This window comes from Yersinia sp. 22-579 (assembly GCF_030433455.1).
Lineage (GTDB): Bacteria > Pseudomonadota > Gammaproteobacteria > Enterobacterales > Enterobacteriaceae > Yersinia > Yersinia enterocolitica.
In genome coordinates, this window is record NZ_JAUJTZ010000017.1 from 1 (window position 1) to 100,695 (window position 100,695).

Consider the following 100,695-nt stretch of genomic DNA (forward strand, 5'->3'; position numbering starts at 1 on the left):
ACCTTTACCAGCGTCAAACCATTTTACTAAACCAGTCATTTTATTAGACATAGAGATACTTCCTTCAATTATTTTTGATTGCCGCCATAGGCGAGCGAATAGGCTTGGGCACAACTTATGGGGCACTTAGAAGGAATTTCGCGGAGAAGAGGTATCTGTCTGATAACGCTAATACGGGGAACTGCTTTACTAAAACTGCTTGCATAAATGTTACTGTCAACCGGGTACTACTTACTTTTACTTAATTTACTGGGGGAGCGGTTGCACTGCTCGGGTCTGGCCGTCATCGCTATTGGCAGCCTGCTCCCCTAATCACACTGAATTACAGGGCGACTACGTTTACCGCTGATGGGCCTTTAGCGCCGTTCTCGATAGAGAACTCAACTTTTTGACCTTCATCCAGGGTTTTGAAATCATTGCTCTGGATAGCAGAGAAGTGAACGAACACATCTTTGCTGCCGTCAGCAGGCGTAATGAAACCAAAACCTTTACCAGCGTCAAACCATTTTACTAAACCAGTCATTTTATTAGACATAGAGATACTTCCTTCAATTATTTTTGCCACAATAGCGTAGCGAACGTGGTCTGTTTTTCAGAGGGTAACTTATTGGGCACTTAGGAGGAGACTCACGGAGAAGGGATATCTATGGATAACGCTTGAACTGAGGACTGCTTTACTAAAACTGCTTTCATAAGGTCTGTGTTCCAAACCGATGACGCTATTTAACCACAACACATTACTCGTGGCAACCTAATATTCGACTCCCATAACTAATATCAATGGTTTTTTTAGCTGGATATACATGAAACTGGCTAATTTAATGTGACTAAACAGTCAATTAGGCCAATAAAAAAACTGCGATTTTTTTTGCATTAGGCCGTTAAGTACCGGGGGAATACCCCCGGTATTTGAATTTAACGAGGTGAAACTGTCACGGTACCGCTGCGATCACTGGCAATGATCACGCGTTGACCTGCGCTGAAGCGGGTTGGCCCCTGCGCCTGTACGACAACGATGCTGCTGCCATCATCGCGACGGATTTCCAGTTGGACACCTTCACTGCGGTTCATTGCGCTTTGTACGCCCTGACCCGCCATACCGCCAGCAACGACACCGCCCGCTGTCGCCAGGCTATTACCACGGCCACCGCCGATAGTATTACCCAGGAAGCCACCCACCACGGCCCCACCAATGGCACCAGCGACATTATTCTTATCACCACCCTGAATGGTGACTGGCCGCGCTGAGACCACCGTACCGTAAGTCACAGTCTGTACTTGCCGTGCCTGAGAAGCAGTGAAAGTATCACCAGATGCCGTTCGGTTGTTGGCACATCCACTTAATACGGTTGCCGCGAGTGCGACAACAATGACTAGTTTATTCATCATGAACCCCTAATTATCAGTGCAAGTCAGACGTTAGCTAACAATCACCAAAGCCATATCCCCGTCATACTTCAAACTGCATGTGCGTTGGCCGCCTTCCTGCAACTCGAATTATTTAGGGTATAGATAACTGTTAATAATGACTATAGCGTGATAACGATGCATTTGAGGAGATAAATAATGAGCAGATGCTCACATAGGCGAGTTCCCGCTTACTTTTCATGTTAACGTCAATACCCAATATCGCCGATTAACCTCTTCAGGAATGTTGTCTTGTTACGCTCGATGATTTCAACCAAGATTTTCCGCCTCGACTTAGGTCGCTTAATCCTTATTCTGGCTGTGATGAGTGCCTTTGTGACACTGGCAAATAGCTTCTATGCCAGTTATCGGGTTCAACGGCAGTTGTTGATTGATAACACACTGGAAGCTAACCGTGTTTATGCCACTAAACTGGCGTCCAGCGCTGAAATTTTTGTGCGAAGCGCGCAAAAGCAGCTTCATTACAGCAGCATGATTGCCGCTAAGCATTTTGATGATCAGGCCGTTCTGCAAGCAGAAACCGCACGGCTCAAATACCAAACAGACAGTTTTAATTCGGTAGTGATAACGGATGCGCACGGCATTGTCCGTGCTACATCGCCAGATAGCTTGCAACTCTTGGGCCATACTTTGACCTCGCCAGGATCGGCGGAAGCGCTCAAAGTCCGGCGTCCGCTTATCAGTAAACCCTATGTGTCAGCAGCCAATAATCTGGTTATCAATATATCGTCACCTATCATCACGCCAGATGGACGCTATCGCGGCTATATAGGTGGGACAATTTATCTGCGTAAGCAAAGTATTTTAAATGAATTATTGGGTGAGCATTACTATCGCGATGGTTCTTACATTGTGGTGCTCGACCGTGATCGGCGCATTCTGTATCACCGGGATGTTAACCGTATTGGCGAAATACTGGAGCCGAAGCCGATTACCGAGGCTGTCAAAAAAACTGACAATGGCAGCTTGATGGTGACTAGTACCAACGGTGAGTCGATGTTGGCGGGTTACGCCGTTGTGGAGCCGTCAGGTTGGGAAATTATTACCTTGCGGCCAGAGTCATCCACTTTGAAACCTCTGGAAGGACTGATGCTCAAAGGCTTGGGCCACATAGCGCCACTGGCACTACTGACCTTATTGGGGGTTTGGTTGTTATCCCGCTTAATCGCTCGCCCACTGTGGCTACTGGCAGGTAGTGCTAATGATATGGATAAGCCAGATATTGCCAGCAGCATTAAAGAGATTCCCTCATGGTATTTCGAATCGACTCAGCTCAAACGGGCATTGCTGATAGGTATCAGTCTGTTGCAAAAGAAAATCGGTAAATTGAGGTTTGAGGCCCAAACTGATCCTATGACCGGCCTGTATAACCGGCGTGGTCTGGCGACAACACTTGAGCCTATCGCGCAGCTCGGGCAGCATTTTTCTGTTATTGCATTGGATATTGATCACTTTAAAGAGATTAATGACTCTTATGGTCATGACGTCGGTGATGAGGTTATCAAGCAATTGGCGATACAAATCCGCGAAAGTTCACGTGACAGCGATATCCTGTGTCGCAGTGGTGGTGAAGAGTTTCTGATGTTGTTACCCGGCACGGTGCCTGAGGTTGCCACCCAGGTCGCCAGGCGGTTACGGCACAATGTAGAAATGATGGTGATGGCAGACATTCGACCTATCACGATTTCATTGGGTGTGGCGTTCTGGAATGGAGAAGGAATGCCAGAAGATACCCTGAAACGGGCTGATGAAGCGCTATATCGCGCGAAGCAGCACGGGCGCAATCGAGTGGAAGTTGCCTGAATATGACCTAATAAAAAAGGCGCGCTCCGTGTGGAGTACGCCTTTTTAAACAACACTTTAACTGACTAGTATCAGTTCATGCCGTATTTTTTCAATTTCTTACGCAGCGTGCCACGGTTGATGCCCATCATCAGGGCAGCGCGGGTTTGGTTGCCACGGGTGTATTGCATCACCATGTCCAACAATGGCTGTTCAACTTCAGCCAGTACCAACTCATACAGGTCACTTACATCCTGACCATTCAGTTGAGCAAAATAGTTCTTCAGTGCTTGTTTAACCGAGTCACGCAAAGGCTTTTGAGTCACCTGATCTTGTGAGTTTACGGTTGCAACGGTCAGTACGTCAGAATTTACGCGTTGTTCGAACATAGTTCTGTCAGCTCTTTTTTCTGTTTACGCAAGATTTTCGAAATATGCCTCCAACGCCTCCAGCTGTTCGCTGGCATCCTCAATGGCGTTGAATGTGCGCCGAAACTGGTCGTTAGGGGCGTGCTCCTGGAGATACCAAGAGACGTGCTTACGTGCAATACGAAATCCCTTGCCTGGACCATAAAAGTCGTGCAATTCCCGTATATGCCCGTTCAACAAGCGCTGCACTTCGCCAAGTGGCATCGGTGGCAGCAGCTCCCCAGTGTCCAGGTAATGCTGGATTTCCCGGAAGATCCAAGGTCTTCCCTGAGCGGCACGTCCTATCATCAGGGCATCAGCCCCAGTGTAGTCGAGCACCGCTCTGGCTTTATGCGGGTCAGTGATGTCGCCATTCGCGATAACGGGAATGGAAACAATCTGCTTAACTGATCGAATACTGTCGTATTCCGCCTCGCCATTAAACAGGCAAGAACGGGTTCGGCCATGAATCGTCAGGGCCTGTATACCACAATTTTCAGCCAGTTGGGCAATTTCTATACAGTTACGGTGTTCGGCAGACCAACCAGTCCGGATCTTCAACGTTACCGGCACATCTACCGCATTAACCACTGCGGAGAGGATCTGTTTGACCAGATCAGGATGTTGCAATAATGCAGATCCTGCCAGTTTGCGGTTCACTTTCTTGGCCGGACATCCCATATTGATGTCGATGATTTGTGCACCATTCGCCACATTGATTTTGGCGGCTGCTGCCATCTCATCCGGGTCGTTACCTGCAATCTGCACGGTACGAATTCCTGGCTCATCGCTATGAACCATGCGCAAACGCGACTTATCCGTCCGCCATACCTCTGGGTTAGAGGAGAGCATTTCAGATACAGTCATCCCAGCCCCCATGCCGTGACATAGCGCTCTGAAGGGGCGGTCTGTTATACCAGCCATCGGGGCGGCAATCAGGCAATTTGTAAGCTGGATGTGTCCAATACGCATAGACAAAGAATGACCACACTGTGTCCGTAAGGGCGCGTATATTACGCATTTTTGCGCTCAGATGAAAGGCCAAACTTTGACCAATTGATGAAAAAAGAGCAATAAATGGCGAGCCAATCTGAGTTAGTTAATTATTAATCCATATATAACATGATGTTAGGTTAATATGGTTAATTTGTGCGCTTAAGTATTTTCTACTAAACAACATAATTATCGACTACAGACGTAGCATCATTGTGGTCGAAAGTGCTGATTTATTCATCAAACCAATGATAAAGAACAGATATAAATGAGTCAGACATCTCATTTCAGTTAAAAATAATGCTTGATGGATTGCGGCCTAATGCAGGGAAATGCTAGCGCTATTCTTCGAATTTGGCGTCACAACTAATTTGGTGTCACAGCATTGGCGTCACAATACTGAATGTAAGCTGTAACACCAATAATTTGCTGGCAGTATTACTTCTTGATACCGGTGATGCGGCACCACTCTTCTTTCTCTGCCACCGGGTCGAGAGTGAATTTATCCTCGTAAGCCTGTGCGACCCCCGCCGCCTGCGTAGCCAACACACCTGACAAGCCAAGATGGCCACCCGCAACCGGCAAGACACTAATCAGCGGCGCGAGTTCGCGTAATGGGCCTGCCAGAATATTGGCGACCACCACGTCAGCAGATAAATCGGCTGGCTGATCTTTGGCGAGATACAGCTCCAGACGCTCTGAAACGCCATTACGTTGCGCGTTATCACGGCTGGCCTGAATGGCCTGCGGATCGATATCAATGCCAATAGCGCGCGCTGCACCGAGTTTTAGCGCCGCTATCGCCAGGATGCCAGAGCCACAACCGAAGTCGATAACCGTTTTCCCCGTCAGGTTGAGGCCATCGAGCCATTGCAGACACAATGCGGTAGTCGGGTGGGTGCCGGTACCAAATGCTAAACCGGGGTCAAGCATCACATTAACGGCAGTAGGGTCGGGCACATCGCGCCAGCTCGGACAGATCCACAAACGCTCGCCAAAACGCATCGGATGGAAGTTATCCATCCATTCGCGTTCCCAATCTTTATCTTCTAACTGCTCAATTTTATGGATGAAACCTTTACCGATCTGCGGGTGATGTTCCAGCATGGCAATGACTTCTGCCATATCGGTTTCTGCATCATACAGACCGATGACATCGGTATCGCCCCACAGGCGGGTTTCACCGGGCAGCGGTTCAAATACTGGGTTATCGTGGGTATCCTGAAAAGTTACGGATACTGCGCCACTTTCGATTAGCGCGTCCCCAAGGGATTCGGCCTGATTGCCGGTGGTGTTTAATTTTAGTTGGATCCAAGGCATAGCTTTTCTCTTCCAAAACCGATCCGCAACTTGCGTTCCTGGAGCGGTTTTTATCAATAAGGTTTCGGTAAATAATAGCGGTAAATAGCGATTCTATTCCGTGCTGGCGATGATGGGCTGCCGCGCTCGCGCCCTATCGCCAAACCGATTACCGATATAAAACGCCAGCAGGTTAAGCACCAGAGAGGGCACTATCGGATGCAAACCAGCAATCTTAATGTCGAAACTGGCCAGAACTGTATAGCATATCGCACCGACGATCATTGAGCTAAGGGCACCATGAGCATTGGCGCGCTCCCAGTACAACCCTAATACCAGTGGCCAGAGGAATACGGCTTCCAGGCCGCCAAAGGCTAATAGATTCAGCCAGATAATCATTTCTGGCGGACGCCAGGCAGCAAGCAGCAGTAATAGCCCGAGTATCAGTGTCGACATACTGGATATACGTGTCAGTTTACGCTCATTCTTCAGTTCCTCCGGCCACAGATTGAGGTATAAATCTTTCACGATGGTGGCAGAGGATTGCAGCAACTGGGCATTGATGGTCGACATAATCGCCGCCATCGGTGCCGCCAGAAAGATCCCAGCAGCAAAGGGGGGCAGCACAGTTATCATCAGTGTCGGGATCACTTGATCCGGGATCTTCAGGTCCGGCAACACTGCCCGGCCTAATGCGCCAGCCAAATGCATACCGAACATCAAGATTGCCACCACAATGGTGCCGAGGATAATGCCGCGATGCACCGCTTTACTATCACGGTACGAAATACAGCGTACGGCGGTATGTGGTAGGCCAATAACCCCAAAGCACACCAGGATCCAAAATGATGCCATAAACGGCAGATCGAGGATCTGATCGCCACCCTGCGGAGAAACCAGTGCGGGATCAATATGCTGTAGGGTTTCGACGGCTTTATGTAGCCCACCTGCGGCATGGATAACCGCCACCAGCAGCAAAATAGTGCCGACTAACATCACCAGTCCTTGCATGGCGTCGTTAAGTACACTGGCGCGGAAACCACCAAAAGAGGTATATAGCGCGATGCTGATACCGAAAATTAGTAAACCGGTGTCATAAGGGATACCCGCTGCTGTTTCCAGTAAGCGAGCGCCGCCGATAAATTGTACTGTCATGGCGCCGACAAATGCCACCAGTAAGCTGAGGCTGGCAAGCCATACCAATAAGCGGCTCTGATAGCGGGCATACAACATGTCGTTGAGGGTTACAGCATTATAACGGCGCGCCAGAATGGCGAATTTCTTGCCTAATACGCCCAGTGACAACCACACCGCTGGCAATTGAATCATGGCCAACAGCACCCAGCCAAGGCCATATTTATAAGCAGCCCCCGGCCCGCCGATAAATGAGCTGGCACTGATATAAGTGGCGGTTAGGGTCATTGCCAGTACGAATCCCCCCATCGAGCGGTTGCCGATGAAGTATTCGTTAAGGAAATTCCCAGTTTTGCGGCGGGTATAAGCATAAACTGATAAGCCAAATACCATGGCCAGATAGCCCACTAATGGTAGGACGACATCAGTTTGCATTGTCGTCCTCCAATGGGATATCACGAAATATGATGCGTACCATTAACCAGCACAGCACAATAAACAGCAGTGGCAGTGCAATACAGGCGGCTTCAAACCAGGCCGGTAGACCGCTTATCCCGGCAATGTTGCCCGGTAAATACGCTGTTATTATCCACCCAGCCAGATAAGCCAACGTTAAGCCAAAGGCCCAGCGTGCTTCTTTATTGGCTTGTAGAAATCTTGTATCCATGTCTTTTCCCCATACCCTTGGTACTTGGCACTACAGTGTTGTTAGCTGCTCTCACATACCCGAATTAACTTATCGGATTTCATTAGATTGCCGCTTTGCTACAACGCCAATGACTTGGGTATAAAAGCATAAACAAAGTTTAAAAAGAAAAAGGCCGATGATTAACCGGCCCTGATATAAAAGGTAAAACTCATGAAAGGCGAAATATTAGGTTTCTTGCAACCCGAGTTTTTTCTCCAGATAGTGGATATTGGTGCCACCGTGCTGGAAGTTTTCGTCGTTCATGATGCGTTGCTGTAACTCAACGTTGGTCTTGATGCCATCGATAATGAGTTCTGCTAACGCATTCTTCATGCGGGCAATAGCAACATCACGGTTTTCACCGTAAGTAATCAGCTTGCCGATCATGGAGTCATAATATGGCGGCACAGTATAGCCGGCATAAATATGAGACTCCCAACGCACACCAAAACCGCCCGGCGCATGGAAACGGGTAATTTTACCCGGACTCGGCAGGAAGGTATTTGGGTCTTCGGCGTTGATACGACATTCCACGGCGTGGCCATGCACTTTCACTTCATCTTGTTTGATGGAGAGAGGTTGGCCCGCTGCGATACGCAGCTGTTCTTTGATCAAATCGACACCGGTAATCATTTCGGTAACCGGGTGTTCAACCTGAATACGGGTGTTCATTTCGATGAAATAGAACTCGCCGTTTTCATACAAGAACTCGAAAGTCCCCGCGCCACGATAGCCGATTTCCACACAGGCTTTCGCACAGCGCTCACCGATATGACGGCGCATTTCGCTGGTGATACCTGGTGCTGGTGCCTCTTCAACCACTTTCTGGTGGCGGCGCTGCATAGAACAGTCGCGCTCAGCCAGATAGATAGCATTACCTTGACCGTCAGCCAAAATCTGAATTTCGATATGGCGTGGGTTTTCCAGGTATTTTTCCATGTAAACCATGTCGTTATTGAAAGCCGCTTTGGCTTCCGCACGGGTCATGTTAATGGATTGCTCAAGATCTTTGTCATGGCGCACCACTCGCATACCACGACCACCACCACCACCTGATGCCTTGATAATGACCGGATAACCGATTCGTTTGGCAAAGGCTTTGTTCTTGGCAGTGTCGTCATCCAGTGGGCCATCAGAGCCTGGTACGCAAGGTACACCGGCTTTCTTCATGGCATTTATTGCAGAAACCTTGTCACCCATCAGGCGAATGGTTTCGGCGCGTGGGCCGATGAAGATGAAACCTGAACGTTCTACCTGCTCTGCGAAATCAGCATTTTCAGACAGGAAACCATAGCCGGGGTGAATAGCCACCGCGCCGGTGATCTCAGCAGCAGAAATGATCGCTGGAATGTTCAGATAGCTTTTAACAGAAGGTGCGGGACCGATACAAACAGTCTCGTCAGCCAATAACACGTGTTTAAGATCACGATCCGCAACAGAGTGAACTGCAACAGTTTTGATCCCCAGCTCTTTACAAGCTCGCAGGATACGTAGCGCAATCTCACCGCGGTTAGCGATTACGATTTTATCAAGCATGGAACGCCTCGTTACTCGATGACGACAAGAGGCTCGTCGAATTCAACCGGTTGACCGTTTTCAACCAGAATGGCTTTTACAGTACCGGATTTATCTGCTTCGATTTGGTTCATCATTTTCATCGCTTCAACGATGCAAAGAGTGTCACCAACAGAAACTTTCTGACCTACTTCAATGAAGGCTTTAGCATCCGGGCTCGGGGTGCGGTAGAACGTACCGACCATTGGGGAGCGCACGATATGGCCACTGATGGCTGCTGGTGCTGCGGCTTCAGCAGGTGCTGGAGCAACGGCTGCGGCCAGCGCTGGCTGTTGCTGTGGTGCAGCAAAAGCATATGGCTGTTGCATCATTGGGTAGTTTGGTGCGGCGGGAGCACGACTGATACGTACTGACTCTTCGCCTTCTGAGATTTCCAGCTCTGAAATGCCGGACTCTTCAACCAGTTCGATCAGTTTCTTAATCTTACGAATATCCATGAGTGTGATTCCGTACTCTTTGTGTGTTGCAATTATACCCATCATACTTCAGGTTGCATGTGTGTTGACTGCCTTCGTTCACCCCAGTCACTTACTTATGTAAGCTTATGGGGATTCGCTCAGTTGCCGCCTACCTGCAACTCGAATTATTTCGGGTCTAGTTGGATTTTGACAAGCGATTTACCGCTGCCTGTAAAGCAAAGTTGTAGCCATCTGCGCCAAGTCCACAGATTACGCCAACCGCGATATCAGAGAGATATGAATGATGACGGAAAGGCTCCCGGGCATGCACGTTAGATAAGTGAATCTCGATAAACGGGATCTGCACACCTAACAGCGCATCGCGCAGTGCAACACTGGTGTGTGTAAACGCTGCTGGATTGATCAGGATAAAGTCGGTATTACCCCGAGCCTGGTGAATTCTATCGATCAGCACATGCTCTGCATTTGACTGCAAGTGGGATAGCACCACATCCATTCCCTGAGCTTGAGCCTCTAACTGACTGACAATCTCAGTCAATGTTGTGTAACCGTATTTTTCCGGTTCACGGGTTCCAAGCAGATTCAAGTTAGGGCCATTCAGAAGCAAAATGTGAAACTTATCCGACATTGTGCTGGTATCTCCGGCAATTAGTACATCATCGTAAAAAATAACCTGATGTCACCGATTTGTCACCTTTTTACGATGAATTTGACACTGCGATCGGTACTAAGGTCGGGCATTATAATGATATCGTAGCAATTAGCAGCTAAATACTGGTCTTATCAGCGAAGATATTCAATAAAAAAAGATAATGGCCGATGAAAAATTCAGATTTTTAGCGGCACCATTGCCGAAATTTTTTATAACGTAACGCCAATAATATCGCTGCCGTCACTGCGTAAATAATGGGGAGTGGCGATAGGGTTTTCACCGACCAAAGATAATGAATTGGTGCAAGAATGGCGACAACATACACCAAATTATGCAATTTTTGCCAGTTGGCTCCCATTTTTCGTTGTGCCCATAAGGTGGATGTCACAGCCAGTGACAGTAACAACAGCCAACTGATTATGCCCAACGTCAGGTAAGGGCGGGTCACCAGTTCACGTCCTAGCAGGCCAATATTACTCAGCCCAAGTTCCAATACCGAGTAGCTGACTAAGTGCAAGGTTCCCCAGGCAAAACACCATAAACCCAACAACCGGCGACAGCGGATCAGTAGCGGTTGTTTGCCATAGCGCGCCAGCGGCGTGACCAACAATGTCGCCAGTAACAATTTCAGTGTCATGCGGCCGGTAAAGTGTTGAATGTCTTTGGCGGGATCAGCACTGAACCAGCCTTGATCTACCGATAAAATTAGCCATAGAAACGGCAGTGCGGCGGCCAGCCAGATAGCCACCTTGAGCCACTTGATTTGTCGTAAAGTAAGCCGCATTAGAAATTTTTCCGTAGATCCAGGCCACGATAGAGTGAAGCTACCTGATCGGCATAGCCGTTAAACAACAGTGTTGGTTGGCGCTGAACATCAAGAATACCGCCAGAGCCAATAAAGCGTTCGGTTGCTTGCGACCAGCGCGGATGATCGACATGTGGGTTCACATTGGCATAAAAGCCATATTCATTGGGCGCACTCAGGTTCCAGGTCGTCGGAGGCTGCTCATTAGTCAGGCGAATATGAACGATAGATTTTATCCCTTTAAAGCCGTATTTCCATGGGGTGATGAGACGCAGTGGCGCGCCATTTTGTGGTGGCAGGGCTTTGCCATAAACACCCAAGGTCATAAAGGCCAGTGGGTTCATGGCCTCATCCAAGCGTAATCCTTCGACATAAGGGTATTTCAGGCCACCGCCAATAAAGCGATCTTCCTGCCCCGGCATCTGATCCGGCGCATAAAGTGTTTGAAATGCGACGTAGCGAGCATTACTGGTGGGCTCAACCAGTTTCAGTAATTTGCCTAATTCAAAACCAATCCACGGCACCACCATTGACCAGGCTTCAACACAGCGCATACGGTAAATGCGTTCTTCGAGTGGGAAGCGTTTTATCAGGTCATCAATATCGAGTGTCATGGGTTTGGCGACGTCACCGTCGATTTTTATCTGCCAACCTTCGGTTTTCAGTGTTCCGGCATTGGCCGCAGGGTCAGCCTTATCCAAGCCGAATTCATAGAAGTTATTGTAACCGGTAACTTTATCTTCCGGCGTTAGCGCCAGGTCTGGGTGGTAAACCGTTGATTTGGTGAAATCCAGTGGCTTGCCAGAAGGGGCTTTGGGGCGGCCATTTCCTTTAAACCATGCTAGCAAATCAGCCTGAGCCGATGTGGGCAATGCCAGTGTGGCAGCAGTGATTCCCAATGCTTGCAATACCTTGCGGCGCTGATAAAAAACACTTTCTGGTGTCACATCAGCTTCGGTCAGTTTGCGCGATATGGCAGCATTACGCAGGGAATGGGATAAAAAGTTGCGCATAAAATGACTCCGTCAAACAGGGTAGACATACCAACCTTATTGACATTAATCATGGCGGCTTATAGGGATAAGTGCTAGAGGAGCAGAGAGAAATTTGAAAATCATTACAATACAGATAATAGGCCGGAGGTATGAGCCTCCGGCGACGCGGGATCAGCGTACTTTCACCAGGGTTCTACCGGTGATTTCGTTCGCCAACAGTCGAGCAGCGATAGTCGGGGCATCGGCAAGGGTGATGGCTTGCGAGGCTTGCTGATAGAAGCTTTCAGGCAAGATTTTCTGTAGACGTTGCCAGGCTTGCAGGCGACGATGTTGTGGTGTCATCACTGAGTCCACCCCTTGTAACCGCACATTGCGCAAAATAAATGGCATCACAGTCGTTGGGAGTGAATAGCCACCGGCCAAACCACAAGCGGCTACGGTGCCGTTGTAATTCATCTGCGCCAGCACTTTAGCCAGTAATTTGTCGCCAACGGTATCAATCGCACCGGCCCATAATTGTTTTTCCAGTGGGCGCGAAGCATCAAGATAATCATTGCGCGATAGCACCCGATGAGCACCCAGGCTTTTCAGGTATTCACTGTTGCTGTCTCGGCCCGAAATGGCGGCGATTTTGTAACCCAGTGCGGCAAGTAAAGCGATTGCGGTGCTGCCCACACCACCGCTGGCGCCAGTGACGACCACTTCGCCGCTTTCAGGCGTCACGCCACCTTCCTCTAGCGCCATGACGCACAGCATCGCGGTAAAACCAGCGGTACCAATAATCATGGCCTTACGTGGTTCCAAGCCTTCAGGCATAGGAACCAGCCAGTCGCCATTGACGCGAGCCTGTTCTGCCAAACCGCCCCAATGATTTTCACCCACGCCCCAACCGGTCAATAAAACCGATTGACCGACATGAAAACGTGGATCTTCGCTGCTGTGAACGGTGCCCGCAAAATCGATGCCTGGCACCATCGGGAATTCACGAATAATCTTTCCTTTGCCCGTGATAGCCAGTGCATCCTTATAATTCAGGCTGGACCAATTGACATCAACCGTGACATTACCGGCTGGCAACTGTGAAGGGGATATTTCACGCACTTCTGCGGTAGTACGACCTTCAGTTTGCTCAAGTACAAGCGCTCGCATATGGCACTCCAGAAAAACAGAAAAAGAATGATTTAAGAGTGAGCCAATATAGCGACAACATCAACCTTCAAGCCTGATCAAGAACAAAAATCAGGTGGTTGATTTCGTCCGTGACTATTCTTGAAAGAGGATTAGCCAAAGTTCAGGGAAAAAGGCTGAGTTATTGTGTTCTGGTCGCATTATGAAGTAAAAAACCAGTATTATGTCGGCATTCTGACATATAGTATTTTTCTCGAAGGAACTGAGGCATTTTTTCATTGAATTGCGCTTCGCAAGGTTAAAGGATGCGATTTACAACCAAACTTTCTGTATTTATGACCTTGTTGGTCGTATTGGCGATGTGCTTAGTGCTACTGGGTAGCACGGCAAGTTTCTTTTACTTATGCCAGAAAAAAATGGAGCACCGCCTCCAGAGTATTGTGACAGCTTATGATCAGTCATTGCTGTTACAACCTGCTGATAAAGAACGCGAATGGCTACCGATCATGATGCGAACGCTAGGTGTGCTGGAAGTTAGCGTTCAGAATGAAAACAGTACGTTGTACCAACTAAAACTCCCTGCCATTTATGCCCCCTGGAACAGTCAAAACCACCACCGTAGCTTGGTTGTTCCTATGTTGCATCAGCCGGGGGCCTCAATGCATTTCACTTATATTGACCCCTTAAACAGCTATGCCCGCTCCCTTTACGCCGCCGCTATTTTATCGTTGGCGGTGGTGATTATTGCGATAACGCTGTTGCTGAGTTTCCGTTGGTTGCGTGAACAGACCGCAGGTCAGGAAAAACTTGAGTGGCGGGCTAAGCGGATCCTGAATGGCGAACGTGAGCACGCCATTAATAGTGACGGCCACGAATGGCCGCCTTGTGCCAGCCGTGCTATAGACCATCTATTGGCTGAGCTGATAGAAGTAAGAGAAGAGCGTAATCGCGTTGATACATTGATTCGTACTTTTGCCGCACAGGATGCCAAAACCGGCTTCAGTAACCGCCAGTTTTTTGATAATCAGTTAACGACTCAATTGGAAGAGCCTGGTGCTCATGGTGTGGTAATGATGGTGCAGTTACCGGACTTTGACAGCTTAATTGAAACGGATGATCACCAGAAAGTGCAAGAACTGATGCATTCGCTGATTAACCTACTTTCGACTTTTGTTACCCGGCATCCCTCTGCGTTATTGGCTCGTTATCATCACAGTGATATCGCGATTTTACTCCCCCATAAAACGCTAAAAGACGCCGATGTTATCGCTGCGCAATTGGTGCATGCGCTTGGGGCATTGCCTGCACCACAAATTATTGACCGTGAGTCACTGCTGCATATTGGCATTGTGGCGTACCGCAATGGCGATTCCGCTGAGCAGATAATGGATAATGCTGGACAAGCGACCAAAAATGCGGCGATGTATGGGGGTAACGGCTGGTATGTCTATGATACCCGCGTAGCAGAAAAAGGCCGTGGTAGTGTCAAATGGCGCACTTTATTAGAACAAACGCTGGCTAATGGTGGCCCTCGGCTTTATCAGAAACCGGTTGTTACTGTTGACGGTAAAATTCACCACCGAGAAATAATTAGCCGCATTTATGATGGCGAACAAGAATTGCGCGCCGCTGAATTTACCCCTCTGGTGCAATTGTTCGGTTTGGGTGAGCGCTATGACCGCCAGAAAATTGATCGGATAATTCCTTTATTAGCTTTATGGCCGGATGAAACTCTGGCATTTTCTATCAGCGTTGATTCATTATTGCAGCGTCCTTTCCAGCGCTGGCTGCGGGATACGCTGTTGCAATGTAGAAAATCAGATAGAGAGCGAATTATCTTTGAACTTGCAGAGGCAGATGTGTGTCAATATATCAGCCAAATCCGCCCGATGATGCGTTTATTGCTGGGTGTGGGTTGTAAGGTCATGGTGTCGCAGGCCGGATTGACGGTGGTCAGTACGTCATATATTAAGTCTCTTCGGGTTGAAATGATAAAACTTCATCCGGGATTAGTTAGAAGTATTAATTTACGTTATGAAAATCAGTTGTTTGTCGAGAGCCTAACCGGTGCTTGCGCGGGAACGCGTGCAAAAGTTTTTGCGGCAGAAGTTCTTACTCGTCAAGAATGGCAAACGCTGAAGGAGAAAGGTGTTTACGGTGGACAGGGCAATTTTTTTGCTCCGCCAACGCTTTTAAACCCTGGAAAGAAAAAATATTCGTATTAGGGCCATGTTTAGCCTGATCGTTGAGCAAAAATTAACGTAGAATGTGCCAGTCATTTCCGTAAATCGTTGGTGGGTGCTTACTTCCGACGAGAATCAGGTTAAATGTTAGATTTTATGTGCTGTGTTACGCCGGTCGTTGCGCAGAATCTGCGTTGTGCCGAAGGTTTATTCAACCTTTTCAAACAACATGGGTTCGTGATGGAACGAGATGTCAATAACGCAGCTACTTTTTCACCGAATCAGGACGTTTTTGCGCCTTGTCGCTGCTTCGTGTGGTTGGTAAAGTAGGCGGATTTTATTTTCCGCCCCCAGCTTGCAGGATTATCCTTTCGTTATGTTTAAGAAATTTCGTGGCATGTTTTCCAACGACTTGTCCATCGACTTGGGTACCGCCAATACCCTTATATATGTTAAAGGACAAGGCATTGTACTGAATGAACCTTCAGTGGTTGCTATTCGCCAGGATCGTGCCGGTTCCCCGAAGAGCGTTGCGGCTGTGGGCCATGATGCCAAACAGATGCTTGGGCGCACCCCAGGCAATATCGCAGCAATTCGTCCGATGAAAGATGGTGTTATCGCCGACTTCTTTGTCACTGAAAAAATGCTGCAACACTTTATTAAGCAAGTTCACAGCAACAGCTTTATGCGCCCAAGTCCGCGTGTATTGGTGTGCGTACCGGTCGGGGCAACTCAGGTTGAGCGCCGTGCGATCCGTGAATCTGCTCAGGGCGCAGGCGCCCGTGAAGTGTTTCTGATTGAAGAACCTATGGCTGCGGCAATTGGCGCAGGCTTACCGGTTTCTGAAGCAACCGGCTCAATGGTTGTGGATATTGGTGGCGGCACCACAGAAGTGGCCGTTATCTCTCTGAACGGTGTGGTTTATTCTTCTTCCGTACGTATCGGTGGTGACCGCTTTGATGAAGCCATCATTAATTATGTGCGCCGTAACTACGGTTCCCTGATTGGTGAAGCAACGGCTGAACGTATCAAGCACAGCATCGGTTCTGCTTACCCTGGTGATGAAGTTCTGGAAATTGAAGTTCGCGGTCGTAACCTTGCAGAAGGTGTACCACGTGGCTTCACTCTTAATTCCAATGAGATCCTTGAGGCGCTGCAAGAGCCGCTAACGGGTATTGTTAGTGCAGTCATGGTTGCGCTGGAACAGTGCCCGCCAGAACTGGCATCTGATATCTCTGAACGCGGTATGGTGTTGACCGGTGGTGGCGCATTGCTGCGTAACCTGGATCGCTTGCTGATGGAAGAAACAGGTATCCCGGTGGTGGTAGCAGAAGATCCATTGACCTGCGTCGCTCGCGGCGGTGGTAAAGCGTTGGAAATGATCGACATGCATGGCGGCGATTTGTTCAGCGAAGAATAGTCAGCCAAAACAAAAGAAGAGGGCTTGATCGGATAACCGTATTTTGTACGCATCAGGTCAAGTGCTTCTTTTTTTGTCGTCGAGGAATACGCAAAATTTATGAAGCCGATTTTTAGCCGGGGTCCATCCCTGCAACTGCGGTTGTTCTTTGCCGTTCTTGCAGCCATTGTTTTGGTTATTGCGGATAGCCGATTGGGTACATTTGTTAAAATACGTACCTATATGGACACCGCCGTTAGCCCTTTCTATTTTCTGGCCAATGGGCCACGCAAAGTTCTCGACAACGTTTCTGAAACTCTGGCTACCCACCAACAGTTGGAGCTGGAAAATCGTGCGTTGCGCCAGGAGCTATTGCTAAAAAATACTGATCTACAGTTGTTGGGGCAATTTAAGCAGGAAAATAACCGCTTACGTGAATTGCTCGGCTCTCCGTTACGTCAGGATGAACAAAAAATGGTGACGCAGGTGATGTCCAGTGGGACAGATCCCTATAGTGACCAAGTAGTTATCGACAAAGGTTCTAACAATGGGGTGTACGAAGGCCAACCGGTTATTAGTGACCGTGGTGTCGTAGGCCAGGTTGTTGCGGTGAGTAAACTCACCAGCCGCGTATTATTGATCTGTGATACCTCCCACGCGCTTCCTATTCAGGTTCTACGAAATGATATTCGGGTGATTGCCGCCGGTAGTGGTTGCACCGATGATTTATTATTAGAGCACTTGCCTAGCAATACAGATATTCGTGTTGGTGATGTATTAGTGACGTCCGGTTTGGGTGGCCGTTTCCCTGAGGGCTATCCGGTAGCTGTGGTTTCTTCCGTTAAAGTTGACAACCAGCGAGCCTATACTGTGATTCAAGCGCGCCCGACCGCTGATTTACAGCGCTTACGCTACCTGCTGTTATTGTGGGGTGCGGATCGTAATGGGGATATTCCATTGCCACCCGATGAAGTTCGCCGCGTCGCAAATGAGCGTTTGGCTCCCATGATGTCGCAAGTATTACCGGCCGCAGATGCCATGGGCCCTCCGGCACCGCCAGCAGCAACGGCACCAACAGCAGTGACTGCTCCGGGAGTCTCACCATGAACCGTTACAGCAGCAATGGCCGTTGGGTTATCTGGTTATCTTTCCTGATTGCGATGGTGTTGCAAATCATGCCGTGGCCTGAACAGATATATATGTTCCGGCCTTCATGGCTAGCATTAGTCTTAATCTATTGGGTTATGGCATTACCGCACCGCGTGAATGTAGGGACCGGTTTTACTCTCGGGCTGATTATGGACCTTATTTTGGGTTCCACTCTCGGCGTGCGGGCGCTGGCACTGAGTATTATTGCTTATCTGGTCGCGTTTAAGTTTCAGCTATTTCGCAATATGGCCTTGTGGCAGCAGGCGCTAATTGTGATGCTGTTGTCACTGACGATGGATGTCGTGGTGTTTTGGTCTGAGTTTTTAGTCAGTAATGTCTCATTCCGCCCCGAAGTGTTCTGGAGTAGTGTGGTCAACGGTATTCTGTGGCCTTGGCTATTTTTGTTAATGCGTAAGATTCGCCGTCAATTTACGGTGCAATAAGGACTTAAGACTCATGACCGCCCTGTACCTCGCCTCTGGCTCTCCGCGCCGCCGTGAATTACTGACCCTGCTTGATGTCCCTTTCGAGGTACTGAAAACAGAAGTTGAAGAGCAGCGCAGAGCCGAGGAAAGTGCACAACAATATGTCCAGCGTTTAGCACAGGACAAAGCACGGGCAGGGGTGAGTGTCGCACCACAGGATTTGCCGGTACTCGGTGCAGATACCATTGTGGTGTTAAATGGGCAAGTATTAGAAAAACCACGGGATAAAGCGCATGCACAGCAAATTCTGAGTGCATTGTCTGGGCAGCAGCATCAAGTGATCACTGCCGTGTCTCTCGCTGACCGAAAAAATATGTTATCTGCCATGGTTGTGACAGATGTGACATTTCGCGTGTTATCTCAGTTGGAAATCAGTGACTATATTGCTACCGGTGAACCCATGGACAAAGCGGGCGCTTACGGTATTCAGGGGAAAGGTGGTTGTTTCGTCAGATCCATCACCGGCAGTTATCATGCTGTGGTGGGTTTGCCGTTGGTTGAAACCCATGAATTACTAAGTAATTTCATTGCGCTACGTAATGTGAGAGGAAGTCATGACAGCTGAATTACTGGTCAATATTACACCGTCTGAAACGCGGGTTGCCTATATTGATGGCGGCATCCTGCAAGAAATACACATCGAACGAGAAGCTAAAAGAGGGATCGTCGGTAATATTTACAAAGGTCGTGTTAGCCGGGTTTTACCGGGGATGCAGGCGGCCTTTGTTGATATAGGTCTGGATAAGGCCGCATTCCTTCATGCTTCCGATATCATGCCCCACACCGAATGTGTGGCTGGGGATGAGCAGAAAAATTTCAATGTGCGTGATATTGCTGAACTGGTTCGTCAGGGGCAGGATCTCATGGTGCAGGTGGTGAAAGACCCGCTTGGCACTAAAGGCGCACGTTTGACCACCGATATTACCCTACCTTCCCGCTATCTGGTGCTTATGCCAGGTGCTGCCCATGTTGGTGTTTCCCAGCGTATTGAAAGTGAAGCTGAACGCGAGCGCCTGAAAAAAACCGTGGCAGAGTATTGCGACGAGCAAGGTGGTTTTATTATCCGTACCGCCGCGGAAGGAATTGGTGAAGAAGAGCTGGCCGCTGATGCCGCTTTCCTCAAACGTTTATGGACGAAGGTTCAGGAGCGTAAAAAACGTAATATCACTAAATATAAGTTGTACGGTGAAATGGCGCTGGCACAACGTGTACTGCGTGATTTTGCTGGTGCGGCATTAGATAAAATCCGCGTCGACTCCAAATTGACCTATGATTTGCTGGTGGAATTTACCAGTGAATATATTCCAGAAATGACCGAAAAACTGGAGCTGTATGCGGGTAAGCAACCCATTTTTGACCTCTATGATGTCGAGAATGAAATACAGCGATCATTAGAGCGTAAAGTTGAGTTAAAATCAGGCGGTTACCTGATTATTGACCAGACCGAAGCCATGACCACCGTGGATATCAATACTGGTGCTTTTGTCGGTCATCGTAATCTTGATGAGACCATTTTCAATACCAATATTGAGGCTACTCAAGCTATCGCGCGCCAGTTACGGCTGCGCAACCTGGGTGGAATTATCATTATTGATTTCATTGACATGAGTAACGAAGAGCATCGTCGGCGAGTCCTTCATTCACTGGAACAAGCACTGACTAAAGATCGAGTAAAAACCAGTATTAGCGGTTTCTCTCAGCTAGGCTTAGTAGAGATGACTCGTAAGCGGACGCGAGAGAGCATCGAGCATGTATTATGCAATGAGTGCCCTACCTGCCGTGGCCGTGGCACGGTCAAATCGGTAGAAACCGTGTGCTACGAGATCTTGCGCGAAATTGTCCGTGTTCACCATGCTTATGATTCTGACCGTTTCCTGGTTTATGCTTCTCCAGCGGTGGGGGAAGCGCTGAAAGGTGAAGAATCTCATGCACTGGCTGAAGTGGAAATCTTCGTTGGTAAGCAAGTGAAAGTTCAGATTGAGCCACTGTATAACCAAGAACAATTTGATGTGGTGATGATGTAAGAGCCCCCCGGTCTTACAGCTTGCAGCGGATGGCAAGGAGAGAAGTGTGAGGCGACTGCCCAGGATAATGTTTGCGACAGGCGCCACAATAATTGTTGTGGTTGCACTGTTGGTCAGTGGGCTGCGCATGATGTTGCCTCTTATCAACGATTATCGTCCACAAATCGTGGCCAAGATTCAGTCCATCAGCGGTATTCCACTGGAAGTGGGGTTCATGCAAGGGACGTGGGAAACCTTTGGCCCGACATTGGAATTGCGTGATATTCGCGCTAAATTGCCGAAAGCTGACTGGCAAGTGCAACGTGTGACTCTGGCGCTTGATGTATGGCAGTCATTGTTGCACCGCCGTTGGCAATTCCGTGACATGACTTTCTATCAGTTGCAGTTGGATCTCCATACCACGTTAGATAGGCAGCAGAGCAATGGCAACAGCTTTGAAGCCAGCACTATCACTGATATTTTCTTACGTCAGTTAGATCACTTTGATCTACGCAACAGCCGTATTTCGTTCCTTACCCCGTCTGGCCCACGCGCCGAATTAGAGATTCCACAACTTACCTGGCTTAATTCCTCCAGTCGGCATCGTGCTGAAGGGCAAATCAGCCTGTCGACCATTAATGGTCAGCATGGTGTGCTAATGGTGCGGATGGATCTGCATGATAATCAGGGGATTTTAAGTAACGGTACTGTTTATATGCAGGCCGATAATATTGATGTAAAACCCTGGATTAGCCGTTGGCTACACACCAATACCGGGCTGGAGAGTGCTGAGTTCAGTTTGGCGGCGTGGTTGAGTATCAAAAGTGGTGAAATCTACAGCGGCAATGTATTGCTCCGTCAGGGGCAAGCCAATTGGACGGTGGAAGGGGAATCTCATCAGTTAGCAGTAGATAACTTGGTGTTGGAAGGCAGCCGCCATGGCAATGGTTGGCAAATTGATGCGCCGGAATTGAGTCTGAAAACCGATGGGCAACCTTGGCCAAAAGGGCATTTATCTGCGCTGTGGTTACCGGAAAACACCCAATTTATTGGGCCAGACCAATCTCAAGAGTTACGCATTCGTGCCACGAATATTCAGTTAGAGCGAGTCGGGCCGCTATTACCCACTTTGTCACTGTTGACCCCCGAGCTTATGAATCACTTAGCTGATTTGCGGCCTCAAGGGATCGTCGATGCTTTGGCTTTGGATATTCCTATCAGCCAGCCGCAAAAGACCCGTTTTCAGGCGAAATGGCACGATATCAGTTGGCAGCATTGGGATAGGGTGCCGGGCGTGAATAATTTTGCTGGTTCACTCAGTGGCTCCGCCGAGCTTGGGCGGCTGGATATCAACTTGAAAAACAGCACATTACCTTATGGCGATATGTTCCGTGCGCCGCTAGAGGTCAGTCAGGCTAGCGGTACGGTGAACTGGCAGGTTGATGATAACGGCTGGGAGTTGTGGAGTGATCAACTGGATGTCAGGGCTAAATCATTGTGGGCCAATGGCAGTTTCCGTTATATGCAGCCAGACACGGGTCAGCCGTGGCTTAAAATTCTAAGTGGTATCCGTTTGTATGATGCGGCAGATGCCTGGCGTTACTTCCCGGTACCCTTAATGGGTGGAAAGCTGGCTGATTACCTGACTGAGGCATTGCACGGAGGGCAGGTAGATAACGCCACGCTGATTTACAACGGCAATCCTCACGATTTCCCCTATAAACATAAAGAGGGCCAGTTCCAGGTTTATGTTCCGCTGCGTAACGCGACCTTCCAGTTCCAGCCAGATTGGCCCGCGTTAGATAATTTAGCCATCGACCTCGATTTTCTCAATGAAGGCCTGTGGATGAATGCGCCTCATGCCATGCTGGGTAAAGTTACCGGTAGCAATATCAGCGCTATCATTCCGGACTATCTGAAAGAAAAACTCTATGTTGATGCTGAAGTCGCCGGTGAAGGGCGTGACGTCCATGACTACTTTACCAAAACTCCACTCAACGATTCGGTAGCGGAAACGCTGGAAGAGTTACAGGTGGGAGGTAATGTTAGTGGGCGCTTACATCTGGATATCCCCTTGGAAGAAAACCGCATTACTCATGCCAGCGGTGAAGTTACATTGAAAAATAACAGCCTGTTGGTAAAGCCGTTGCAAAGCCAACTGGAGAATATCAGCGGTAAATTCCGTTTCAATGACGGTAATCTTGAAAGTGATACTTTATCAGCCAACTGGTTTGGGCAGCCGTTAACCGTTGATTTTACGACCGAAGAGCAGCCAAAGAACTTCTTGGTGAATGTTGGGCTGCACGGCGATTGGCTACCCGCCAAGTTGCCGGGCGTACCGAGCGATGTGGCGAAGTTACTGAGTGGCAGCGCCAATTGGCAAGGTAAAGTCGTGGTGCAATTGCCTAAAAATGGTAAGCCGGACTACAAAATTGATGTGACTGCCGATCTTAAGAAAGTGAGTAGTCACTTACCACCACCGCTAGATAAACCAAGTGGTCAGCCGTTACCACTACAGGTACAAGCAGTCGGTGGTCTCGAGAGTTTTACCTTGTCGGGCAGTGCGGGCAGTCATAACGTTTTTAATAGCCAATGGTTGATGCAAAAACAGCAAGTGGAGTTGGCGCGCGCTATCTGGCAGAGCGCCGCCATTTTGAAAATAGACAGTAAAAAAGCGCCGCCATTGCCAGATGATAAAGGTTTGGTGCTCAAATTGCCTAACCTCGATGGTGAGCGCTGGCTGGCCTTGTTGGGGGCGGAGTTTGCGGCGGTCAGTGCACCCTTTACTGCATCAGATCAACCCGCAATCAAGGGCGGCCAGTCCAATATCATTCTTCCTAAGCGACTGATATTGCAGACACCTCAGCTCTTGGTGGGCGGCCAGGCTTGGCACAATCTGACCTTGCAGGTCGATCCGTTACCCTCTGGGACGAAAATCACGGCACAAGGCCAGGAAGTGGATGGCCGTCTGCTTATGGCGGCAAATGGGCCGTGGCATGCCGATATTGATTATCTTTATTACAACCCGCAGTGGACGGGAAGTGAAAAGAAAGACCCACTGGCGCAAGCGGCATTGCAGGAGCCACAAAGCATTAGTAATATCCGCTTCCATGACTGGCCAGCCCTGCAACTGCGCTGTAAGGATTGTTGGATTCTCGGGCAGAGTGTCGGGCGAGTTAATGCGGATTTGACCCCGAAAGGCGATATTCTGGCACTGACCAATGGGCTAATCGAAGCAGGTAACGGGCGAGCGAAAATTAGCGGGCAGTGGCAGCAAGACAGTTCAGGTGACAAAACATCGCTCAATGTAGCGCTGAGTGGGCCAAAAATTGATGAAACTATTTCGTTCTTTGGTTTGACGACGCCGATAAAGGGGGCCTCGTTTGATATCAATGCTGACGTCAATTGGCGCGGGGTTCCGTGGCAACCGCAGATTAATACCCTGAATGGCACGTTAAAGAATAGATTGGGCCGAGGTCAACTGACCGATCTTGGTGGCGGCCGCGCGGGTCAGTTATTGCGTCTGGTGAGTTTTGACGCACTATTACGTAAGCTCCAGCTTGATTTTAGTGATACGTTTAGTCGTGACTTTGCGTTTGATTCTATTCGCGGTACCGCCAATATCAAAAATGGCGTGATGCATACCAATGACTTAGTAGTTGATGGGCTGGCGGCTGATATCGCCATGAGCGGGAATGTTGATTTGGCGAAACGTCAAATAGCTATGGAAGCGGTCATTACCCCAGAGATTTCTGCCACTGTTGGTGTTGCAACTGCTTTTGCGATTAACCCGGTGGTTGGGGCGGCAGTATTTGCGGCCTCGAAGATTTTAGGGCCGTTATGGAGCAAGATTTCGCTGATTCGTTACCAGATTACCGGCAGCTTGGATCAACCGACTATCCATGAAGTGTTACGCCAACTAAAGGAGAGTAAGGCGCCATGAAAAATGCCAATGTTGCATTATTACAGTTATGCAGCGGTGAAAATACCCGTGACAATCTGGCTCAAATTGAGCAGCAGATCAAACAGTTAAACTCAGGCATTCAACTGGTTATGACGCCGGAAAATGCATTGCTATTTGCCAATGCAGCCTCATATCGTCATCATGCCGAGCAACACAATGACGGGCCATTACAGCAAGAAGTTCGCGAGATGGCGCGTAAGTATGGTGTCTGGATTCAAGTGGGATCTATGCCGATGATAAGCCGTGAGTCACCGGATCTTATCACCACCAGTAGCTTGCTGTTTGACTCTCAAGGCGAGCTTAAAGCCCGTTACGATAAAATTCATATGTTTGATGTGGATATTAACGATGTGCATGGCCGTTATCGTGAGTCTGATACCTATCAGCCGGGTGAACACCTTACTGTGGTTGATACGCCGGTAGGTCGCCTTGGCATGACGGTTTGTTATGATTTGCGTTTCCCTGGTTTGTTCCAAGCTTTACGGGCGCAGGGAGCCGAGATTATTTCAGTCCCGGCGGCCTTTACTAAAGTGACCGGTGAAGCTCACTGGGAGATTTTATTGCGTGCCCGGGCAATTGAAAACCAGTGCGTGATACTGGCAGCGGCACAGGTGGGGCGTCATGGCGCAACCCGCCGTACCTGGGGCCACACCATGGCGGTCGATGCCTGGGGTAAAATCATTGGGCAGAATCCAGATGCGGTTTCAGCCTTAAAAGTCAAAATCGAAACCACAGGTTTGAAAACTATTCGTAACCAGATGCCGGTATTACAGCACAATCGCTTTGCGTCATCGCTGGTACCGCGATTATCTGATTCAAAACAATCATCTAAATAAAGAGTGAAAACTATGAGCCTCTCGTTTGTCAGTGAGCAGTTACTCGCTGCTAACAAGCTGAACCATCAGGACTTGTTCTCAGTATTGGGGCAGTTGGCTGAACGCCGCCTCGATTATGCTGACCTGTATTTCCAGTCCAGCTATCACGAGGCCTGGGTGTTGGAAGACAGCATCATCAAAGATGGCTCTTACAATATTGATCAGGGTGTAGGTGTGCGCGCGGTCAGCGGTGAAAAGACCGGTTTTGCCTATGCAGACCAAATCACTCTGAATGCCCTACAGCAAAGTGCTCATGCCGCGCGCAGCATTGTGCGCGATATTGGCAACGGCAAAGTGCATACCTTGGGTGAGATTCGCCATCAAGCACTGTATCCGCTACTTGATCCGCTGCAAAGTCTGTCGCGCGAAGACAAAATCGCTTTATTGCATCGCGTAGATAAAGTCGCGCGTGCTGCGGATAAGCGGGTGCAGGAAGTGAGTGCCAGCCTGACCGGTGTGTATGAGCAAATTTTGGTCGCCGCCACTGACGGTACGCTGGCGGCAGATGTGCGTCCATTGGTGCGCCTGTCAGTCAGCGTATTAGTGGAAGAGAACGGCAAACGTGAGCGTGGTGCCAGCGGTGGTGGTGGTCGTTTCGGCTATGACTACTTCCTGGAAACGGTTGATGGTGAAGTGCGTGCCGATAACTTTGCCAATGAAGCGGTGCGGATGGCGCTGGTGAATCTGTCGGCGATCGCCGCACCTGCTGGTGCCATGCCGGTGGTGCTGGGCGCAGGTTGGCCGGGCGTGTTGTTGCACGAAGCGGTCGGTCATGGCTTGGAAGGTGATTTCAACCGTCGTGGCAGCTCAGTATTCAGCGGGCAAATGGGTAAGCTGGTGGCTTCAGAGCTGTGTACTGTGGTGGATGATGGCACCATGCAAGGCCGTCGCGGCTCATTAGCTATCGACGATGAAGGGGTACCGGGTCAATATAACGTGCTGATTGAAAACGGTATTCTGAAAGGCTATATGCAGGATAAGCTGAATGCGCGCTTGATGGGGGTTGCGCCGACCGGTAACGGCCGCCGTGAATCCTATGCCCATCTGCCGATGCCGCGTATGACGAACACTTATATGTTGGCGGGTAAATCGACACCGGAAGATATTATTGCCAGTGTGGAATATGGCCTGTATGCCCCTAACTTTGGTGGCGGTCAGGTGGATATCACCTCCGGCAAGTTTGTCTTCTCCACTTCTGAAGCCTATTTAATCGAAAAAGGCAAAATTACCCACGCGGTGAAAGGGGCCACTTTGATTGGCTCGGGCATTGAAGCTATGCAGCAGATTTCAATGGTTGGTAACGATCTGGCGCTGGATAAAGGCGTCGGTGTCTGCGGCAAGGAAGGCCAAAGCCTGCCGGTTGGCGTCGGTCAACCGACCCTGAAGTTGGATAATCTGACAGTAGGTGGCACGGCGTAAGCGTTGTCGGTATTTAGAGTGCTCAGTTTAGTCTTAAATTGGGCACCTAATATTTATCTATAACCCTGATATACCTCTGCGACGCGTTTAAAGTATTCGGTTAAATAATCAATACAGACCTGGACTTTGAGCGGCATTTTATCTTTCTCGGTATATAGCGCATATACCGGTCGTGGGTCAGAATGGTATTTTTTGAATAGCACTTCCACTTCACCGCGTTTTATTTCCTCAATAACCCACATTAATGGCGCATAGGCGATGCCTGCACCTGCTTTAAGCCAGCGGATCATGGTTTGCGAATCATTGGTGACAAAGCGGCCCTGTGGCGATATCTGAGTAGTAATACCCTCAGGTGCGATTAATTCAAAATTGCTATCTGGCCGTACACTGTATTCCAGCCAGGAGAAGTTAGTCATATCACTGGGTTTTTCCGGTGTGCCATGTTGCGCTAAATAACTTTTGGCCGCGCAGACTACCATCGGCATAGAACCAAGGCGGCGCGAGAATAGCCCTGAATCTTGTAAAGCTCCGACACGAATGACCACATCTAAACCATCAGCAATCAGATCCGGCGCAGGAATACCGGTCACCAGATTGACAGAAAGCCCTGGATATTCTTTCAGCATCTCAGCCGTCATGGTCGCCAGCACATTTTGTGCCATAGTTGAAGAGCAACCGATTCGCAGTGTACCGGTCGGGGTATTGTTAAACGCATACAACTGCTCATGTACTTCCTGCACTTCCTGCAACATGCGCCGACAGCCCTGATAATAAATCCGGCCAGCTTCCGTCAAACCAATACGCCGGGTGCTGCGGTTAAGCAGCTTCACATTTAACTCAGTTTCTAGTTTTGATACCGTTTGGCTTATCGACGACACACTCATTGCCAATTGTCGTGCCGCGCCGGTAAAGGATCCGCACTCGACGACTTTGGCAAAGACTGACATCCGTTTTAATCTTTCCATGGTTCACTCTGTGTTGATTGTTAACTCTGGCTTAAAAGTGATTTAGATCACACATTGTAGATAAGTTGATAATAAGCAGGCTAATATACTGCTGTCGGGAGAAAAGTCCGAAGTTTGAAAGCCGCGTAGCCGAAGTGTTACCTCGCCTCGTCCAGGTTGCAGTCATACTGAACAATCAAGTTTAACCTATAAATCAGTCTTATGGCTGGTGCTTTTGGCCGTGATCGCTGTGGTTGGATGTGTTGCAACTGAGTATCAGATTATTCACCCGGGCGTATTCACCGACACCCTATAATAGAAAGGATTTAAACAATGAGTTTGCTTCCGGTGATGGTTATTTTCGGTCTCTCTTTTCCACCGATATTTCTTGAACTGATTCTCTCGCTGGCACTTTTTTTCGTTCTGCGCCGTGTGTTGCAGCCCACGGGTATTTATGAGTTTGTCTGGCATCCAGCGCTGTTTAATACCGCGCTGTATGGTTGTCTTTTTTATTTAATATCTCGTCTTTTTTCCTGAGGTCGCCGTGAGTACTTTTTCATTAAAAATAATCCGCATCGGCATCACCTTGTTGGTGGTTTTACTGGCTGTTATCGCCATTTTCAAAGTCTGGGCCTTTTACACTGAATCGCCGTGGACCCGTGATGCAAAATTTACCGCCGATGTGGTGGCGATTGCCCCTGACGTCAGCGGGTTAATCACCGATGTGCCGGTGAAAGATAACCAACTGGTGCAGAAAGGCCAGATCCTGTTTGTGATTGACCAGCCGCGCTATCAACAAGCATTGGCTGAAGCCGAAGCCGATGTGGCCTATTACCAGACACTGGCCGCCGAGAAACAGCGGGAATCTGGCAGACGTCAACGTCTGGGGATTCAGGCAATGTCACAAGAAGAGATAGACCAATCCAACAACGTATTACAAACCGTGCGTCATCAATTGGCGAAAGCTGTCGCGGTGCGCGATTTAGCCAAACTTGATCTGGAGCGCACCACCGTGCGTGCTCCCGCCGAAGGATGGGTGACAAACCTGAATGTTCACGCCGGAGAGTTTATTAACCGTGGTGCAACGGCGGTGGCCTTGGTGAAAAAAGATACGTTCTATATTTTAGCCTATCTGGAAGAGACCAAGCTGGAAGGGGTTAAGCCAGGGCATCGAGCGGAAATCACCCCGCTGGGTAGCAACCGCATTCTGCATGGTACTGTTGATAGTATCTCTGCGGGGGTCACCAATAGCAGCAGCAGTGCGGATAGCAAAGGGTTGGCGACCATTGATAATAATCTGGAATGGGTGCGACTGGCGCAGCGTGTGCCGGTGAAGATCCGTTTGGATAGCGAAGATCAGCAGCATTCGTATCCGGCAGGTACTACCGCGACAGTGGTTATTACTGGCTCAACGGATCGCGACCCTAATCAGGCATCACCTATTGTGAAATTAATGCATCGTCTGCGCGAGTTTGGCTAACATGACCAGCCCGACTTTTATCCGTCTGCGCTTTGCTTTTAAGCTCAGTTTCGCCATTGTGGCGGCACTGTTTCTGGGCTTTCATCTGCAATTGGAAACACCGCGCTGGTCGGTATTGACGGCGGCAATTGTGGCCGCTGGCCCGGCTTTTGCCGCCGGTGGCGAACCGTTTTCTGGTGCAATCCGTCATCGTGGCTGGCTGCGTATCATCGGGACATTCATCGGTTGTATTGGCGGCCTGATTATAATTGTTCTGACCATCAGAGCGCCGGTCTTGACTTTGATGCTGTGCTGTTTGTGGGCTGGGGTGTGTACTTGGATCTCCTCACTGGTGCGCGTCGAAAACTCCTATGCCTTTGGTTTGGCAGGCTATACCGCGCTTATCATCATTGTGACAACCGGTGAAACCCCGCTATTAACCCCTCAGTTTGCTGTTGAGCGCTGTAGTGAGATTGTGCTGGGGATCGTCTGTGCAGTGATGGCTGATCTGCTGTTTTCGCCGCGATCAATCAAGCAGGATATCGATCGGCTGGTGGATAAGGTGTTGGTGGATCAATATCGATTGCTACAACTGTGTATTCGTCCGGCGGAAAAAACCGATATTGATCGTGCCTGGAATGATTTAGTCAAAAATACCACTGCACTCAATGGGATGCGCAGCTATCTGATGATGGAGTCTTCTCGTTGGCAGCGCTGTAATCGCCGGTTACAGGTCTTACATACCGAGTCATTAACACTCATCACCCAGGCGTGTGAAACCTATCTGGTGCTCGCCAATCACCCCGATATCTTAACCGCTGAACTGAAAGCCATGTTGAGCGAACCGGCACAAACACCGGTTGAAATTCATCAACGAATGAAAAAACTGCGTCAATTCATTGGTGCCAGCCACAGTGATGCTATTCCCGCGACCATCAGCAGTTGGGTTGGGGCGGCAACCCGCTATTTATTACTGGCAAAAGGGATTCATACCAACAGCAGCATTAGTCGGGTTGAAGAAGATATTTTAACCGGAGTGGTGCCGGTGAAACATGTCTCAGCTGAAGGTCATCACGCGATGATTAATGGCCTGCGTACCGGCATTGCAACAGCAATTGGTGGCCTGTTCTGGCTCTGGACTGGCTGGACATCCGGTGCGGGTTGTATGGTGATGATTGCGGTGGTGACGTCGCTGGCGATGCGAACCCCTAATCCTCGCATGGTGGCGATAGACTTCCTGTTGGGGGTGATAATGGCGCTACCGATTGGGGCGCTGTACTTTATGTTTATCATCCCCGCCACGCAACAGAGTATGCTGCTGCTGTGTATCAGTCTGGGGTTGTTGGCATTTATTATTGGTATCGAAGTACAAAAACGGCGCTTGGGATCACTCGGGACGCTAGCCAGTACCATCAATATTATGGTGTTGAGCAACCCGATGGAATTTAATGTCAGCCTGTTTCTCGACAGCGCATTGGGCCAAATTGTCGGCTGTTTTGTTTCCCTGATTGTATTGCTGTTGATCCGCGATAATGCCAAGGACAGAACTGGCAGGACCTTGTTAAATCGCTTTGTTTACAGTGCAGTATCCGCGCTGACCACCAATAAAGCGCGTCGCAATGAAAACCATTTGCCCGCGCTATATCAACAACTGAATCAGCTTTTGATGATGTTCCCTGGTGATATCGATAAGTATCGCCTGGCTTTATCTTTGATTATCGCCCATCAGCGGCTCAACAAAACGGAAGTTCCGGTGAATGCTGAATTGAGTGCTTTCCATAAGCAAATTCGTTACACCGCGGATAGAGTCATTAATGCGAAGAACTCCCAGAAGCGCCGTTATTACTTCGCCAGATTATTGCAGGAACTTGATCAATATCAGCAGAAGTTAGTTGATTATCAATCACCTGAATCTGTTACCCGCCCGGTAAAACGACTGGCAGATATGCTGCACAGATATCAGAGTGCGCTTATTTAGCCATACCCTTTGTACTTGAAGCTGCAGGGGTGTTAGCTACGCTTACTCACCCGAATCACTGACGTGAGTCAGCTCATCGGGATTCGTTCGCTTGCTGCCTACCTGCAACTCCAAGTTCTTTGGGTATATACTTAAAACTGTACCATCCTTCCTCGCCCTCCATTGATGGGGGGCATCATTTCCCGCAGGAGGTCGACAAGATGTCAGCACATAATCCATCAGACAACCCATTACTTAATCCATTACAACCTCAGCGACACAGCGACGGTGTTTATCATATCGGCTACTTCGTTGGCGGCACCTGGCATCAGGCGCAGGATACTTTCGAGGTCCGCAATCCCGCCACTGGTGAATTGGTGGCAAAAGTGGCGAAATCCGGTAAACATGAAACCGAGGCCGCTATTAAAGCCGCCAGTAAAGCCTTTCCTGCCTGGCGCAAAACTCCCGCTAAACAGCGAGCAGAGATTTTACAGCGCTGGTATTTGTTGATAATGGAACATCAACAGTCATTGGCCGAGATAATGGTTTCTGAGCAAGGTAAACCATTGAAAGAAGCATTAGGTGAGGTTGCTTACGCCGCCAGCTTTATTCAATGGTTTAGCGAGCAGGCTAAGCGCGCCAATGGCGAAATCATTCCGCCAGCCAAAGAAGGTGCCCGCATTCTGGCGACCCGTGAACCGGTCGGTGTGGTTGCAGCTATCACGCCGTGGAACTTCCCGCTGGCGATGCTCACCCGCAAACTCGGGCCAGCACTGGCAGCAGGTTGTACCGGCCTGATTAAACCGGCCAATAACACACCATTATCTGCCTTTGCTTTACTGGCATTGGCCGAGCAGGCGGGGGTACCAGCAGGGGTGCTCAATGGTGTTGCCGGTGATACCCATGCTATCAGCGATGCCATCATGGCCAGCCCTGAAGTGCGCAAAATCTCTTTTACCGGTTCGACCGAAGTGGGTAAAACCTTGATGCGCAACGCCGCCGCTACCATGAAGAAAATCTCCATGGAGTTAGGTGGGAATGCACCTTATATCGTATTTGATGATGCCGATTTAGATGCTGCCATCGCGGGAGCCATGGCCTGTAAATTCCGCAATGCGGGGCAAGTGTGTGTTTGCGTCAATCGCTTCTATATTCAGGATGGCGTTTACGATGAGTTTGTTACCCGCCTGGCCGCTGAGGTTAAAAAACTGAAAGTCGGCAATGGCATGGATAAAGATGTCAACATGGGGCCGCTGATTAACCTGGCAGGTCTGGAGAAAGTGGAAGACCACGTAAAAGATGCGCTTGAGAAAGGTGGGCGATTATTGGCCGGTGGCAGTCGCCACGCCTTGGGCGGTAATTTCTTCCAACCGACTGTTATTGCTGATGCCACCGAACAAATGAAAGTGGCTTCTGAAGAGACCTTTGGCCCACTGGCGGCGTGTTTCCGCTTCAAAACGGAAGAAGAAGTCATTCAGCGGGCGAATAATACTCCATTTGGATTGGCAGCTTATTTCTATACTCAGAACTTGCAACGGGTATTCCGGGTTTCAGACGCACTGGAAAGCGGTATGATTGGTGTGAACGAAAGCTCGGTGTCAACTGAGTTGGCACCTTTCGGTGGCGTTAAAGAATCTGGCCTTGGCCGTGAAGGTTCAGTGCTGGGGTTGGATGAGTTTATGGAAGTGAAAACCTTGCATCTGGGTAATTTATAATTCAGATAAAGGTATCACGTTGGTGGATAGAGTTGGCTGTGGGTTATCGCGATGAGTAGCCAAAACATAATTGGAAGCCAGAAGGTTAAGGAGAACCATGAATAAACGACTTATGGCCATTCTGGCGGCGCTATTGCTGCTAGTGGTGGTGGCGTTCCAGGGCGTTGATAATGTCACTGCCCGTGATATTGGTCAGTCGCCGGATCTTGAGCGCCCGCGGTTATCGGCTCCAGCCTCTATTGAGCAACTGACTCAGCACCAACAGGTTGTTAAATATTTGCAATCTCATCACCGTCTGCCGGATTTTTACATGACCAAACAGCAGGCGCGTGAAAAGGGCTGGAACCCAAAAGAAGGGAACTTATGTAAGGTGCTGCCGGGAAAAGCCATCGGCGGCGATCGTTTTTCTAACCGTGAACGCCAACTGCCTGAAGCTAAAGGCCGCAACTGGCGTGAAGCTGATGTAAATTATCGTTGTGGGCATCGTGGTTCTGATCGGTTGCTCTACTCCAATGACGGCCTGATTTATCTAACTCAGGATCACTACAAGCATTTCATTCGGATGGAGTGAAAAGATGGTAAAAGTGGTATTCGATTTTGACCATATACCTGATCTTCCTGCTTTTTACCGCGCATTTTCCGAAAAATTTGCGCTGAGTGAAAGTTTTGGTGCCAATCTGGATGCGCTGTGGGATGTGGTAACTGGCGAGATAGCTTTACCGGTAGAGATTGAATTTATTCATTTCAATCACCGCCGGAAACGCCGTTTTGGAGCAATAGTTTTATTATTCGAAGAAGCGGAAGAGGAGTTGGCGGGCAGCTTACGTTTCAATATTGTCTAAATGAGAAGCTTATTGAGTCGGGAGTCGGGTTAGACCCGACCCCGCCCGATGATTACTGCTTCTCTGCCAATTCACGCAGATACTGGAAGATCTGGCGATATGATTTCGGCGGCTTATTCGCTGCTTTCTCTTTCTGGGCATTACGCACCAGGCTACGCAGTTGCTGACGGTCAGCTTCTGGATACAATTCCAACACGGTTGGAATGACATCATCGCCTTCTTCAACCAAACGGTCGCGCAGTGTTTCCAATTTATGGAATAGCGAGACTTGCTGGTTATGACGGTTTTTCAGCTTATCCAGCGCGGTTTGAATCGGCTCAACATCGCGGGCGCGCAGCATTTTACCAATTAACTGAATTTGGCGGCGGCGGCCTTCTTTCTTGATTTTCTGTGCCAATTCAACGGCAGCCAGCAGATCCTCATCTAACGGGATCTTCTCTAGCGCGTTTTTACCCAGCTCAACCAGCTCGGTACCGAGATCTTTCAGCGCTTCGGCATCACGTTTAATTTCACTTTTACTGACCCAGATAATTTCATCGTCATCGTCGTTTTTATCTTCTGGGACTTCATCTAGCCAGTCTTCGGGCTGTTTGTTCATGGTCAAATTCCTTAAAAAGAGGCTAATCGTAGCAGGTTGTTGGCTTTCTGCGAAATTGTGCAAAGATCTCTGATAGACTCAGAACCATGGTGTTCTCTATTTTATCCGTGTAAGTCGTTTCATTACGACACTTTCCTGAACGATTATCTCATTAATTATGGCAGACTGATGAAAGTAGTCACTCAAGTTGCAGAACAGCGTAAAACGCTGGAACAAGCTGTTGCACAGGCTTTGGAATTGGCCCGCGCGGGTTCTGATGCGGCCGAAGTTGCCGTCAGTAAAACCACCGGAATCAGTGTTAGCACCCGCTTTGGCGAAGTGGAAAACGTGGAGTTCAACAGCGACGGTGCGCTGGGAATTACCGTTTATCACCAGCAGCGTAAAGGCAGTGCCTCCACCACCGATTTAAACCCAGATGCGGTCGCCCGTACAGTACAGGCCGCATTGGATATCGCTCGTTATACCTCACCAGACCCTTACGCTGGCCCGGCTGAAAAATCGCTGCTGGCTTTTGACGCGCCGGATTTGGATTTGTTCCATCCGAGTGATTTAGATGCAGAGCAAGGTATCTTGCTGGCTGCTCGGGCAGAACAAGCGGCATTGCAGGCTGACAAGCGAATTACCAATACGGAAGGTGGCAGTTTTAACAGCCATTACGGAATTAAAGTATTCGGCAATAGCCACGGTATGTTGCAGAGCTACTGCTCTAGCCGCCATTCACTCTCCAGCAGTGTGATTGCCGAGCATAATGGGGATATGGAACGAGATTACGCCTATACCATTGGCCGCCGAATGGAAGATTTAGCCAGCCCGGAATGGGTGGGTGAAGAGTGTGCTCGCCGTACTTTATCCCGCTTATCGCCGCGTAAGTTGCCTACCATGCAGTCGCCCGTGCTGTTTGCCGCAGAAGTGGCAACTGGCCTGTTTGGGCATTTGGTATCGGCCATCAGCGGCGGCAATATTTATCGTAAATCCACTTTCTTACTCGACCACCTCGGCAAGCAGATTTTACCTGAGTGGCTAACGATTGAAGAGCATCCACATTTACTGCGTGGTTTGGCTTCGACGCCGTTTGACAGTGAAGGTGTGCGGACGCTGCAACGTGAAATCGTCAAAAATGGGGTGCTGCAAACCTATCTGCTGACCAGCTATTCTGCCCGCAAATTGGGGCTGCAAAGCACCGGACACGCGGGTGGCATCCATAACTGGCGTGTTGCCGGTCAGGGGCAGGACTTTGCGGGAATGCTCAAGCAATTGGATAAAGGTTTGGTGGTAACTGAATTGATGGGCCAGGGTGTCAGCACCGTGACCGGTGATTACTCGCGTGGTGCGGCCGGTTTCTGGGTCGAAAACGGTGAAATTCAGTATCCGGTCAGCGAGATAACTATCGCTGGCAACCTGAAAGACATGCTACGTAACATCGTCAGCATCGGCAGTGACATCGAAACGCGCAGTAACATTCAATGTGGCTCTATTTTATTACCTGCCATGAAGATTGCGGGCGAATAATAACTTGTTGCTATGAATTTAAGGCTGGCATCTGTTGCCAGCTTTTTTTTGTCTGAATCCAACCCAGTTCCATTTCTTAACTGATTACAAAAAATTATTGTCAGTTTAGTTTTCTATTGCCTATGTTAAGTAGGAGCAATGTAACTATTAAATTAACAATAATTATAAGGAACGCAAATGGGCAAGACAATCATGGCATTAATCGCGGCGGCGTTACTCAGTGCCAGTAGCCTGGCTATGGCAGCGAGTGTGGCTGATAACATGGACACTATTGCCGAGAATTACGGCAAAGTGCTGAAAGCTGATTCTACTGATGTCATCAAGAAAGGCTTACAGGCAATGCGAGTGGCAGCACTTGATGCGCAGAAAGGGATCCCTACCAAATTGAAAAATAAAGCCGAGGATAGCCCTGAGGTGAAAGATTTTCGCCACGGTTTGGATTTATTGATTGGGCAGATTGATGGCGCACTGGCATTGGCCGATCAAGGCAAGCTAGATGAAGCTAAAAAAGCGGCACAAGACTTTAAACCGACGCGCGATACTTATCACAAAAAGTACCGCTGATCGGGGAAAGAGGGTAATGGTTTTAGGTCGTTACCCTCATAACATCAATTAGCGGTGATATTCACCGGCAGCTTCTGGCTGGTATAGCAATTCCAGCACCGTAATGCGGGCTTCATCCCCACCCGGCAATTTCCAACTTATTTCGTCATTAACATGCAATCCCAACAATGCTGCACCTAAAGGCGCCATGACGGAGAGTTGCTCGTTGCTGTCTTTCAGCGACGCTGGGTAAACCAGGGTGCGAATATGTTCTTCCTGGCTATTCAGATCGCGAAAACGCACGCGACTGTTCATAGTCACTACATTAGCCGGGATAGCATTCGGCGGCAGAATTTCTGCACGATCCAGTTCTTCATTGAGCGCTGTTGCGACCACTGAACCGGCAAAGGCCGGTTGCGCCAGTAACGCATCCAAACGTTCAGCATCCAGCTCGTTAATCGTGATGGTTGGCTTGGTCATACCACTCTCCAATTTCAATTTCAGCAAAACATAAAAACAACACCCCCACGCCATAGGAGAGGGGGTGTTAGAAAATAGCTTAATATTAGTCTGATATTAGGCCCTTCCAGCTAGAAAAGAAAGAGATCCGGATCACGAACTTTTTTCCGTTACCCGATTTCGCGGTGCATTTATATAAAAGTTATTTTGTTGTTAATGACTAAGTTAGCTATCTAACATCGCTATTTGCGAAAGTGATCCCTTCACTCCATTACATTTCCACTTTGAACTGGAAAAAATGCCGCTACACAGCTATTCCGCTTGCAGGTAGGGTGATGTTATCGCGCAGAGGCAAGGTCGAATAAATAACTGAACTTATCTTTGCAGTCATAGAGTTGTAGCCGCAAGGAATAGAGGATTGCTAGCGTGAATGATGTAGCCGCATTGAATGCAGCCGAAGACCCTGGAATGAAAGAGGCCATTATCATTACTGAGCGGGTATTAGCTGAAATTACCGCGATGTTAAATGCCGAAAATATTTTTACCAATGCAGTTCAACAGCAGATGTTGACATCACACATTCGGGCTATGGTGTTGCGCTCAATAACAGGCGAGCCGTTACCTGAAGTGGATAAATCATTATTTGATGAAATTTCAGCACATTCGATGCAAATGGCACAACAGGTGGTTGATAAGTTTCCTAATTTACCCATTGAAGAAGCCTATTTGTTGTCGGTGCATTTTGAAGTAGCGAAAGATAATAACCCATAAAAACCTGATCTGGAGAAAAGACTATGAGTCAAATTACCGTTGTGATTGGCGACCGTTTAGGAAAAGGCCAGAAAGTCGGGCAAGGCGTTGAATTGGCTGGTGGCCGCGTGGTGGTTATTCCCGGTGTGGCCGCAGATATGAAACTGGGTGATGTGATGAATAGCGAAAAAGCAGATTTCGGTATTTCATTCTGTGGTAGTGGTGGTGCTGGTGCAATTACCGCGCAAAATAAATATGGCTACAAAGCAAAATACGGCATGCGTTCAGTGGAAGAGGGTGTGACGGCAATAAATGAAGGCTGCAAGGTATTAGGCTTCGGCTTTATGGATAAAGAAGAGTTAGGACAAAAGCTAGTGGAAGCCTATATCAAGAAATATGGTCAGCCGTAATGAAAGAGCAATATACCACTCAGGTGAAAGTAAAAGGCAAAGGCGATACTAAAGGTAAAGCCTTCGCCAATGCACTTGGTAATGTCCAGAATACGGTGTTGAAGTCGACACAAAATATTTTGCTGCGGATTGAACCACAAGACGTAAAAGTATTAAAAGCTGAATTATCAGTCAAAAATGAAAAGTTTTTATTCTTTTTCCTGCCGCGGGAAAGAAAAACCTACAGCGTCGAATTAGATATTACCGTGAGCGTGACAATCATTAATACAGATAAGGTCGTCTTCATATCTAAATGAAAAGGATATACTGATGTTTCTAATCATTCTTTTTAAGTCGATTATTATCGGCGGACTGGTCGGCGTGGGGGTTGGTGTTGGGGCCGCCCGTATGTTCCATGCACCGACCATCCAGGGAATGGGGGCGTTTCGTACTTTGGGCGAGTTAAACTCGTGTGAGGGTGATCCAGCTTCGCATTTCTCCTTTGGATTAGGGTTCTTCTTCAACGCCTGGGCCTCTTCAGTGGCAGCAGGTGCTTTTACTCAAGACGTTGATCACCGCATTATTCCTAACTGGGGTGCCGCAGCATTGATGATTAAAAATCGCAATGTGGCGGAAACCATGCATAACCCGAAAAAGATGGCGATTGCCTGCGGAATTATCGGGGTTATTGTGGTCAGTTTCTTAAATACCACAGCATCAGCCGTTCCTGCAGCATTGCAAGTCACGGCAATTAAAGTGCTGGTACCGGCGGCAAATATTCTGGTTAACACTGTGATGCCAGTTATTTTCTGGTTAGCTGCAATTGATGCAGGGCGTCGCTCTGGTTTCTGGGCCACTATTTTCGGCGGCTTGGCACAATTAATTATGGGTAACGCAGTACCCGGCCTGGTTTTGGGTATTTTAATTGGGAAAGGTGTTGAAGAAAGTGGTTGGAATAAAGTCACTAAAATCATGATGACAGTGATTGTTCTGTTATTCGTGCTCAGTGGTTTCTTCCGCGGGTTCGATCTGAAATTCCTGGAATCATTTAGTCTGGGTGCACCAGTATGGCTCGATACTATTCATAACGCATTAAGCGGAAAATAACACAGCGAGAGGAGCTTGATGATGGATGAACAAACCAAGAATAATTTCTGGTATGCCGACTGGTCATTTCCGATCTTTGTGGGATTATTATCCTCCGGCGTATTTGCGGGTACCCATATGTATTATTTATATGGGATCGGCGCATTTAACGAAGTCGCTTTTGTTTCAATGCTACGCGCAGGTATGGACACCGGTGTTTATGGTGCAGTTGCAGCATTTGGTGCCAGCTTCTTATTTGCCCGAATTATCGAAGGTTCACTGGTCGGTATTTTAGATATCGGCGGTGCCATTCAAACAGGTGTGGGTTTGGGTGTGCCAGCATTATTGCTGGGGGCCGGATTTGTATTCCCGGTTGCTAATTTTGCTGCCTCTTTGGCTACTGGCCTGATTATTGGTCTAGCTATCGGTTATCTGATTATTTTGGCGCGTAAATTCACTATTAACCAAAGTAATTCAACCTACGGTGCTGATGTTATGATGGGGGCAGGTAATTCATCTGGCCGTTTCTTAGGGCCATTGATTATTTTGTCTGCTATTACTGCGTCAATTCCAATTGGGATTGGTTCTTTGGCCGGCGCATTACTATTTTATCTCTGGAACAAACCTATTACCGGTGGCGCAATTTTGGGGGCCATGATTCTAGGTTCTATTTTCCCAGTCGCCATTTCCTAATCCACGGAGTAAATATTCAAATAACAGGATATTTACTCCGCAGCGACGTCAAGTAAGAAGGGGAACATAATGTATGATTTTATTATTACCGGAGCACTATTAGTTGACGGTCGCCAGGTTGATATCGCAATTAATAATGGGAAAATAGTCGCGGTCAGTGCGGCTATTACTGAAGATAAAGAAAATCAGACAAAATCTCAGATTTATTCCGCTAAAAAAGTGTTGGATTTGGCGGGGAAATATTACCTCAGTGCAGGTTGGATTGATTCCCATGTCCACTGTTACCCCGCATCGCCTATTTATCATGATGAGGCTGATTTAGTCGGGGTTGCCAGTGGCGTCACCACTGTGGTGGATGCGGGTAGCACCGGTGCCAATGATGTGGACGATTTTTACCGCTTAACTCGTGCGGCTAAAACCCATGTTTACGCTTTTCTGAATATTGCGAAAACCGGCATTGTGACACAAAACGAATTAGCCGATATGGCGCAGATTGATAAGCAAAGTGTGACTGAGGCGATAGCGCGCAATCCCGGTTTTATTCTTGGCATTAAAGCGCGTATGAGCAGCAGTGTGGTCGGTAAAAATGGCATCAAACCCTTGGTGTGCGCTAAAGAAATTCAGCAAGAAAACAATCAGTTGCCGCTTATGGTGCATATCGGTAATAACCCACCGGATCTGGATGAAATCGCCGACTTATTAACTCAGGGCGATATTATTACTCATTGCTATAACGGCAAACCGAACCGAATTTTGACGCCTGCTGGCGCACTACGTGAGTCTATCCAGCGGGCACTGAAACGCGGGGTATTGTTAGATGTGGGTCACGGCAGCGCCAGTTTTAGCTTTGATGTGGCTGAGCTTGCTATCAAGCAAGGTATTTATCCGCACACTATCAGTTCCGACATTTATTGCCGCAACCGCCTGAACGGGCCCGTCCATAGCCTGGCGACCGTAATGTCCAAATTTTTCACCCTTGGTCTGAGCCTTGAGCAAGTCATTCGCTGTGTGACAGAAAATGCCGCGCATGCCCTGCGCCTGACCGATAAAGGGGTAGTGGATACAGGCTATGATGCTGATTTCACTATCTTTGAGCTGAAACAGCAACCTCAAGTGTTCAATGATTCTGAAGGGAAATCGGTAACCGGTGAGAAGTATCTGGTGCCACTGGCCGCGGTCGTCGCCGGTGACTTAGTATTAACTGATGAAGGGAAGTCAAAAGATGTCTTCAGTCTATGAAAAATACCAGTTAAAGCATGTCATTAATGCTTCTGGCCGCATGACGATGCTGGGTGTTTCGACGCCACGACAGGATGTGGTCGAAGCCGTCGAGTTGGGCCTGAATCATTACTTTGTCATGAAAGATTTAGTGAATCAGACCGGCGCTTATATTGCGAAGTTACTGAATGTAGAAAGTGCCGTGGTGGTGTCTTGTGCTTCGGCTGGGATTGCCCAGTCGGTCGCGGCCGTGATTGTCAAAGACAACGCCAATTTGCTGGTGAATCTGCACGCCGCGCCGCGCACGGTGCCCCATGAAATTGTTTTACCCAAGGGCCACAATGTTAACTTTGGTGCGCCAGTCGATACTATGGTGACATTGGGCGGCGGCAAAGTGGTGGAGGCGGGCTATGCCAATGAGTGCTTACCAGAACAGCTGGAAGCGGCGATCACGCCGAATACTGCGGCAATCTTGTATATAAAATCCCATCATTGTGTGCAAAAAAGCATTCTGTCGGTTGAACAGGCGGTGGTAATTGCACGCAAGCATCAACTGCCATTAATTGTTGATGCGGCGGCGGAAGAAGATTTGCAGTGCTACTACCAAATGGGCGCTGATCTGGTGATTTACAGCGGAGCCAAAGCGATTGAAGGCCCAACCAGTGGTTTGGTCTTGGGCAAAAAAACCTATGTGGATTGGGTGAAGTTGCAATCAAACGGCATCGGCCGGGCAATGAAAGTGGGTAAAGAGGGCATCCTTGGTTTGACCCGCGCTATCGAAAGTTACATCACGCTGGAGAAAGAAACTGGCCAGCAGATGATAGAGAAAATGACGCCGTTTATCAGCCAGTTGAATACCATTGATGGGGTTTCAGCCAAAGTGGTTTGGGATGCGGCGGGGCGCGATATTGCCCGCACGGAAATCAGTTTTGATGAAATTAAAATTGGCCGTTCGACACCCGATTTGGTTGATGCGCTAAAAAATGGCGACATCGCTATTTACTTCCGCGCTTACAAAGCCAACGAAGGCAAGATTGAGGTAGATGTGCGCAGTGTCACGCCAGCGCAACTTGAGACTATTTACACCTGTATTAACCGCCTGGTTAAAGGAGCCTAACCAATGAAACTGACCCCCAATTATTACCGTGACCGCGTGTGCTTGAATGTGCTGGCCGGTTCTAAAGATAATGCGCGCGCGATTTATCAGGCTGCTGAAGGGCATGTGCTGGTGGGCGTGTTATCGAAGAATTATCCAGAGGTCGACAGTGCCGTCAAAGACATGCGTGAGTACGCAGCCCTGATCGACAATGCTTTGTCGGTGGGGCTAGGTGCGGGCGACCCCAGGCAGTCGGTGATGGTGAGTCAGATTTCGCAACAGGTACAGCCACAGCATGTGAATCAGGTATTTACCGGCGTCGGTGCCAGCCGTGCCTTGCTGGGCCAGCACGATACTGTGGTCAATGGCCTGATATCACCGACCGGCAAAGTCGGTTATGTGAAGATTTCAACCGGCCCGCTCAGTTCACAGCAAAAAGACGCGATTGTGCCGGTCACCACCGCCATTGCGATGTTGAAAGATATGGGCGGCAGCTCGGTAAAATTCTTCCCGATGAATGGGTTGGATTCTATTGATGAATACCGTTTTGTTGCCGAGGCTTGCGCAGCAACTGGTTTCTGGTTGGAGCCAACCGGCGGTATTGATCTGGATAATTTCGAACAAATTGTGCAAATCGCGCTGGATGCGGGTGTGACGAAAGTTATCCCGCATATCTATAGCTCGATTATTGATAGCAAGACCGGCAATACCCGCCCGGAAGATGTGAAAACATTATTGGATATCGTGAAAAAGATAGTGCAATAACCCACTAATTTACCTGTTAAGAACTCAGTATCGGTGGAGGTAGGTGTGGCGGTTTGGCTTGGCGCGACACCTACCTTCTGGTAGCTCTTCCCTATGAGTAAGGACCAATATGAATAACTGTTCAACAGATTCTGGTTTGAAAGACCTGTCCGCAGGTATTGCTCTGGCTATGGTCGCGCTGTTTAATCCACTGGCGCATGCTGCACAGCCTGGCAATCAGTCTTTTGCTTATGTCGGTACTTATAATCCCAACGGGGAAGGGGTTTACCGGTTCTTGGTTGATACTAAATCGGGTGAATTAAGTGAGAAAACGCTGGTTAGCTCACTGGCGAATCCGGCACAACTGGTGGTGGATGCTCAGGGGAAAACCTTATACGTCGCCAGTGAGGTTGCGGATTTCAATGGTGGCAAGCACGGCTCGATTGCGGCATACAGCATCAACCCGGCTGATGGTAATTTGACATTAATTAATCAGGTTGATTCTCAGGGCGGCGGGCCGGTGTATCTCTCATTAACGCCATCGGGCAGCCATTTACTGGTCGCTAACTATATCAGCGGTTCGGTGGCTGTTTTCCCGGTACAAGGTGGCGGCAAACTTGCTGAGGCCAGTTCGATACAGCAAGATGAAGGCCCTGCTGGGGCGGCGAGACCTGCGGCTGCGGTGGAAGGGAGCTTTGCCATCAGTGACCACAATGGCCCACATGCACATATGATAGCCAGCTCACCGAGTGGCAAATTCGTGTTCTCCACCGATCTGGGGTTAGACAGAATTTATCAATACCGCTTTGATGCGGATAATGGCAAATTGATACCGAACTCGCCGCCGTTCATTGATGCCTCATCTGCTGGTGCTGGCCCTCGGCATTTTGTGTTCCACCCTAACGGCAAAACACTATTCTTAATCAACGAAGAAGCCTCAACCCTCACCAGCTACCAGCTGGATACAGAAAAAGGTACGTTGAAACAGCTACATACTCTGTCGTCACTCCCGGCTGATTATCGCGGCACCAACTTTGCAGCGGGCCTGACGCTCTCGAAAGACGGCAAATTCCTGTATGTTGCGAACCGTCTGCATAATAGTATCGGCCAATTTGCCGTGACCGCTGACGGTGAATTTAAGCCAGTAGAGGAAGTATGGACACGGGGTGACTACCCGCGCACGCTGGTGCTTGATCCTACGGGGCACTATTTATACGCCATGAATCAACGAAGCGATAACATAACGCGCTTTAAAGTCTCTCCGCAAAGTGGCAAATTGACCTTTGTCCCAGGCTATACCGCCGTTGGCAGCCCATCGCAAATGGTATTCGCCCCGGCCGCACAGAAAAAATGATATGAGGTACGCGCCCCCTGTGGCCATGCTGTCAGGGGGGCAGCTAATATTCTGAATAACGGAGTGGAGCAGTGAGATTTCCCTATCAACGTCTGGCCTATATGTTCGATGCACTGCAATCGGAAACGCTACCTCAGGAGGAGTTGGCGAAACGTTTTGCGGTCTCGACACGTACTGTACGGGCTGATATTACGGCGTTGAATGAGATTCTGGAGCATTATGGCGCGCACTTTGTGCATAATCGTGGCTTCGGTTATCGGCTGATGGTGGAAGATGCAGACCGCTTCCGTAGCCTACAGCAGCAAAATCGTAAGGTGCACCTGACGCCGCGCACCGCTAATGAACGGGTGCACTATCTGTTAATCCGTTTTTTGACCTCTGCTTTTTCATTGAAGTTAGAAGATTTAGCCGATGAATGGTTTGTCAGCCGTGGCACATTACAAAATGATATGGCAGAGGTGAGAGAAAGGTTAAACCGCTATCATTTGACCATCGAAACTAAGCCTCGTTATGGTATGAAGTTGTTTGGTTCTGAGCTGGCCATCCGTACCTGCCTGACAGATTTACTGTTCCAGTTACAACTGCAAGATGCTGATAACCCGTTATTAAAAAATGAATTTTTAAGTATCCAAACCATTCCAGAATTGACGCGGTTGCTGCATGAATTACTCGCGCAATATGCCGTACGGTTAACCGATGAAGGCGAGCAATACCTGATTTTCTACTGTGCGGTGGCAATAAAGCGTATCACCGACGGTTATCCCTTATCTGATTTTGATGCCGAAGATGTGGATGAAGCGGTTAAGTTAGCCTCGGGCCGTTTGGCTACTGAGCTTAAGTTGCTGTCAGGAAAAGATATTTCAGCTGCCGAAGAAGCTTATTTGCGTGTGAATATTGCCGCCCGCCGGGTGCAGGCCAGCCAGTTAAATACCAGTCGACCGAGTGAAATCAATGCCGATGACGAAGAGACGCTGGTGGACTACATCCTCTCGTACATTAATGCTCACTATAACTACAATTTGCAGGGCGATAAGCAGCTGCGGGTTGATTTACTCACCCATATCAAGACTATGATAACCCGGGTGAAGTATCAGATTACGATTCCTAACCCATTGTTATCCAATATTAAACAGCACTATCCGATGGCCTATGACGTCACACTGGCGGCGGTTTCCAGTTGGGGGAAATATACGCCTTACAGCTTAAGTGAAAATGAAATTGGCTATCTGGTGTTGCATATAGGGGTGGGTTTGGAGCGCCATTACAACATTGGTTATCAGCGCCATCCGCAGGTGATGCTGGTGTGTGATACCGGTAATTCCACCACCCGAATGATTCAGGCGCAGATCTCGCGTAAGTATCCGCAAATTGTGATGACTCAAACCATTTCCCTGCGTGATTACGAAAATCTTGACCATATCGACGAAGATTTCATTATTTCTAATTCGCGACTAACGGAAAAGAACAAGCCGGTAGTCGTGATGTCCCCCTTCCCGACGGAATATCAATTAGAGCAGCTGGGTAAGTTGGTCTTAGTTGATCGTACCCGGCCTTACATGCTGGAAAAGTTCTTTGATAGTCAGCACTTTATGATTATCGACCAGCCGATGACGCAGGAGCAGTTGTTTAAAAAAGTCTGTAGTCAGTTGGAAGAAGAAGGTTTTGTGGATGGGGATTTCTACCCGTCAGTGGTGGAGCGAGAAGCGATTGTCTCTACCATGCTAGGTGAAGGGATAGCATTGCCACATTCACTGGGCCTATTAGCCAAAAAAACAGTAGTGGTCACTTTGTTGGCACCTAATGGCATTGCCTGGGGGGATGGCGAAGTGGCTCATGTCATTTTCCTGTTAGCTATCAGCAAAACCGATTATGAAGAAGCGATGGCGATTTATGATCTGTTCGTGACCTTTGTGCGTGAGCGCTCGATGAGCCGTTTATTGAGTAGCCAGCATTTTGATAGTTTTAAGGCTATTGCGATTGATTGTTTGAGTCGAATTTAGGTGGTTGAGAGAAATAGAAAAGGCCACCAGTGAGACGGGCAGCCTTGGCAAAGCAGAGAGGCGTTGAGCCTATCAACTATGCAGCGATATTGGATCCGGTTTGTACAGTTTAGTCAGATTGGATACATCAACATTCTCTTCTGCTTTTCCCAGGTCGTAAGCGGCCTGGAGGCGGAGCCACATTGCCGGGGTACTTCCCAGAACCGCGGCCAGTTTTACCGCCATTTCCGGTGAAATTGCCGCCTTACAGGCAACCAGCCGTTGTACCGTTGAAGGTGACACGTTTAATGCTCTGGCAAACTCCCTTATCCCGAGCCCCAAATCTTCGAGGATTCCTTCAATCATTTCCCCTGGATGTGGGGGATTATGCATTTTCATTAGTGGTAGTCCTCGTAGTTAAGAATAAACGCATCTCCAGCGGTAAACTCGAATGTAATGCGCCAATTTCCGCTTACTGTTACTGACCAGATCCCTTCTCTTTCACCTTGTAACGGATGGAGCTTGTATCCGGCAACATTGACATCCTCAATCGTTTCCGCCAGGTCGATAAATCGCAAGCGGTCTCGAATTCGCTTAACATGCTGGGGATTAATGCCCGCAGCAGAACCTGTTTCAAAGAAGCGTTGCAGTCCTTTGTGTTTCCAACTTTTTATCATTTATCGTTCCTTGTTGCGCTACAAGAGTCATTATAATCCTTGTAGCGCATCGCGCAACACCCACAGGTTAATAATCAAATCACTGCCAGCCATATCTCCTGACAAACCAGCCTTTCACTAGCTGTGTCGTCACCATGTAACCTGCCAAAATCACCATCAGCCATGGGAAGTATGAGAGTGGTAGTGCCTGTAATTGCAGGAATCCGGCCAGTGGCGAGAAGGTTAGCCCGATACCGACTACCACCACTGCCAGTGTCATCAGACACAGCGGCCAGGAAGCGCGACTTTGAATAAAGGGAATTTTACGAGTGCGAATCATATGCACAATTAAGGTCTGGGACAGCAGCCCTTCAACGAACCAGCCAGACTGGAACAAGGTCTGCATTTCCGGCGTATTAGCTTTAAATACCCACCACATTAAGCTGAAGGTCAAAACGTCAAAGATTGAACTTATCGGCCCAAAGAACACCATAAAGCGCCCAAGATCGCCGGCGTTCCAGCGCTGTGGTTTTGCCAGCTGTTCTTCGTCGACATTATCAAATGGAATGGCAATCTGAGAAATATCATACATCAGGTTCTGGATCAGCAGATGCAGCGGCAGCATCGGTAAGAAGGGTAAAAATGCACTGGCAATCAGCACACTAAAAACATTACCGAAGTTAGAACTGGCCGTCATTTTGATGTATTTCAGCATGTTGGCAAAGGTACGGCGGCCTTCTATCACGCCCTGTTCCAGTACCATCAGGCTCTTTTCCAGCAAAATGATATCAGCCGCTTCTTTAGCAATATCTACTGCCGAATCCACCGAGATCCCGATATCCGCCGCCCGCAGTGCCGGAGCATCGTTGATACCATCGCCCATAAAGCCGACCACATGGCCTGCTTCTCGTAGATTTTGCACGATGCGCTCTTTATGCATCGGTGTCAGCTTCGCAAATACGGTGGTGGTGCGAGTAGCTTGCGTCAGTTCTGCCTCACTCATTTGTTCGATATCACTGCCACGCAAAACTTTTTCGACCGATAACCCGACATCTTTACAGACTTTACGCGCCACTAACTCATTGTCACCGGTAAGAATTTTGACGCTGACACCACTGTTTTTCAATGCCAGTAGTGCGGGCGCGGTGCTCTCTTTGGGTGGGTCTAGGAAGGCGATATAGCCTTCAAGAATCAGGTCATATTCGTCGATAACCGCATAATTGCGCTGATATGCTGGCAAAATCCGTGTGGCGACTGCTACCACCCTCAGCCCTTGCTGGTTTTGCTCATCGGTAACGCGGCGGATGCGTGCCAGCAGCGTATCGGTCATTGGGATGACGTCATCTCCCTGACGGACATGGCGGCAAATAGACAGCATCTCTTCCAATGCGCCTTTGCAGATTAACTCGTGATAATCCGATTGGTCGCTGACCACCACGGACATCCGGCGGCGCTCAAAATCAAATGGGATTTCATCGATTTTACGGTAACCTGCCAGTATTTCAGCAGACTGGGATGAATCAGTCATGGACGAAAGCACCGCCACGTCCAGCAGGTTTTTCAAGCCGGTTTGGTAGTAACTGTTGAGCCAGGCATAGCGCATTACACGTTCACAATTGGCTCCAAATACGTCGGTATGGCTCTCCAGCACAATCTTATCTTGGGTCAAGGTGCCGGTCTTGTCGGTACACAGAACATCCATCGCGCCAAAGTTCTGAATAGCATCCAGCCGTTTGACGATAACTTTTTGTTTTGACAGCTTTACTGCCCCTTTTGCCAATGTGGATGTGACGATCATCGGCAGCATTTCTGGGGTCAAACCCACGGCAACTGAGAGAGCAAAGAGTGCCGCTTCCCACCAATCACCTTTGGTAAACCCATTGATTAACAACACAATGGGTGTCATGACCAACATAAAGCGAATCAACAACCAGCTGACTTTGCTGATACCGCTCTGGAAAGCATTGGGCTGTTCATCCTGATGGGTCACACGCTCAGCTAACAGACCAAAATAGGTTTGATTACCGGTACCGATAACGATGGCCAGTGCTGATCCACTCACCACATTGGTGCCCATAAAGCACAGGGTATCCCGCTGCAATGGGTTTTGTTCATCACATTCCCGGCACTGCGCCACTTTCTCCACCGGCAGAGATTCACCCGTCAGGGCGGCCTGGCTGATAAACAGATCTTTTGCCAGCAGAATACGTAAATCCGCCGGGATCATGTCACCGGCAGAGAGTTTAATAATATCGCCAGGCACCAATTGGGAAATCGGCAGTTCGCGATGTTCGCTTTTTCCGCTATGTGCATCACTGCGTAGCACTGTGGCGGTGTTGCTGACCATGGCTTTTAGCGCATCTGCTGCGCGGTTAGAGCGGGCTTCCTGGATAAAATGCATCAAGGTAGAAATCAGCACCATAGCACCAATCACCAGTGCGGCGGTGAGGTCTTCCGTGGCGTAAGAAATCAAGGCCAGAATGGTCAATAGCAAGTTAAAGGGGTTGCGATAACAGTGCCATAGGTGAACCCACCAAGGGGTAGCCTGCTGATTTTCAATCAAATTACTGCCACAATTTTGGCGAATAGCCTCGGCTTCTTGCTCAGTCAGTCCTTCGGGGTGGCTGTGAAAGCGCTGATAAAGCTGCTGCGGCGCTTCATTGGCACACTGCAAACGCTGCCGGGCCAGTTCTGCCGGGATATCTTTTACCGTACTTCCTGCTGAAACCCCCTCAAGCATGGTTTCCCGCCGGATCAGGCGGCGGGGCAGGTTGCGGCTCAATACATTGAGCAATTGGCGGGTGAAATTTTTAATTTGCATGGTTCAAACCTTACTGTCATACCTGAATTGTCTTCAGGTAGCGCCCACGGCAAACCTGCCGTAGAGAGGGCAAAAACATCAGCAGCAGAAACCAACGCAGGGAGAATGCGCAGTGACTGCTTATCAGATTGTTATCCGATAAGGCAGCCACGTCAGACGGGGAATTACCTTATCGGTACACCCAAAGGGTGTAGATTGAGGGAACAGGGTCCACTGGGTAATTAACCTCCGGTGAGTGAAGAATCACTTTGTTTGAGCGGCACACCATCGCACTCAAACAGTTATACAAACAATAAACTGCGTCATAATTATTGCCACGGCAAAAATCACCCTGACGGGAATTTCATCCGTTAGGGTAATAATATGTTACCAGTCATAGGGATATCATGCGCTGAGTCTGATTCTGGGCATGGTATGCTTCCCACCGTTCTGGTAAATATAAATAATACGGTAGCTATAAATAATCAGTTTATTATATGTATTCAAACCTAAACATTAGGTAAACCATGCAAAACCGTTTGACCATTAAGGACATTGCCCGCATGAGTGGAGTCGGAAAATCCACCGTTTCACGGGTATTAAACAATGAAGGCAGTGTCAGCCCACAGACGCGAGAGCGAGTTGAGGCGGTTATCCGTCAACAGGGGTTTACCCCATCAAAATCGGCCCGCGCGATGCGTGGTCAGAGCGATAAAGTGGTGGGGATTATTGTCTCACGTCTGGATTCTCCCTCTGAGAATCAGGCGGTGCGCACCATGTTGCCGCTGTTCTATCAGCAAGGTTACGACCCTATTCTGATGGAAAGCCAGTTTGATCCTGAGCTGGTTAGCGAGCATCTGCATGTTTTACAACAGCGCCATGTGGATGGGGTGATTCTTTTTGGTTTCACCGGCTTAACCGCAGACATGCTCGCGCCGTGGCAGGAAAAAATGGTGGTACTGGCGCGAGAATATAGCGGTTTCTCTTCGGTTTGTTATGACGATGAAGGGGCGGTGCGGCTGTTGATGGATAAACTGCGCCAGGCCGGGCATCGCCATATTAGTTATATCGGTGTGCAGCCCTCGGATGCCACGACCGGTATGCGTCGTCATCAATCTTATCTCGATTACTGCCAGCAACATGGCCTGACTTCCACTGTTGCGTTGGGAGAATTGAGCTATCAGAGCGGCTTTCAGCTCGCGCCTCAAGTGATAAAACCCGATACCTCCGCACTGGTATGTGCTTCTGATACTATTGCTATGGGGGTAAGTAAGTACTTGCAGCAGCAAGGGCAACAACACATTCAGGTATGTGGTATCGGCAACACACCCTTGTTGCACTTCTTGTTCCCCAATAGCCTGTCAGTCGAGTTGGGTTATGGTAGTGCAGGTGTGAAAGCGGCACAGCAACTGCTTGATCAACTTAATAATAACCAACCCCTTCAACAAATTATTATCCCCGGCCAATTGGCTTGATGTTTTTTCGCATCTTTATGCTCCCTGCCAGCTCATTTGGAGTCATCGGAGCGCTTTGGGCTTAACTAATTTTCGATGAAAATTTGCACAAAAATTGTCAAATTGTGATCTTGGACGCAAGTTGGGAACGTTCCCATTTCATAAAAATAAATACTTGGCTAACCTTAAATAAGCCACTTGGAACCGATCCCACCTTTACGAAAGGTATGCTGAAATGAGCAAAGTAAAACAACAAGACATCGATCAATTGATCGTACTGGTGGGAGGCAGAGAAAATATTGCCACTGTCAGCCACTGCATTACCCGGTTACGTTTTGTATTAAATGATCCAGCAAAAGCATTTCCTAAAGAGATCGAAAAGCTGTCGATGGTCAAAGGCTGTTTTACTAATGCCGGTCAATTTCAAGTGGTTATCGGGCCGGAAGTCGATGATTACTACCAGGCGCTCATTGCTAAAATTGGCCAAAATGAGGCAGATAAAGAACAAACCAAGCTGGCTGCGCGCCAGAATATGACCTGGTTTGAGCGCGGTATCTCTCACTTTGCCGAGATCTTCTTCCCGCTGTTGCCGGCTTTGATCAGCGGCGGTTTGATCCTCGGTTTCCGTAATGTCATCGGCGACATCCCAATGTCCGAGGGCCAAACGCTGGCACAGATGTATCCGGCGTGGAAAACCATTTACGACTTCCTATGGTTACTGGGCGAAGCCATCTTCTTCTACCTGCCAGTAGCTATCTGTTGGTCGACGGTGAAGAAAATGGGCGGCACTCCGGTATTGGGGATTGTATTGGGGATTACGCTGGTTTCTCCACAGCTAATGAACTCTTATCTGTTGGGGCAGCAGATCCCTGAGGTGTGGGACTTCGGCTGGTTCACTATCCAAAAAGTGGGTTATCAGGCGCAAGTTATCCCTTCAATTCTGGCCGGTTTAGCATTGGGCTGGATTGAAACCAATCTGAAGAAAATTATTCCTGCTTATCTTTACTTAGTTATCGTGCCGGTGGTGTCTTTATTGCTGGCAGTATTCCTCGCTCATACCTTGATTGGGCCATTTGGTCGCATGATTGGTGATGGTGTGGCATGGGGCGTGAAAGCAGTGATGACCGGTAGTTTCGCACCTATTGGCGCTGCGCTGTTTGGTTTCTTGTATGCGCCGTTAGTGATAACCGGGGTGCATCAAACCACATTGGCTATTGATATGCAGATGATTCAGAGCATGGGCGGTACACCTGTTTGGCCGCTGATTGCCTTGTCCAATATCGCGCAAGCCTCTGCGGTGCTGGGCATCATTATCATTAGCCGTAAGATCAATGAACGAGAAATTTCTGTTCCAGCGGCCATTTCAGCCTATCTCGGAGTGACTGAACCCGCCATGTACGGTATCAACTTGAAATATCGCTTCCCAATGTTGTGCGCCATGATTGGTTCTGGACTGGCAGGCCTGATTTGCGGGCTAACAGGGGTGATGGCAAATGGTATTGGTGTCGGTGGTTTGCCGGGTATTTTGTCGATCAAACCGCAGTTCTGGGCGATTTATTCTCTGGCAATGTTGGTGGCAATTGTCGTGCCACTGGTACTGACCATACTGGTTTATAAACGCAAAGATAGCCGCGGTGAATTGCCGGTCTGAACCGCAAACCTCCGCCAGTGGTTATTCCCTGGCGGAGTTATTTTCTCAATTTTTTCGGTTTTTTCTACAAATAAGAGTCTGCTATGAATAATCCTATTCCTTGGTGGCAAAACGGCGTCATCTATCAGATTTACCCGAAGAGTTTTCAGGACAGCACCGGTAATGGTTACGGTGATCTGGCGGGGGTGACGCAGCGGTTGGATTATCTGCAAAAACTCGGTGTTGATGCTATCTGGCTGACGCCGGTTTATGTTTCGCCGCAGGTGGATAATGGTTATGACGTGGCGGATTACTGTGCCATTGATCCGGCTTATGGCACCCTAGATGATTTTAAACATCTGGTGGAACAAGCCCATCAGCGTGGTATTCGTATTGTGATGGATATGGTGTTCAACCATACATCCACTGAACATGCCTGGTTTAAAGCATCAACAGACCGCAACAGTCCTTACCGCCAGTTCTATATTTGGCGTGATGGGAAGGGTGATGATTTGCCCAATAACTGGCGTTCTAAATTTGGTGGCAATGCCTGGCAATGGCATGCGGCCAGTGGCCAGTATTATCTGCATTTATTTGCCGCTGAGCAGGCTGATCTCAATTGGGAACACCAACCCGTACGCGATGAATTGAAAAAAGTATGTGAGTTCTGGGCGGATATTGGCGTAGATGGCTTACGTCTGGATGTGATCAATTTGGTGTCCAAACAGCAAGATTTCCCCGATGATTTTGACGGTGATGGCCGCCGTTTCTATACCGATGGCCCACGTATCCACGAATTTTTGCAAGAAATGAGCCGCGATGTGTTTCAGCCGCGCGGCCTGATGACGGTGGGTGAAATGTCTTCCACCCGTCTTGAGCATTGCCAGAGTTATGCTGCATTGGGCGGCGATGAACTGTCGATGACCTTTAATTTCCATCATTTGAAAGTGGATTATCTCAATGGTGAGAAATGGTCACTGATGCAACCGGATCGTGTCGAACTTAAGCAGATTTTTAACCAGTGGCAGCAGGGGATGCATAATCGTGCCTGGAATGCGTTGTTCTGGTGCAACCATGACCAGCCGCGTATTGTCTCGCGCTTTGGTGATGAAGGTGCGCTGCGCTTACCTGCCGCTAAAATGTTGGCGATGGTGCTGCACGGTATGCAGGGCACGCCGTATATTTATCAGGGCGAAGAGATTGGAATGACCAACCCAAACTTCAGCTCTATTGATCAATACCGTGATGTTGAAAGCCTGAATATGTTTGCCGCATTAAGTGCAAAAGGCCGCGATGCTGATGAGTTATTGGCAATTTTGGCGACTAAATCCCGTGATAATGGTCGTACCCCGATGCAATGGGATCGCAGCCATAATGCCGGTTTTAGCCAGGGAACCCCGTGGATTGAGCCTTGCAGTAACTATGGTGAGATTAACGTCGATGCCGCGCTGGCTGATGCTGATTCGGTATTTTATGCCTATCAATATCTGATAGCCCTGCGCAAACAACATGATGTGTTCACTTTTGGTGACTATCAGGATCTTTGCCCGCAGCAGCCAGATTTATGGTGTTATTTACGCAGTTGGCAAGGTAAGCAGCTGCTGGTGGTGGCGAATCTAAGTGGTGCGCCGCAACAATGGCAGCCAGAGGATATCGATCTGGATGGTCACTGGCAGTTGTTGATGAGCAGCTATGGCGAAAGCGCCTTCCAGCCGCAGGCCATGGAATTGCGCGCCTATGAGGGGATTTATTGGATTAGGGATTGATTAGATCAGTTTGGAGCTGGTTTCGGTTGAGGTGGCAATGACAGCATTGAGAACAAATCTCATATCAACCGAAGCCAGATCCACTCTATTATCCCCCCAACTTCAACTCTGGGAGCTGAGAAAAAATACTCACTAATCCTTCCCCCCACCCTTTACGGATCATCATAAAATAAGGATGATCTTCCGTGATCCGATATTGCTGAGCGGTACTGAAACTGTCCAGCGGGTAGATCATCACGTCCAGTGGCAATCCCACCGACAGATTACTGCGCAAGGTTGAATCCATTGAAATCAACGCACACTGCATTGCCTGATCCAGCGCGGTGTTGTAGCTCAACACGCGGTCGATAATGGGCTTACCATACTTACTTTCACCAATTTGAAAATAGGGTGTATCTGGCGTGGCTTCGATAAAATTCCCTTGCGGATAAATATGAAACAACCGCAGCCCCTCACCGTTAATCTGACCGCCTAACAGTAGGTTACAGCTAAAATCGGTCCCGCCACTGTTTTGCTGCGCGCCACTGTCCCGGTTAATCACCTCCCGCACCGTTTCGCCCAACAACGTGGCCGCCTCATACATCGACGGCACATTCATCAGGTTAGTCAGTTCGGAGTCTAAACATCGACGTTGCAGCAAACTGACAATGCTCTGTGTGGTGGCAAGATTGCCTGCACTTTGCACTACCAGCGTTCGTTCGCCATCTTGCTGAAACAGATGCAATTTACGGAAAGTGGAAATATGATCCACCCCAGCGTTAGTGCGGGAATCAGAAGCAAACACTAGCCCGGACGACAGCCGCATGGCCACACAGTAGGTCATAACAATCCTTAAGTCAGGTACGTTTATTGCGACATATCCAGCCGCGGGTTTGATAGCATATGCACGGCAGCTATGGTTTGCATATCTTCATAGCCACCGCCTCGGCGGATACCGCGCACCGGGCAGGCATCCAGATAATCGATGCCCACCGCCAGCTTCAAATGCTGATTCGGTTGGCAGGTATTATTGGTGACATCAAAACTCTGCCAATAGCCATTCAGCCAGACTTCAGCCCAGGCATGAGTCGCAACATGACTGGAGGATTCTGTATAAAGATAGCCGCTCACATAGCGAGCCGGAATATTTAAACTTCGGCAACAGGCAAGAAAGACGTGCGTGTGATCCTGACAAACGCCTTGCTCGGCAGCAAAAGCCTGCGCTGCGCTATCTTGCACCGTCGTGGTGCCGGGGCTGTAGGGCATTTTAGCCAGCAACTCTCCCATTAGATGTGTCAGGCAATCCAATTGCCCTGCGGCACTGCTAACCCCTTCACAATAACCCGCCGCAAACTGGCGGATAGCAGCATCCGGTTGCGTCAGTGGGCTGTGGCGTAAAAAAACCAATGGAGAAAGGTGATCGCCACTGTCATCTTCGACATTATCTTCAATCTCGACCACGCCTTGAGCCTGAATAGTGATGGCCTGATGCGGTTTATCCAGCGTCAAAACATGTAGCACATTGCCAAAGGCATCAGTGGTGCAAATGGCTTCCTCCGGCAAAGTCAGTTGCCAGGACAAAATGCGCTGATGGGCTGAATCCTGCGGGGTCAGGCGCAGATATTGTGTGCTGTGCTGCACTTGCTGGGCGTAGGTGTAATGGGTGCTGTGATCGACATTCAGTCTCATTGGACCTCCAGATAGGTTTGACGAATGCTATCGGCAATAGCATTTATCTTGCCTAAAAAATCCATCAGGTAGACGTGCAGGCCATCGGCCATGACATCCGTGATGCTGCTAAAACGCAACTCGGCGAGCAAAATACTGACTAACCGCCGAGGCTGGTTGCTGCGATTGCCACCAATCAATGCCAACTGCTGTTCCATATCGTTGACACAAGCCAACAGGGATCGCGGAATTTCATTACGTAAAATCAGTAGCTCAGCAATAGCCTCGCGGCTCAGTTGCTGTTTATACAAACTGTGGTAGGCCTCACGGGCGCTGACAGCCCGCAATAAGGTATCCATCCGGTAGTATTCGCGCACCGGATCATCGTCGTTATCCAGTAATTGGTTTTTTACATCCAATAGGCGGGCAGTGCTGTCAGCCCGCTCAATCAAAGTGCCCAGACGAATGAAATAGAGCGCATCGCTGCGCAGCAAGGTGCCATATACCGCACCGCGAAATAGATGTGAGCGCTCCTTAACCCAATCAAAAAAGGCATCGATTCCAGTCGCGCTAATCCCTTGGCGGCGTAACTGTTTTATCTCAATCCAGGTGGCATTAATGCTTTCCCACACTTCGGACGATAAGCTACCGCGCACTGCATGGGCGTTATTCCATGCCATCTGTAAGCAACTGAAAATGCTGCTGGGGTTATTACTGTCGAGCACGAAGAAATTCAGCAGGTGGGTCATCGAGACCTGCGGATAGTGCTCGGCAAACAAAACCTGGGTGTTACTCAGGCTAAGGGGTACCAGTAAATCAAAATTCGCGCGATTGCTGGTGGGCATCATCGAGAGCCGGTTAGTGACATCCAGTACCCGGGTAATGTTTTCTGCCCGCTCAAGATAACGGGCCATCCAATAAAGCTCGCTGGCTGTTCGACTTAGCATGCATCATCCTCCAGTACCCAGGTGTCCTTGGTTCCACCGCCTTGTGAAGAGTTAACTACCAGCGAGCCTTGTGCCAGAGCCACGCGAGTTAACCCACCGGGCACTAAACGAATCTCCGCACCGGATAAAGCAAAGGGGCGTAAATCAATGTGCCGCGGAGCTAATCCATTGTTCACAAAGGTGGGGCAGGTGGAGAGGGCGAGGGTTTCCTGCGCAATATAGTTTTGTGGTCGTGCCAGCAGTAATTGGCGAAATTGCGCAATTTCAGCTTGTGTCGCCGCAGGACCAATTAACATGCCATAGCCCCCGGCACCATGAACTTCTTTTACTACCATCTGCTCAAGATTGGCTAAAACGTATGAGAGATCAGCTGGTTGACGGCATTGCCAGGTCGGAACGTTCGCCAGAATAGGTTCTTCAGAGAGGTAAAAGCGAATCATTTCCGGCACATACGGATAGATAGATTTATCATCTGCAACACCAGTACCAATAGCATTGGCTAATACAACCCCACCGGCTCGATAGACGGACAGCAATCCGGGGATCCCCAGCATGGAGTCAGGACGGAAAGCCAATGGATCAAGGAAAGCATCATCAACACGGCGATAGATAACATCAATTTTGCAAGGGCCGGCAGTAGTGCGCATAAATACCGCCCCTTCTTTGACGAACAGATCGGCACTTTCGACCAGTTCGACCCCCATCTGCTGAGCCAGAAAGCTGTGCTCAAAGTAAGCGCTGTTAAAGCGCCCAGGGGTTAATACCACCACGGTAGGGTCATTAACCGGTGTGCTTTCGCGCAGGGTTTGCAATAAGTGGGAAGGGTAGCGTTCCACCGGTGCAATGCGCTGTTCGACGAATAGCTCTGGATAGAGTCGCATCATCATTTTGCGGTTTTCCAGCATATAAGAGACGCCGGATGGGGTGCGCAGGTTATCTTCCAGTACGTAATAAAGGCCATCGCTATTACGCACCATATCCACGCCAATAATATGTGCGTAGGTGTCTCGGTGCAGGCTCACCCCTTGCATACAGGGTTGATATTGGTCATTAGCCAGCACTTGTTCGGCCGGAATAATCCCGGCTTTGAGAATATGTTGTTCGTGATAAATATCATGCAGGAATGCATTTAACGCCTGAACCCGCTGGCGAATACCGCGGTCAAGCATCTGCCATTCGCTGGCCGGGATAATGCGCGGCACACTGTCAAACGGGATTAGCCGCTCGGCGCCATCATCGTCACCATACACATTAAAGGTAATGCCCACCCGGTGAAACAGCAGTGCGGCCTCTTCGCGTTTGCGTGCAATTGTCAGTTGGTCTGCCTGTTGCAACCATTGCCAGTAGGCGTCGTAATGGCCTCGATGTTTCCCCTCAGCCAGTAACATTTCATCGAAAAATTGTGGTGTGGAAAGGTCGATGTTCAGCATTATCACCTCGCTAACAGAACAGGCTGTATTCGGGATCACGCATAAACTGTGCCAGCTCGTAAAACTGGCAAAATAAGGGAAGTTAGCGCGATTTCAGCACTATTTGGGTGCAATGATTGAGCAAGATGCTTTATGACTGAGCAGGATGTTGCTCCGTCTTACAGATGATGATCTGCAATAGCGCATTGATAACGTCAGAGAGAAAATAGGGGCGGATAATAAAAAACGGCCGGTAAGCACCAGCCGTAGACGCAATCACATCAGTATTAACGACGTACTGCGATAGCTTCGATTTCGATTTTTACATCTTTTGGCAAACGGGCAACTTCCACACAAGAGCGCGCAGGGAATGGCGCATTGTGTTCAGTGAAGAAAGCTTCGTAAGTGGCGTTAACGGTACTGAAATCGTTCAGATCTTTCACGAATACCGTGGTTTTCACGATATCGGCAACTTTCAGGCCAGCGGCTTCAACGATAGCTTTCACATTTTCCAGTGATTGGCGTGCCTGAGCTGAAATATCATCAGCCACCAGGCCGGTTTTCGGATCAACCGGGATCTGGCCGGAAGTGATGATCATGCTGCCCAGATCGACACCCTGAACATAAGGGCCAATGGCGGCAGGGGCGAGCTCAGTGCTGATAGTGCGGGACATGTAGACTCCTGGTTTACGTAATGCGGAAAAAATCAACTCGACCATTATAAAGGCAGCTTGAATTACAGCAACTGAAGCAAATCAAGTTTGCGATGCTCCGCAACGGCGAATATTGCCACTATTGTAAATATTTTTAGGCAGCAATATTCGTCTGGGTAGGTATCAACCTGCTTGCGACACTTAATCTACTTGTAACTCTTAATCTGCTTGTAGCACGACCTGATGGTCGAACTCTTTCTCGCAATATTTGCATTTAAGGTGGATCTCACCTTGTTTGGCCTTCACTTTGAAGCTGGAATCGACCGGTTCATTATGGCTGATACAGTTACTATTAGGGCAAGTGAGGACGCCGTCGATATGATCTGGCAAACTGAGTGTCAGTTTTTTCACCACTTCATAATTGTCGATGCGGTTGACCGTGGCATCGGGGGCATACATGGCTAATTGATTGGCTTGTTGCTCTGTCAGGAAGGTATTTTCTATTTTAATCAAATCCTTACGACCTGATCGCTTAGACGGTAAATTTAACCCGATGGTGATGCGTTGGTCGGTCGCGGTCAGTTTGAACAGCGACAATAATTTAAACCCGATTTGCGCCGGAATATGGTCAATCACGGTGCCGCATTTAATCGCTTCAACCTGTAGTTTGTAATCCTGAGTCATATTCAATCCCCTTAAAGAGCCAATTCTGCGTTTAATACCAATGCCAGCAGCGCCTGACGTGCAAAAATCCCGTTACCTGCTTGTTGGAAATAGTAAGCGTAAGGAGTTTTATCAACATCAGTCGTGATTTCATCGATACGCGGCAGTGGATGTAGCACTTTGAGATTATCTTGTGCGCCATTTAAATCAGCCGCGCGCAGGACAAACTGTGCTTTGACGTTGGCATATTCTGATGGGTCAAGGCGTTCTTTTTGCACGCGGGTCATATAGAGAATATCCAGCTCTGGTACCACTTCTTCAATACTTTCGTGCAGGCTGTATTCGATGCCTTTTTCTTCGAGCATTTCAAGAATATAAGCTGGCATTGCTAATGCATCTGGGGCGATAAAGAAGAAGCGATTGCCGTTAAATTTTGCCAGCGCTTGTGTCAGTGAATGTACGGTACGGCCATATTTTAGGTCACCGACCATAGCGATATTGATGTTATCCAGTCGGCCCTGGGTTTCCTGAATGGTGAATAAATCGAGCAGTGTTTGGGTTGGATGTTGGTTGGCACCATCACCGGCATTGACCACCGGCACATTGCCGGAGAACTGGGTGGCAAGGCGCGCAGCACCTTCTTGTGGATGGCGCATGACAATGGCATCGACATAGGTACTGATGACTGACATGGTATCAGCCAGCGTCTCACCTTTCTTACCTAGCGAGGTGTTGCTGCTATCAGAAAAACCGACAACGGATGCCCCAAGGCGATGAATCGAGGTTTCAAACGACAAACGGGTGCGGGTTGAGGCTTCGAAAAAGCAACTGGCGATCACTTTGTGTTTTAACAGCTCGGGTTGCGGATGGCTTTTCAAACTGGCGGCGGTGCGCAGTACCAGTTCCAGTTCCTCGCGACATAAGTCGTTAATTGAGATGATATGCTTGTGATACAACGGGTTGGCCATTTTCGCTCTCCTCTATGGTTGCCCGTGGTCTCGGGCTACCCTGGTTTCTTTAATCAGTTGTTATACGGTAATAGATGAATCTGGTGCCGATCGGCAGACAAAAAAAAGCCCCTCAATGAGGGGCCTTTCAGGATCGGTTTAGCAACGGGAGAAAGAATGGCAATTGGCTGCCTGCTAGCAGTCTATTTTGTCGACCATAGATAGGGTCATTTTCAACAAAACGACGATGTTTAGCAAAATTCAAGCGGCTTTTCATCATTTCTCCCGGCAAATTGTGGCGAATTATACTCGCGTGGGATTTCTCTGCAAGAGGGGAAAGCCGCATTTTTTATGATTAGCAAACGATTACCCAGTACATTTGATTTCAAATATCTTAAGTTGGGTAATGTTTGTTTAGATGTGATTTATTCAGATGTGATTTGTTTAGATGTGGTTTGTTCAGTGGCTGGTTTGGTTGTTGACGCAGTGGATCATTTTTCGGTTGATAGTCGTTCAGTTATTACCTTACTTTTGTGGCCTCAACCGAGCAGGAGGGCAGGCCGGCCCTCCTGCACCTGCGGCTTGCGCGAAATATTACTGCTTTCGCAGTTCCCTCCAGCAGCCGCTGGCCTTATCGAGCCAGCGCGAGTCGCTTCCTGCTCCAGCGCGCTTTTCGCCGCCGTCCATGGCGGCTCACTCGGGCCATCGTCTTTGTCGGTAATATCCCTGATTGCGCTCAAGGTCAAAAGAGAAAATCAAAACCCTGTTTTTGACCTTGATGTTAAAAGCACATTTGAGCTGCCGAATGAAGAGTGGAGGTAGGACGCGAGGCAGGGAAGCCGAGCGAGGGCCGCTTGAGCATGGATGCGAATCGGCCCGGTCCGTCAGCGAAATGATGAGTGAGGGAACCCACGCAGTGGGCAAGCGATACGTGCGAAAGCGCGGGATTCCACAAGGGGGCCGCTGCCCCCTTTGGCGGTTGGTGCATCGGAGATTAAGTGGGCAATGAAATTCTAACAACCGAAGCGGATCATCTAATCAGACATCAACCGAAATCTGAGCGTATGCTGGCAATGAAATTCTAACAACCGAACCTATCATCTAATTAAATATCAACTAAACCGCAAAAATAAAAACTTAATCTTCATCAAATCCCGAATTAAACAGTTCAATCACCGCCGCCAGAGCCTGAATCTCATCAGGCCCGGTAGCTTCAACCTCAATCTGGCGGCCTTTGGCAGAATCAAGCATCAGCAGTGCAATCACACTGCTGGCTTCGGCTTCGGTACCACTGTCATTACGTAACATCACTTCTGCATCAAAACTCTGAACCAGCTCGAACAATTTCATTGCGGGTCTGGCGTGCATTCCCAACTTGTTTTTGATCTCAACGGTTTGTTTGACAGTCATTTATTTACGTTTTTCCAGAGTACGATGACGTGATTGGACGTTCTTGCCGCGGGCGCGGAAATAATCGGCCAATTGTTCAGCAACATAGACTGAGCGGTGCTTACCGCCGGTACACCCAATAGCTACCGTCAGATAACTGCGGTTATTGGTTTCCAGCATCGGCAACCACAGTTCCAGATAACTGCGGGTCTGATAAATAAAGTTATGCACTTCAGTATGGCGATCAAGGAAGGAGATCACCGGCTTATCCAGACCTGTCATCGGGCGTAATTTAGGGTCCCAGTGCGGGTTAGGTAGGAAGCGTACGTCGAAGACATAATCTGCATCAATAGGGATGCCGTGTTTAAAGCCGAAGGATTCAAACACCATGGTTAACTCGCGCTCACGTTTACCCAATAGGCGGGTACGGAGCATCTCAGCTAATTCATGCACTGACATTTCAGAGGTATCAATAATCAAGTCAGCCCGCGAGCGCAAAGGCTCCAGCAGGTCGCTCTCTTCATCGATAGCACTTTCTAATGACAGGTTTTTGGTCGACAGCGGATGCAGACGACGGGTATCACTATAGCGACGAATCAGGGTATTGCGGTCAGCATCTAAAAACAGCAACTGCGGTGAAAAGCTGTCTGGCAGTTGGGTCATTGCATGCTCAAATACCTCAGGAGACTCAGGCATATTGCGTACGTCTATGCTCACTGCAGCGGAGATATTCCTATCGGCAAGTGTACTTGCCAATTGCGGCAACAGAACCACGGGCAAGTTATCGACGCAATAAAAGCCCATATCTTCCAATGCGCGCAAAGCAACAGACTTCCCTGAACCGGAACGGCCGCTGACAATCATCAGCACCATGTGAGTGACTCCCCTTGGTATCTACAATTAAATGAGAACCCTGTATCCCGGCTACAGGAGCCGGACATAGTAAATAAAATAGACGTTACTTGCCTGACCTGACTACTCTGTTTCTGGCGGTAATTCAGTGATGATCTGATAAAGCTCGTCATCACTTTGCGCTGCTCGTAAGCGGCGGCACACTGTTTTATCAGCTAATCGCTTGGCCACTAAAGACAAAGTGTGTAAGTGAGTTTTACATTGATCTGCCGGAACCAACAAGGCAAATAATAGGTCAACCGGTTGGTTATCAATAGCATCGAAAGCAATGGGCTGTTCCAGGCGGATAAATACACCTACAGCGCGCAGTGTATCTTCCTCCAGCTTGCCATGAGGTATCGCGATACCACTACCAATGCCAGTACTGCCCATGCGTTCGCGGGTTAACACAGCATCGAATACGACCTGTGACGGCAGGTTAAGCTGTTTGGCAGCTAACTCGCTGATAATTTCCAAAGCCCGTTTTTTACTTGAGCAATGTACGGAGCTTTTGGTGCACTCGATATTTAATACCGAGCTTAATTGCAATGCTGGATCGTTGATCATTTCATCTTTCACTTAAGCGCTGTTTTACGCCTGATGCCAGCAGAATATTCTTCTCTGCTGGCATCAGGTTATGTAGCGAGTGTAGAACCTTTGCTGTCTACCCGTCATACTTCAAGCCGCATGTGCGTTGACTGCCCTCGTTCACCTCAGTCACTTACTGGTGTAAGCTCCTGAGGATTCGCTCAGTTGCCGCCTTCATGCAACTCGAATTATCTAGGGTATATAACAGCAACAAGGCTCCTAATGTTGTTTCAATTTATCTTTGTGTTTGTTCAACTGGCGGGCCAGTTTATCAACCAAAATATCAATTGCGGCGTACATATCTTCCTGCTCTGAACTTGCGTGCAACTCGCCTCCATTCACATGTACCGTGGCTTCTGCAATTTGTTTTACTTTTTCGACACTTAAAACCACATACACTTGGTTAATTCGATCAAAATATTGCTCAAGTTTGGCAAATTTAGTGGTAACAAACTCGCGTAATGCGTCGGTTATTTCGACATGATGTCCGGTAATATTGAGTTGCATAGTGTCTTCCTTCTCAGTTCAGGTCAAACCAACTGTTTACGCTGGTTTGACGGCGGGATGGATAACGACTCTCGATACTTCGCGACGGTTCGCCGAGCCACCATAATGCCTTGTTCACATAATAGTGTGGTCAGTTTACTGTCACTAAGTGGTTTGGCAGGATTTTCTGCCGCAACCAATTTTTTCACCAGTGCACGAATCGCAGTAGAAGAAGCTTCGCCTCCGCTATCTGTATTGACGTGACTGGAGAAGAAATATTTCAGTTCGAAAATGCCTCGAGGACTGTGCAGGAACTTCTGCGTGGTCACACGGGAAATTGTCGACTCATGCATATCCACGGCTTGGGCAATGTCTGCCAGCACCATGGGTTTCATAAATTCAGGCCCATTCTCAAAAAAAGCCACCTGCTGCTCTACAATGCAACGCGCCACTTTCAATAGCGTTTCATTACGGCTCTCAAGGCTTTTTATCAACCATTTTGCTTCTTGCAAATTGCTACGAATGAACTGCCCGTCACTGTCATTACGGGTATTGCTGCCCATCGCTGCGTACTGCTGGTTGATTTTCAGGCGTGGAATGCTATCGGCATTAAGCTCGACCGTCCAGTGCCCTTTGTCTTTACGTACCAGAACATCTGGAATCACATACTCAGATTCCCCGGTATTGATAGACTGACCAGGGCGCGGATCCAGTGACTGAATCAGGGCAATGGCTTCTTTAAGTGTATCTTCTTTTAGCCGACTTAAACGAATCATCGTACGGAAATCATGGTTGCCTAGCAAATCCAGATATTCGCTAATGACCAGGCGTGCTTCAGCGAGATAGGGGGTGTTTTTGTCATATTGCGATAGCTGTACCAATAGGCACTCGCGCAGGTTACGCGCAGCTACACCAATAGGATCAAAGTGTTGTATCCGCTTGAGCACAGCTTCAACTTCGTCCAATGCGACGTTTTCATCCCCCATGCTTTCCAGAATGTCTTCCAGTGGCACAGTGAGATAACCGGTTTCATCAACCGCATCGACGATCGATGTTGCAATGGCGGCATCAGTTTCTGAGAACGGGGTCAAGTCTACTTGCCACATTAAATAGTCTTGCAGCGTTTGAGTGGTTTCCCCCTGATAGACCGGCAGTTCGTCGTCGCTGTAATCATTACCCATACCCGACGGCGTGCCTGCGGTGTAAATCTCATCCCAGGTAGCATCCAGTGGCAACTCTTCCGGCATATCTTTCTGTTCCAGTGCTTCGCGGGTATCAAGCGATTCACTGTCTATTGTTTCTTTTGCATCTATCTCTTCATGAAGATCAGTTTGCTCAAGCAGGGGGTTGCTCTCCAGCGCTAACTGAATCTCCTGCTGGAGTTCTAGCGTAGAAAGCTGCAACAGGCGAATAGCCTGCTGTAGCTGCGGAGTCATTGCCAGTTGTTGGCTGAACTTGAGTTGCAAACCTTGCTTCATAATGCGGTATCAATTTTCCTGATGGCTAACAAAATCATTAACAGTGTCTGGTATTGGATTAAAGACGGAATTCTTCGCCCAGATAAACACGTTTAACTTGTTCGTCAGCCAGAATTTCCTGAGGTGTGCCGTGAGCGATTAAATGCCCTTGGCTTACAATATAAGCCCGCTCACAAACGTCTAGCGTCTCACGCACATTATGGTCGGTAATCAGTACACCGAGGCCGCTGTCGCGCAGATGCTCAATTATCTTTTTGATATCAATAACAGAAATCGGATCAACCCCGGCAAACGGCTCATCCAGCAGAATAAATTTGGGATTGGCAGCCAGCGCACGGGCGATTTCGACACGGCGGCGTTCACCGCCGGAAAGCGATTGACCCAGACTGTCACGTAAATGAGTAATATGGAACTCTTCCATTAACTCATCAGCTCGCTCCTGACGTTGCTCAGATGAGAGGTCTTTCCGGATTTCCAGCACCGCCATCAAATTGTTAAAGACACTCAGACGGCGGAAGATAGAGGCTTCTTGCGGCAAATAGCCAATCCCGCGCAGGGCGCGTTCATGCAACGGCAAGAGGCTGATATCTTCGTCATCAATCACAATGCGCCCGGCATCACGCTGGACAATGCCGACGACCATATAAAAAGTGGTGGTTTTACCCGCACCGTTCGGCCCAAGTAAACCGACAATTTCACCGGATTTCACTTTCAGGCTAACGTCTTCGACCACTTTACGGCCTTTATACGCCTTAGCCAGTTTTTCTGCGATTAATGTTGCCATAAATGATTAGTTACTCTTCTTTTGGCCTGAAGCTGCTGGCCCTTTATCTTGTAATTGAGATGGTAATAGCACGGTGGTAACACGTTTACCTTTATCACTGAAGGCTTCCATCTGCTGTTTTTTCACCAGATACGTGATGCGATCACCTTTGATATTACTATCAAGCTGCTCCAGATAGGCATTACCGGTCAAGACGACAAAATCATTAGCGACTTCGTAACGCAGTTTCTGGCCGTGGCCTTTAACCGGTTTGCCGCTATCTTGCATCTGATAGAAAGTCACTGGATTACCAAAACCTTCGATGACCATTTTGCTCTGATCGCCGCCAGGGCGGGTCACCACGACTTTATCAGCCTTAATCTCAATGGTGCCCTGCTTGATAACCACATTGTCGGTAAAGGTGACGGTATTGGCACCCATATCCAATGCTTGTTTGACCGAGTCGACCAGGACGGGCTGATCAGTATCGCCAGTTAAAGCTAACGCGGGCAGGCTTGCGGCCAAAAGTGAGCTGGCAAGCAAAAAATGAAGAATTTTATTTTTGGATTTCATAAGAGGTTTTAACCTTTTCAATCAGCTCGGCGGTTTTATCCCGCAAATTGCCACGCATTTTCATGCCGTTAGATGTAAATCCAACACCAAAGAGGGTAACTTCATCATCGGAGGATACATCCTGAGTGATCAAATTAACCTGGGCGTTATCAGTTTTAATTTTTTGTAACTGTGCGTCAGGGGTTAGGCTATCAACCTCAACATGACCGTACAAATAAAGCATTTTATCATCGGTCAGCTTGGCGCGATCTGCTCGTACTGTCCAGGTGGCGACAGCATTCTCATCAAACATCGTCATCACCGGCCTGGTAAACCAGGTCAGCTCTTGTGCGCTGAAGTTCTGAACCTCTTCTGCCACCAATTTATAATTCAGTTGCCCGACCGGATTAAAAACCACTGTCACCGTATGCTGGCTTTGTGATGAGGGTTCATTATCATCAATCGTAGCTTGTGTATCTTGTTGATTAAAACCGGAAATATTCCAGCCAATCAGGGCTAAAGCAATCAGTGCTAAGGATAAGGTTATCCATAGTCTTGTTTTACTCATATCGACAATCCTTTGGCACCTTCGAGTTTACCTTGGGCCAATAATATCAAATCACATAACTCGCGTACTGCACCGCGGCCGCCATTGATGCGTGTAACATAATGCGCCTTGGGAATGAGCAATGGATGGGCATCCGCCACCGCGACAGATAAACCGACTTTTGCCATCACCGGCCAATCAATCAGGTCATCGCCAATATAAGCAACTTGCTCAGGCAGACATTTTAAGGCGACTAATAACTCGTTATAGCCGACCAGCTTATCAGATTGCCCTTGATAAAGGTGGGTAATACCTAAAGTGTTGGCACGGTCTTCCAGCAATTTGGCATTACGGCCAGTAATAATAGCCACTTCGATACCGGAGGTTATCAGGCAGCGAATACCATAGCCATCCCGCACATTGAAAGCTTTCAACTCTTCACCCTGATTGCCCATGTAAATCAGGCCATCTGACATGACGCCATCAACATCACAGATCAATAAGCGAATGTTGGCTGCACGTTCCATAACGCTGCTAGCCACCGGGCCATAGCATGTGTCCAGATATACAATGCTACTCATAATTTACCTTTTATTAAACGACACCGGCTCTCAGCATGTCGTGCATATGCACCACACCCAGCAATTGATCACCATCGGCGACTAGCACCGCAGTAATATGACGTGACTCCATTAGGTTGAGTGCATCCACCGCCAACATGGTGGGACGAACTCGAATGCCACCGCTGGTCATCACATCGGCGATTTTCGCATTATTCAAATCAATGCCCATATCAAATACCCGGCGCAAATCACCGTCAGTAAAGATACCTTTAATCATCATTAAGTCGTCACAGATTACGGTTAAACCCAGATTTTTCCGAGTAATTTCCAGTAATGCGTCGCGTAATGAGGCATCAGGGCTGACGTGAGGAATGTCGGCTCCGGTATGCATGATATCGCTGATTCGTAATAACAACTTGCGCCCCAGTGCGCCACCCGGGTGGGAGAGCGCAAAGTCTTCTTGCGTAAAACCTCGTGCCTGTAGCAAGGCCACGGCGAGCGCATCACCCATCACTAATGTCGCCGTGGTACTGGTGGTCGGTGCTAATCCCAGCGGGCAGGCTTCTTGCGGCACTTTGATACATAAGTGAATATCAGCCGCTTTACCCATAGTGCTTTCAGGATTGTTGCTCATGCAAATAAGCTGAATTTTCTGGCGCTTAAGTACGGGAATCAAAGCCAGAATCTCGTTGGACTCACCCGAGTTGGAGATGGCTAATACAATATCTTGCGGCGTGATCATCCCCAAGTCGCCATGACTGGCCTCGCCGGGATGAACAAAGAATGACGGAGTGCCGGTGCTGGCGAAAGTCGCGGCAATCTTGCATCCGATATGGCCAGATTTACCCATCCCCATAACGACAACTTTGCCGTGGCAGTTAAATATTGCCTCGCAAGCTTGGGCAAAATCATCGTTAATATATTGATCAAGCTGTGCCAGCCCTTCGCGCTCAATCTGTAGAACTTGTTTACCCGCCTGTTGGAAATCTACCCTTGGCTGTAAATCCATACTCGGCTGTAAATCAGAAGAAGACATACTGGGTTCCTGTATGCGGCATTGTTTATGTTATGCGGCACTAAAGGGAGCAAAAAGTAGCACCGCCAGGTAGGCAATAAACCCACATAATAACAGAGCGCCCGCCATATGGCCGATGCGATGTTTACGCCCCAGACAAAGTACAGTGAATATCACACTGACACCGAGCATGACCCAATAATCTCGCTGGAATGCTTCGGGGTTGATATCACCAGGGGACAGTAATGCGGGAACGCCTAATACAATAACGATATTAAAAATATTTGAGCCGATGATATTACCAACCGCCATATCATCTTCACCTTTCAATGCACCCGCGATGAACGTCGCCAATTCAGGTAAACTGGTACCAATAGCAATGACAGTCAGCCCGATGACCAACTCGCTGACTCCTGCGACTCTGGCGATAACAGTGGCATTGTCGATAATCATTTTGGCTGACAGCGGCAAAATAATGAAGGCCAGCACCAGCCACAATAATGCAACGGTATTACTGCTGTCTTGCGGCAACTCCGCTAATTGTTCGCGAGTGAAAATATCATTTCCTTGCGAATGTGCCAGACGGGCAATTTTTAGCATCAGGACAATAAACGCGGCGGCGGCCAAGAGCAAAATAACGCCATCGCCACGGCTAAGATGGTTATCTGCTAGCAAGAAACCACACAATACCGTCACGACCAACATCAAGGGTAACTCGCGACGTAAAATCTCTGAGCGCACTGTCAGTGGGCGTATCAGAGCGGCACCACCCACAATCAGCAAAAGATTGGTAATATTAGAACCCAGCACATTGCCAACAGCTATATCCGTTTGGTTATTCAGCGCCGCAGTGACGGACACAATCAGTTCCGGCAGCGAGGTGCCAATACCGACAATGGTTATCCCGATAATGAGTGGCGGGATACCGAAAGAACGGGCTAACACCGCTGCGCCATAAACTAATCGGTCAGCACCGTACACTAATAGCACCAAGCCAATGATTAATAGTGTTATCGCAAGAAACATGCAGAGTCCTTTATTGGGTATAATCCCGATCCGTTGGCATAAACTGGCTATTGGTAACCGATAGTCGACAGGGGAACAGATAGCTCACTGGTCAACATCGCTAAAAGCGCTTCACGCTATTTGAGGTTACCCCCTAATTTTGACTGTGAGAGCCAGAAAAGTAAAACTTATGGCAACTTTGGCTACGAAAAAGCGTTAATAAATTGTCAGAATACTTCTCAATTGCGCTCGTTAGCGCCATTTGCTGTAACATTGGCGCTAGATGAGTCATAAAAGGCCTAAGGGACGAATGATAATGAACCAACTGGCGTCGAATTTGATAGAGATCCGCGGGATGAGTTTTACCCGTGGTGAGCGTCCGATATTCGCCGATATCAACATGACGGTCCCGCGCGGCAAAGTCACGGCGATTATGGGGCCTTCGGGAATTGGTAAAACCACGCTGCTGCGCCTGATTGGCGGGCAACTTGCGCCAGATACCGGTGAAATCTGGTTCGATGGCGATAATATTCCGGCGCTTTCTCGTCAGCGTTTGTATGATGTGCGCAAGAAAATGAGCATGTTGTTTCAATCGGGGGCGTTATTCACCGATTTAACAGTATTTGAGAATGTGGCTTTCCCATTACGGGAGCATAGCCATTTACCTGAAGAGTTGCTGCATAGCACGGTGATGATGAAGTTAGAAGCCGTGGGGTTGCGTGGTGCGGCTAACTTAATGCCAGCTGAGCTTTCAGGCGGTATGGCTCGCCGTGCTGCGTTGGCGCGGGCAATTGCCCTTGATCCAGAATTGATTATGTTTGATGAGCCTTTTGTCGGTCAGGACCCTATTACCATGGGCGTACTGGTAAAACTGATTGATGAGCTGAATCATGCATTGGGAGTCACTTGTGTGGTGGTTTCCCACGATGTACCGGAAGTGCTGAGCATTGCTGATTATGCTTATATTGTGGCAGATCAGCATGTGATTGCTGAAGGAACACCCGAGCAGCTACAAGCCAATGACGATATGCGGGTGCGTCAGTTCCTTGATGGTATTGCCGACGGGCCGGTGCCGTTCCGTTTCCCGGCGGGTGATTATAAAACTGAGCTGTTAGGCTGATGGAGTATTCATGTTAGTACAGGCTTTGGCGTCTTTAGGTCGCCGGGGCATTAATGTCTGTGCATCCTTTGGTCGCGCAGGTTTAATGCTATTTAGTGCACTGGTTGGCCGGCCTGAACCACGAAAACAGTGGCCATTATTGGTCAAACAGCTATATAGCGTTGGGGTGCAATCCTTACTGATTATTGTGGTTTCCGGTCTGTTTATCGGTATGGTTTTGGGCTTGCAGGGCTTTTTGATCCTCACCACCTACAGTGCGGAAGCCAGCCTCGGGATGATGGTTTCTTTATCATTACTGCGAGAGTTGGGGCCAGTAGTGACGGCATTGCTCTTTGCTGGCCGCGCCGGTTCAGCCCTGACGGCAGAAATTGGTCTGATGAAAGCCACAGAGCAGATTTCCAGCCTGGAAATGATGGCGATTGACCCTCTGCGGCGGGTGGTTGCTCCCCGGTTCTGGGCGGGGCTTATCAGCATGCCATTATTGACCGCTATCTTTGTCGCTGTAGGCATCTGGGGCGGCTCTGTAGTCGGTGTCGACTGGAAGGGGATTGACGGCGGTTTCTTCTGGTCAGCGATGCAAAATGCCGTTGAGTGGCGTACAGATTTACTGAATTGCCTGATTAAAAGCCTGGTATTTGCTATTACCGTGACGTGGATTGCGCTATTCAACGGTTATGATGCTGTCCCAACATCTGAAGGGATTAGCCGGGCAACGACCCGTACTGTGGTGCATTCGTCACTGGCAGTATTGGGATTAGATTTTGTGCTGACAGCACTGATGTTTGGGAACTGAGTCGATGCAAACGAAGAAAAGTGAAGTCTGGGTAGGGGCGTTTATACTGATTGCTATTCTGGCGGTCGTGTTCCTCTGCTTAAAAGTGGCCGATATCAAAGCAGTGGGCAATCAGCCGACTTACCGGATTTATGCCAATTTTGACAATATTGGTGGCCTGAAAAACAATTCCCCAGTCAAAATTGGTGGTGTTGTGGTGGGGCGGGTCGCTGAGATAACACTGGATACCAAAAATTACAGCCCACGTGTGGCGATGGATATCCAGCAGCGCTATAACCATATCCCGGACACCAGCTCCCTGGCGGTACGCACTTCAGGTTTATTGGGTGAACAGTTCTTGGCACTCAATGTCGGCTTTGAAGACCCCGATATGGGTACCGGTATTTTGAAAGATGGTGGCGTTATTCAAGACACCAAATCTGCATTGGTTCTGGAAGACCTTATCGGCCAGTTCTTGTACAAGAGTGGCGGTGATGGTAATTCTGGTACGCCAGCCAGTGAGCCAGCAGCAGCACCTGCGGCAGCAAATGGCGGCTTACCTGCAACCCAACATCCTTAAGAGGGTATCTGAATGTTTAAACGTTTACTTATGGTCGCATTGTTGGTGGTCGCGCCACTGGCGAATGCTGTCGATCAGACCAACCCATACCGTCTGATGGATGAAGCCGCGCAAAGAACCTTCACGCGCCTGAAAACTGAACAAGCGAAAATTAAACAGAATCCAGACTATTTGCGCACCATCGTTCGTGAAGAGTTATTGCCATTCGTTCAGATTAAATATGCCGGTGCATTAGTGCTGGGCAGCTATTACAAAGCCGCTACGCCTGCACAGCGCGAGGCGTATTTCAATGCATTCAGCCAATATCTGGAACAGGCATATGGCCAGGCCTTGGCGTTATATCACGGCCAAACTTACGATGTGGCACCAGACCAACCGCTGGGTGATGCCAATATCGTTGCCATTCGCGTAACCATCCTTGATCCTAATGGCCGTCCGCCAGTGCGTTTAGATTTCCAGTGGCGTAAAAATAGCCAAACTGGCCACTGGCAGGCGTATGACATGATAGCCGAAGGGGTTAGCATGATCAGCACCAAGCAAAATGAGTGGGCTTCTATCTTGCGTCAGAAAGGTGTGGATGGTTTGACTCAACAATTGCTGATTGCCGCGAAACAGCCAATAACGCTGGATAAGCAGTGATTATGGCAGATGAGCTGAATTGGCAGTCGCAGCAGGAAACGCTGGTACTGCAAGGTGAATTGGATCGCGAAACGCTGTTACCTCTGTGGCAACAGCGTGAAGTACTGTTGGCCGATAAGTCGCGCATTGATGTGAGCCAATTACGGCGTGTTGACTCATCTGGTCTGGCTCTGCTGGTTCACTTTCGTGAACTGCGCAGCAAACAAGGGGGCTCCCTGGCGATTATCGGTGTCAGTGATCGGCTATCTACCTTGATTGAACTGTACAATCTGCGTGACGTCATCCCGGTAGAAACAGTTATTCCAGTAGAAACAGTTAGCCCAGTAGAAGCAAACAACGCATAGCAAGTGGCATTAAGTTAGCGCTATTTTGTGTCGTTTACTCCCAAAGCAAATAACTAAAGTTTTCAAGCCTCTGTGTGCAATAGCAAAACAGGGGCTTTTCTTTAGTTTCAGAGAAAGCCGTATTCCACTAATATGTTGAGCTGGCTATGCTCCTTATAAAATAGAATGAATCTTATGGATACTAACGAAATTAAAGACGTGCTGATGCGAGCATTGGCATTACAAGAAGCACATGTTACCGGTGACGGCAGCCACTTTCAGGTGATTGCTGTGGGTGAGTTATTTGCCGATATGAGCCGGGTGAAAAAACAGCAGGCTGTGTATGCGCCTTTGATGGAATATATCGCTGATAACCGTATTCATGCCTTATCGATTAAGGCTTATACGCCACAAGAGTGGCAGCGGGATCGCAAACTAAACGGCTTTTAATGCTACTGGCTTCAAAACTGCCTACAGTCTGGCCGGCAGTTTCTTAAGCGGGCAGTGAATTCGAATTTGCTGATCAGTATTTTGACAACAACCAATATTTTGACAACAAAGAGTGGTCACAATGGATAAGTTTCGTGTGCAGGGGCGGACTCGCCTAAGCGGTGAAGTCACCATTTCCGGAGCGAAAAACGCGGCATTACCGATATTGTTTGCTGCGTTATTGGCGGAAGACCCGGTCGAGTTGCAAAATGTCCCAAAGCTAAAAGACATTGATACCACCATTAAGTTGCTGAGCCAATTAGGCGTTAAAATTGAGCGTGATGCTGCTTCCGGCTCTGTTTTTGTTGATGCTAGTGGTGTGGACGAGTTCTGCGCACCGTACGATTTGGTTAAGACCATGCGTGCTTCTATTTGGGCATTGGGGCCACTGGTTGCGCGCTTTGGTAAAGGGCAAGTCTCATTACCGGGCGGTTGTGCTATCGGTGCGCGTCCGGTCGATTTGCATATCACCGGTTTGGAACAGCTGAGCGCTGAAATCAAGCTGGAAGAAGGTTACGTTAAAGCCTCCGTCAATGGTCGTCTGAAAGCAGCACATATCGTCATGGATAAAGTCAGCGTTGGCGCAACCGTGACCATTATGAGCGCGGCAACCTTGGCGGAAGGCACCACTGTCATTGAAAACGCTGCTCGCGAGCCAGAAATTGTCGATACAGCGAATTTCTTGAATACGCTGGGCGCTAAAATCACTGGTGCAGGTACCGACCGCATTACCATCGAAGGCGTTGCTCGCTTGGGTGGCGGTGTGTATCGAGTGCTGCCAGACCGTATTGAAACCGGGACTTTCCTGGTTGCGGCTGCTATCTCTGGCGGCAAAGTGGTTTGTCGTCAGACTCGCCCTGATACGCTGGATGCCGTATTGGCTAAACTGCGCGAAGCAGGTGCTGATATTGAAGTCGGCGACGACTGGATAAGCCTGGATATGCATGGCAAACGCCCTAAAGCGGTTACTTTGCGAACGGCTCCGCACCCAGGTTTCCCAACCGATATGCAGGCGCAGTTCAGCTTATTGAATTTAGTGGCTGAAGGGACGGGTGTCATCACCGAAACGATTTTCGAAAACCGTTTTATGCATGTGCCAGAACTGATTCGTATGGGCGCACATGCAGAAATCGAGAGCAATACTGTGATTTGCTATGGTGTTGAGCAACTATCTGGTGCTCAGGTCATGGCAACCGATTTGCGTGCTTCTGCTAGTTTAGTTCTAGCGGGTTGTATTGCTGACGGGGTAACGATTGTTGACCGTATTTATCATATCGACCGTGGTTATGAAGGTATCGAAGATAAATTGCGTGCGTTAGGCGCTAAAATCGAACGGGTAAAAGGCGAATAAGCCTTTGCTGACCGCGTCATAAAAAATGCCAGCCGATGATATCGAGCTGGCATTTTTTTAGCCATACATAACAGAACTTATGGCGCAGGTTGCTGGCTAAGAACTTCGTTTTGATCCAATTCGGTGATGGTGATTTGTGCCGTGATTTGTTGGCCATTGCGTAATAATAAAACCGGAATGGTGGTTCCAGGGCGAATCTCTGCCACCTGATCCATTGTTTCTATCACGGATGTTGCAGGTTTATTATTTACGCTAAGAATAATATCGCCCACTTGTAAGTTGGCATTAGCCGCCGGGCCACTTGGCGATATCTTGTTCACTTTAATGCCGTGGATTCGCTCGCCGCTATTGCCACTGGCATTGAATGGCGGATATTCTTCGCCAGTAATCCCAATATAGCCACGAATAACTCGTCCATCACGAATGAGTTTTTCCATCACTTTGGTTGCGAGCGCTGTCGGGATGGCAAAGCCAATCCCTTCTGGGGTTTCGCCATTGCTGCTTTTATCAAAGGACAGCGTGTTAATCCCCATCAATTCACCCAGCGTATTGACCAACGCCCCACCGGAGTTACCCTGGTTGATTGAGGCATCTGTCTGAAGGAAGTTTTGCCGCCCAGAATCGCTTAAACCAATGCGCCCAGTGGCACTGATAATCCCTTGTGTGACGGTTTGACCGAGATTATAGGGGTTACCGATTGCCAGCACGACGTCACCAATGTGTGGCGCACGATTAATATTAATGGGAATCACGGGCAGGTTTACGGCATCAATTTTCAAAACGGCTAAATCAGTCAAATTATCTGAACCGACCAGCAATGCTTCAGATATACGGCCATTTTGTAATGCGACAATGATTTGTTCAGCATTATTGATAACGTGTTTATTGGTAAGGATATAACCCTTGTCACTCATGATGACGCCAGAACCTAGAGTGCGAATGGCTAATCCATCCTGAGTGGGGCTTAGGCTACGGTTATAAACATTAACAACGGCAGGTGCAGCTCTACGTACTGCCTGGTTATAACTGGCAGGAACCTCTTCATCTACGCTATCACCATTGCCGGAAAAAAAGTGACCCGGACTACGGAGCATAGGCATTGCGACCAGCAAGATACCGGCAACAATTAGCCCCAAAATAATAGAACGCAATAGCTTAAGAAACATGAATTTTAAGGCATAAATGAATAGGTAACCGGAGAATAGCATGAGTTTGACGGACACAGCATTGTGCTGTGTCCGATTTTTCTGCAAATTAGCGGATTAATAGATAAATATTCTCTTCACCGCGCACAATATTCAGTGCAATAACAGCTGGTTTGGCTTCGATAGCTTTACGTAACTCAGCGATATCCTTAACTCGCACACGGTTTACAGCAATTATCACATCGTCTTTCTGCAAACCAGACTGTGCTGCTGGAGAACCTTTCGTCACGTTTTCAACTTTAACCCCCTTGCTGCCACCTTTGATTTCACCATTGCTCAGCGATGCACCCTGCAACGATGGTGATAAGGTATCAGCACTGGTCGATGTTGGGCTGCTGTTCTCCAGTGTGACGGTGACTTCCAGTGGTTTACCCTCGCGCAGTAAGCCCACTTTAATGGCTTTACCCGGCCCGGTGGTACCCACTTTGGCGCGTAACTCAGCAAAACTGCTGATAGGTTTGCCGTCTACAGAAACCAACACGTCGCCCGCTTTTATGCCCGCTTTAGACGCTGCGGATTTTGGCATGACTTCACTGACAAAAGCACCGCGCTGAGCATCAATGTTAAAGGCTTTTGCCATGTCAGCGGTCATTTCACTACCACGAATACCCAGAAGGCCGCGCTTCACTTCGCCAAACTCAATCAGCTGCTGGCTGAGGTTTTGCGCCATGTTGCTTGGGATCGCGAAACCGATACCAATGTTACCGCCGCCTGGAGCCAAAATGGCGGTGTTAATCCCAATCAATTCGCCGTTTAGGTTAACCAGCGCACCGCCCGAGTTACCGCGGTTGATAGAGGCATCAGTCTGAATAAAGTTTTCTAACCCTTCCAGATTCAAACCACTGCGGCCCAGTGCGGAAATAATACCCGAGGTCGCAGTTTGCCCCAGACCAAATGGGTTGCCCACGGCGACTGCAAAGTCACCGACTCGCAGGTTGTCAGAATCTGCGATTTTAATGGCGGTCAGATTCTTGGCATCGGTTAGTTGTAATAAAGCGATATCAGTTTGTTCGTCACGGCCCAGCAGTTTGGCATCATATTCACGGCCATCATTGAGCTGAACACGAATTTTATCTGCGTTATTGATAACGTGGTTATTGGTTAAGATATAACCTTTTTCCGCGTTAATGATGACACCAGATCCTAAGCCTTCAAATGGGCGATTGCTCTCTTTGCCGGTTGGCGCATTGGGGCCAAAAAAGAATTTGAACTCTTCTGGCAAGCGCTGCTGCTGTGCCTGAGTGCCAGAGACGTGAACGCTGACGACCGCTGGCAACACCTTTTCTAACATAGGGGCCAGGCTTGGGACTGATTGCCCTGCGACGGCTGCAGGAAGAGCTGCTGCGTTCACCATAGGAACAGATGCGAGACCTAAGCCGACACTCATTGCCAACGCACTAAGAAATAATGACTTTTTCTTCATTGATTTAAACTCTCTCAATACCTAACGGTGAATGAATAGGGGTGATGGCTGCTACAGGCCCGTTGTAAATTCAGACTCTGAATTAGCTAAAAAATTCACTTATTTCAAAAGGCTACTGCTGTTCTAAAAATAAGCACCCTAAGATGTCACTTGATATAGGGGTTAGGATAAAGCAATTCAAGAAGAGGTAAGTATAGAAGTGTAAATGTGCTGACTACAGCGGTGAGTGCTGTAGTCAGCTTGATATGTCGTAATCAGCTTAATGTCAGTACTTAGTCTCGGGTCTGATGTTCCGGACGTAGTAAGCCTGATGCCCCTTCGGAGTAATCGCGAGGTGGCATTTTGACCGGTGCCTGATCATTATCAGCTTCAGATTCTGTCAGACGGTAGCGGAACGGATTATCTTGCATTGGCAAGTCCGGCAATAAGTTATTGGAGCTTTTCGCCATATGCTGATAAAGCTGGCGATAGTCGCGAGCCATGTTATCAAGCAATTCGGCACTGCGGGCAAAATGCCCAACCAGTTCCTGACGGTATTCTTCCAGATCTGTTTTGCTCTTCTCCAGCTCATTTTGCAGCACTTGCTGCTGACGCAATTTACGGTTGCCAAAGCGCATAGCCACCGCGCCAATCACAATACCAACAACCAACCCAATAAGCGCATACTCCCAGGTCATGATGACTCCTTTTTTGACTTCATTGTTCAGCAGGGCTTTTTCACTTAATAATACCCACTATAACCGTTAACCTTGTCTGAGTGGAATCCTGATGCAACTTTGCCTATGGTTATCAGGTTTTTTCCGCAGTGACCGAGTCGGTAAATGCTGCGATTGCCCGATAAATCAGCAAGAAAGTACCGTAAAAAGTAGATAATTATTTTATCAGGGATTATTGATAAACATGCAACCGAGTTCACCTATAGCACTTTACCAGCAGGCAATTGATGCCGGCGACTACCAACCAGACGACGTCCAACGGCGCACCGTAGCACGGTTGGACACCCTATATCGGGAACTGAATCAACACCACAGTGCCCCTGCGGTTAATAACGGTATACGCGGGCGTTTGGGGCGTTTACTGGGCCGCAGCGTGTCCAAGACGTCAATACGCCCGGCTCAGGGCTTGTACATGTGGGGCGGCGTCGGGCGGGGCAAAACCTGGCTGATGGATATGTTTTTCCACAGTTTGCCGGGTGATCGTAAGCTACGTCTGCATTTTCACCGTTTTATGTTGCGAGTGCATCAAGAACTAACCACATTGCAAGGTCATGAAAATCCGTTAGAAATTATTGCTGATGGCTTCAAAGCGCAGACTGATGTGCTGTGCTTTGATGAATTCTTTGTTTCGGATATTACTGATGCCATGCTGCTGGCAACATTGCTGGAAGCACTGTTTGCGCGCGGCATCACTCTGGTTGCCACATCCAATATTCCGCCGGATGACTTGTATCGCAACGGTTTACAACGAGCGCGTTTTATACCTGCCATCGAACTGATTAAACAATATTGTGATGTGATGAATGTCGATGCCGGTATTGACTATCGTCTGCGTACATTGACTCAGGCAAATCTGTATTTGACGCCGCTCAATCCACAAACCGAGCGGGCTATGGAGGAGATTTTCGTCAAACTTGCAGGTCTTGCGGGTAAAGAGAAAGAGGGCGAAAAAGCACCTGTTCTAGAGGTCAATCACCGGCCTTTGCTTGCCATCTGCTCGGCGCAAGGCGTGTTGGCAGTGGACTTTCACACATTGTGTGAAGAGGCGCGCAGCCAACTTGATTACATCGCATTGTCTAAGCTTTATCACACCGTATTGCTGCATAATGTCCACAAAATGGCGACGCAAGATGAAAATACCGCTCGACGTTTTTTGGCATTAGTTGATGAGTTTTATGAGCGGCGGGTGAAATTGATCATTGCAGCGGAAGCATCAATGTTCGAAATTTATTGCGGTGAGCGACTTAAATTTGAATATCAGCGCTGTTTATCACGGCTACAAGAGATGCAAAGTGAGGAATACCTCTCTTTACCGCATTTGCCGTAACCTCACTTGTGGTAAAGCTATCTGCGCCGCAGTTATTCACTTTTAACCCACTAAAATGCTATTCTGTGGTGGGCGATTGTTCTTCGCCCTAACTTAACATGTTTAATTTATACCTTTCTTGCCAAAAACAGTTCGATCTTTGACGTCGACTTCTCTATAATCTTGCGACCCCACGTTACAACAAAGTTTTTTTCCCAGAACTTTGTATAGTGCCAGCATTGGCTATTCGAAGGGGTAGGTTTGCTGGACTGATGGTCGTGTGAGCCTCAACTGTTTTTGAACGTTTGGGTGTTCACCAACGTGTAACTTATTAATTGGGTAAGCTTTTATAATGAAAACTTTCACAGCTAAACCAGAAACTGTAAAACGCGACTGGTATGTTGTTGACGCGACGGATAAGACCTTGGGTCGCCTCGCTACTGAACTGGCTAGTCGCTTACGCGGCAAGCATAAAGCGGAATACACCCCGCACGTCGATACTGGTGATTACATCATCGTTCTGAACGCAGAAAAAGTTGCCGTAACCGGTAACAAGCGTACAGACAAGATTTATTACCGTCACACCGGTCACATCGGTGGTATCAAACAAGCGACCTTTGAAGAGATGATTGCCCGCAGTCCTGAGCGTGTGATTGAAATCGCGGTTAAAGGCATGCTGCCGAAGGGTCCGCTGGGCCGTGCAATGTATCGTAAACTTAAAGTTTATGCAGGTACTGAGCACAATCATGCGGCACAGCAACCGCAAGTTCTGGACATTTAATCGGGATTATGGCAATGGCTGAAAATCAATACTACGGCACTGGTCGCCGCAAAAGTTCTGCTGCACGCGTTTTTCTTAAGCCGGGCAGCGGTAATATCGTCATTAACCAACGTAGCATCGAAGAGTACTTCGGTCGCGAAACTGGCCGTATGGTTGTTATGCAACCGCTAGTACTGCTGGATATGGTTAGCAAGTTTGACATGTACATCACTGTTAAAGGTGGTGGTATTTCTGGTCAGGCTGGTGCTATCCGTCACGGTATCACCCGTGCACTGATGGAATATGACGAGTCTCTACGTGGTGAACTGCGTAAAGCTGGCTTCGTAACGCGTGATGCGCGTGAAGTTGAGCGTAAGAAAGTGGGTCTGCGTAAAGCACGTCGTCGTCCACAGTTCTCCAAGCGTTAATTTTTTGCCGTTATGGCAGCAGATTAATGGTAAAAACCCGGTGTCTCACCGGGTTTTTTTATTGATGTAAAACAAAATAAATAGCTGAAAAACACACTTCCACCATTTTATTCATTATATTTTTACCGCTAAGCTGTTGTCTGATAGACAATTGTTGATGAAATCGCAGCAGCATCCCCACAAAACATGCAAAATCTGGTAAACTATCACCCACTTTTGTGCCTGTTCGGCGAACTGTTGGCGTCCGTGTATCTCCCTGGCTGAATTATTCTCTCGACCAAGGCTTATTTACGGCAGCAACTACCTTGATTGCGAACCGGCGGTAAAACGACTCAGGATAGCAACGTCACCGTGGGCTATTCGCATTGTTTTCTAGATAATCTTGGAGGTTTTCATGGCTGTCGCTGCCAACAAACGTTCGGTAATGACGCTGTTTTCCGGCCCGACCGACATTTTTAGCCATCAAGTACGTATCGTACTGGCGGAGAAAGGTGTCAGTGTTGAGATTGAGCAGGTTGAAGCTGATAATCTGCCGCAGGACCTGATTGACCTCAATCCTTACCGTACAGTTCCTACTTTGGTCGACCGTGAGCTGACTCTGTATGAATCCCGTATCATCATGGAATATTTGGATGAGCGTTTTCCTCACCCACCATTGATGCCGGTATACCCTGTTGCTCGTGGTAGCAGCCGCTTGATGATGCACCGTATTGAGCATGACTGGTATTCCCTGCTGCACAAAATCGAGCAAGGTAATGCACAGGAAGCAGAAGCTGCACGTAAACAGTTGCGTGAAGAACTATTGTCTATCGCTCCAGTGTTTAATGAAACACCTTACTTCATGAGCGAAGAGTTCAGTCTGGTTGATTGCTACCTGGCTCCGTTGCTGTGGCGTTTGCCAGAATTAGGCATTGAATTCACCGGTGCGGGTTCTAAAGAGCTGAAAGGCTATATGACTCGAGTGTTTGAGCGTGATGCATTCCTGGCTTCTCTGACTGAAGCTGAACGTGAAATGCGCCTGCAAACCCGGGGTTAATTTTTATGGCGACGTCTGATATGTCTCCGCGCCGTCCTTACCTGTTGCGCGCATTCTATGAGTGGTTGATTGATAATCAACTGACTCCACATCTGGTTGTGGATGTCACCCGGCCGGGTGTCTCGGTGCCAATGGAGTTCGCCCGTGATGGGCAAATTGTATTGAATGTGGCGCCGCGTGCCGTGGCTAATCTGGAATTGGGTAATGAAGGTGTGAGTTTCAATGCCCGTTTTGGCGGTATTCCCTGTCAAGTTACTGTCCCTATGGGGGCGGTGATGGCAATCTATGCGCGTGAAAATGGTTCTGGCACTATGTTTGAACCTGAAGAAGCTTACGATTCTGATGCTGATGGTAATTTTGTCGGCATGGAAGAGGAAGATGACGAGACTACACCGACAGAAAATTTGATGTTGGTAACGGACGATACTCAAGCCCCGCAGGGTGAGGGTAACTCACCAGATGATGAGCCGCCGCAACCGCCACGCAGTGGTGGTCGTCCAGCGTTACGCGTCGTTAAGTAGTCGCCTTCATTTCTCGGGCAAATAGACTGTTTTTTGGACAAACAATCGGGGCGGCTTTGGCCGCCCTAATTATTTATATTGCACCATTACCATTAAGATAACTTTTTCAATTCTGCCAGGCAGCTATCACGCTGGCTCATCATGTCACTATTTCTGATAGTTGACAGAGTATGAGTGGCGCGCTGTTGAAAGCTGGCTTTTGCAGCACTGTCTTTAGCATCGGCTGGTGCAGTACAAATCTCTGATAATGTGAGTGTTTTGCTGTCACTTACTGCTTTTAGTACTGCGGCTGGATTATAAATTAGCGCCGAAGAGAGGGCTGATTTTATTCCCGCAGTGAAACTCGCATTACCACCATCGGCCAGTTTAGGGGCCATGGCAATCCAGTTATCATCACCCAGCTTGATATTATTCTCGACCGCAGGTAACTGCCCCGCTTTTGCCAGTTCCGCCACCACAGCCCGAGCACCTCGAGCCTCAATATTATAACCAACTTCTTGATAATTAAGTGACATTGCTAATGCGCTGCCGCTGATAGCCAGCAAACCGCCAGCAATGAAAAGTAAGTGAGATTTCATAACAGATGATCCTTTCTTTAAAACAAGGCGTAACAATGTGTATAAGAAAATAGCTGTGTCGGGCCGGGAAGTGTTGGCCCATAAAGTATAAATAAATCTAAACTCGGCCCTTACTATAGCGCTTCATGGTCAAAATGCTGCAAATAAGGCGGGCTGAGATTGTTACAAAATCTTGAGTGAATGACGTTGCGCGCGAAAAAAACACAATAAAAAGGGCTGGATAACCAGCCCTGAGGTTAATGACAAAGTGCCCGTAACGGTGAAAACAGGCAGATCGTAAAGACGCCGTAAACCCATCCCTGGGGGCTCGACCCGCGCCATCCTTGGCGCGGACGCTTTACTCTTCTACCTGCCTTCACCTTGCAAGATCGAGTTATCGAGGTTTGTCAGCAGTCTGAGGGCTGGATAACCAGCCCTCGATGTTTTTGGATGTATATGGCAGGAGCTTTGGTATCAGACTTCCAAATAATTCATGATGCCTTCTGCTGCTTTGCGGCCTTCAGCAATGGCGGTCACGACTAAATCAGAGCCACGAACAATATCACCACCGGCAAAGATTTTTGGGTTGCTGGTCTGGAAGGCATTATCAGTGCGCTCTGGTGCCACAACACGGCCTTGTTTATCCAATGCTACGTCATGAGCGGCCAGCCATTCCATGCTGTGCGGGCGGAAGCCAAATGCCATAACCACAGCATCTGCTGGCAGAACATGTTCTGAGCCTGGGATCTGCTCAGCCATGCGACGCCCCTGTGCATCTGGCGCACCCAGTTGGGTTCGAACCATCTTCACACCACAGACTTTGCCGTTACTGTTCACTTCGATACTCAAAGGTTGCAGGTTGAATTTAAATTCAACGCCTTCCTCACGCGCATTTTTCACTTCCCGCTTGGAACCCGGCATGTTGGCTTCATCACGGCGGTAGGCGCAAACGACGTCAGTTGCCCCTTGGCGAATGGAGGAACGTACACAGTCCATCGCGGTATCACCACCACCCAGCACCACGACACGTTTACCTTGCATATTGATATAAGGTTCGTGAGGTGCAGCATCGTAACCCATCAGCTGCTTGGTATTGGCGATCAGGAATGGTAGCGCATCATATACTCCAGATGCATCTTCGTTCTCCAGGCCACCCCGCATGGATTGGTAAGTACCCACACCGAGGAACACTGCGTCATACTCTTGCAACAGCGCATCCATAGTGATGTCTTTGCCGACTTCGGTATTTAATTGGAATTCAATACCCATCTCGGAGAAGATTTTGCGGCGCTTAATCATCACTTCTTTTTCCAGCTTAAAGGCCGGAATACCAAAGGTCAGCAAACCACCAATTTCTGGATGACGGTCAAACACCACCGCTTGTACACCGTTACGCGCCAGTACATCGGCACAGGCCAGCCCGGCAGGGCCAGCCCCAATCACCGCCACACGTTTACCGGTCGGGTGAACATGAGACATATCAGGTTTCCAGCCCATCTCAATGGCTTTGTCACTGATATAGCGCTCGATATTACCGATGGTCACCGCGCCGAACTCGTCATTCAGAGTACAAGACCCTTCACACAAGCGGTCTTGCGGGCATACGCGGCCACAAACTTCTGGCAAGCTATTGGTTTGATGGGCAAGATCCGCGGCTTCCATAATTCGCCCTTCGTTGGCCAGTTTCAGCCAGTTAGGGATGTAGTTATGCACCGGGCATTTCCATTCGCAATAGGGGTTACCGCACGACAAACAGCGGTCTGCCTGTGCTTTAGCCTGTGTTTCCGAGAATGGCTCGTAAATCTCAACAAATTCAATTTTACGGATCTTCAGCGGCTTTTTCGGCGGATCTACGCGCTGTAGGTCGATAAACTGATAAACATTCTGACTCATTTCAACCCCTTACTGCGCTTGAACCCGCAGCTCAGCTGCGGAACGGCTACGGTGGCCCAACAGTGCTTTCACATCGCTGGATTTCGGTTTAACCAAAGCAAACTTGGTCACCCATTCCGGCCAGTTAGCCAGAATTTCTTCACCACGGCTAGAACCCGTCAACTGCACATGCTCAGTGATCAGGCCGCGCAGATGCTCTTCATGGATTGCCAATTGATCAACATCCAGAACCTCAACCAGCTCAGGGTTAACACGTTTACGGAATTCACCATCTTCATCAAGGACATAAGCGAAACCACCGGTCATACCGGCACCGAAGTTAATTCCGGTACGGCCCAGTACGCAAACAATCCCACCAGTCATATATTCACAACCGTTATCGCCGATACCTTCCACGACGGTAATCGCCCCGGAGTTACGTACCGCGAAACGCTCACCGGCACGACCAGCAGCGAACAACTTGCCGCCAGTGGCACCATATAGACAAGTGTTGCCGACAATGCTGGCTTCGTGGCTGCGGAAGTTGGAACCCACAGGAGGGCGCACCGCAATGCGGCCACCGGCCATGCCTTTACCGACATAGTCATTGGCATCGCCTGTTAGGGTCAGCTCAACGCCACCGGCATTCCACACCCCAAAGCTCTGACCGGCAGTACCGGAGAAGTAGGCTTTGATAGGATCGGTTGCCAGCCCTTGGTCGCCATGCTTGGTGGCAATCGCGCCAGATAACGCTGCACCCACGGAACGGTCGGTGTTGCGGATATCAAAGTAAAACGTCTTGCTCTGTTTGGCTTCAATATACGGCTCGGCTTGCGCCAACAACTCTTTGTTCAATAAGCCTTTATCGAACGGTGGATTATTTTCGGTGCAATACAGCGCTTTGCCTGGATGTGGCGTTGCTGTTTTCAGCATTGGCGACAGATCCAGTTTGTTTTGTTTGGCTGAGATGCCATCAAGTTCCAACAGCATGTCGGTACGGCCAATCAAATCAACCAGTTGGCTCACACCCAGCTCAGCCATGATTTCACGGGTTTCACGGGCAATAAACTGGAAGTAGTTCACTACACGCTCAGGTAAGCCGTGGTAATGGTCACGACGCAGCTTTTCATCCTGGGTTGCTACACCTGTTGCGCAGTTATTCAGGTGGCAAATACGTAAGTATTTACAACCCAGTGCCACCATAGGGCCAGTACCGAAACCGAAGCTTTCTGCACCCAGAATCGCTGCTTTAACAATATCAACACCAGTTTTTAGACCACCATCCACTTGCAGGCGGATTTTATGGCGCAGGCCGTTGGCAACCAGTGCTTGTTGTGTTTCCACCAGCCCCAGTTCCCACGGGCAACCCGCATATTTCACTGAGGACAGCGGGCTGGCACCGGTACCACCGTCGTATCCTGCAATAGTAATCAGGTCGGCATAGGCTTTTGCCACACCGGTTGCAATGGTGCCAACACCGGGTTCAGAAACCAGTTTCACCGAAATCATTGCTTTCGGGTTGACCTGTTTCAAGTCGAAAATCAGCTGTGCCAAGTCTTCGATTGAATAAATATCATGGTGCGGTGGTGGGGAAATCAAGGTCACACCCGGCACGGAATAACGCAGTTTGGCGATATACGGCGTGACTTTATCACCCGGTAATTGGCCGCCTTCACCCGGTTTTGCACCTTGCGCTACTTTGATTTGGATAACATCAGCATTTACTAAATACGCTGGTGTGACACCGAAACGGCCTGATGCTACCTGCTTGATACGGGACACCTTATTGGTGCCGTAACGTGCTGGGTCTTCGCCGCCTTCACCGGAGTTGGAGAACCCGCCGAGGCTGTTCATAGCGATGGCTAATGATTCATGGGCTTCCGGGCTGAGTGCGCCGATAGACATGGCTGCAGTATCAAAGCGCTTAAACAAAGATTCAGCCGGTTCAACCTGATCCACTGGGATCGGGGTGCCTTGCGGTTTGATGGCCAGCAGATCGCGCAACGTGGCTACCGGGCGCTCATTTACCAGTTTGGCGTAAACCTGATAATCACTGTATTCGCCGCTGTGAACCGCAGTTTGTAAGGTGCTGACCACATCCGGGTTATACGCATGGTATTCGCCGTTGTGGACAAATTTCAGTAACCCGCCCTGATCCAGTAGCTTGCGTTTCAGCCAGGCACGTTTGGACAGATTCTGTAAATCCTGTTGGAAATCACTGAAACTGGCTCCGCCGATGCGGCTAACCACGCCCTGGAAACACAGGTTGGTCAGGTCACGATGCAGGCCAACGGCTTCAAACAGTTTGGCGCAACGGTATGATGCCACGGTTGAAATGCCCATTTTGGACATGATTTTGTACAGCCCTTTATTGATACCGTTACGATAGTTCAGCATCACATCGCGATACTTCTTATCAATAGCTTGGGTATCAACCAATTTAGCCAGTGATTCATAAGCTAAATAAGGGTAAATCGCAGTAGCACCAAAACCGAGCAATACCGCGAAGTGATGTGGGTCGCGGGCGCTGGCGGTTTCAACAATAATGTTGGCATCGCAACGCAGGTTTTTTTCTACCAGGCGAGTCTGCACCGCGCCAACGGCCATAGGAGCCGGAACCGGCAAGCGGTTAGGTGCAATAGCACGGTCTGATAGCACCAGCATCACGGCACCATCACGTACTTTGCGTTCAGCCTCTTCGCACAAGGCCAAAACCGCTTGTTCCAGATCAGTTTCTGCGGGGTCAAAGGTGAGATCCAGCCGATCAGCGCGGTAGTGTTCCCCTTCCAGCGTGGTTAACTGCTGGAAGTCAGAGAACAGCAAAATCGGAGATTTAAAGCTCAGACGGTGCGCCTGACCTTCAGCTTCGCAGAACACGTTCATTTCACGGCCAATACTGGTCGCCAGCGACATCACGTGTGCTTCACGCAGCGGATCGATTGGTGGGTTGGTGACCTGCGCAAATTGCTGGCGGAAGTAATCGTAAATAATACGCGGGCCGCTGGAAAGCACGGCAAATGGGGTGTCATCACCCATTGAACCTGTCGCTTCCTGACCGATTTCACCCAGCACGCGGATGACTTGATCCAGCTCTTCACTGCTGTAACCGAATTGCTTTTGATAGGTTTCGAGCTGTGAGTCATCTAACTGGCGGCTACCTACCTGATCTTCTGGCAGATCTTCGAATGGCACCAGGCGCTTAACGTTCTTCTCCATCCACTCTTTATACGGATGGCGGCTTTTCAGATCGTTATCTGTTTCGGCGGAATGCAGGATCTTGCCGCTGCGGGTGTCGATAACCATCAGTTCACCGGGGCCAACACGGCCTTTCTCCACCACTTCATCGGGCTGGTAATCCCAGATACCGACTTCAGAAGCGCAGGTGATGAGTTTATCTTTGGTGATGACATAGCGCGCCGGGCGCAGGCCATTACGGTCAAGGTTACAGGCAGCATAGCGGCCATCTGACATCACAATCCCGGCCGGGCCATCCCATGGCTCCATATGCATGGAGTTGAAGTCAAAGAAGGCGCGCAGGTCGGTATCCATATCCGGGTTGTTCTGCCAGGCCGGTGGCACTAACAGACGCATAGCACGAATCAAGTCCATCCCGCCACTGAGGAACAGCTCCAGCATGTTATCCAGTGAACTGGAGTCCGAGCCGGTCTCATTGACGAAAGGAGCCGCATCCTGCAAATCGGGGATTAATGGCGTTTTGAATTTGTAAGCGCGTGCCCGCGCCCATTGGCGGTTACCGGCGATAGTGTTGATTTCGCCATTGTGCGCCAGATAGCGGAATGGTTGAGCCAGTGGCCAGCGCGGCACGGTGTTGGTTGAGAAGCGCTGATGGAACAGGCAGATAGCCGATTCCATGCGCAGATCAGCCAAATCAAGATAAAAACGCGGCAGATCCGCAGGCATACATAAGCCTTTATAGATCGTGACCAGGTTTGAGAAACTACAAACGTAGAAATCTTTGTCGTTTGCAATGCGTTTCTCAATACGGCGACGCGCCACAAACAGGCGACGTTCCATATCACGTGGACGCCAGCCCGCAGGGGCGTTCACAAAAATTTGTTCAATCCGAGGCAGGGAGGAGAGGGCGATTTCACCAAGAACATCTGGGTTGGTCGGCACTTCACGCCAGCCGATAATCGACAGCGTTTCGTTTTGCAATTCTTCTTCTACAATGCGGCGGCTTGCCTTGGCGAGTTCTTCGTCCTGACTGAGAAACATCATGCCGACGGCATAGTTTTTGGCCAAACGCCATCCGCGTTCTTCTGCGACCATCCGGAAAAAACGATCCGGTTTTTGTAATAGCAGGCCACAACCGTCGCCGGTCTTGCCATCAGCAAGTATCGCGCCACGGTGTTGCATGCGGGCCAGTGCGTGTATTGCGGTACGCACGACCTTATGGCTAGGTTCGCCTTCTATGTGGGCGATTAGGCCGAAACCACAGTTGTCCCTCTCAAGGGATTTATCGTACAACATATCAGTGAACCTCCCCAGGCTCTGCGAGACTCTCACAAACCGACTCCAGAAGGCCATCTCGACATCAGGCGGGCTGGGCTGACAGGCGCGTATTTCGCGGCAAATCTGCTTTTCCGCCCTCCGGCAATGGCCTCTTGTGACGGTTCTCACAAGTGGTATAAGACTTGTTTTAAGAGGGAGTCTTAAATTACTGCATAATTATGACTAGACGTTTGCCCGTCTAGAAAGCTTCCAGCGGACTTCCAACTTAGCGAGAAAGAATACTCAGGTCAAATATAGGCTTAAGAACTATCTTTAAGGTAATAAAGAGGTTTATGACAATGAAAAATATGAATTTATTGGCATTTTTTCATGCCGCGATGCTTCATGAAGTTGGTGCTAAAGTGTGAGCTGTCTCACTATAGTGCAATCGACAAATCTCTGCACCATGCTAGTGCTGGCGGGGATTGTAGAGTAATATTCCGCATGTTATGTATTTTCTGGTGTTTAACACTATTTTTCACTGAATTGTAATAGAAGCACTCAGAACAGAGTGGAAATAAGAAAATTTAATCATCGGTCAAGTGATTTTATTTGCATTTATAATGAATGGTTATGCGCAGCTGCACCCAAGGGCTTGGGAGTTGATCTCTGTCATCGCGAATTATATCGCTAGCGGGTAGCCTAAAGCTCTTTTTTGACAGGCAGTGCCAAGATTATGCAGTTGCAGCAATTAGTCAATATGTTTGGTGCGGATTTACAGCGCCGCTATGGTGAAAAAATTCATAAACTCACGCTACACGGCGGGTTTAGCTGTCCTAATCGTGACGGAACCCTTGGCCGTGGTGGCTGCACTTTTTGTAATGTGGCTTCATTTGCAGATGAACAAATGCAGCAACAGGGCATTGCGCAGCAATTGGCGGAGCAAGCTAAAAAAGCCAATCGGGCAAAACGCTACCTGGCTTACTTCCAGGCCTATACCAGTACTTATGCAGAGGTCAATGCGCTGGCGGTGATGTATGAGCAAGCTTTGGCTGAAGCTGACATTGTCGGCTTGTGTGTGGGAACCCGGCCTGATTGTGTGCCAGACGCGGTGTTGGATTTATTAAGTGGCTATCACCAGCAAGGTTATGAAGTTTGGCTAGAGCTGGGGTTACAGACCGCTAATGATAAAACACTCAAACGTATTAACCGTGGCCATGATTTTGCCTGCTACCAACAAACAGCCCGTCGCGCTCGTGCCCGAGGGTTAAAAGTGTGCTGCCATTTGATTGTCGGCCTACCCGGTGAGGAGCAGGCGCAGTGCATGGAAACGCTGGAGAAAGTGGTGGTCACTGGCGTTGATGGGATAAAACTGCATCCACTGCATATCGTCGAGGGCAGTACTATGGCCAAAGCATGGCGAGCAGGGCGGTTATCAGAGTTGACGCTGGATGAATATGTGCTCACCGCCGGTGAAATGATTCGCCATACTCCTGCTGACATTGTCTATCACCGGATTTCTGCCAGCGCCCGCAGACCAACGCTACTTGCGCCATTGTGGTGCGCAAATCGCTGGACCGGTATGAATGAGCTGAATAATTATATGCTGGCCCGTGGCGGGCAGGCCTCTGCGCTGTGATCGGCTACTGCGCGTTGTTTCTCAATCTCTCATTGTGATTTGCAATCTTTTCCACACTTCTAAGCAAGCCATCTTATCTCAGCCCAGTTTTGCGGTATGATTTATCAGATAAACACAGACAGGGGTTGCTATGAAGCAAATCAGGGTATTAGCCCAGTACTACGTTGATTTAATGGTTAAGTTAGGGCTGGTTCGCTTCTCACTGCTGCTAGCATCTGTGCTGGTGTTACTGGCCATGGTGGTTCAGATGGCGGTGACATTCGTCTTGAGTGGCTCGGTGGAAACCCTCGATCTGGTGCGTTCCATTTTCTTTGGCTTGCTGATAACCCCGTGGGCCGTGTATTTCCTGTCGGTGGTGGTTGAGCAACTGGAAGAGTCGCGCCAGCGCTTATCCCGGTTGGTTGATAAGCTTGAAGTGATGCGTTATCGCGATTTGGAGCTGAATAAGCAACTGACGGAAAACATTGCTCAACTCAATCAGGAAATTGTCGAACGTGAAAAAGCGGAGAAAGCTCACCTGCAAGTGGTCGATAAACTGAAAGAAGAGATGGGCCACCGTGAGCAGGCACAGGTAGAATTAGGGCAACAGTCGGCCTTATTGCGCTCTTTTTTGGATGCTTCACCGGATTTGGTTTATTACCGTAACGAAGACAATGAGTTCTCCGGCTGTAACCGGGCGATGGAACTATTGACCGGCAAAAGTGAGAAACAGTTGGTCGGCTTGACCCCTAAAGATGTCTATGCGCCGGACATCGCTGAAAAAGTCATGGAAACCGATGAGAAAGTTTTCCGTCACAACGTTTCTCTGACTTATGAGCAATGGTTGGTGTATCCCGATGGGCGTAAAGCCTGTTTTGAATTGCGAAAAGTGCCATTTTATGACCGAGTCGGTAAACGACATGGGTTGATGGGGTTTGGGCGCGATATAACTGAGCGTAAGCGCTATCAGGATGCGCTGGAGAATGCCAGTAGGGATAAGACGACTTTCATCTCAACCATCAGCCATGAGCTGCGGACGCCGCTTAATGGCATTGTGGGCCTAAGCCGTATCCTGTTAGATACCGAATTAGACAGCGAACAACTAAAATACCTGAAAACCATCCATGTCAGTGCTATTACTCTCGGTAATATCTTCAACGATATTATAGAGATGGATAAATTGGAGCGACGTAAAGTTCAGCTTGATAATCAACCAATTGATTTTACTGGCTTTATGGCGGATTTAGAGAACCTTTCTGGCCTGTTGGTGCAACCGAAAGGGCTGAAGTTCATTATGGAGCCGCAGTTACCATTGCCGGAGAAAGTGATTACCGATGGCACCCGATTGCGTCAGATTTTATGGAACTTAATCGGCAACGCAGTGAAGTTTACCCAGCAAGGTGAAATTGTGGTGCGGGTTAGGCGTGAAAGCAATGACCGCTTGATTTTCGAAGTGGAAGATTCCGGCATGGGGATCCCTGAAGACGAGCAGGACAAGATTTTCGCCATGTATTATCAGGTAAAAGACAGTAATGGCGGCCGTCCGGCAACCGGCACCGGCATTGGGCTGGCGGTGTCTAAACGTCTGGCACAGAGCATGGGCGGCGATATTACGGTGAAAAGTATCCAAGGGGCCGGTTCATGCTTTACCCTGACCATTAAAGCACCTGTCGTGCAGGCCGCGTCTAGTGCACCATTAGGCGACGATACCCCGCTCCCAGCTCTTCACATATTGCTGGTGGAGGATATCGAGCTGAATGTCATTGTTGCGCGCTCAGTGTTGGAAAAACTGGGCAACAGTGTCGAGGTGGCGATGAATGGCCATGACGCCCTGGCGATGTTCAAACCAGATGATTTTGATTTAGTACTGCTGGATATTCAATTGCCAGATATGAGTGGGTTGGATATCGCTCGCCAAATTAGGGCTGATTATGGGCAGCAATCCTTACCGCCATTGGTGGCCTTGACGGCTAACGTGCTTAAAGACAAAAAAGAATATTTAGATGCTGGGATGGATGATGTGCTGAGTAAGCCATTATCAGTTCCCGCGCTCACGGCCATGATTAAGCAATTCTGGGATCATAAGCCTTCTTCTGCCGCTAAAAAACAGGAACACATTGTGATGCAAACCCATGAATCGTTACTTGATACTGCCATGCTGGAACAATACATCGATTTGGTTGGTCCACAATTAATTCATCAAAGTCTGGAAATGTTTGAACAAATGATGCCGAGCTATTTGGCGGTATTGGATTCAAACATGACGGCACGAGATCAAAAAGGAATTACGGAGGAAGCACATAAAATTAAAGGGGCGGCCGGTTCCGTTGGCTTGCGCCATATCCAGCAACTTGCACAGCAAATTCAAACCCCGACACTGCCAGCATGGTGGGACAACGTACAAGATTGGGTCGATGAATTAAAATCAGAATGGCGTAATGATGTTCAGGTATTACGTGAGTGGGCAGCTGAAGCTGAAAAAAAATAACCCCGACCGAGGCCGGGGTGCGCGAATACTGCGCCAACACCAGGGAAATCGTCAACCTGCAATACCCGTCATACTTCAAGTTGCATGTGCGTTGGCTGCCTTCGTTCACCCCAGTCACTTACTGATGTAAGCTCTTGGGGATTCGCTCAGTTGCCGCCTTCCTGTAACTCGAATTATTTAGGATATAATAATTTCGATTTCGAGTGGATTTGCAGGTTGTTAGGATTCTTCCATACATCATACAAGCAATAACATAGCAAATGTAAGCGCTCTTGTTACAAGATTCATTAAAATATGTGATAGAGATACGTCTTTGTCACTAGAACGAGTTAAGCAATTGACAGAGTGAGAAAAGGAGAGGTGTGATGAAAACAGTCGGTGTAGTGCTTAGCGGGTGTGGCGTTTTCGATGGCACAGAGATACATGAGTCTGTCTTAACTATATTGGCGTTAGATCGTGCTGGAGCACGTATCGTATTCTTCGCACCAGATAAGCCACAACTCCATGTTATTAATCATCTTACCGGTGAAGAGTCCACCGAGCAGCGGAACGTTTTAGTGGAGTCCGCCCGCATTGCTCGTGGCGTGATTGAGCCGCTTTCCTCTGCCACTTCAGAGCAACTAGATGCCCTTATTGTTCCTGGCGGTTTTGGTGCGGCAAAGAACCTCAGCGATTTTGCTATTAAGAGTTCTGAATGCGCCATTGATCCGGATTTATATAAGCTAATTCAATCAATGCATAAGGAGAATAAACCAATTGGGTTTATGTGTATTTCTCCCGTTATGCTCCCGAAGCTATTGGGTAAGCCTGTTCGTCTGACAATTGGTAACGATCCCGATACCATTGAGGTGGTTGAAATTATGGGGGGCGAGCATGTTATTTGCCCCGCTGATGATGTAGTGGTCGATGCAGAGAATAAAGTGGTCACAACACCTGCTTACATGTTGGCGGCATCAATTTCTGAAGCAGCAAAAGGAATTGATAAGCTGGTGGCGAAGGTGCTGGATTTAACCGAATGATTTCAGTCCGCCGTGGATTAAATTGGCTTTGGTATTGGGGAAAACGGGCTATCATTGGCATTGTTGCCCTGTGGTTGGCCGGTATTTTGATTTTTGCTTTCCTGCCGGTTCCGTTTTCCATGGTCATGATTGAAAGGCAACTCGGTGCCTGGCTGACCGGCGATTTTTCGTACGTCGCACACTCTGATTGGGTGCCGATGGATGAGATTTCACCTTACATGGCGCTGGCGGTGATGGCTGCGGAAGATCAAAAATTCCCCGAGCATTGGGGCTTTGATGTCGGAGCTATAGAGTCAGCGTTAGCCCATAATCAGCGCAACCAAAACCGTATCCGCGGTGCTTCGACTTTATCGCAACAAACTGCCAAAAATCTGTTCCTGTGGGATGGTCGTAGCTGGGTACGCAAAGGGCTGGAAGTCGGATTGACCGCCGGTATTGAGTTGGTGTGGACCAAGCGGCGTATTCTGACGGTTTATCTGAATATTGCGGAGTTTGGTGACGGTATTTTTGGCGTAGAAGCGGCGGCTCGCCATTTCTTCAATAAACCGGCCAGTAAATTGAGCGCATCAGAAGCCGCTCTATTAGCCGCAGTTTTGCCCAATCCACTGCGCTTTAAGGTGAATGCGCCATCCGGTTATGTGATTTCCCGTCAACAGTGGATTTTGCGCCAAATGCGGCAATTGGGTGGGAAAGACTTCATACAGACGAATGATTTAGATTAATGGCTTGATGTTTTGGATAGCTAAAAATGGGCCTGGATTTCTCCCGGCCCATAATAGGATTTCTCTTTCTAACTAATTGATTATTTTACAATAGTAAATGCAGTGGTTACATGCTTAACGCCACTGACCTGGCTGGCTATCTGAGCGGCTGATTGCCCTTCTTGCTGAGTCACCAGACCCAAAAGGAACACTTCACCATTCTCTGTGGTCACTTTTACATTGGAGGATTTAACCGAGTCTGCGGTCAGTAACTGTGACCGGACTTTGGTGGTAATCCAGGTATCCATTGATGCAGTGGTCAGATCGACCGGTTTACCCAGGCGCATCTCGTTATACACTTCTGTGGCACCATCAACACCGGCCGCAATTTGCTTGGCACGGTTAGACAGCTCAGCAGTTGGCGATTGCCCGGTCAGCAAAACTTTCCCTTGATAAGCGGTCACAACAAAACGTGTTTGGCTCTTTATCTGCTGATCTTTGCTCAGCGCGTTGACGACTCTGGCTTCAAGTGTGCCATCATCTACCTGAGTGCCGACAGAACGAGGGTCTGTGGCAGATTTAGTTGCAACGGCCGCACTGCCAACTACGACAGCACCGACACAACCTTGTAATAGCAGGGCGCTGAATAGCATGGCAAAAATATAACCAACCTTCATTCGTGCTCCTTTAATCGTCCTGATGGGGAAATAGAGTGTTATCAATTAAGTCACACAAGCAATTCACTGTCAGCATGTGTAATTCTTGAACCCGGGCGCTACGGTGCGAAGGTATGCGGATTTCCACATCCTGCTGACCTAACAGGCCAGCCAGTTCACCACCATCATAACCTGTAAGCGCAACAATGGTCATATCACGGGTGACTGCTGCTTCGACCGCCTTCACAATATCACGGCTATTGCCACGAGTGGAAATTGCGAGCAAAACATCACCGGCATGACCCAGCGCACGCACCTGTTTGGCATAGACTTCATCATGCAAACGGTCATTGGCGATGGCTGTCAGCACAACATTATCAGCATTCAATGCTATTGCAGGCAGGCTTGGTCGTTCTGTTTCAAAACGGTTTATCATACTGGCTGCAAAGTGTTGCGCGTTAGCCGCAGAAGTCCCATTACCGCAGCAGAGAATTTTATTGCCGTTGAGCAGTGACTGAACCAACGTCATTGCTGCACGGGATATGGCGTCAGGCAGTGCCTCAGCCGCGGCAATCTGGGTTTGAATACTTTCTGTAAAGCAACCTTTGATTCTATCCAGCACGTTGATTTAACTCACTTAATATTTAAAATTCCGGTACAAAACCGGAGAGGAATCATCAATCCGCATTGAAGGCGTTTGGCAGCCATTCTAGCTCGCTACCAGTGATGGCAAAAACATCAAAACGGCACGGTGTAGTGGCAAAACAGGCGTTTCGCTGCGCCAGCCAAATGGTAGCGGCCCGGAGTAGCCGTTGTTGTTTGCTGTAAGTGACACTGGCGGCAGCGCCACCGAATAGTGCATTGCGACGAAAGCGTACTTCAACAAATACCCAGGTATCGCCATCGCGCATGATAAGGTCAATTTCACCATTTTGATAGGTGACATTTGCTGCCTTAAACACTAAACCTGCCCGCTCAAGATAGTGGCGGGCTTGGTTTTCGTAGTGTGTGCCAGTATCCCTTTGGCTCATATTCCCTTCGTCCTTGAAGTTGCAGGGTTGTTAGCTGCGTTCACTCACCCGAATCACTTACCTGAGTAAGCTCATCGGGATTCATTCACTTGCTGCCTACCTGCAAACTCCAATGACTTTGGGACTACTCTTTATAATTGAAGTTGCAGGGTTGTTAGCTACGTTCGTTACTCGGCCCGTCCATGGGCCTCGCCTCTGTGAGGCCGCTGCAAACAGCGTTCAAATCGGTTCCTGACCGATTTGTCACCCGAATCACTTTACGCCGCCGGTACTACCATGCCTTGACGGTATTGCAGCCAAGGCAATTTACGGGTGATAACACAATCGGCTGATGCGGTTAAATCACCGGTAGTTCCGCTCACCTGGAAACCAGGAATTTGGCGCATTTCAGCAAAATGATTCGATAATGTCCATGCATCAATGCCCATGGCATACAGCCGTACCAGTGAATAGTCGTTGGCAAATTTGGCCGCCGCTTGCTGCATCAGCGCAGGATTCGCTCCTGCCATCAATGGGATATCACTAAACTGAATACCTTCCATTTCCAGCCGGTAATCCGGGCCAGCACCTGCCTGATAGCTACGGGAGCTGGCAAACAGCGCTGGTTTGCTGCGTGTGCTGGTCGCCATATCAATCATCGGCTTAATCAGTGTCAACTCGGCAGGTGTTGCAATGATATACACCGCATCAATATTACCGCCGGCAGATGTTGAGACCACTGGTGCATCGACCGGCGGTGCAGGAATGGTCAGGCCAGCAATGGTGACTGATGCAGGTGCTGCGGCAGGTGCGCTTGAAACACTCACCGGTTGGCCAGTCAGGCGGATGCCTGCACCACTGTTGATGGCTTGTTTCAACTCAGCAGTAGAGCCGAAGTTTTGTTGCAATACCGTCTGCCCACCTTGTTTCTGCCACTCTTCTGCGAAGGCTTTAGCAACGCGATCGCCAAAGGCACCACGCGGGGTTAGCAACAATGGCATTCTCTTTTCCTGGCTCCACAAATGATGCGCGGCATCGCGAGCTTCATCTTCTGGAGACAGGGCGAAGTAACAGATATTCGGGCTGTTAGTGCTAACTTCCGGCTGATTCAGCGCCAGAATATTCAGGGTGCTGGGTGTCGCACTCAGTTGTTCCACTTCAGGTTTCAGCAGTGGGCCGACAACCAATGTGGCACCATCTTGCTGGGCTTGTGCCAACAAAGCAGCCACTGGCTGAGTAGTGGTATCGTAGACTTTTACCTGTGCATTACTGGTGGCAACAGGGGGTGCCACTGGCGCTGGCGTGGCAATATCAGTCACCGGTGTTGCAGTGGCATCAGTTGGTGTCGTGGCCGTTGCATCTGGAGTCACCGGAGCCGGGGTATTTACCGGCAAGCCATTTTGCGCCGCAGTAAAACCTTGTTGGATGGCATCAGCAAAGACTTGTGCCGGGCCACTTAATGGCAGTAATAAGGCAATTTTTGCCGTAGATGCCTGGCTGAAGTTACTGATCTGCGTTAATGCCGTTGGCAAGTTTTTCGCCGCCGGATTTTGTGGATAACGGTTTTGCCAATCTTTAATACCGGCTTTCAGCAGATCAGGGTCTTGCTTGTTATCCTGATATACATGCAGCAAATCCAGCCAGCCTTGCAGCACGTTTTCGTCTGCATTAATGACAATATTATTCAATTCTTGTGGTGTGAGCTGCGCCAGTGCTTGCCAGGTGCCATCAATATTATCTTGATGTGCTTTGTCTTTTAGCAAGGGTTCTTGAGCAATAAAGGCACGTATCAGCGGCAATGTTGCTTTACCCTGATTGGCGGCAATTTGTGCCTGATAGAAGCGAACCTGTTGGTTAGCTGAGAGCTGTGTTGCATCCAACTTGCCCAGAATATCGGCAGCCGCAGGATTATTTTTCTGGGCTACCAGTAGCTCAGCTGTCAGTAATTGCTGCTCCTGACGTTGCGCGTCACTCAGATTGGCGGGCAGAGTGCCGAGCTGTTCTGCCGCTTGAGGGAGTTTCCCTTCACGTAGCAGGGCACGAATGGCGAGTAATTGCCAGTCAGCCTTGTTATCATCACTGCTCTGTTGCAACTGTTGCAGATAATAGTCAGAGTTAGCGCTTGCTTCGTCCTGTATATTTGTGGGTGGCGGCGTCTGTGGTGCTCTGCCTGAACAAGCTGCCAGTATCAACGCAGCCAGAACAACAGGGACAAGCCCTGCTTTGGAACGAACGAATGTTGAGGAAAGCATACTGTATCCAGTGATGTTTTTTTCAAGATGCTCAATATTAAATCGGTAATTCGGATGAAACAATGAATCAACACGATCGAGCAGTGATTTCTGCATCTACGCTTTATGTGGTACCTACCCCCATCGGTAATTTAGGGGATATTACCCACCGGGCGTTAGAGGTACTGAAAGGCGTTGATTTGATTGCGGCAGAAGATACACGTCATACAGGGTTGCTGTTACAGCATTTCGCGATCAACGCCCGCCTGTTTGCACTTCATGACCATAACGAACAACAAAAAGCCGATCATTTACTGGCGAAACTGCAAGAAGGCCAGAGTATTGCGCTGGTTTCCGATGCAGGTACGCCACTTATTAACGATCCGGGCTACCATTTGGTGCGCCGTTGCCGTGAAGCTGGCATCCGCGTTGTGCCATTACCGGGCGCTTGCGCGGCGATTACCGCACTCTCCGCCGCGGGCCTTGCCTCAGATCGTTTTTGCTACGAAGGCTTCCTGCCAGCGAAAACCAAAGGACGTAAGGATACTCTGCAAGCGCTGATTGAGGAACCTCGAACACTGATCTTCTACGAATCAACTCACCGCTTGTTGGAAAGTTTACAGGACATGGTAACCGTACTTGGCCCACAACGCTATGTGGTACTCGCCAGAGAACTGACCAAAACCTGGGAGTCTATCCACGGCGCGCCGGTTGGCGAGTTACTGGCTTGGGTTCAGGAAGAAGAAACCCGCCGTCGTGGCGAAATGGTGCTGATAGTCGAAGGTCATAAAGTGCAGGTTGATGATGCACTACCTGCCGCCGCCTTACGTACTTTGGCACTGTTGCAAAAAGAGCTGCCACTGAAGAAAGCCGCCGCGCTGGCTGCTGAAATCCACGGCGTGAAAAAGAATGCGCTTTATAAGTACGCACTTGAACAGCTAGATGGTGATCAAGTGCAACAGGAAGATGACATCCAGCGCTAATGTGACTATAATCCGCCGCGGAGTTGACTAGACAGTCGCCGCTTCGCTGCCGTCCCTTTCGGGGGAGACAGGTGAAGGGGAGGAAAGTCCGGGCTCCATAGGGCAGGGTGCCAGGTAACGCCTGGGAGGCGCAAGCCTACGACAAGTGCAACAGAGAGCAAACCGCCGATGGCCCACGCAAGTGGGATCAGGTAAGGGTGAAAGGGTGCGGTAAGAGCGCACCGCGCGGCTGGCAACAGTCCGTGGCACGGTAAACTCCACCCGGAGCAAGGCCAAATAGGGGTTCACATGGTACGGCCCGTACTGAACCCGGGTAGGCTGCTTGAGCCAGTGAGCGATTGCTGGCCTAGAGGAATGACTGTCCACGACAGAACCCGGCTTACCGGTCAACTCCACTCATTCCGCAAGACCCCGCTTCGGCGGGGTTTTTGTTTATGTGATATATGGTTGAGAGGAATGACTGTCCACGACGC

At 48.9% G+C, this 100,695-nt stretch carries 96 protein-coding genes, 1 other RNA gene and 1 pseudogene; 50 read left to right on the plus strand and 48 right to left on the minus strand.

Translation table 11 applies throughout. From position 1 onward, the window contains the following. Positions 1–322: 322 nt before the first annotated feature. The gene (cspA, locus tag QSV56_RS18180; RefSeq protein ID WP_005163090.1) at positions 323–535 is read right to left on the minus strand and encodes an RNA chaperone/antiterminator CspA; all 213 of its coding nucleotides are present in this window, start codon (positions 533–535) and stop codon (positions 323–325) included. Positions 536–915: 380 nt separating this feature from the next. Further along, positions 916–1,386, minus strand: coding sequence for a glycine zipper 2TM domain-containing protein (locus QSV56_RS18185; RefSeq protein ID WP_019080091.1), 471 nt, complete (start codon positions 1,384–1,386; stop codon positions 916–918). A 285-nt stretch (positions 1,387–1,671) separates the two neighbouring features. Here QSV56_RS18185 and QSV56_RS18190 point away from each other — a divergent pair, with 285 nt between their 5' ends. Beyond that, positions 1,672–3,231, plus strand: coding sequence for a sensor domain-containing diguanylate cyclase (locus QSV56_RS18190; RefSeq protein ID WP_301213251.1), 1,560 nt, complete (start codon positions 1,672–1,674; stop codon positions 3,229–3,231). A 71-nt stretch (positions 3,232–3,302) separates the two neighbouring features. Here QSV56_RS18190 and fis read toward each other — a convergent pair whose 3' ends face one another. From fis to QSV56_RS18245, 11 genes are all read right to left on the minus strand, one after another. Beyond that, entirely contained in the window at positions 3,303–3,599 is a 297-nt protein-coding gene (fis, locus tag QSV56_RS18195; protein ID WP_002210061.1) for a DNA-binding transcriptional regulator Fis, read from the minus strand. Between the two features lie 24 nt (positions 3,600–3,623). After that, positions 3,624–4,589 carry a tRNA dihydrouridine synthase DusB gene (gene dusB, locus QSV56_RS18200; RefSeq protein WP_019080089.1) on the minus strand — a complete coding sequence of 322 codons (966 nt, stop codon included), beginning with the start codon at positions 4,587–4,589 and terminating at the stop codon, positions 3,624–3,626. Positions 4,590–5,048: 459 nt separating this feature from the next. Continuing rightward, positions 5,049–5,930, minus strand: a complete 882-nt coding sequence (gene prmA / locus QSV56_RS18205; protein ID WP_046050121.1) for a 50S ribosomal protein L11 methyltransferase — start codon at positions 5,928–5,930, stop codon at positions 5,049–5,051. 93 nt (positions 5,931–6,023) lie between these two features. Continuing rightward, a complete protein-coding gene (gene panF, locus QSV56_RS18210) occupies positions 6,024–7,478 on the minus strand; it encodes a sodium/pantothenate symporter (RefSeq protein ID WP_019080087.1) in 1,455 nt (484 codons plus the stop codon). Then, positions 7,468–7,710 (minus strand): YhdT family protein, encoded by a 243-nt coding sequence (locus QSV56_RS18215; RefSeq protein ID WP_019080086.1) that lies wholly within the window; start codon positions 7,708–7,710, stop codon positions 7,468–7,470. Before QSV56_RS18215 ends, panF begins: the two co-directional genes overlap by 11 nt. A gap of 207 nt (positions 7,711–7,917) precedes the next feature. Continuing rightward, entirely contained in the window at positions 7,918–9,267 is a 1,350-nt protein-coding gene (accC, locus tag QSV56_RS18220; RefSeq protein ID WP_004392390.1) for an acetyl-CoA carboxylase biotin carboxylase subunit, read from the minus strand. Positions 9,268–9,278: 11 nt separating this feature from the next. After that, positions 9,279–9,743 carry an acetyl-CoA carboxylase biotin carboxyl carrier protein gene (gene accB, locus QSV56_RS18225; protein WP_005163113.1) on the minus strand — a complete coding sequence of 155 codons (465 nt, stop codon included), beginning with the start codon at positions 9,741–9,743 and terminating at the stop codon, positions 9,279–9,281. Positions 9,744–9,900: 157 nt separating this feature from the next. Next, a complete protein-coding gene (gene aroQ / locus QSV56_RS18230) occupies positions 9,901–10,353 on the minus strand; it encodes a type II 3-dehydroquinate dehydratase (protein WP_005174343.1) in 453 nt (150 codons plus the stop codon). 208 nt (positions 10,354–10,561) lie between these two features. Further along, the gene (gene msrQ, locus QSV56_RS18235; RefSeq protein ID WP_005174342.1) at positions 10,562–11,161 is read right to left on the minus strand and encodes a protein-methionine-sulfoxide reductase heme-binding subunit MsrQ; all 600 of its coding nucleotides are present in this window, start codon (positions 11,159–11,161) and stop codon (positions 10,562–10,564) included. After that, complete coding sequence (gene msrP, locus QSV56_RS18240) at positions 11,161–12,195, minus strand: protein-methionine-sulfoxide reductase catalytic subunit MsrP (RefSeq protein WP_019080085.1); 1,035 nt, start codon at positions 12,193–12,195, stop codon at positions 11,161–11,163. The genes msrQ and msrP overlap by 1 nt, the downstream gene beginning before the upstream one ends. Positions 12,196–12,348: 153 nt before the next feature. Beyond that, entirely contained in the window at positions 12,349–13,326 is a 978-nt protein-coding gene (locus QSV56_RS18245; RefSeq protein ID WP_046050122.1) for an MDR family oxidoreductase, read from the minus strand. Positions 13,327–13,610: 284 nt separating this feature from the next. Here QSV56_RS18245 and csrD point away from each other — a divergent pair, with 284 nt between their 5' ends. From csrD to tldD, 9 genes are all read left to right on the plus strand, one after another. Continuing rightward, entirely contained in the window at positions 13,611–15,530 is a 1,920-nt protein-coding gene (gene csrD, locus QSV56_RS18250; protein WP_019082211.1) for an RNase E specificity factor CsrD, read from the plus strand. A gap of 334 nt (positions 15,531–15,864) precedes the next feature. Beyond that, complete coding sequence (gene mreB / locus QSV56_RS18255; RefSeq protein ID WP_002228205.1) at positions 15,865–16,908, plus strand: rod shape-determining protein MreB; 1,044 nt, start codon at positions 15,865–15,867, stop codon at positions 16,906–16,908. A gap of 99 nt (positions 16,909–17,007) precedes the next feature. Beyond that, on the plus strand, positions 17,008–17,994 hold the full coding sequence (gene mreC, locus QSV56_RS18260) for a rod shape-determining protein MreC (protein ID WP_005163136.1): 987 nt from the start codon (positions 17,008–17,010) through the stop codon (positions 17,992–17,994). Next, the gene (mreD, locus tag QSV56_RS18265) at positions 17,991–18,479 is read left to right on the plus strand and encodes a rod shape-determining protein MreD (RefSeq protein WP_019080082.1); all 489 of its coding nucleotides are present in this window, start codon (positions 17,991–17,993) and stop codon (positions 18,477–18,479) included. The genes mreC and mreD overlap by 4 nt, the downstream gene beginning before the upstream one ends. A 13-nt stretch (positions 18,480–18,492) precedes the next feature. Then, a complete protein-coding gene (locus tag QSV56_RS18270) occupies positions 18,493–19,086 on the plus strand; it encodes a nucleoside triphosphate pyrophosphatase (protein ID WP_046050124.1) in 594 nt (197 codons plus the stop codon). Continuing rightward, entirely contained in the window at positions 19,076–20,545 is a 1,470-nt protein-coding gene (gene rng / locus QSV56_RS18275; protein WP_005174333.1) for a ribonuclease G, read from the plus strand. Before QSV56_RS18270 ends, rng begins: the two co-directional genes overlap by 11 nt. A 46-nt stretch (positions 20,546–20,591) precedes the next feature. Beyond that, positions 20,592–24,467 (plus strand): AsmA2 domain-containing protein YhdP, encoded by a 3,876-nt coding sequence (yhdP, locus tag QSV56_RS18280; RefSeq protein WP_301213208.1) that lies wholly within the window; start codon positions 20,592–20,594, stop codon positions 24,465–24,467. Next, positions 24,464–25,324, plus strand: coding sequence for a deaminated glutathione amidase (gene nit1, locus QSV56_RS18285; RefSeq protein WP_019080079.1), 861 nt, complete (start codon positions 24,464–24,466; stop codon positions 25,322–25,324). The genes yhdP and nit1 overlap by 4 nt, the downstream gene beginning before the upstream one ends. A gap of 12 nt (positions 25,325–25,336) precedes the next feature. Continuing rightward, on the plus strand, positions 25,337–26,782 hold the full coding sequence (gene tldD / locus QSV56_RS18290) for a metalloprotease TldD (RefSeq protein WP_046050126.1): 1,446 nt from the start codon (positions 25,337–25,339) through the stop codon (positions 26,780–26,782). Between the two features lie 53 nt (positions 26,783–26,835). On the opposite strand, the gene aaeR is transcribed toward tldD, so the two are convergent. Continuing rightward, complete coding sequence (aaeR, locus tag QSV56_RS18295; protein WP_019080077.1) at positions 26,836–27,747, minus strand: HTH-type transcriptional activator AaeR; 912 nt, start codon at positions 27,745–27,747, stop codon at positions 26,836–26,838. Between the two features lie 312 nt (positions 27,748–28,059). On the opposite strand from aaeR, the gene aaeX reads away from it, so the two are divergent. The 6 genes from aaeX (at position 28,060) to QSV56_RS18325 (ending at position 33,699) form a co-directional block, all read left to right on the plus strand. Beyond that, on the plus strand, positions 28,060–28,263 hold the full coding sequence (gene aaeX / locus QSV56_RS18300; protein WP_005174323.1) for a p-hydroxybenzoic acid efflux pump operon protein AaeX: 204 nt from the start codon (positions 28,060–28,062) through the stop codon (positions 28,261–28,263). A gap of 7 nt (positions 28,264–28,270) precedes the next feature. Then, on the plus strand, positions 28,271–29,206 hold the full coding sequence (gene aaeA / locus QSV56_RS18305; protein ID WP_005174322.1) for a p-hydroxybenzoic acid efflux pump subunit AaeA: 936 nt from the start codon (positions 28,271–28,273) through the stop codon (positions 29,204–29,206). Position 29,207: 1 nt separating this feature from the next. After that, positions 29,208–31,163 carry a p-hydroxybenzoic acid efflux pump subunit AaeB gene (gene aaeB, locus QSV56_RS18310; protein ID WP_050158789.1) on the plus strand — a complete coding sequence of 652 codons (1,956 nt, stop codon included), beginning with the start codon at positions 29,208–29,210 and terminating at the stop codon, positions 31,161–31,163. 200 nt (positions 31,164–31,363) lie between these two features. Then, positions 31,364–32,857 carry an NAD-dependent succinate-semialdehyde dehydrogenase gene (locus tag QSV56_RS18315; protein ID WP_019080075.1) on the plus strand — a complete coding sequence of 498 codons (1,494 nt, stop codon included), beginning with the start codon at positions 31,364–31,366 and terminating at the stop codon, positions 32,855–32,857. A 97-nt stretch (positions 32,858–32,954) separates the two neighbouring features. After that, positions 32,955–33,428 carry a ribonuclease gene (locus tag QSV56_RS18320; protein ID WP_046050128.1) on the plus strand — a complete coding sequence of 158 codons (474 nt, stop codon included), beginning with the start codon at positions 32,955–32,957 and terminating at the stop codon, positions 33,426–33,428. A 4-nt stretch (positions 33,429–33,432) separates the two neighbouring features. Beyond that, complete coding sequence (locus QSV56_RS18325) at positions 33,433–33,699, plus strand: barstar family protein (protein ID WP_019082215.1); 267 nt, start codon at positions 33,433–33,435, stop codon at positions 33,697–33,699. Positions 33,700–33,751: 52 nt separating this feature from the next. On the opposite strand, the gene yjgA is transcribed toward QSV56_RS18325, so the two are convergent. Then, a complete protein-coding gene (yjgA, locus tag QSV56_RS18330; RefSeq protein WP_005174310.1) occupies positions 33,752–34,297 on the minus strand; it encodes a ribosome biogenesis factor YjgA in 546 nt (181 codons plus the stop codon). A 168-nt stretch (positions 34,298–34,465) separates the two neighbouring features. Between yjgA and pmbA the strand changes: the two genes are divergently transcribed. Together pmbA and cybC are read left to right on the plus strand one after the other, a co-directional pair. Beyond that, a complete protein-coding gene (gene pmbA, locus QSV56_RS18335; RefSeq protein WP_019082216.1) occupies positions 34,466–35,806 on the plus strand; it encodes a metalloprotease PmbA in 1,341 nt (446 codons plus the stop codon). A gap of 177 nt (positions 35,807–35,983) precedes the next feature. Next, the gene (gene cybC, locus QSV56_RS18340; RefSeq protein ID WP_019080071.1) at positions 35,984–36,370 is read left to right on the plus strand and encodes a cytochrome b562; all 387 of its coding nucleotides are present in this window, start codon (positions 35,984–35,986) and stop codon (positions 36,368–36,370) included. A gap of 48 nt (positions 36,371–36,418) precedes the next feature. Here the strand turns inward: cybC and rnk are convergent, their stop codons facing one another. Continuing rightward, positions 36,419–36,829 (minus strand): nucleoside diphosphate kinase regulator, encoded by a 411-nt coding sequence (gene rnk, locus QSV56_RS18345; RefSeq protein WP_050321877.1) that lies wholly within the window; start codon positions 36,827–36,829, stop codon positions 36,419–36,421. 405 nt (positions 36,830–37,234) lie between these two features. On the opposite strand from rnk, the gene QSV56_RS18350 reads away from it, so the two are divergent. The 10 genes from QSV56_RS18350 to QSV56_RS18395 all read left to right on the plus strand — a co-directional run bounded on the left by QSV56_RS18350 (position 37,235) and on the right by QSV56_RS18395 (position 46,138). Next, the gene (locus tag QSV56_RS18350) at positions 37,235–37,579 is read left to right on the plus strand and encodes a glycine dehydrogenase (protein ID WP_005174305.1); all 345 of its coding nucleotides are present in this window, start codon (positions 37,235–37,237) and stop codon (positions 37,577–37,579) included. A gap of 23 nt (positions 37,580–37,602) precedes the next feature. Further along, on the plus strand, positions 37,603–37,968 hold the full coding sequence (locus tag QSV56_RS18355) for a glycine-rich SFCGS family protein (RefSeq protein ID WP_004392359.1): 366 nt from the start codon (positions 37,603–37,605) through the stop codon (positions 37,966–37,968). After that, positions 37,968–38,264 carry a DUF4312 family protein gene (locus tag QSV56_RS18360; RefSeq protein ID WP_019082217.1) on the plus strand — a complete coding sequence of 99 codons (297 nt, stop codon included), beginning with the start codon at positions 37,968–37,970 and terminating at the stop codon, positions 38,262–38,264. Before QSV56_RS18355 ends, QSV56_RS18360 begins: the two co-directional genes overlap by 1 nt. Positions 38,265–38,277: 13 nt before the next feature. Continuing rightward, positions 38,278–39,054, plus strand: a complete 777-nt coding sequence (locus QSV56_RS18365) for a DUF4311 domain-containing protein (protein ID WP_019080069.1) — start codon at positions 38,278–38,280, stop codon at positions 39,052–39,054. A gap of 21 nt (positions 39,055–39,075) precedes the next feature. After that, the gene (locus QSV56_RS18370; RefSeq protein WP_005174295.1) at positions 39,076–39,726 is read left to right on the plus strand and encodes a DUF4310 family protein; all 651 of its coding nucleotides are present in this window, start codon (positions 39,076–39,078) and stop codon (positions 39,724–39,726) included. Between the two features lie 69 nt (positions 39,727–39,795). After that, positions 39,796–40,965, plus strand: coding sequence for an amidohydrolase/deacetylase family metallohydrolase (locus QSV56_RS18375; RefSeq protein ID WP_050321876.1), 1,170 nt, complete (start codon positions 39,796–39,798; stop codon positions 40,963–40,965). Beyond that, positions 40,949–42,061, plus strand: a complete 1,113-nt coding sequence (locus tag QSV56_RS18380; protein WP_019080067.1) for a DgaE family pyridoxal phosphate-dependent ammonia lyase — start codon at positions 40,949–40,951, stop codon at positions 42,059–42,061. The genes QSV56_RS18375 and QSV56_RS18380 overlap by 17 nt, the downstream gene beginning before the upstream one ends. A 3-nt stretch (positions 42,062–42,064) precedes the next feature. After that, positions 42,065–42,805, plus strand: a complete 741-nt coding sequence (locus tag QSV56_RS18385) for a KDGP aldolase family protein (protein ID WP_050321875.1) — start codon at positions 42,065–42,067, stop codon at positions 42,803–42,805. Between the two features lie 109 nt (positions 42,806–42,914). Continuing rightward, positions 42,915–44,138: a lactonase family protein gene (locus QSV56_RS18390; protein ID WP_050321874.1), complete on the plus strand. Its 1,224-nt coding sequence runs from the start codon at positions 42,915–42,917 to the stop codon at positions 44,136–44,138. Between the two features lie 71 nt (positions 44,139–44,209). Beyond that, positions 44,210–46,138 (plus strand): transcription antiterminator, encoded by a 1,929-nt coding sequence (locus QSV56_RS18395; protein ID WP_072084089.1) that lies wholly within the window; start codon positions 44,210–44,212, stop codon positions 46,136–46,138. A 72-nt stretch (positions 46,139–46,210) separates the two neighbouring features. Here QSV56_RS18395 and QSV56_RS18400 read toward each other — a convergent pair whose 3' ends face one another. The 3 genes from QSV56_RS18400 to mgtA form a co-directional block, all read right to left on the minus strand. After that, complete coding sequence (locus QSV56_RS18400; protein WP_005162529.1) at positions 46,211–46,516, minus strand: HigA family addiction module antitoxin; 306 nt, start codon at positions 46,514–46,516, stop codon at positions 46,211–46,213. Beyond that, entirely contained in the window at positions 46,516–46,794 is a 279-nt protein-coding gene (locus tag QSV56_RS18405) for a type II toxin-antitoxin system RelE/ParE family toxin (RefSeq protein WP_005162526.1), read from the minus strand. The genes QSV56_RS18400 and QSV56_RS18405 overlap by 1 nt, the downstream gene beginning before the upstream one ends. 79 nt (positions 46,795–46,873) lie before the next feature. Further along, the gene (gene mgtA / locus QSV56_RS18410; protein WP_050334655.1) at positions 46,874–49,594 is read right to left on the minus strand and encodes a magnesium-translocating P-type ATPase; all 2,721 of its coding nucleotides are present in this window, start codon (positions 49,592–49,594) and stop codon (positions 46,874–46,876) included. A gap of 506 nt (positions 49,595–50,100) precedes the next feature. Here mgtA and treR point away from each other — a divergent pair. The 3 genes from treR to treC all read left to right on the plus strand — a co-directional run bounded on the left by treR (position 50,101) and on the right by treC (position 54,423). Further along, a complete protein-coding gene (gene treR, locus QSV56_RS18415) occupies positions 50,101–51,048 on the plus strand; it encodes a trehalose operon repressor TreR (RefSeq protein ID WP_046050170.1) in 948 nt (315 codons plus the stop codon). Positions 51,049–51,262: 214 nt separating this feature from the next. After that, positions 51,263–52,678 carry a PTS trehalose transporter subunit IIBC gene (gene treB, locus QSV56_RS18420; protein ID WP_019080061.1) on the plus strand — a complete coding sequence of 472 codons (1,416 nt, stop codon included), beginning with the start codon at positions 51,263–51,265 and terminating at the stop codon, positions 52,676–52,678. An 83-nt stretch (positions 52,679–52,761) separates the two neighbouring features. Continuing rightward, positions 52,762–54,423 carry an alpha,alpha-phosphotrehalase gene (treC, locus tag QSV56_RS18425; protein WP_301213227.1) on the plus strand — a complete coding sequence of 554 codons (1,662 nt, stop codon included), beginning with the start codon at positions 52,762–52,764 and terminating at the stop codon, positions 54,421–54,423. 88 nt (positions 54,424–54,511) lie between these two features. Here the strand turns inward: treC and QSV56_RS18430 are convergent, their stop codons facing one another. The 7 genes from QSV56_RS18430 to pyrB all read right to left on the minus strand — a co-directional run bounded on the left by QSV56_RS18430 (position 54,512) and on the right by pyrB (position 60,710). After that, positions 54,512–55,246 carry a proteasome-type protease gene (locus tag QSV56_RS18430; protein ID WP_019080059.1) on the minus strand — a complete coding sequence of 245 codons (735 nt, stop codon included), beginning with the start codon at positions 55,244–55,246 and terminating at the stop codon, positions 54,512–54,514. A 23-nt stretch (positions 55,247–55,269) separates the two neighbouring features. Beyond that, on the minus strand, positions 55,270–56,091 hold the full coding sequence (locus QSV56_RS18435; RefSeq protein ID WP_005162507.1) for a transglutaminase family protein: 822 nt from the start codon (positions 56,089–56,091) through the stop codon (positions 55,270–55,272). Next, the gene (locus QSV56_RS18440) at positions 56,088–57,017 is read right to left on the minus strand and encodes an alpha-E domain-containing protein (RefSeq protein ID WP_301213230.1); all 930 of its coding nucleotides are present in this window, start codon (positions 57,015–57,017) and stop codon (positions 56,088–56,090) included. The genes QSV56_RS18435 and QSV56_RS18440 overlap by 4 nt, the downstream gene beginning before the upstream one ends. Beyond that, positions 57,011–58,447: a circularly permuted type 2 ATP-grasp protein gene (locus QSV56_RS18445; RefSeq protein WP_046050173.1), complete on the minus strand. Its 1,437-nt coding sequence runs from the start codon at positions 58,445–58,447 to the stop codon at positions 57,011–57,013. The genes QSV56_RS18440 and QSV56_RS18445 overlap by 7 nt, the downstream gene beginning before the upstream one ends. Positions 58,448–58,713: 266 nt before the next feature. Then, positions 58,714–59,100, minus strand: coding sequence for a 2-iminobutanoate/2-iminopropanoate deaminase (gene ridA, locus QSV56_RS18450; protein ID WP_005162498.1), 387 nt, complete (start codon positions 59,098–59,100; stop codon positions 58,714–58,716). Positions 59,101–59,298: 198 nt separating this feature from the next. Then, positions 59,299–59,763 carry an aspartate carbamoyltransferase regulatory subunit gene (gene pyrI / locus QSV56_RS18455; RefSeq protein ID WP_019080056.1) on the minus strand — a complete coding sequence of 155 codons (465 nt, stop codon included), beginning with the start codon at positions 59,761–59,763 and terminating at the stop codon, positions 59,299–59,301. An 11-nt stretch (positions 59,764–59,774) separates the two neighbouring features. Further along, positions 59,775–60,710, minus strand: a complete 936-nt coding sequence (pyrB, locus tag QSV56_RS18460; protein WP_019080055.1) for an aspartate carbamoyltransferase — start codon at positions 60,708–60,710, stop codon at positions 59,775–59,777. A 330-nt stretch (positions 60,711–61,040) separates the two neighbouring features. Here pyrB and QSV56_RS18465 point away from each other — a divergent pair, with 330 nt between their 5' ends. After that, entirely contained in the window at positions 61,041–61,511 is a 471-nt protein-coding gene (locus tag QSV56_RS18465) for a hypothetical protein (RefSeq protein WP_172665990.1), read from the plus strand. Between the two features lie 315 nt (positions 61,512–61,826). Here QSV56_RS18465 and npr read toward each other — a convergent pair whose 3' ends face one another. The 11 genes from npr to QSV56_RS18520 all read right to left on the minus strand — a co-directional run bounded on the left by npr (position 61,827) and on the right by QSV56_RS18520 (position 69,987). Beyond that, positions 61,827–62,099: a PTS phosphocarrier protein NPr gene (npr, locus tag QSV56_RS18470; protein ID WP_005162489.1), complete on the minus strand. Its 273-nt coding sequence runs from the start codon at positions 62,097–62,099 to the stop codon at positions 61,827–61,829. Further along, positions 62,100–62,951, minus strand: coding sequence for an RNase adapter RapZ (gene rapZ, locus QSV56_RS18475; RefSeq protein ID WP_005162486.1), 852 nt, complete (start codon positions 62,949–62,951; stop codon positions 62,100–62,102). It lies immediately after the preceding gene. Positions 62,952–63,053: 102 nt separating this feature from the next. Further along, positions 63,054–63,536, minus strand: coding sequence for a PTS IIA-like nitrogen regulatory protein PtsN (gene ptsN, locus QSV56_RS18480; protein WP_005162484.1), 483 nt, complete (start codon positions 63,534–63,536; stop codon positions 63,054–63,056). 240 nt (positions 63,537–63,776) lie between these two features. Next, entirely contained in the window at positions 63,777–64,064 is a 288-nt protein-coding gene (gene hpf / locus QSV56_RS18485; protein WP_005162480.1) for a ribosome hibernation promoting factor, read from the minus strand. A 23-nt stretch (positions 64,065–64,087) separates the two neighbouring features. Then, the gene (gene rpoN, locus QSV56_RS18490) at positions 64,088–65,521 is read right to left on the minus strand and encodes an RNA polymerase factor sigma-54 (RefSeq protein WP_019080052.1); all 1,434 of its coding nucleotides are present in this window, start codon (positions 65,519–65,521) and stop codon (positions 64,088–64,090) included. A 58-nt stretch (positions 65,522–65,579) separates the two neighbouring features. After that, positions 65,580–66,305 carry an LPS export ABC transporter ATP-binding protein gene (gene lptB / locus QSV56_RS18495; RefSeq protein WP_004392029.1) on the minus strand — a complete coding sequence of 242 codons (726 nt, stop codon included), beginning with the start codon at positions 66,303–66,305 and terminating at the stop codon, positions 65,580–65,582. Positions 66,306–66,311: 6 nt separating this feature from the next. After that, the gene (lptA, locus tag QSV56_RS18500; RefSeq protein ID WP_005162470.1) at positions 66,312–66,857 is read right to left on the minus strand and encodes a lipopolysaccharide ABC transporter substrate-binding protein LptA; all 546 of its coding nucleotides are present in this window, start codon (positions 66,855–66,857) and stop codon (positions 66,312–66,314) included. Then, complete coding sequence (gene lptC, locus QSV56_RS18505) at positions 66,841–67,404, minus strand: LPS export ABC transporter periplasmic protein LptC (protein ID WP_019080050.1); 564 nt, start codon at positions 67,402–67,404, stop codon at positions 66,841–66,843. Before lptC ends, lptA begins: the two co-directional genes overlap by 17 nt. Then, positions 67,401–67,964: a 3-deoxy-manno-octulosonate-8-phosphatase KdsC gene (gene kdsC / locus QSV56_RS18510; protein WP_046050175.1), complete on the minus strand. Its 564-nt coding sequence runs from the start codon at positions 67,962–67,964 to the stop codon at positions 67,401–67,403. The genes lptC and kdsC overlap by 4 nt, the downstream gene beginning before the upstream one ends. A 13-nt stretch (positions 67,965–67,977) precedes the next feature. Further along, on the minus strand, positions 67,978–68,982 hold the full coding sequence (gene kdsD / locus QSV56_RS18515; RefSeq protein WP_019080048.1) for an arabinose-5-phosphate isomerase KdsD: 1,005 nt from the start codon (positions 68,980–68,982) through the stop codon (positions 67,978–67,980). A gap of 30 nt (positions 68,983–69,012) precedes the next feature. Then, positions 69,013–69,987: a calcium/sodium antiporter gene (locus QSV56_RS18520; RefSeq protein WP_301213238.1), complete on the minus strand. Its 975-nt coding sequence runs from the start codon at positions 69,985–69,987 to the stop codon at positions 69,013–69,015. Between the two features lie 295 nt (positions 69,988–70,282). Here QSV56_RS18520 and mlaF point away from each other — a divergent pair, with 295 nt between their 5' ends. The 7 genes from mlaF to murA all read left to right on the plus strand — a co-directional run bounded on the left by mlaF (position 70,283) and on the right by murA (position 75,240). After that, the gene (mlaF, locus tag QSV56_RS18525; RefSeq protein WP_019080047.1) at positions 70,283–71,086 is read left to right on the plus strand and encodes a phospholipid ABC transporter ATP-binding protein MlaF; all 804 of its coding nucleotides are present in this window, start codon (positions 70,283–70,285) and stop codon (positions 71,084–71,086) included. Between the two features lie 10 nt (positions 71,087–71,096). Beyond that, positions 71,097–71,879, plus strand: coding sequence for a lipid asymmetry maintenance ABC transporter permease subunit MlaE (gene mlaE / locus QSV56_RS18530; protein ID WP_046050176.1), 783 nt, complete (start codon positions 71,097–71,099; stop codon positions 71,877–71,879). A gap of 4 nt (positions 71,880–71,883) precedes the next feature. Next, on the plus strand, positions 71,884–72,438 hold the full coding sequence (gene mlaD, locus QSV56_RS18535) for an outer membrane lipid asymmetry maintenance protein MlaD (protein WP_019082228.1): 555 nt from the start codon (positions 71,884–71,886) through the stop codon (positions 72,436–72,438). A 12-nt stretch (positions 72,439–72,450) separates the two neighbouring features. Continuing rightward, positions 72,451–73,077, plus strand: coding sequence for a phospholipid-binding protein MlaC (mlaC, locus tag QSV56_RS18540; protein WP_005162447.1), 627 nt, complete (start codon positions 72,451–72,453; stop codon positions 73,075–73,077). A 2-nt stretch (positions 73,078–73,079) separates the two neighbouring features. Further along, entirely contained in the window at positions 73,080–73,421 is a 342-nt protein-coding gene (gene mlaB, locus QSV56_RS18545) for a lipid asymmetry maintenance protein MlaB (protein WP_026018140.1), read from the plus strand. A gap of 174 nt (positions 73,422–73,595) precedes the next feature. After that, complete coding sequence (gene ibaG / locus QSV56_RS18550; protein ID WP_005162441.1) at positions 73,596–73,850, plus strand: BolA family iron metabolism protein IbaG; 255 nt, start codon at positions 73,596–73,598, stop codon at positions 73,848–73,850. Positions 73,851–73,971: 121 nt separating this feature from the next. Then, on the plus strand, positions 73,972–75,240 hold the full coding sequence (gene murA / locus QSV56_RS18555; protein WP_005162439.1) for a UDP-N-acetylglucosamine 1-carboxyvinyltransferase: 1,269 nt from the start codon (positions 73,972–73,974) through the stop codon (positions 75,238–75,240). A 77-nt stretch (positions 75,241–75,317) separates the two neighbouring features. On the opposite strand, the gene degS is transcribed toward murA, so the two are convergent. The 3 genes from degS to zapG form a co-directional block, all read right to left on the minus strand. After that, a complete protein-coding gene (degS, locus tag QSV56_RS18560; protein WP_005174240.1) occupies positions 75,318–76,406 on the minus strand; it encodes an outer membrane-stress sensor serine endopeptidase DegS in 1,089 nt (362 codons plus the stop codon). Between the two features lie 88 nt (positions 76,407–76,494). After that, entirely contained in the window at positions 76,495–77,868 is a 1,374-nt protein-coding gene (gene degQ, locus QSV56_RS18565) for a serine endoprotease DegQ (RefSeq protein ID WP_019080043.1), read from the minus strand. 272 nt (positions 77,869–78,140) lie between these two features. Next, a complete protein-coding gene (gene zapG, locus QSV56_RS18570) occupies positions 78,141–78,545 on the minus strand; it encodes a Z-ring associated protein ZapG (RefSeq protein ID WP_005162428.1) in 405 nt (134 codons plus the stop codon). A gap of 223 nt (positions 78,546–78,768) precedes the next feature. Here zapG and zapE point away from each other — a divergent pair, with 223 nt between their 5' ends. The 5 genes from zapE (at position 78,769) to sspB (ending at position 82,635) form a co-directional block, all read left to right on the plus strand. Further along, positions 78,769–79,911 carry a cell division protein ZapE gene (gene zapE, locus QSV56_RS18575; RefSeq protein WP_046050177.1) on the plus strand — a complete coding sequence of 381 codons (1,143 nt, stop codon included), beginning with the start codon at positions 78,769–78,771 and terminating at the stop codon, positions 79,909–79,911. 331 nt (positions 79,912–80,242) lie between these two features. Further along, positions 80,243–80,671, plus strand: a complete 429-nt coding sequence (rplM, locus tag QSV56_RS18580; RefSeq protein ID WP_004392012.1) for a 50S ribosomal protein L13 — start codon at positions 80,243–80,245, stop codon at positions 80,669–80,671. Between the two features lie 14 nt (positions 80,672–80,685). Continuing rightward, a complete protein-coding gene (rpsI, locus tag QSV56_RS18585; protein WP_019080041.1) occupies positions 80,686–81,078 on the plus strand; it encodes a 30S ribosomal protein S9 in 393 nt (130 codons plus the stop codon). A gap of 394 nt (positions 81,079–81,472) precedes the next feature. Continuing rightward, a complete protein-coding gene (sspA, locus tag QSV56_RS18590) occupies positions 81,473–82,114 on the plus strand; it encodes a stringent starvation protein SspA (RefSeq protein WP_046050178.1) in 642 nt (213 codons plus the stop codon). Positions 82,115–82,119: 5 nt separating this feature from the next. Beyond that, positions 82,120–82,635, plus strand: a complete 516-nt coding sequence (gene sspB, locus QSV56_RS18595) for a ClpXP protease specificity-enhancing factor (RefSeq protein ID WP_019080039.1) — start codon at positions 82,120–82,122, stop codon at positions 82,633–82,635. Positions 82,636–82,727: 92 nt separating this feature from the next. Here sspB and QSV56_RS18600 read toward each other — a convergent pair whose 3' ends face one another. The 4 genes and pseudogenes from QSV56_RS18600 to gltB all read right to left on the minus strand — a co-directional run bounded on the left by QSV56_RS18600 (position 82,728) and on the right by gltB (position 89,555). Continuing rightward, positions 82,728–83,213, minus strand: coding sequence for a hypothetical protein (locus QSV56_RS18600; RefSeq protein WP_019082231.1), 486 nt, complete (start codon positions 83,211–83,213; stop codon positions 82,728–82,730). A gap of 232 nt (positions 83,214–83,445) precedes the next feature. Beyond that, positions 83,446–83,511 (minus strand): annotated as a pseudogene (locus QSV56_RS21995) (gluconate 5-dehydrogenase); the annotation flags it as partial. Between the two features lie 155 nt (positions 83,512–83,666). Next, positions 83,667–85,085, minus strand: coding sequence for a glutamate synthase small subunit (locus QSV56_RS18605; protein WP_019082232.1), 1,419 nt, complete (start codon positions 85,083–85,085; stop codon positions 83,667–83,669). A gap of 9 nt (positions 85,086–85,094) precedes the next feature. Next, positions 85,095–89,555, minus strand: coding sequence for a glutamate synthase large subunit (gene gltB / locus QSV56_RS18610; RefSeq protein ID WP_301213245.1), 4,461 nt, complete (start codon positions 89,553–89,555; stop codon positions 85,095–85,097). A gap of 697 nt (positions 89,556–90,252) precedes the next feature. Here gltB and QSV56_RS18615 point away from each other — a divergent pair. The 4 genes from QSV56_RS18615 to mtgA all read left to right on the plus strand — a co-directional run bounded on the left by QSV56_RS18615 (position 90,253) and on the right by mtgA (position 95,363). After that, positions 90,253–91,155: a TIGR01212 family radical SAM protein gene (locus QSV56_RS18615; RefSeq protein WP_046694486.1), complete on the plus strand. Its 903-nt coding sequence runs from the start codon at positions 90,253–90,255 to the stop codon at positions 91,153–91,155. A 130-nt stretch (positions 91,156–91,285) separates the two neighbouring features. Next, positions 91,286–93,622, plus strand: a complete 2,337-nt coding sequence (arcB, locus tag QSV56_RS18620) for an aerobic respiration two-component sensor histidine kinase ArcB (protein WP_026017906.1) — start codon at positions 91,286–91,288, stop codon at positions 93,620–93,622. A 365-nt stretch (positions 93,623–93,987) separates the two neighbouring features. Beyond that, positions 93,988–94,641 (plus strand): isoprenoid biosynthesis glyoxalase ElbB, encoded by a 654-nt coding sequence (gene elbB, locus QSV56_RS18625; RefSeq protein WP_046050182.1) that lies wholly within the window; start codon positions 93,988–93,990, stop codon positions 94,639–94,641. Next, complete coding sequence (gene mtgA, locus QSV56_RS18630) at positions 94,638–95,363, plus strand: monofunctional biosynthetic peptidoglycan transglycosylase (protein ID WP_046050183.1); 726 nt, start codon at positions 94,638–94,640, stop codon at positions 95,361–95,363. The genes elbB and mtgA overlap by 4 nt, the downstream gene beginning before the upstream one ends. Before the next feature lie 80 nt (positions 95,364–95,443). Here mtgA and dolP read toward each other — a convergent pair whose 3' ends face one another. From dolP to QSV56_RS18650, 4 genes are all read right to left on the minus strand, one after another. After that, positions 95,444–96,019, minus strand: a complete 576-nt coding sequence (gene dolP, locus QSV56_RS18635) for a division/outer membrane stress-associated lipid-binding lipoprotein (RefSeq protein WP_005166550.1) — start codon at positions 96,017–96,019, stop codon at positions 95,444–95,446. 10 nt (positions 96,020–96,029) lie between these two features. Beyond that, the gene (diaA, locus tag QSV56_RS18640; RefSeq protein ID WP_004710884.1) at positions 96,030–96,620 is read right to left on the minus strand and encodes a DnaA initiator-associating protein DiaA; all 591 of its coding nucleotides are present in this window, start codon (positions 96,618–96,620) and stop codon (positions 96,030–96,032) included. A gap of 55 nt (positions 96,621–96,675) precedes the next feature. Next, positions 96,676–97,029, minus strand: coding sequence for a YraN family protein (locus QSV56_RS18645; RefSeq protein WP_019080032.1), 354 nt, complete (start codon positions 97,027–97,029; stop codon positions 96,676–96,678). 257 nt (positions 97,030–97,286) lie between these two features. Then, the gene (locus tag QSV56_RS18650; protein WP_046050184.1) at positions 97,287–99,260 is read right to left on the minus strand and encodes a penicillin-binding protein activator; all 1,974 of its coding nucleotides are present in this window, start codon (positions 99,258–99,260) and stop codon (positions 97,287–97,289) included. 62 nt (positions 99,261–99,322) lie between these two features. On the opposite strand from QSV56_RS18650, the gene rsmI reads away from it, so the two are divergent. Together rsmI and rnpB are read left to right on the plus strand one after the other, a co-directional pair. After that, positions 99,323–100,222: a 16S rRNA (cytidine(1402)-2'-O)-methyltransferase gene (rsmI, locus tag QSV56_RS18655; RefSeq protein ID WP_011817252.1), complete on the plus strand. Its 900-nt coding sequence runs from the start codon at positions 99,323–99,325 to the stop codon at positions 100,220–100,222. A gap of 19 nt (positions 100,223–100,241) precedes the next feature. Further along, an RNA gene (gene rnpB / locus QSV56_RS18660) (RNase P RNA component class A) lies at positions 100,242–100,620 on the plus strand. The last annotated feature ends 75 nt before the right edge of the window (positions 100,621–100,695 follow it).

What these genes read in the sequence shown, in the direction of transcription:
- cspA (WP_005163090.1), bottom strand. Translation starts at nt 535, where the DNA reads ATGTCTAATAAAATGACTGGTTTAGTAAAATGGTTTGACGCTGGTAAA.
- QSV56_RS18185 (WP_019080091.1), bottom strand. Translation starts at nt 1,386, where the DNA reads ATGAATAAACTAGTCATTGTTGTCGCACTCGCGGCAACCGTATTAAGT.
- QSV56_RS18190 (WP_301213251.1), top strand. Translation starts at nt 1,672, where the DNA reads ATGATTTCAACCAAGATTTTCCGCCTCGACTTAGGTCGCTTAATCCTT.
- fis (WP_002210061.1), bottom strand. Translation starts at nt 3,599, where the DNA reads ATGTTCGAACAACGCGTAAATTCTGACGTACTGACCGTTGCAACCGTA.
- dusB (WP_019080089.1), bottom strand. Translation starts at nt 4,589, where the DNA reads ATGCGTATTGGACACATCCAGCTTACAAATTGCCTGATTGCCGCCCCG.
- prmA (WP_046050121.1), bottom strand. Translation starts at nt 5,930, where the DNA reads ATGCCTTGGATCCAACTAAAATTAAACACCACCGGCAATCAGGCCGAA.
- panF (WP_019080087.1), bottom strand. Translation starts at nt 7,478, where the DNA reads ATGCAAACTGATGTCGTCCTACCATTAGTGGGCTATCTGGCCATGGTA.
- QSV56_RS18215 (WP_019080086.1), bottom strand. Translation starts at nt 7,710, where the DNA reads ATGGATACAAGATTTCTACAAGCCAATAAAGAAGCACGCTGGGCCTTT.
- accC (WP_004392390.1), bottom strand. Translation starts at nt 9,267, where the DNA reads ATGCTTGATAAAATCGTAATCGCTAACCGCGGTGAGATTGCGCTACGT.
- accB (WP_005163113.1), bottom strand. Translation starts at nt 9,743, where the DNA reads ATGGATATTCGTAAGATTAAGAAACTGATCGAACTGGTTGAAGAGTCC.
- aroQ (WP_005174343.1), bottom strand. Translation starts at nt 10,353, where the DNA reads ATGTCGGATAAGTTTCACATTTTGCTTCTGAATGGCCCTAACTTGAAT.
- msrQ (WP_005174342.1), bottom strand. Translation starts at nt 11,161, where the DNA reads ATGCGGCTTACTTTACGACAAATCAAGTGGCTCAAGGTGGCTATCTGG.
- msrP (WP_019080085.1), bottom strand. Translation starts at nt 12,195, where the DNA reads ATGCGCAACTTTTTATCCCATTCCCTGCGTAATGCTGCCATATCGCGC.
- QSV56_RS18245 (WP_046050122.1), bottom strand. Translation starts at nt 13,326, where the DNA reads ATGCGAGCGCTTGTACTTGAGCAAACTGAAGGTCGTACTACCGCAGAA.
- csrD (WP_019082211.1), top strand. Translation starts at nt 13,611, where the DNA reads ATGCGATTTACAACCAAACTTTCTGTATTTATGACCTTGTTGGTCGTA.
- mreB (WP_002228205.1), top strand. Translation starts at nt 15,865, where the DNA reads ATGTTTAAGAAATTTCGTGGCATGTTTTCCAACGACTTGTCCATCGAC.
- mreC (WP_005163136.1), top strand. Translation starts at nt 17,008, where the DNA reads ATGAAGCCGATTTTTAGCCGGGGTCCATCCCTGCAACTGCGGTTGTTC.
- mreD (WP_019080082.1), top strand. Translation starts at nt 17,991, where the DNA reads ATGAACCGTTACAGCAGCAATGGCCGTTGGGTTATCTGGTTATCTTTC.
- QSV56_RS18270 (WP_046050124.1), top strand. Translation starts at nt 18,493, where the DNA reads ATGACCGCCCTGTACCTCGCCTCTGGCTCTCCGCGCCGCCGTGAATTA.
- rng (WP_005174333.1), top strand. Translation starts at nt 19,076, where the DNA reads ATGACAGCTGAATTACTGGTCAATATTACACCGTCTGAAACGCGGGTT.
- nit1 (WP_019080079.1), top strand. Translation starts at nt 24,464, where the DNA reads ATGAAAAATGCCAATGTTGCATTATTACAGTTATGCAGCGGTGAAAAT.
- tldD (WP_046050126.1), top strand. Translation starts at nt 25,337, where the DNA reads ATGAGCCTCTCGTTTGTCAGTGAGCAGTTACTCGCTGCTAACAAGCTG.
- aaeR (WP_019080077.1), bottom strand. Translation starts at nt 27,747, where the DNA reads ATGGAAAGATTAAAACGGATGTCAGTCTTTGCCAAAGTCGTCGAGTGC.
- aaeX (WP_005174323.1), top strand. Translation starts at nt 28,060, where the DNA reads ATGAGTTTGCTTCCGGTGATGGTTATTTTCGGTCTCTCTTTTCCACCG.
- aaeB (WP_050158789.1), top strand. Translation starts at nt 29,208, where the DNA reads ATGACCAGCCCGACTTTTATCCGTCTGCGCTTTGCTTTTAAGCTCAGT.
- QSV56_RS18315 (WP_019080075.1), top strand. Translation starts at nt 31,364, where the DNA reads ATGTCAGCACATAATCCATCAGACAACCCATTACTTAATCCATTACAA.
- QSV56_RS18320 (WP_046050128.1), top strand. Translation starts at nt 32,955, where the DNA reads ATGAATAAACGACTTATGGCCATTCTGGCGGCGCTATTGCTGCTAGTG.
- QSV56_RS18325 (WP_019082215.1), top strand. Translation starts at nt 33,433, where the DNA reads ATGGTAAAAGTGGTATTCGATTTTGACCATATACCTGATCTTCCTGCT.
- yjgA (WP_005174310.1), bottom strand. Translation starts at nt 34,297, where the DNA reads ATGAACAAACAGCCCGAAGACTGGCTAGATGAAGTCCCAGAAGATAAA.
- pmbA (WP_019082216.1), top strand. Translation starts at nt 34,466, where the DNA reads ATGAAAGTAGTCACTCAAGTTGCAGAACAGCGTAAAACGCTGGAACAA.
- cybC (WP_019080071.1), top strand. Translation starts at nt 35,984, where the DNA reads ATGGGCAAGACAATCATGGCATTAATCGCGGCGGCGTTACTCAGTGCC.
- rnk (WP_050321877.1), bottom strand. Translation starts at nt 36,829, where the DNA reads ATGACCAAGCCAACCATCACGATTAACGAGCTGGATGCTGAACGTTTG.
- QSV56_RS18355 (WP_004392359.1), top strand. Translation starts at nt 37,603, where the DNA reads ATGAGTCAAATTACCGTTGTGATTGGCGACCGTTTAGGAAAAGGCCAG.
- QSV56_RS18360 (WP_019082217.1), top strand. Translation starts at nt 37,968, where the DNA reads ATGAAAGAGCAATATACCACTCAGGTGAAAGTAAAAGGCAAAGGCGAT.
- QSV56_RS18365 (WP_019080069.1), top strand. Translation starts at nt 38,278, where the DNA reads ATGTTTCTAATCATTCTTTTTAAGTCGATTATTATCGGCGGACTGGTC.
- QSV56_RS18370 (WP_005174295.1), top strand. Translation starts at nt 39,076, where the DNA reads ATGGATGAACAAACCAAGAATAATTTCTGGTATGCCGACTGGTCATTT.
- QSV56_RS18375 (WP_050321876.1), top strand. Translation starts at nt 39,796, where the DNA reads ATGTATGATTTTATTATTACCGGAGCACTATTAGTTGACGGTCGCCAG.
- QSV56_RS18380 (WP_019080067.1), top strand. Translation starts at nt 40,949, where the DNA reads ATGTCTTCAGTCTATGAAAAATACCAGTTAAAGCATGTCATTAATGCT.
- QSV56_RS18385 (WP_050321875.1), top strand. Translation starts at nt 42,065, where the DNA reads ATGAAACTGACCCCCAATTATTACCGTGACCGCGTGTGCTTGAATGTG.
- QSV56_RS18390 (WP_050321874.1), top strand. Translation starts at nt 42,915, where the DNA reads ATGAATAACTGTTCAACAGATTCTGGTTTGAAAGACCTGTCCGCAGGT.
- QSV56_RS18400 (WP_005162529.1), bottom strand. Translation starts at nt 46,516, where the DNA reads ATGAAAATGCATAATCCCCCACATCCAGGGGAAATGATTGAAGGAATC.
- QSV56_RS18405 (WP_005162526.1), bottom strand. Translation starts at nt 46,794, where the DNA reads ATGATAAAAAGTTGGAAACACAAAGGACTGCAACGCTTCTTTGAAACA.
- mgtA (WP_050334655.1), bottom strand. Translation starts at nt 49,594, where the DNA reads ATGCAAATTAAAAATTTCACCCGCCAATTGCTCAATGTATTGAGCCGC.
- treR (WP_046050170.1), top strand. Translation starts at nt 50,101, where the DNA reads ATGCAAAACCGTTTGACCATTAAGGACATTGCCCGCATGAGTGGAGTC.
- treB (WP_019080061.1), top strand. Translation starts at nt 51,263, where the DNA reads ATGAGCAAAGTAAAACAACAAGACATCGATCAATTGATCGTACTGGTG.
- treC (WP_301213227.1), top strand. Translation starts at nt 52,762, where the DNA reads ATGAATAATCCTATTCCTTGGTGGCAAAACGGCGTCATCTATCAGATT.
- QSV56_RS18430 (WP_019080059.1), bottom strand. Translation starts at nt 55,246, where the DNA reads ATGACCTACTGTGTGGCCATGCGGCTGTCGTCCGGGCTAGTGTTTGCT.
- QSV56_RS18435 (WP_005162507.1), bottom strand. Translation starts at nt 56,091, where the DNA reads ATGAGACTGAATGTCGATCACAGCACCCATTACACCTACGCCCAGCAA.
- QSV56_RS18440 (WP_301213230.1), bottom strand. Translation starts at nt 57,017, where the DNA reads ATGCTAAGTCGAACAGCCAGCGAGCTTTATTGGATGGCCCGTTATCTT.
- QSV56_RS18445 (WP_046050173.1), bottom strand. Translation starts at nt 58,447, where the DNA reads ATGCTGAACATCGACCTTTCCACACCACAATTTTTCGATGAAATGTTA.
- ridA (WP_005162498.1), bottom strand. Translation starts at nt 59,100, where the DNA reads ATGTCCCGCACTATCAGCACTGAGCTCGCCCCTGCCGCCATTGGCCCT.
- pyrI (WP_019080056.1), bottom strand. Translation starts at nt 59,763, where the DNA reads ATGACTCAGGATTACAAACTACAGGTTGAAGCGATTAAATGCGGCACC.
- pyrB (WP_019080055.1), bottom strand. Translation starts at nt 60,710, where the DNA reads ATGGCCAACCCGTTGTATCACAAGCATATCATCTCAATTAACGACTTA.
- QSV56_RS18465 (WP_172665990.1), top strand. Translation starts at nt 61,041, where the DNA reads ATGATTAGCAAACGATTACCCAGTACATTTGATTTCAAATATCTTAAG.
- npr (WP_005162489.1), bottom strand. Translation starts at nt 62,099, where the DNA reads ATGACTGTCAAACAAACCGTTGAGATCAAAAACAAGTTGGGAATGCAC.
- rapZ (WP_005162486.1), bottom strand. Translation starts at nt 62,951, where the DNA reads ATGGTGCTGATGATTGTCAGCGGCCGTTCCGGTTCAGGGAAGTCTGTT.
- ptsN (WP_005162484.1), bottom strand. Translation starts at nt 63,536, where the DNA reads ATGATCAACGATCCAGCATTGCAATTAAGCTCGGTATTAAATATCGAG.
- hpf (WP_005162480.1), bottom strand. Translation starts at nt 64,064, where the DNA reads ATGCAACTCAATATTACCGGACATCATGTCGAAATAACCGACGCATTA.
- rpoN (WP_019080052.1), bottom strand. Translation starts at nt 65,521, where the DNA reads ATGAAGCAAGGTTTGCAACTCAAGTTCAGCCAACAACTGGCAATGACT.
- lptB (WP_004392029.1), bottom strand. Translation starts at nt 66,305, where the DNA reads ATGGCAACATTAATCGCAGAAAAACTGGCTAAGGCGTATAAAGGCCGT.
- lptA (WP_005162470.1), bottom strand. Translation starts at nt 66,857, where the DNA reads ATGAAATCCAAAAATAAAATTCTTCATTTTTTGCTTGCCAGCTCACTT.
- lptC (WP_019080050.1), bottom strand. Translation starts at nt 67,404, where the DNA reads ATGAGTAAAACAAGACTATGGATAACCTTATCCTTAGCACTGATTGCT.
- kdsC (WP_046050175.1), bottom strand. Translation starts at nt 67,964, where the DNA reads ATGAGTAGCATTGTATATCTGGACACATGCTATGGCCCGGTGGCTAGC.
- kdsD (WP_019080048.1), bottom strand. Translation starts at nt 68,982, where the DNA reads ATGTCTTCTTCTGATTTACAGCCGAGTATGGATTTACAGCCAAGGGTA.
- QSV56_RS18520 (WP_301213238.1), bottom strand. Translation starts at nt 69,987, where the DNA reads ATGTTTCTTGCGATAACACTATTAATCATTGGCTTGGTGCTATTAGTG.
- mlaF (WP_019080047.1), top strand. Translation starts at nt 70,283, where the DNA reads ATGAACCAACTGGCGTCGAATTTGATAGAGATCCGCGGGATGAGTTTT.
- mlaE (WP_046050176.1), top strand. Translation starts at nt 71,097, where the DNA reads ATGTTAGTACAGGCTTTGGCGTCTTTAGGTCGCCGGGGCATTAATGTC.
- mlaD (WP_019082228.1), top strand. Translation starts at nt 71,884, where the DNA reads ATGCAAACGAAGAAAAGTGAAGTCTGGGTAGGGGCGTTTATACTGATT.
- mlaC (WP_005162447.1), top strand. Translation starts at nt 72,451, where the DNA reads ATGTTTAAACGTTTACTTATGGTCGCATTGTTGGTGGTCGCGCCACTG.
- mlaB (WP_026018140.1), top strand. Translation starts at nt 73,080, where the DNA reads ATGGCAGATGAGCTGAATTGGCAGTCGCAGCAGGAAACGCTGGTACTG.
- ibaG (WP_005162441.1), top strand. Translation starts at nt 73,596, where the DNA reads ATGGATACTAACGAAATTAAAGACGTGCTGATGCGAGCATTGGCATTA.
- murA (WP_005162439.1), top strand. Translation starts at nt 73,972, where the DNA reads ATGGATAAGTTTCGTGTGCAGGGGCGGACTCGCCTAAGCGGTGAAGTC.
- degS (WP_005174240.1), bottom strand. Translation starts at nt 76,406, where the DNA reads ATGTTTCTTAAGCTATTGCGTTCTATTATTTTGGGGCTAATTGTTGCC.
- degQ (WP_019080043.1), bottom strand. Translation starts at nt 77,868, where the DNA reads ATGAAGAAAAAGTCATTATTTCTTAGTGCGTTGGCAATGAGTGTCGGC.
- zapG (WP_005162428.1), bottom strand. Translation starts at nt 78,545, where the DNA reads ATGACCTGGGAGTATGCGCTTATTGGGTTGGTTGTTGGTATTGTGATT.
- zapE (WP_046050177.1), top strand. Translation starts at nt 78,769, where the DNA reads ATGCAACCGAGTTCACCTATAGCACTTTACCAGCAGGCAATTGATGCC.
- rplM (WP_004392012.1), top strand. Translation starts at nt 80,243, where the DNA reads ATGAAAACTTTCACAGCTAAACCAGAAACTGTAAAACGCGACTGGTAT.
- rpsI (WP_019080041.1), top strand. Translation starts at nt 80,686, where the DNA reads ATGGCTGAAAATCAATACTACGGCACTGGTCGCCGCAAAAGTTCTGCT.
- sspA (WP_046050178.1), top strand. Translation starts at nt 81,473, where the DNA reads ATGGCTGTCGCTGCCAACAAACGTTCGGTAATGACGCTGTTTTCCGGC.
- sspB (WP_019080039.1), top strand. Translation starts at nt 82,120, where the DNA reads ATGGCGACGTCTGATATGTCTCCGCGCCGTCCTTACCTGTTGCGCGCA.
- QSV56_RS18600 (WP_019082231.1), bottom strand. Translation starts at nt 83,213, where the DNA reads ATGAAATCTCACTTACTTTTCATTGCTGGCGGTTTGCTGGCTATCAGC.
- QSV56_RS18605 (WP_019082232.1), bottom strand. Translation starts at nt 85,085, where the DNA reads ATGAGTCAGAATGTTTATCAGTTTATCGACCTACAGCGCGTAGATCCG.
- gltB (WP_301213245.1), bottom strand. Translation starts at nt 89,555, where the DNA reads ATGTTGTACGATAAATCCCTTGAGAGGGACAACTGTGGTTTCGGCCTA.
- QSV56_RS18615 (WP_046694486.1), top strand. Translation starts at nt 90,253, where the DNA reads ATGCAGTTGCAGCAATTAGTCAATATGTTTGGTGCGGATTTACAGCGC.
- arcB (WP_026017906.1), top strand. Translation starts at nt 91,286, where the DNA reads ATGAAGCAAATCAGGGTATTAGCCCAGTACTACGTTGATTTAATGGTT.
- elbB (WP_046050182.1), top strand. Translation starts at nt 93,988, where the DNA reads ATGAAAACAGTCGGTGTAGTGCTTAGCGGGTGTGGCGTTTTCGATGGC.
- mtgA (WP_046050183.1), top strand. Translation starts at nt 94,638, where the DNA reads ATGATTTCAGTCCGCCGTGGATTAAATTGGCTTTGGTATTGGGGAAAA.
- dolP (WP_005166550.1), bottom strand. Translation starts at nt 96,019, where the DNA reads ATGAAGGTTGGTTATATTTTTGCCATGCTATTCAGCGCCCTGCTATTA.
- QSV56_RS18645 (WP_019080032.1), bottom strand. Translation starts at nt 97,029, where the DNA reads ATGAGCCAAAGGGATACTGGCACACACTACGAAAACCAAGCCCGCCAC.
- QSV56_RS18650 (WP_046050184.1), bottom strand. Translation starts at nt 99,260, where the DNA reads ATGCTTTCCTCAACATTCGTTCGTTCCAAAGCAGGGCTTGTCCCTGTT.
- rsmI (WP_011817252.1), top strand. Translation starts at nt 99,323, where the DNA reads ATGAATCAACACGATCGAGCAGTGATTTCTGCATCTACGCTTTATGTG.